General features: G+C 64.8%; 110 protein-coding genes, 1 tRNA gene and 1 pseudogene (2 of these 112 only partly in view). 29 read left to right on the top strand and 83 right to left on the bottom strand.

Annotated features, from left to right (window positions below; translation table 11 throughout):
- Positions 1–332 carry the 5' portion of a DNA ligase D gene (gene ligD / locus IVB26_RS10080; RefSeq protein ID WP_247971523.1) on the bottom strand. Its footprint begins 2,350 nt before the window's first position, so the window shows 332 of its 2,682 coding nt (coding positions 1–332); it begins with the start codon at positions 330–332; its stop codon lies beyond the left edge, outside the window.
- Positions 333–449: 117 nt separating this feature from the next.
- Between ligD and ku the strand changes: the two genes are divergently transcribed.
- The gene (ku, locus tag IVB26_RS10075; protein ID WP_247971522.1) at positions 450–1,334 is read left to right on the top strand and encodes a non-homologous end joining protein Ku; all 885 of its coding nucleotides are present in this window, start codon (positions 450–452) and stop codon (positions 1,332–1,334) included.
- Positions 1,335–1,499: 165 nt separating this feature from the next.
- Here ku and IVB26_RS10070 read toward each other — a convergent pair whose 3' ends face one another.
- From IVB26_RS10070 to IVB26_RS10040, 7 genes are all read right to left on the bottom strand, one after another.
- On the bottom strand, positions 1,500–2,189 hold the full coding sequence (locus IVB26_RS10070) for a response regulator (protein WP_247971521.1): 690 nt from the start codon (positions 2,187–2,189) through the stop codon (positions 1,500–1,502).
- Complete coding sequence (locus tag IVB26_RS10065; RefSeq protein ID WP_247971520.1) at positions 2,186–4,909, bottom strand: sensor histidine kinase; 2,724 nt, start codon at positions 4,907–4,909, stop codon at positions 2,186–2,188. The genes IVB26_RS10070 and IVB26_RS10065 overlap by 4 nt, the downstream gene beginning before the upstream one ends.
- A 40-nt stretch (positions 4,910–4,949) precedes the next feature.
- Positions 4,950–5,555 (bottom strand): K(+)-transporting ATPase subunit C, encoded by a 606-nt coding sequence (locus tag IVB26_RS10060; RefSeq protein WP_247971519.1) that lies wholly within the window; start codon positions 5,553–5,555, stop codon positions 4,950–4,952.
- A 109-nt stretch (positions 5,556–5,664) separates the two neighbouring features.
- Positions 5,665–7,779 (bottom strand): potassium-transporting ATPase subunit KdpB, encoded by a 2,115-nt coding sequence (gene kdpB / locus IVB26_RS10055; protein ID WP_247971518.1) that lies wholly within the window; start codon positions 7,777–7,779, stop codon positions 5,665–5,667.
- Positions 7,780–7,797: 18 nt separating this feature from the next.
- Positions 7,798–9,501 carry a potassium-transporting ATPase subunit KdpA gene (kdpA, locus tag IVB26_RS10050; protein WP_247971517.1) on the bottom strand — a complete coding sequence of 568 codons (1,704 nt, stop codon included), beginning with the start codon at positions 9,499–9,501 and terminating at the stop codon, positions 7,798–7,800.
- Positions 9,502–9,613: 112 nt separating this feature from the next.
- Entirely contained in the window at positions 9,614–9,703 is a 90-nt protein-coding gene (locus IVB26_RS10045; RefSeq protein WP_035698142.1) for a K(+)-transporting ATPase subunit F, read from the bottom strand.
- A gap of 11 nt (positions 9,704–9,714) precedes the next feature.
- A complete protein-coding gene (locus IVB26_RS10040) occupies positions 9,715–9,873 on the bottom strand; it encodes a hypothetical protein (RefSeq protein WP_247971516.1) in 159 nt (52 codons plus the stop codon).
- A gap of 252 nt (positions 9,874–10,125) precedes the next feature.
- Here IVB26_RS10040 and IVB26_RS10035 point away from each other — a divergent pair, with 252 nt between their 5' ends.
- The gene (locus IVB26_RS10035; RefSeq protein ID WP_247971515.1) at positions 10,126–10,593 is read left to right on the top strand and encodes a hypothetical protein; all 468 of its coding nucleotides are present in this window, start codon (positions 10,126–10,128) and stop codon (positions 10,591–10,593) included.
- 343 nt (positions 10,594–10,936) lie between these two features.
- Here the strand turns inward: IVB26_RS10035 and IVB26_RS10030 are convergent, their stop codons facing one another.
- Positions 10,937–11,518 carry a TetR/AcrR family transcriptional regulator gene (locus IVB26_RS10030; RefSeq protein ID WP_247971514.1) on the bottom strand — a complete coding sequence of 194 codons (582 nt, stop codon included), beginning with the start codon at positions 11,516–11,518 and terminating at the stop codon, positions 10,937–10,939.
- Between the two features lie 86 nt (positions 11,519–11,604).
- Here IVB26_RS10030 and IVB26_RS10025 point away from each other — a divergent pair, with 86 nt between their 5' ends.
- The 3 genes from IVB26_RS10025 (at position 11,605) to IVB26_RS10015 (ending at position 14,655) form a co-directional block, all read left to right on the top strand.
- A complete protein-coding gene (locus tag IVB26_RS10025; RefSeq protein ID WP_247971513.1) occupies positions 11,605–12,345 on the top strand; it encodes a crotonase/enoyl-CoA hydratase family protein in 741 nt (246 codons plus the stop codon).
- A 69-nt stretch (positions 12,346–12,414) separates the two neighbouring features.
- Positions 12,415–13,050 (top strand): uracil phosphoribosyltransferase, encoded by a 636-nt coding sequence (upp, locus tag IVB26_RS10020; RefSeq protein WP_246929746.1) that lies wholly within the window; start codon positions 12,415–12,417, stop codon positions 13,048–13,050.
- A 33-nt stretch (positions 13,051–13,083) separates the two neighbouring features.
- The gene (locus IVB26_RS10015; protein WP_247971512.1) at positions 13,084–14,655 is read left to right on the top strand and encodes an AMP-binding protein; all 1,572 of its coding nucleotides are present in this window, start codon (positions 13,084–13,086) and stop codon (positions 14,653–14,655) included.
- An 18-nt stretch (positions 14,656–14,673) separates the two neighbouring features.
- On the opposite strand, the gene IVB26_RS10010 is transcribed toward IVB26_RS10015, so the two are convergent.
- Complete coding sequence (locus IVB26_RS10010) at positions 14,674–15,840, bottom strand: acyl-CoA dehydrogenase family protein (RefSeq protein ID WP_247971511.1); 1,167 nt, start codon at positions 15,838–15,840, stop codon at positions 14,674–14,676.
- Between the two features lie 342 nt (positions 15,841–16,182).
- On the opposite strand from IVB26_RS10010, the gene IVB26_RS10005 reads away from it, so the two are divergent.
- On the top strand, positions 16,183–17,034 hold the full coding sequence (locus IVB26_RS10005; protein ID WP_247971510.1) for an HpcH/HpaI aldolase/citrate lyase family protein: 852 nt from the start codon (positions 16,183–16,185) through the stop codon (positions 17,032–17,034).
- A 57-nt stretch (positions 17,035–17,091) separates the two neighbouring features.
- Here IVB26_RS10005 and IVB26_RS10000 read toward each other — a convergent pair whose 3' ends face one another.
- Together IVB26_RS10000 and IVB26_RS09995 are read right to left on the bottom strand one after the other, a co-directional pair.
- Entirely contained in the window at positions 17,092–17,469 is a 378-nt protein-coding gene (locus tag IVB26_RS10000) for a hypothetical protein (RefSeq protein WP_247971509.1), read from the bottom strand.
- A 153-nt stretch (positions 17,470–17,622) separates the two neighbouring features.
- The gene (locus IVB26_RS09995) at positions 17,623–18,924 is read right to left on the bottom strand and encodes an MFS transporter (protein ID WP_247971508.1); all 1,302 of its coding nucleotides are present in this window, start codon (positions 18,922–18,924) and stop codon (positions 17,623–17,625) included.
- A gap of 372 nt (positions 18,925–19,296) precedes the next feature.
- Between IVB26_RS09995 and IVB26_RS09990 the strand changes: the two genes are divergently transcribed.
- From IVB26_RS09990 to IVB26_RS09980, 3 genes are read left to right on the top strand one after another with little or no spacing between them, the layout of a single operon-like run.
- The gene (locus IVB26_RS09990; protein ID WP_247971507.1) at positions 19,297–20,511 is read left to right on the top strand and encodes an ABC transporter substrate-binding protein; all 1,215 of its coding nucleotides are present in this window, start codon (positions 19,297–19,299) and stop codon (positions 20,509–20,511) included.
- Between the two features lie 6 nt (positions 20,512–20,517).
- Complete coding sequence (locus IVB26_RS09985; protein ID WP_247971506.1) at positions 20,518–22,251, top strand: FAD-dependent oxidoreductase; 1,734 nt, start codon at positions 20,518–20,520, stop codon at positions 22,249–22,251.
- Positions 22,252–22,272: 21 nt separating this feature from the next.
- Entirely contained in the window at positions 22,273–23,067 is a 795-nt protein-coding gene (locus IVB26_RS09980; RefSeq protein WP_247971505.1) for an IclR family transcriptional regulator, read from the top strand.
- Positions 23,068–23,224: 157 nt separating this feature from the next.
- Here the strand turns inward: IVB26_RS09980 and IVB26_RS09975 are convergent, their stop codons facing one another.
- Genes IVB26_RS09975 through IVB26_RS09960 form a run of 4 tightly spaced genes read right to left on the bottom strand, consistent with a single transcriptional unit; the run spans position 23,225 to position 27,731 of the window.
- Complete coding sequence (locus IVB26_RS09975) at positions 23,225–24,007, bottom strand: SDR family NAD(P)-dependent oxidoreductase (RefSeq protein ID WP_247971504.1); 783 nt, start codon at positions 24,005–24,007, stop codon at positions 23,225–23,227.
- Positions 24,008–24,046: 39 nt separating this feature from the next.
- Entirely contained in the window at positions 24,047–24,790 is a 744-nt protein-coding gene (locus IVB26_RS09970; RefSeq protein WP_247971503.1) for an aspartate/glutamate racemase family protein, read from the bottom strand.
- Positions 24,791–24,799: 9 nt separating this feature from the next.
- Positions 24,800–26,065: an NAD(P)/FAD-dependent oxidoreductase gene (locus IVB26_RS09965; RefSeq protein WP_247971502.1), complete on the bottom strand. Its 1,266-nt coding sequence runs from the start codon at positions 26,063–26,065 to the stop codon at positions 24,800–24,802.
- Positions 26,066–26,069: 4 nt separating this feature from the next.
- Complete coding sequence (locus IVB26_RS09960) at positions 26,070–27,731, bottom strand: thiamine pyrophosphate-binding protein (RefSeq protein ID WP_247971501.1); 1,662 nt, start codon at positions 27,729–27,731, stop codon at positions 26,070–26,072.
- Between the two features lie 1,253 nt (positions 27,732–28,984).
- Here IVB26_RS09960 and IVB26_RS09955 point away from each other — a divergent pair.
- A complete protein-coding gene (locus IVB26_RS09955) occupies positions 28,985–29,680 on the top strand; it encodes an aspartate/glutamate racemase family protein (protein ID WP_247973128.1) in 696 nt (231 codons plus the stop codon).
- Positions 29,681–29,845: 165 nt separating this feature from the next.
- On the opposite strand, the gene uxuA is transcribed toward IVB26_RS09955, so the two are convergent.
- The 6 genes from uxuA to IVB26_RS09925 all read right to left on the bottom strand — a co-directional run bounded on the left by uxuA (position 29,846) and on the right by IVB26_RS09925 (position 36,081).
- On the bottom strand, positions 29,846–31,036 hold the full coding sequence (gene uxuA, locus IVB26_RS09950; RefSeq protein ID WP_247971500.1) for a mannonate dehydratase: 1,191 nt from the start codon (positions 31,034–31,036) through the stop codon (positions 29,846–29,848).
- Positions 31,037–31,049: 13 nt separating this feature from the next.
- Complete coding sequence (locus tag IVB26_RS09945; RefSeq protein ID WP_247971499.1) at positions 31,050–32,099, bottom strand: L-idonate 5-dehydrogenase; 1,050 nt, start codon at positions 32,097–32,099, stop codon at positions 31,050–31,052.
- The gene (locus IVB26_RS09940; RefSeq protein WP_247971498.1) at positions 32,096–33,502 is read right to left on the bottom strand and encodes a TRAP transporter large permease; all 1,407 of its coding nucleotides are present in this window, start codon (positions 33,500–33,502) and stop codon (positions 32,096–32,098) included. Before IVB26_RS09940 ends, IVB26_RS09945 begins: the two co-directional genes overlap by 4 nt.
- A 4-nt stretch (positions 33,503–33,506) precedes the next feature.
- Positions 33,507–34,085, bottom strand: a complete 579-nt coding sequence (locus IVB26_RS09935) for a TRAP transporter small permease (protein ID WP_247971497.1) — start codon at positions 34,083–34,085, stop codon at positions 33,507–33,509.
- 135 nt (positions 34,086–34,220) lie between these two features.
- Positions 34,221–35,186, bottom strand: a complete 966-nt coding sequence (locus IVB26_RS09930; protein WP_458309362.1) for a sialic acid TRAP transporter substrate-binding protein SiaP — start codon at positions 35,184–35,186, stop codon at positions 34,221–34,223.
- A gap of 82 nt (positions 35,187–35,268) precedes the next feature.
- Entirely contained in the window at positions 35,269–36,081 is an 813-nt protein-coding gene (locus IVB26_RS09925; protein ID WP_247971495.1) for a FadR/GntR family transcriptional regulator, read from the bottom strand.
- 140 nt (positions 36,082–36,221) lie between these two features.
- Here IVB26_RS09925 and IVB26_RS09920 point away from each other — a divergent pair, with 140 nt between their 5' ends.
- Complete coding sequence (locus IVB26_RS09920) at positions 36,222–37,706, top strand: mannitol dehydrogenase family protein (RefSeq protein ID WP_247971494.1); 1,485 nt, start codon at positions 36,222–36,224, stop codon at positions 37,704–37,706.
- A gap of 98 nt (positions 37,707–37,804) precedes the next feature.
- Complete coding sequence (locus IVB26_RS09915; RefSeq protein WP_247971493.1) at positions 37,805–38,212, top strand: nuclear transport factor 2 family protein; 408 nt, start codon at positions 37,805–37,807, stop codon at positions 38,210–38,212.
- Positions 38,213–38,258: 46 nt separating this feature from the next.
- On the opposite strand, the gene IVB26_RS09910 is transcribed toward IVB26_RS09915, so the two are convergent.
- On the bottom strand, positions 38,259–38,993 hold the full coding sequence (locus tag IVB26_RS09910; protein WP_247973127.1) for an HAD family hydrolase: 735 nt from the start codon (positions 38,991–38,993) through the stop codon (positions 38,259–38,261).
- Between the two features lie 146 nt (positions 38,994–39,139).
- Here IVB26_RS09910 and IVB26_RS09905 point away from each other — a divergent pair, with 146 nt between their 5' ends.
- Both IVB26_RS09905 and IVB26_RS09900 read left to right on the top strand, forming a co-directional pair.
- On the top strand, positions 39,140–39,988 hold the full coding sequence (locus IVB26_RS09905; protein ID WP_247971492.1) for an SDR family oxidoreductase: 849 nt from the start codon (positions 39,140–39,142) through the stop codon (positions 39,986–39,988).
- A gap of 119 nt (positions 39,989–40,107) precedes the next feature.
- Positions 40,108–41,376: a serine hydrolase domain-containing protein gene (locus tag IVB26_RS09900; RefSeq protein ID WP_247971491.1), complete on the top strand. Its 1,269-nt coding sequence runs from the start codon at positions 40,108–40,110 to the stop codon at positions 41,374–41,376.
- Between the two features lie 65 nt (positions 41,377–41,441).
- On the opposite strand, the gene IVB26_RS09895 is transcribed toward IVB26_RS09900, so the two are convergent.
- A complete protein-coding gene (locus IVB26_RS09895; RefSeq protein WP_247971490.1) occupies positions 41,442–42,329 on the bottom strand; it encodes a dienelactone hydrolase family protein in 888 nt (295 codons plus the stop codon).
- 584 nt (positions 42,330–42,913) lie between these two features.
- Between IVB26_RS09895 and IVB26_RS09890 the strand changes: the two genes are divergently transcribed.
- Positions 42,914–43,492 carry a MarR family winged helix-turn-helix transcriptional regulator gene (locus IVB26_RS09890; protein WP_247971489.1) on the top strand — a complete coding sequence of 193 codons (579 nt, stop codon included), beginning with the start codon at positions 42,914–42,916 and terminating at the stop codon, positions 43,490–43,492.
- A 14-nt stretch (positions 43,493–43,506) separates the two neighbouring features.
- Here the strand turns inward: IVB26_RS09890 and IVB26_RS09885 are convergent, their stop codons facing one another.
- Entirely contained in the window at positions 43,507–44,463 is a 957-nt protein-coding gene (locus IVB26_RS09885) for a hypothetical protein (RefSeq protein ID WP_247971488.1), read from the bottom strand.
- Positions 44,464–45,281: 818 nt separating this feature from the next.
- Here IVB26_RS09885 and IVB26_RS09880 point away from each other — a divergent pair.
- Positions 45,282–46,052 carry a response regulator transcription factor gene (locus IVB26_RS09880; RefSeq protein ID WP_247971487.1) on the top strand — a complete coding sequence of 257 codons (771 nt, stop codon included), beginning with the start codon at positions 45,282–45,284 and terminating at the stop codon, positions 46,050–46,052.
- 261 nt (positions 46,053–46,313) lie between these two features.
- Here the strand turns inward: IVB26_RS09880 and IVB26_RS09875 are convergent, their stop codons facing one another.
- The 37 genes from IVB26_RS09875 to motA form a co-directional block, all read right to left on the bottom strand.
- Entirely contained in the window at positions 46,314–46,772 is a 459-nt protein-coding gene (locus tag IVB26_RS09875; RefSeq protein WP_247971486.1) for a hypothetical protein, read from the bottom strand.
- Positions 46,769–47,278, bottom strand: a complete 510-nt coding sequence (locus IVB26_RS09870) for a flagellar biosynthesis protein FlgN (RefSeq protein WP_247971485.1) — start codon at positions 47,276–47,278, stop codon at positions 46,769–46,771. Before IVB26_RS09870 ends, IVB26_RS09875 begins: the two co-directional genes overlap by 4 nt.
- Before the next feature lie 43 nt (positions 47,279–47,321).
- Positions 47,322–47,795, bottom strand: coding sequence for a rod-binding protein (locus IVB26_RS09865; RefSeq protein ID WP_247971484.1), 474 nt, complete (start codon positions 47,793–47,795; stop codon positions 47,322–47,324).
- Entirely contained in the window at positions 47,792–48,211 is a 420-nt protein-coding gene (locus IVB26_RS09860) for a hypothetical protein (protein ID WP_247971483.1), read from the bottom strand. The genes IVB26_RS09865 and IVB26_RS09860 overlap by 4 nt, the downstream gene beginning before the upstream one ends.
- A 6-nt stretch (positions 48,212–48,217) precedes the next feature.
- Complete coding sequence (gene fliR, locus IVB26_RS09855; protein WP_247971482.1) at positions 48,218–48,970, bottom strand: flagellar biosynthesis protein FliR; 753 nt, start codon at positions 48,968–48,970, stop codon at positions 48,218–48,220.
- Complete coding sequence (gene flhA, locus IVB26_RS09850; protein WP_247971481.1) at positions 48,967–51,048, bottom strand: flagellar biosynthesis protein FlhA; 2,082 nt, start codon at positions 51,046–51,048, stop codon at positions 48,967–48,969. The genes fliR and flhA overlap by 4 nt, the downstream gene beginning before the upstream one ends.
- 76 nt (positions 51,049–51,124) lie before the next feature.
- Positions 51,125–51,391: a flagellar biosynthesis protein FliQ gene (fliQ, locus tag IVB26_RS09845; RefSeq protein WP_246929186.1), complete on the bottom strand. Its 267-nt coding sequence runs from the start codon at positions 51,389–51,391 to the stop codon at positions 51,125–51,127.
- On the bottom strand, positions 51,388–51,807 hold the full coding sequence (gene flgD, locus IVB26_RS09840; protein WP_247971480.1) for a flagellar hook assembly protein FlgD: 420 nt from the start codon (positions 51,805–51,807) through the stop codon (positions 51,388–51,390). Before flgD ends, fliQ begins: the two co-directional genes overlap by 4 nt.
- Before the next feature lie 16 nt (positions 51,808–51,823).
- Positions 51,824–52,234, bottom strand: coding sequence for a flagellar biosynthesis repressor FlbT (flbT, locus tag IVB26_RS09835; protein WP_246929184.1), 411 nt, complete (start codon positions 52,232–52,234; stop codon positions 51,824–51,826).
- Positions 52,234–52,578: a flagellar biosynthesis regulator FlaF gene (gene flaF / locus IVB26_RS09830; RefSeq protein ID WP_247971479.1), complete on the bottom strand. Its 345-nt coding sequence runs from the start codon at positions 52,576–52,578 to the stop codon at positions 52,234–52,236. The genes flbT and flaF overlap by 1 nt, the downstream gene beginning before the upstream one ends.
- A 55-nt stretch (positions 52,579–52,633) precedes the next feature.
- Complete coding sequence (locus IVB26_RS09825; RefSeq protein WP_247971478.1) at positions 52,634–53,692, bottom strand: flagellar hook-associated family protein; 1,059 nt, start codon at positions 53,690–53,692, stop codon at positions 52,634–52,636.
- Between the two features lie 3 nt (positions 53,693–53,695).
- Entirely contained in the window at positions 53,696–55,174 is a 1,479-nt protein-coding gene (flgK, locus tag IVB26_RS09820) for a flagellar hook-associated protein FlgK (RefSeq protein ID WP_247971477.1), read from the bottom strand.
- Positions 55,175–55,208: 34 nt separating this feature from the next.
- Positions 55,209–56,441 carry a flagellar hook protein FlgE gene (locus IVB26_RS09815; protein WP_247971476.1) on the bottom strand — a complete coding sequence of 411 codons (1,233 nt, stop codon included), beginning with the start codon at positions 56,439–56,441 and terminating at the stop codon, positions 55,209–55,211.
- A gap of 90 nt (positions 56,442–56,531) precedes the next feature.
- The gene (locus tag IVB26_RS09810; protein WP_247971475.1) at positions 56,532–57,113 is read right to left on the bottom strand and encodes a transglycosylase SLT domain-containing protein; all 582 of its coding nucleotides are present in this window, start codon (positions 57,111–57,113) and stop codon (positions 56,532–56,534) included.
- Complete coding sequence (gene fliK, locus IVB26_RS09805; RefSeq protein ID WP_247971474.1) at positions 57,064–58,398, bottom strand: flagellar hook-length control protein FliK; 1,335 nt, start codon at positions 58,396–58,398, stop codon at positions 57,064–57,066. Before fliK ends, IVB26_RS09810 begins: the two co-directional genes overlap by 50 nt.
- Complete coding sequence (locus tag IVB26_RS09800) at positions 58,395–59,567, bottom strand: chemotaxis protein (protein WP_247971473.1); 1,173 nt, start codon at positions 59,565–59,567, stop codon at positions 58,395–58,397. The genes fliK and IVB26_RS09800 overlap by 4 nt, the downstream gene beginning before the upstream one ends.
- Complete coding sequence (locus tag IVB26_RS09795) at positions 59,564–60,874, bottom strand: MotB family protein (protein WP_247971472.1); 1,311 nt, start codon at positions 60,872–60,874, stop codon at positions 59,564–59,566. The genes IVB26_RS09800 and IVB26_RS09795 overlap by 4 nt, the downstream gene beginning before the upstream one ends.
- 6 nt (positions 60,875–60,880) lie before the next feature.
- Positions 60,881–61,573, bottom strand: coding sequence for a hypothetical protein (locus IVB26_RS09790; RefSeq protein WP_247971471.1), 693 nt, complete (start codon positions 61,571–61,573; stop codon positions 60,881–60,883).
- Positions 61,570–63,195 carry a flagellar basal-body MS-ring/collar protein FliF gene (gene fliF / locus IVB26_RS09785; protein ID WP_247971470.1) on the bottom strand — a complete coding sequence of 542 codons (1,626 nt, stop codon included), beginning with the start codon at positions 63,193–63,195 and terminating at the stop codon, positions 61,570–61,572. The genes IVB26_RS09790 and fliF (IVB26_RS09785) overlap by 4 nt, the downstream gene beginning before the upstream one ends.
- Before the next feature lie 307 nt (positions 63,196–63,502).
- Complete coding sequence (locus tag IVB26_RS09780; protein WP_247971469.1) at positions 63,503–64,414, bottom strand: flagellin N-terminal helical domain-containing protein; 912 nt, start codon at positions 64,412–64,414, stop codon at positions 63,503–63,505.
- 267 nt (positions 64,415–64,681) lie between these two features.
- The gene (locus IVB26_RS09775) at positions 64,682–65,587 is read right to left on the bottom strand and encodes a flagellin N-terminal helical domain-containing protein (RefSeq protein ID WP_247971468.1); all 906 of its coding nucleotides are present in this window, start codon (positions 65,585–65,587) and stop codon (positions 64,682–64,684) included.
- 230 nt (positions 65,588–65,817) lie between these two features.
- The gene (gene fliP / locus IVB26_RS09770; RefSeq protein ID WP_247971467.1) at positions 65,818–66,558 is read right to left on the bottom strand and encodes a flagellar type III secretion system pore protein FliP; all 741 of its coding nucleotides are present in this window, start codon (positions 66,556–66,558) and stop codon (positions 65,818–65,820) included.
- Entirely contained in the window at positions 66,555–66,998 is a 444-nt protein-coding gene (locus IVB26_RS09765) for a flagellar basal body-associated FliL family protein (RefSeq protein WP_247971466.1), read from the bottom strand. Before IVB26_RS09765 ends, fliP begins: the two co-directional genes overlap by 4 nt.
- 39 nt (positions 66,999–67,037) lie before the next feature.
- Positions 67,038–67,739 (bottom strand): flagellar basal body L-ring protein FlgH, encoded by a 702-nt coding sequence (gene flgH / locus IVB26_RS09760; protein WP_247971465.1) that lies wholly within the window; start codon positions 67,737–67,739, stop codon positions 67,038–67,040.
- Positions 67,740–68,519 (bottom strand): MotE family protein, encoded by a 780-nt coding sequence (locus tag IVB26_RS09755; RefSeq protein WP_247971464.1) that lies wholly within the window; start codon positions 68,517–68,519, stop codon positions 67,740–67,742.
- A gap of 67 nt (positions 68,520–68,586) precedes the next feature.
- Complete coding sequence (flgI, locus tag IVB26_RS09750; protein ID WP_247971463.1) at positions 68,587–69,717, bottom strand: flagellar basal body P-ring protein FlgI; 1,131 nt, start codon at positions 69,715–69,717, stop codon at positions 68,587–68,589.
- On the bottom strand, positions 69,714–70,190 hold the full coding sequence (gene flgA / locus IVB26_RS09745; protein WP_247971462.1) for a flagellar basal body P-ring formation chaperone FlgA: 477 nt from the start codon (positions 70,188–70,190) through the stop codon (positions 69,714–69,716). Before flgA ends, flgI begins: the two co-directional genes overlap by 4 nt.
- Before the next feature lie 13 nt (positions 70,191–70,203).
- The gene (gene flgG, locus IVB26_RS09740) at positions 70,204–70,992 is read right to left on the bottom strand and encodes a flagellar basal-body rod protein FlgG (protein ID WP_063201481.1); all 789 of its coding nucleotides are present in this window, start codon (positions 70,990–70,992) and stop codon (positions 70,204–70,206) included.
- A gap of 18 nt (positions 70,993–71,010) precedes the next feature.
- Complete coding sequence (locus IVB26_RS09735; RefSeq protein ID WP_247971461.1) at positions 71,011–71,340, bottom strand: flagellar hook-basal body complex protein FliE; 330 nt, start codon at positions 71,338–71,340, stop codon at positions 71,011–71,013.
- Between the two features lie 2 nt (positions 71,341–71,342).
- Positions 71,343–71,759 (bottom strand): flagellar basal body rod protein FlgC, encoded by a 417-nt coding sequence (flgC, locus tag IVB26_RS09730; protein WP_100174722.1) that lies wholly within the window; start codon positions 71,757–71,759, stop codon positions 71,343–71,345.
- 11 nt (positions 71,760–71,770) lie between these two features.
- A complete protein-coding gene (flgB, locus tag IVB26_RS09725; RefSeq protein ID WP_247971460.1) occupies positions 71,771–72,172 on the bottom strand; it encodes a flagellar basal body rod protein FlgB in 402 nt (133 codons plus the stop codon).
- Positions 72,173–72,236: 64 nt separating this feature from the next.
- Positions 72,237–73,322 carry a flagellar biosynthesis protein FlhB gene (flhB, locus tag IVB26_RS09720; protein WP_247971459.1) on the bottom strand — a complete coding sequence of 362 codons (1,086 nt, stop codon included), beginning with the start codon at positions 73,320–73,322 and terminating at the stop codon, positions 72,237–72,239.
- A 13-nt stretch (positions 73,323–73,335) separates the two neighbouring features.
- A complete protein-coding gene (locus IVB26_RS09715) occupies positions 73,336–74,376 on the bottom strand; it encodes a flagellar motor switch protein FliG (protein WP_247971458.1) in 1,041 nt (346 codons plus the stop codon).
- 2 nt (positions 74,377–74,378) lie between these two features.
- Positions 74,379–74,768, bottom strand: a complete 390-nt coding sequence (gene fliN / locus IVB26_RS09710) for a flagellar motor switch protein FliN (protein ID WP_247971457.1) — start codon at positions 74,766–74,768, stop codon at positions 74,379–74,381.
- A 76-nt stretch (positions 74,769–74,844) separates the two neighbouring features.
- On the bottom strand, positions 74,845–75,159 hold the full coding sequence (locus IVB26_RS09705; protein ID WP_247971456.1) for a hypothetical protein: 315 nt from the start codon (positions 75,157–75,159) through the stop codon (positions 74,845–74,847).
- Entirely contained in the window at positions 75,140–76,081 is a 942-nt protein-coding gene (locus IVB26_RS09700; protein WP_247971455.1) for a flagellar motor switch protein FliM, read from the bottom strand. Before IVB26_RS09700 ends, IVB26_RS09705 begins: the two co-directional genes overlap by 20 nt.
- Complete coding sequence (gene motA, locus IVB26_RS09695; protein ID WP_247971454.1) at positions 76,078–76,974, bottom strand: flagellar motor stator protein MotA; 897 nt, start codon at positions 76,972–76,974, stop codon at positions 76,078–76,080. Before motA ends, IVB26_RS09700 begins: the two co-directional genes overlap by 4 nt.
- 143 nt (positions 76,975–77,117) lie before the next feature.
- On the opposite strand from motA, the gene IVB26_RS09690 reads away from it, so the two are divergent.
- The 4 genes from IVB26_RS09690 (at position 77,118) to IVB26_RS09675 (ending at position 81,391) form a co-directional block, all read left to right on the top strand.
- Positions 77,118–77,903: a DUF1217 domain-containing protein gene (locus tag IVB26_RS09690; protein WP_247971453.1), complete on the top strand. Its 786-nt coding sequence runs from the start codon at positions 77,118–77,120 to the stop codon at positions 77,901–77,903.
- 3 nt (positions 77,904–77,906) lie between these two features.
- Entirely contained in the window at positions 77,907–78,635 is a 729-nt protein-coding gene (gene flgF, locus IVB26_RS09685; protein ID WP_247971452.1) for a flagellar basal-body rod protein FlgF, read from the top strand.
- Positions 78,636–78,677: 42 nt separating this feature from the next.
- Entirely contained in the window at positions 78,678–80,003 is a 1,326-nt protein-coding gene (gene fliI, locus IVB26_RS09680; RefSeq protein WP_247971451.1) for a flagellar protein export ATPase FliI, read from the top strand.
- Between the two features lie 752 nt (positions 80,004–80,755).
- The gene (locus IVB26_RS09675; protein ID WP_247971450.1) at positions 80,756–81,391 is read left to right on the top strand and encodes a MarR family winged helix-turn-helix transcriptional regulator; all 636 of its coding nucleotides are present in this window, start codon (positions 80,756–80,758) and stop codon (positions 81,389–81,391) included.
- A gap of 1,282 nt (positions 81,392–82,673) precedes the next feature.
- Here the strand turns inward: IVB26_RS09675 and IVB26_RS09670 are convergent.
- A complete protein-coding gene (locus IVB26_RS09670) occupies positions 82,674–84,245 on the bottom strand; it encodes a porin (RefSeq protein ID WP_247971449.1) in 1,572 nt (523 codons plus the stop codon).
- 537 nt (positions 84,246–84,782) lie between these two features.
- Between IVB26_RS09670 and IVB26_RS09665 the strand changes: the two genes are divergently transcribed.
- A complete protein-coding gene (locus IVB26_RS09665) occupies positions 84,783–85,262 on the top strand; it encodes a MarR family winged helix-turn-helix transcriptional regulator (RefSeq protein WP_346732885.1) in 480 nt (159 codons plus the stop codon).
- An 89-nt stretch (positions 85,263–85,351) separates the two neighbouring features.
- Here IVB26_RS09665 and IVB26_RS09660 read toward each other — a convergent pair whose 3' ends face one another.
- The gene (locus tag IVB26_RS09660; RefSeq protein WP_346732872.1) at positions 85,352–86,323 is read right to left on the bottom strand and encodes an alpha/beta hydrolase family protein; all 972 of its coding nucleotides are present in this window, start codon (positions 86,321–86,323) and stop codon (positions 85,352–85,354) included.
- A gap of 775 nt (positions 86,324–87,098) precedes the next feature.
- Here IVB26_RS09660 and IVB26_RS09655 point away from each other — a divergent pair.
- Positions 87,099–88,163, top strand: coding sequence for a ketopantoate reductase family protein (locus IVB26_RS09655; RefSeq protein WP_247971446.1), 1,065 nt, complete (start codon positions 87,099–87,101; stop codon positions 88,161–88,163).
- Positions 88,164–88,404: 241 nt separating this feature from the next.
- Here the strand turns inward: IVB26_RS09655 and IVB26_RS09650 are convergent, their stop codons facing one another.
- A complete protein-coding gene (locus tag IVB26_RS09650; RefSeq protein ID WP_247971445.1) occupies positions 88,405–88,701 on the bottom strand; it encodes a hypothetical protein in 297 nt (98 codons plus the stop codon).
- Between the two features lie 130 nt (positions 88,702–88,831).
- Between IVB26_RS09650 and IVB26_RS09645 the strand changes: the two genes are divergently transcribed.
- Both IVB26_RS09645 and IVB26_RS09640 read left to right on the top strand, forming a co-directional pair.
- On the top strand, positions 88,832–89,650 hold the full coding sequence (locus IVB26_RS09645) for a YkgJ family cysteine cluster protein (protein ID WP_247971444.1): 819 nt from the start codon (positions 88,832–88,834) through the stop codon (positions 89,648–89,650).
- 105 nt (positions 89,651–89,755) lie between these two features.
- Complete coding sequence (locus IVB26_RS09640; protein WP_247971443.1) at positions 89,756–91,270, top strand: helicase HerA domain-containing protein; 1,515 nt, start codon at positions 89,756–89,758, stop codon at positions 91,268–91,270.
- A 4-nt stretch (positions 91,271–91,274) separates the two neighbouring features.
- On the opposite strand, the gene IVB26_RS09635 is transcribed toward IVB26_RS09640, so the two are convergent.
- The 8 genes from IVB26_RS09635 to IVB26_RS09600 form a co-directional block, all read right to left on the bottom strand.
- A complete protein-coding gene (locus IVB26_RS09635) occupies positions 91,275–92,015 on the bottom strand; it encodes an ABC transporter ATP-binding protein (protein ID WP_246924631.1) in 741 nt (246 codons plus the stop codon).
- A complete protein-coding gene (locus IVB26_RS09630; protein WP_247971442.1) occupies positions 92,012–92,854 on the bottom strand; it encodes an ABC transporter ATP-binding protein in 843 nt (280 codons plus the stop codon). The genes IVB26_RS09635 and IVB26_RS09630 overlap by 4 nt, the downstream gene beginning before the upstream one ends.
- On the bottom strand, positions 92,854–94,677 hold the full coding sequence (locus tag IVB26_RS09625) for an ABC transporter permease (RefSeq protein ID WP_247971441.1): 1,824 nt from the start codon (positions 94,675–94,677) through the stop codon (positions 92,854–92,856). The genes IVB26_RS09630 and IVB26_RS09625 overlap by 1 nt, the downstream gene beginning before the upstream one ends.
- A 54-nt stretch (positions 94,678–94,731) precedes the next feature.
- The gene (locus IVB26_RS09620) at positions 94,732–95,889 is read right to left on the bottom strand and encodes an ABC transporter substrate-binding protein (protein ID WP_247971440.1); all 1,158 of its coding nucleotides are present in this window, start codon (positions 95,887–95,889) and stop codon (positions 94,732–94,734) included.
- A 59-nt stretch (positions 95,890–95,948) separates the two neighbouring features.
- On the bottom strand, positions 95,949–96,527 hold the full coding sequence (locus IVB26_RS09615) for an alkylhydroperoxidase domain protein (RefSeq protein ID WP_247971439.1): 579 nt from the start codon (positions 96,525–96,527) through the stop codon (positions 95,949–95,951).
- A 15-nt stretch (positions 96,528–96,542) separates the two neighbouring features.
- Complete coding sequence (locus IVB26_RS09610; protein ID WP_247973126.1) at positions 96,543–97,142, bottom strand: CMD domain protein; 600 nt, start codon at positions 97,140–97,142, stop codon at positions 96,543–96,545.
- Positions 97,143–97,180: 38 nt separating this feature from the next.
- Positions 97,181–98,215, bottom strand: a complete 1,035-nt coding sequence (locus tag IVB26_RS09605) for a putative FMN-dependent luciferase-like monooxygenase (RefSeq protein WP_247971438.1) — start codon at positions 98,213–98,215, stop codon at positions 97,181–97,183.
- Positions 98,216–98,360: 145 nt separating this feature from the next.
- Positions 98,361–99,143: a MetQ/NlpA family ABC transporter substrate-binding protein gene (locus IVB26_RS09600; protein ID WP_247971437.1), complete on the bottom strand. Its 783-nt coding sequence runs from the start codon at positions 99,141–99,143 to the stop codon at positions 98,361–98,363.
- 363 nt (positions 99,144–99,506) lie between these two features.
- Here IVB26_RS09600 and IVB26_RS09595 point away from each other — a divergent pair, with 363 nt between their 5' ends.
- On the top strand, positions 99,507–101,294 hold the full coding sequence (locus IVB26_RS09595; RefSeq protein WP_247971436.1) for a peptide ABC transporter substrate-binding protein: 1,788 nt from the start codon (positions 99,507–99,509) through the stop codon (positions 101,292–101,294).
- A gap of 1,319 nt (positions 101,295–102,613) precedes the next feature.
- Here IVB26_RS09595 and IVB26_RS09590 read toward each other — a convergent pair.
- The 10 genes and pseudogenes from IVB26_RS09590 to mnmA all read right to left on the bottom strand — a co-directional run bounded on the left by IVB26_RS09590 (position 102,614) and on the right by mnmA (position 109,939).
- The gene (locus IVB26_RS09590; RefSeq protein ID WP_247971435.1) at positions 102,614–103,513 is read right to left on the bottom strand and encodes an NmrA family NAD(P)-binding protein; all 900 of its coding nucleotides are present in this window, start codon (positions 103,511–103,513) and stop codon (positions 102,614–102,616) included.
- Positions 103,514–103,686: 173 nt separating this feature from the next.
- Entirely contained in the window at positions 103,687–104,187 is a 501-nt protein-coding gene (locus IVB26_RS09585) for a winged helix-turn-helix transcriptional regulator (RefSeq protein WP_247971434.1), read from the bottom strand.
- 430 nt (positions 104,188–104,617) lie between these two features.
- Positions 104,618–105,505, bottom strand: coding sequence for a LysR family transcriptional regulator (locus IVB26_RS09580; RefSeq protein ID WP_247971433.1), 888 nt, complete (start codon positions 105,503–105,505; stop codon positions 104,618–104,620).
- Between the two features lie 432 nt (positions 105,506–105,937).
- Complete coding sequence (locus IVB26_RS09575) at positions 105,938–106,225, bottom strand: DUF2934 domain-containing protein (protein WP_247971432.1); 288 nt, start codon at positions 106,223–106,225, stop codon at positions 105,938–105,940.
- Positions 106,226–106,460: 235 nt separating this feature from the next.
- Positions 106,461–106,646: a hypothetical protein gene (locus IVB26_RS09570; RefSeq protein ID WP_247971431.1), complete on the bottom strand. Its 186-nt coding sequence runs from the start codon at positions 106,644–106,646 to the stop codon at positions 106,461–106,463.
- Positions 106,643–106,804 (bottom strand): DUF2934 domain-containing protein, encoded by a 162-nt coding sequence (locus IVB26_RS09565; RefSeq protein WP_246932127.1) that lies wholly within the window; start codon positions 106,802–106,804, stop codon positions 106,643–106,645. The genes IVB26_RS09570 and IVB26_RS09565 overlap by 4 nt, the downstream gene beginning before the upstream one ends.
- A 231-nt stretch (positions 106,805–107,035) precedes the next feature.
- A tRNA-Met gene (locus IVB26_RS09560) sits at positions 107,036–107,112 on the bottom strand.
- Positions 107,113–107,379: 267 nt separating this feature from the next.
- Positions 107,380–107,735: pseudogene (locus IVB26_RS09555) on the bottom strand (hypothetical protein).
- Positions 107,736–107,871: 136 nt separating this feature from the next.
- On the bottom strand, positions 107,872–108,510 hold the full coding sequence (locus tag IVB26_RS09550) for a class I SAM-dependent methyltransferase (RefSeq protein WP_246932753.1): 639 nt from the start codon (positions 108,508–108,510) through the stop codon (positions 107,872–107,874).
- A 247-nt stretch (positions 108,511–108,757) separates the two neighbouring features.
- The gene (mnmA, locus tag IVB26_RS09545; RefSeq protein WP_247973125.1) at positions 108,758–109,939 is read right to left on the bottom strand and encodes a tRNA 2-thiouridine(34) synthase MnmA; all 1,182 of its coding nucleotides are present in this window, start codon (positions 109,937–109,939) and stop codon (positions 108,758–108,760) included.
- A 345-nt stretch (positions 109,940–110,284) separates the two neighbouring features.
- On the opposite strand from mnmA, the gene IVB26_RS09540 reads away from it, so the two are divergent.
- The 4 genes from IVB26_RS09540 to fliF (IVB26_RS09525) form a co-directional block, all read left to right on the top strand.
- Entirely contained in the window at positions 110,285–111,913 is a 1,629-nt protein-coding gene (locus IVB26_RS09540; protein WP_247971430.1) for a flagellar hook-length control protein FliK, read from the top strand.
- Positions 111,914–111,925: 12 nt separating this feature from the next.
- Positions 111,926–112,633 carry a flagellar hook assembly protein FlgD gene (locus tag IVB26_RS09535; RefSeq protein WP_247971429.1) on the top strand — a complete coding sequence of 236 codons (708 nt, stop codon included), beginning with the start codon at positions 111,926–111,928 and terminating at the stop codon, positions 112,631–112,633.
- A gap of 402 nt (positions 112,634–113,035) precedes the next feature.
- Positions 113,036–113,311 (top strand): CtrA inhibitor SciP, encoded by a 276-nt coding sequence (sciP, locus tag IVB26_RS09530; protein WP_002714638.1) that lies wholly within the window; start codon positions 113,036–113,038, stop codon positions 113,309–113,311.
- 193 nt (positions 113,312–113,504) lie between these two features.
- Positions 113,505–114,051 carry the 5' portion of a flagellar basal-body MS-ring/collar protein FliF gene (gene fliF / locus IVB26_RS09525; protein ID WP_247971428.1) on the top strand. It continues 1,064 nt past the right edge of the window, so the window shows 547 of its 1,611 coding nt (coding positions 1–547); its start codon is at positions 113,505–113,507; the stop codon falls past the right edge of the window.

Here is a 114,051-nt window from a genome sequence, read left to right as displayed (position 1 = left end):
TCCCAGGTGCCGCGGTCCCACAGCATCACCGTGCCGCCGCCATACTGCCCTTCCGGAATCGTGCCTTCGAAATCGCCATAGTCGAGCGGATGGTCTTCCACCTCGACCGCCAGCCGCTTGTCGTGCGGATCGAGCGAGGGCCCTTTGGTCACGGCCCAGGACTTGAACACGCCGTCGAATTCGAGTCTGAGATCGTAGTGCAGCCGGCTCGCATCGTGCTTCTGGATCACGAAGCGCCGCTGCTTCGATGACGCCACTGCGGTCTTGCCCGATGGCTCGGGCGTCTTCTCGAAATCACGCTTCTGTCGGTAAGTGGAGAGTTTCTGCAGCACGACCGGTCCCGCTTCTCTTTCGACATTCAAGCCTATCACGGCCAAAGTCCCACCCGGAACCAAAACCCGATGGGAGGGTTGGGGTTCCAAAACGCACTGAAAACGCTGGAGAATGGAATGGCCCCGCGTGCCTATTGGAAGGGAACGTTGAAGCTGTCGCTGGTCAGTTGCCCGGTCGTGCTTTATCCGGCGACGACGGCAGCGGAGAAGACGCGATTTCACCTGATCAATCGCGAGACCGGGAACCGGCTCAAGCAGCAGATGATCGATTCCGAGACCGGCGACGTGGTCGAGAGCGACCAGAAGGGGCGCGGCTACGAGTTGCGCAAGGGCAAATATGTCGAGATCGAACCGGAGGAGCTCGAAGCGGTCCAGATCGAGAGCAACCACACCATCGACATCGAGAGCTTCGTGCCGAGCGAGGAGATCGACCAGCGCTATCTCAACCATCCCTATTACATCGCGCCCGACGGCAAGGCCGCGGTCGACGCGTTCGCGGTGATCCGCGACGCCATGAAGGACCAGGAGCGCGTGGCGCTCGCCAAGATCGTGCTCACCAACCGCGAACACATCATGGCGATCGAGCCGCTCGGCAAGGGTCTGCTCGGCACCACGCTACGCTTTCCTTACGAGCTGCGCGACGAGGGCGAGTTCTTCGGAGACATCAAGAGCCCGAAGATCACCAAGGACATGGTCGAGCTCGCCGGCCACATCCTCCATACCAAGGCCGCGCATTTCGACCCCGGCAAGTTCAAGGACGAATACGAGACCGCGCTGAAGGCGCTGGTGAAGCGCAAGGCCAGCGGCAAGAAGATCGAGCTGCCTGAACCCGAGGAGCGGCCGAGCAATGTCGTCAACCTGATGGACGCACTGAAGCAGAGCCTGAAGGGACGCGGCGGAAAAAAGACGGCAGCGAAGTCCCATGCGCGCCGAGCGACCGGGCGGCAACGCGCGGCGAAGAAGGCGCACCGTTCGACGGCGCGGCACAGGAAGGCGGGCTGAGGAAACTGCTCGCCCAGCGCTCGATCGCGCAGGGTGGGCAAAGCGAAGCGTGCCCACCACCTTGATCGAAATCGAGAGAATATTGGGCACAGCGCTTTGCGCCTTTGCCCACCATACGGGTCTGATTTGCACCGTCATCGACGGACTATTGTAGGATCTTCGGGATCAATCCCCCGCCTTCAACCGGTAGCCGATGCCCGTTTCCGTCAGTACATATTGCGGCCGCTCCGGATCGGCCTCGATCTTCTGGCGGAGCTGGCGGACATAGACGCGCAGATATTGCGCGTCGGTCAGCTCGTCCCAGAGCTCCCTCAACAGGAAGCGGTGAGTCAGCACCTTGCCGGCGTGCTGCACCAGCACGCGCAGGAGATCATATTCCTTCGGCGACAGCTTGACGTCACGCTCGCCGACCTTGACGATGCGGCGCACGAGATCGACCGAGAGATCGCCGGTACGGAACACCGGGCGCTCGCCCTGCACCTGGAGCTGATGCCGCAGCGCGGCGCGCAAACGGGCCAGGAGTTCGTCCATGCCGAACGGCTTGGTCAGATAATCGTCGGCGCCGAGGTCGAGCGCCTGGACCTTGCCGGCCTCGTCGCCCCGGCTCGACAGCACCACGATCGGCACGCTTTCGTTGCGGGCGCGGATGGTGCGCAGCAGTTCGTGCCCCTGAACGTCGGGCAGGCCGAGATCGAGAATGATCAGCGCCGGCGCTTCCTCGAGCTTCTCCAGCGCAATCTTGCCGTTCGACGCCTCCAGGATTTCATAGCCCTGCGTCGATAGTCCCATCCGCAGCAATTTGCGGATCGGCGGCTCGTCGTCGATGACCAGGACCTTGATCGGGGCAGCGCTCATGCGGCGGTATCCAATGCACGGCTCTGCGCCGGAACGGGAAGACGAATGGTGAGGACGGCGCCGCTCCGGTCGCCGCGGTTGGCGGCCGAGATCGTCCCGCGCATCGCCTCGACGAAGCCGCGCGAGATGGCAAGGCCAAGGCCTGTGCCGGGGCGGACATGATCGCCCTTCTGTACGCGGTAGAACTTGTCGAACACGCTCTCGAGCTCGTCGGGCGGGATGCCGGCCCCCTCGTCGGCGATCTCGAGCACGACATGATCGCGCTCGCGTTTGCTCTTGATCGAGATCGTGGTGTCGGGCGGCGAATATTTAGCGGCATTGTCGAGCAGATTGAACAGCACCTGCTCGAACAGCACGGCGTCCAGCTGGAGCATCGGCAGATCGGCGGCCAGCACCAGCGCGACCTTGTGGCTATCAAGGATCTTGCTCGCCCGCCGCAGCGCGCTGCCCACGATCTCGCCGAGATCATGCAGCGCCGTGTTGGGCACAATGGCCCCGGATTCGAGCTTGGTCATGTCGAGCAGGTTGGCGATGAAGCGGTTGAGCCGCTCGGATTCGTCGATGACGGTGGCGAGCAGGTCGCGCTTCTCGGTGTCGGAGAGCGCACCGGCGAGATCGCGCATGGTCGAGGCGGCACCCAGCACGGAGGCGAGCGGCGTCTTCAAATCGTGCGAGATCGAGGTCAAGAGCGCCGAGCGCAGACGCTCGGATTCGACGGTGCGCTTGACGCGGTCCATGTCCTCGACCAGCAGCACGCGCTCGATCGCCAGCGCGCCCTGGTCGACCAGCGCGTCCAGCAACCGGCGCTGGTCCGGCGTCAGCAGCGGCCCGGTGCGGTCGTTGTCGATGCCGATCACGCCGATCGGGCCGCGCCCGGTGCGCATCGGCAGGAACAGCCGTTTTGCACCCGGCAACGTATCGGAGCCACGGCCGGCGAGACGGTTATTGCTCCAGGCCCAGTTGGCGGCGGCAAGGTCGGCCTGGTCGAGATCATCTTCAGGCGGGTAGCCGGATTTCACCGTGAGCAAGCCGTCTTCCGGCAGCAGCAACACCACCCGGACCTTCAGCATCAACGCAATCTGGTAGGCAGTCGCCCACAGCACGTCGTCGAGCGTCGCGGTGCCTGCGAGCTTGCGGCTGAAAGCGTAGAGCTGCTCCGACATCCTGATCCGGCCGATGGCGGCGTCGGCCTGCGTGCGCACGCGCGCCGCGACATTGGAGACCAGTACGGCGATCAGCATGAAGAAGAAGAACGCCGCAACGTTGGTTGGATCGGTGATGGTGAAATTGTAGACCGGCGGAAGGAAGAAGAAATTGTAAGCAAGCGAGGCTGCAATGCTGGCAAGCAATGACGGCCATAGTCCATACCGCACCGCGACTGCAACAACCGCGGTCAACAGCACGAGATCGACATTCTCGATGCCGAACCGCGGCTGGAGCAGCACGGCGGCGCCAAGGCCGATCAGGACGATGCCCAGCGCCTTCAGATAGGGCAGCGGATTGAACGACTCGGATCGCGCCGCGGCCTGTACCGCTGTCTTGGGCCCATCCTCGGCCGGCAGTTCGTCGCCGGGGACGACGTGGACGCTGATATTGCCGGCACGGCGCACCAGATCATGGACGACGGAGCCGCGCGTCATCTCGAACCAGCGCGAGCGGGTCGACTTGCCGATCACGATCTGGGTGACGTTGTTGCCTTGCGCGAAATTGATGACGTCGTCGGCAATGCGGCGGCCGATCGCGGGAATGGTCAGCGCCTCGCCGCCGAGCGATTCCGCAAGGCGCAGCGTATCGGCCAATCGATCGCGCTGCTCATCGGACAATTGCAGGGATCGCCGCGTCTCGATCGACACCGCGGTGAACGGAGCATGCAGCCGGTCCGCCAGCCGCTTGGTGTAGCGCACGAGCCCGGCCGCGCGCGGATCCTCGCTGACGCAGACGAGGATGCGCTCGCCCGCGGCCCAGGGCCCGGGAATCGCATTCGCCTGCATGTGGTTGAGCAGCTGCTCGTCGACCCGCTCGGCGGTGCGCCGCAAAGCGAGCTCGCGCAAGGCGGTCAGATTGCCCGGCGAGAAATAGTGCTCCAGCGCCCGCTCTGCCTGCTTGGGCACATAGACTTTGCCCTCCCTCAGGCGCTGAATCAGATCGTCGGGCGTGAGGTCGATCAGTTCGATCGCATCGGCGCGGTCGAACACGGAATCGGGCACCGTCTCGCGCACCCGGACATGGGTGATCTGGGCAACGACGTCGTTCAGGCTCTCGATGTGCTGGATGTTGACAGCGGTGTAGACGTCAATGCCGTGGGAGAGCAGCTCCTCGACGTCGAGATAGCGCTTGGGGTGGCGGCTGCCTGCGCCGTTGGTGTGGGCGAGCTCGTCGACCAATGCGATTCTTGGCCGCCGCGCGATCACGGCATCGAGGTCCATCTCCTCGACGACCTGGCCGCGGTAGTCCAGCCTCTTGCGCGGGACCATCTCGAGCCCGCGCACCAATGCCTCGGTCTCGGCGCGGCCATGGGTTTCGACGAAGCCGACCACGATATCGACGCCGGCCTTGCGCTTGGCGTGGGCGCTCTGCAGCATCTCATAGGTCTTGCCGACGCCAGGCGCGGCGCCGACGAAGATCTTCAGCTTGCCGCTGACGCTCTCTTCCCGGCGCGCTGCCTCCAGCAGCGCCTCCGGGGACGGACGTTGTTCGGAATCGCGGCGCTCTCGGACCATCAGGCCAATATAATCATTCGGGCATTCCCGGCCTAGACCGCTACTTCGCCGCCGCCTGATCGAGCGCGCGATTCAGCGCCAGAACGTTAACCCTGGGTTCGCCGAGCAACCCGAACCAGCGGCCCAGAACGTTGGAAGCTACAAGCTTCCTCACGGTGTCTTCCGGCAGATTCCGCGCCTTCGCTACCCGTGGCACCTGGAATTGCGCCGCTTCGGGCGAGATATCCGGATCGAGACCGCTGGCCGAGGTCGTCACGAGGTCGACCGGGACCGGCTGGTTCGGATTCTCAGCCTTGAGCTTGTCCACATCCTCCTTCAGCCGGTCGGCCAGGGCTTTGCTGGTCGGGCCGAGATTGGAGCCGCCCGAATTGGCGGCGTTGTAGGGTGCCGACACCGTCTTGGTCGAGTCATTGGGGTCCGGCGCAACCGTCGCCGACGGGCGGCCGTGGAAATACTTGTCCTCTCTGAACTCCTGCCCGATCAGGGCCGAGCCGATCACCTTGCCGTCCTTCTCGACCAGGCTGCCTTGTGCCTGCGCGGGAAAGAGCGCGCCGGCGATGGCCGTCATCGCGAGTGGATAGGCCAAGCCCGTGATGGCGGTGAGGATCAGCAAAAGGACGATGGCGGGGCGGATTTCTCTGAGCATGTTGTGTCTCCAGTCTTTCGTCATTGCGAGCGAAGCGAAGCAATCCAGGGTCGTTCCGCGAAGGCAGTCTGGATTGCTTCGTCGCTTCGCTACGCTCGCAATGACGGGGTTAGGCCAGGTGCAGGGCGGTCACGACGAGATCGATCGCCTTGATGCCGATGAAGGGAATGACGATGCCGCCGAGGCCGTAGACCAAGAGGTTGCGCCGGAGCAGCGCGCCGGCACCGACGGCGCGGTAGGCGACGCCTTTCAGCGCCAGCGGGATCAGCGCGATGATGACGAGCGCGTTGAAGATGATTGCCGACAGGATGGCGCTCTGCGGGCTCGACAGATTCATGACGTTGAGCACGCCAAGCTGGGGGTAAAACGCCAGGAACATGGCCGGGATGATCGCGAAATACTTGGCGACGTCGTTGGCTATCGAGAAGGTCGTCAGCGCACCGCGCGTCATCAAGAGCTGCTTGCCGATCTCGACCACCTCGATCAGCTTGGTCGGGTTGGAGTCGAGGTCGACCATGTTGCCGGCCTCGCGGGCGGCCTGGGTGCCGGTGTTCATGGCGACGCCGACATCGGCCTGCGCCAGCGCTGGCGCGTCGTTGGTGCCGTCGCCGCACATCGCGACCAGCTTGCCCTTGGCTTGCTCGTCGCGGATCAGCTTGAGCTTGTCCTCCGGGGTGGCCTGCGCCAGGAAGTCGTCGACGCCGGCTTCCGCCGCGATCGCGGCCGCCGTCATCGGGTTGTCGCCGGTGATCATAATGGTGCGGATACCCATGCGGCGCAGTTCTGCGAAGCGCTCACGAATGCCACCCTTGACGATGTCCTTGAGCTGGACGATCCCGAGCAGCTTGCCATCCCTGGCGACCGCCAGCGGCGTGCCGCCGGACTTGGCGATCTCGTCGGCAATGGTCTGGATCTCGCGGCCAATGTCCGAGAGCCCGGCGGGCTGGACGGCGCGAGCCGTGTTGCCCGAGGCAACGGCCAGGGGCGCGCCGCCGCCGACATAGTTCAGCATGGCGTCGACCGCCCCCTTGCGCACTGACGAGCCGCCGGCGTCGACGCCGCTCATGCGGGTCTGCGCCGTGAAAGGGATGAAGGTGGCTCCCAATTCTGCCATGTCACGCCCGCGGATGCCGTATTTCTCCTTGGCCAGCACGACGATGGAGCGGCCCTCCGGCGTCTCGTCGGCGAGGGAGGCGAGCTGGGCGGCATCCGCCAGCTCCTGCTCGGTGACGCCACGCACAGGACGGAAGGCTGTCGCCTGCCGGTTGCCGAGCGTGATGGTTCCGGTCTTGTCGAGCAGCAGTGTATCGACGTCGCCTGCGGCCTCGACGGCGCGGCCGGACATCGCCAGCACGTTGAAGCGCACGAGACGGTCCATGCCGGCGATGCCGATTGCGGACAACAGCGCGCCAATCGTCGTCGGGATCAGCGTCACGAACAGCGCGACCAGCACGATCACCGAGATCGAGCCGCCGGCATAGGCCGCATAGCTCGGAATGGTGACGGTGGCGAACACGAAGATGATGGTGAGCCCCGCGAGCAGGATGTTGAGCGCGATCTCGTTCGGCGTCTTCTGCCGCTCGGCACCCTCGACCAGCTTGATCATGCGGTCGATGAAGGTCGAGCCCTGGGCTGCCGTGATGCGGACGCGGATCCAGTCCGACAGCACCTGCGTGCCGCCGGTGACTGCGGAACGGTCGCCGCCGGATTCGCGAATGACGGGCGCGGACTCGCCGGTAATGGCGGCTTCATTGACCGAGGCGACGCCCTCGATCACTTCACCGTCCGAGGGGATCGTGTCGCCCGCCTCGACCAGCACGATGTCGCCGACCTTCAGGCTCGTGCCCGGCACGAGCTTGAAAGCCGCGCCGGCCCCGGTCAGGAGCTTGGCCTGGCTCTCAGTGCGCGTCTTGCGCAGCGTCTCGGCTTGCGCCTTGCCACGGCCTTCGGCCACCGCCTCGGCGAAATTGGCAAACAGCACCGTGAACCAGAGCCAGACGATGATCTGGAAGGTGAAGCCGAGACCGGCGCCACCGGTGACGAGGTCGCGCAGGAAAATCACGGTTGTCAGCGCAGCGACGATCTCGACCACGAACATCACGGGGTTCTTGATCATCAGCCGCGGATCGAGCTTGGTGAAGGAGGCGCGGATCGCAGGGACAACGATCCTGGGATCGAGCATTGCCGACATCGGCGCACGCTTTTGCAGTTTGGTCGTATCCATGGAGGTCACTCCAGACAATCAGAACAGGTTGCCGGCGTTCATCGCCAGGTGCTCGACGATCGGACCGAGCGCGAGCGCCGGGAAGAAGGTCAGGCCGCCCACGATCAGGATGACACCGACGACGAGGCCGACGAACAGGCCCCCGGTAGTCGGGAACGTGCCCATGGACGGCGGGATCGATTTCTTCTCCGCGAGCGATCCCGCGATCGCCATCGCCGGGACGATCATGAAGAAGCGGCCGACGAACATCGCGCTGGCCAGCGTGAGATTATAGAAGAAAGTATTGCCGGTGAGGCCCGCGAAGGCGGAGCCGTTGTTCCCGGCCGCCGACGTATAGGCGTAGAGCACTTCGGTGAAGCCGTGCGGCCCGGCGTTCGCCATGGAGGCGACGGCCGCCGGATACACCACGCCGACCGCAGTCCAGCCGAGGATCATCAGCGGCAGCACCAGGATGGCCAGCATCGCCATCTTGACCTCGCGCGCCTCGATCTTCTTGCCGACATATTCCGGCGTGCGGCCGACCATCAGGCCAGCAACGAAGATCGCAAGGATGACGAACAGCAGCATGCCGTACATGCCGGCGCCGACGCCGCCGACGATGATCTCGCCGAGCTCGATGTTGATCAGCGGGATCATGCCGCCAAGCGCGGTGAAGCTGTCATGCATGGCGTTAACGGCGCCGCAGGACGCAGCGGTCGTCACCACGGCGAACAACGAGGACGCGACGATGCCGAAGCGGACTTCCTTGCCCTCCATGTTGCCGCCGGTCAGGCCCAGCGCCTGCAGCGTCGCGGTTCCGTTCGCCTCCGCCCAATAGGTGATGGCGACGCCGGCGATGAACAGCACGCCCATCACGGACAAGATTGCCCAGCCCTGGCGCTCGTTGCCGACCATGCGGCCGAACACGTTGGTGAGCGCGGCGCCGAGCGCGAAGATCGAGAGCATCTGCACGAAGTTCGACAGCGCGGTGGGATTCTCGAAGGGATGCGCGGCATTGGCGTTGAAGAAGCCGCCGCCATTGGTGCCGAGCATCTTGATCGCGACTTGCGAAGCGACCGGTCCGACCGCGATGGTCTGCTTGGCGCCTTCGAGCGTGGTGGCCTCGACATAATCGCCGAGCGTCTGCGGCATTCCCTGCCACACCAGGAACAGCGTGTAGACGATGCAGATCGGCAGCAGCACATAAAGCGTGCAGCGGGTGACGTCGACCCAGAAATTGCCGACGGTGCGCATCGAGGCGCGCGAGAAGCCGCGGATCAGGGCCATTGCGAGTGCGATGCCGGTTGCGGCCGACAGGAAGTTCTGGTGCGTCAGGCCCAGCATCTGCACCAGATAGGACAGGGTGCTTTCGCCGCCGTAATTCTGCCAGTTGGTGTTGGTGATGAACGATATTGCCGTGTTGAAGGAGAGATCTTCCGCAACCGCGCCCCGCCCGGCCGGATTGAACGGCAGCACGGCCTGGAGGCGCATCACGCCGTAGATGACGAGGAAGCCACCGACATGGAACAGCAGCATGGCGACCGTGTAGGCCAGCCAATGCTGCTCGCGCTTCTGGTCAACGCCGGAAATCCAGTAGATGCCGGCCTCGATCGGCCGCAGCACCGGCGACAGGAATGTGCGCTCGCCGCCAAACACCCGCGTCATGTACCAGCCGAGCGGTTTTGTGAGTGCGACGATGATGACGCAGAACAGAATGATCTGGAGCCAACCGACCATAGTCATGGAATCAACCCTTCAAGCTTGGTGCCCGGCGCAGCAGCGGCAGCAGCACCGTCAGCAGGCCGGCGACGAGCACGGCGTCCGCCAGCAGCAATTCGACGAGCAGCAGCACGGGTCAGAACCGCTCGGGCCGCAGCAGCGCGTAGGTGAGATAAATCAGGAGGCCGAACGAGACGGCGCCGGCGAGCGCATAATCGAAGATCATGGTCCGCTCCCTCACAGCCGTTCGCAGGCGTAGGTGTAGCCGATCGCGACCGCAAAGAAGCCGAAGCCCAGCGCCAGCATCAGAATGTCCATCATCGGATTGCTCCTCGTTGCGTCCCCAAAGGCCGACGCAACTTTCTCTCGGTGACCCGGCGGGCTCGCGAAGGACATGGAACGCATGTCCCCGGATGACAGCCGGAAGTTTGACCGTGCTGAAATGCCAGCGCGGTCATAGGTTTTCGAGATGAGGCCTATGGCGACGTTATAGGAATCTCATAAAGGCCGGGCGGGCGACGCTCACCCGCCCCGCACCTATGAAATCTCTATATCTCTCGCCCGATCCCCATCTCGTTTTCAAATGCCTTTGAGGCCCATCCTGGCAATGCCGGCCGACTGACCGACGCCATTTCCAGGAGGCCTGACATGACCGCCATTCTGCGACGCCTCGACCCGCCCTCCCTCGGCCAGCAGCTTCGCGCGACACCGGCGATGACGCGTCCGTTGATGTTCGAAATTATCGACAGGGCCTGCCGGCGCGTCGCCTCGTTCGACCAAAGCGAACGCACGACACGCCTCACGCGCCTGATCGACGCTGAAGCCTGGACCGATGCGGCGCTGGCGCTGCTGGAGCTCGAGCTGCCGCTGTGGCAGGTCCGCCGCATCGCCTATGACGAGGGCGAATGGCATTGTGCGCTGTCGCGCGAGCGCGAGCTGCCGGACTGGCTCGGCTCCGCCGTCGAGGCGCGCCACGCCGACCTCGTTCTGGCTGTGCTGTCGGCCCTCGTCGAGGTCCGGGAATTGGCCGCAGACGCATCGCGGCCGAGCGTTCCTTCCGTTCACCCCATGCTGGGCGCGCCTTACCAGCCGCTCGCTTGCGACAGTTTCCGCTAGACCCGAAGGACTCCAGAAATGCCGACGTTGACACATGGCGTTGAACAACCGCTGCGGTGGGCTGAACATCAGCCAGCGCTATCGAAGCTGCGCATGGCTCAGGTCAAGCGCCTCGCGCTGCATGCGCTGACCGTGATCTCGATGGGCAGCGTGCTCACCGCCCTGATCGCGCTGAGAGCCGCCATCTATCTCTGGCATCTCCACGCCTGACGGGGATTGACCAGCATGCCGCTCCTCAAGGGAAATCTGGAGCAGGTGGTCACCGTGACCATCCTGACCATGACGCTGAGCCTGATCTGGGGCGCGATCCTGACGCTCGTGATCACGCGCGCGGGCTCGGCGTCTAGCTCCCCGCCTCCCTCTCGATCAGCCGGGCCAATTCCGCCGCTGTGACCTCGATCGGCCGGCCGCTGCGCTCGACGCGGGCCTGGATCAGCGCGCCCTGAAGCGCCGACGTGCAGAGCACCGCGAGCGCTTCGGCGCGAGATCTGGCAAAGCCGTCCGCGAGCAGCTTGTCGCGCAGAATGGATAATCGCGCAGCATAAGCTTTGCGACCCGCATCGGACACGGCGCGCTCGCGCGGCGCGAGCTCGAGCAGCACGGTCGTAATCGGGCAACCATTGCGAAAGCCGGAGCCCTGCATCCAGCCTGCAAGCAACCTTGCATGGGCGCGCAACAGGTCGCCGGTCGAGCCGCAATCCTCCGCGAGCTTGGCGACCGTCGCCGCCACGCGGCGGCCCGCCTCCTCCACCGCCGCCACCGCGATCGAGGATTTTCCGTCCGGAAAGTAATGGTAGAGCGATCCTTTTGGCGCGCCGCTGACATCGACGATGTCGTTCAGCCCGGTCCGGGCAAAGCCCTGGCGGCGGAACAGCGTCACCGCGGCATTGATGATGGGCTGGCGGTGTTTCGGCACGGCCGGCATGGCGCTCTCCCCTTTCGCACGAGATTATATTGATTGGTCTACATCAGCCTCCGACAGTCAAGCCTGGTCCATGACAGGAGAGACTAATGGCAGCGGGAGTGAACTTTGAGGTGAACGAGGGCGTCGCGCGGATCGGGCTCGACGACGGCAAGGTCAACGTGATGTCGACGACCATGCTGGCCGCGATCGGTACCGCCTTCGACCGGGCCGAAAAGGAAGCCGAGATCGTGGTGCTGCGCTCGGCACGGCCCGGCATCTTCTCTGCCGGCTTCGATTTGAAGGTGTTCGCCTCGGGCGATGCCGCCAGAAGCCTCGAAATGGTCCGTGCCGGCGCGGAGCTTGCGCTGCGGCTGATGTCGTTTCCGCATCCGACGGTCGGCGTGATGGAGGGTCACGCGTTTCCGATGGGAACGTTCCTGCTGCTCGCCTGCGATGTCAGGCTGGGCGCGCGCGGGCCGCACCGCATGGGGCTGAACGAGGTCGCGATCGGCATCGCGCCGCCGAGCTTTGCCATCGAGCTGGCGCGCAGCCGCCTGCATCCGGCCTGGCTCAGCCGCACCGCCACGCTCGGTGAAATGTACGAGCCCGAGGAGGCGCTGGCCGCCGGGTTCCTGGATCGTGTGGTTGCGCCGGATGCCGTCGACGGCACCCTTGCGGAGACCATCGCCGCGCTGCGCGCCATCCACAAGCCGTCGCATGCGACCGCGAAGCGACGCCTGCGCCAGCCCACGATGGACGCGATGCGCACAGCGATCGACCGCGAATTGACCATGGCCGCCTATGCGGCGAGCAACCGGGCCCGCAGCGCAGTGGCAATGCCCGGTTGAGGCCAGCCGTCCGGCGGAAAAGGCCCGGCCGATCTGGCGCAATTTGAGGGAACCGTGTAGATCGGTTTCATGAGCACTGGCAATGTCAACGTCGTCGCCCACCCCCTGGTCCAGCACAAGCTTTCCCTGATGCGGGAGAAGGACCGCTCGACCAAGAGCTTTCGCGAGATCCTGAACGAGATCGGGATGCTGCTCGGCTACGAGGTGACGCGCGATTTGCCGCTGGAGCTGGTCGGGATCGAGACGCCGATCGCGGCCATGCAGGCGCCCAAGATCGCCGGCAAGAAGCTCACGCTGGCGCCGATCCTGCGCGCCGGCGTCGGCTTCCTCGACGGCATGCTGGCGCTGATGCCCTCGGCGCGCATCGCCCATATCGGGCTCTACCGCGACCCCGAGACATTGCAGGCCGTGGAATATTACTTCAAGGCGCCGCAGGACCTGTCCGACCGCACCGTGATCCTGATGGACCCGATGCTGGCGACCGGTAACTCGGCCTGTGCCGGCGCCTCCCTGCTCAAGGCCCGCGGCGCCCGCGACATCCGCTTCGTCTGCCTTCTGGCCGCGCCCGAGGGCATCGCGCAGTTCCAGCGCGAACATCCCGACGTGCCGATCTGGACCGCCGCGATCGACGAGCGGCTCAACGACCACGGCTACATCGTGCCGGGCCTGGGCGACGCCGGCGATCGGATGTTCGGCACCAAGTAGACAGGTTTGCGCGATCAGGTTACTCCGGTTGCCATGAGTGCCAACGCGTTTTCGCTGCAATCGCTGCTCCGGACAGAGGCCGCCGATCCAGCCTTCGTATTCGACGGCACGCCGGTCTCGCGCGCGGAATTCGCTGCCAAGATCGAGCAGAGCGCGGCCTGGCTTGCGGCGCAAGGCATCGGCAAGGGCGACGTGGTCGCGGTCTGGCTGATCAACCGGATCGAATGGCTCGCGCTGCTGTTCGCCGCCGCCCGCCTTGGTGCGATCGTCGCGGCCGTCAATACACGGTACCGCAGCGCCGACGTCGCGCATCTGCTCCGCCTCTCGGGCGCCAAGCTGATGGTGGTCGAGGCCGCCTTCCGCTCGATCGATTTCGCCGCGATCCTCGCCGATGTTGGCAAGGACGAGGCGCCCGCGCTGCAGAAGCTCGCGGTGATCGGCGCGGATGCGATCCCGGCGCACTGGCCCTGCGTGCGCTTCGACGCCTTCGACAGGGCTTATCCCCCCGCCCCGCCGGCTCCGGACGACATCGACCTGCCGGTCCTGCTTTACACCACATCGGGCACCACCAAGGGGCCGAAGCTCGTCGCGCATTCGCAGCGCACGCTGGCCACGCACGCCACCTCCGTCGCCGAAGCGCTCAAGCTTGATCCGCAACATCACTCGCTACTGGCCATGCTGCCGTTCTGCGGCACCTTTGGCATGACAAGCCTGCTCGGCTTCGTCGCGGCGGGCGCGGCCATCCATGTGCTTGACGCCTTCGAGGCGGCGCCGGCCCTGAAGATTCTCAGCGAGCACGGAATCACGCACGCCTTTGGCTCCGACGAGATGTTCCGCCGCATCCTCGCCCTTACCGAGGCACCACGCCCATTCAAGCATCTGGAAGTCTGCGGTTTCGCTGCGTTCCAGCCCGGCTGGCGCGAGCTTGCCGCGGAGGCCGAGGCGCGCGGCCTGCCGCTGTTCGGTCTCTACGGATCGAGCGAGGTGCAGGCGCTGTTCTCGATTGGCCGTGCCGGAGACGCCTTCGCCGAACGGATCGAGGGCGGCGGCTGGCCGATGGCACCTGACGCAGGCGTGCGCGTGCGCGACAGCGAGACCGGCGAGCTTGTGTCGTTCGGCGTTTCCGGCGAGATCGAGATCAGCGCGCCGTCTTGCTTCCTCGGCTATTTCAACAATCCGGAGGCGACGCGCGAAGCGATCACGGCCGACGGGTTCTTCCGCACCGGCGACATCGGCCGGCTGCGCGGCGACGGCTCCTTCGTCTACGAGACCCGCGCGGGCGATGCGATGAGGCTCGGCGGTTTCCTCGTCGCCCCCGGCGAGATCGAGGACGAGCTCAAATCCTGCGCCGGCGTGGCCGACGCTCAGGTGGTCGCCGTGGATCTGAAGGGCCAGGCGCGCTGCGTCGCGTTCGTGATCCCGGCACAGGAGCCGCCGATACCGGCGAGGCTGATCGCGCACCTGCGCGACCGGCTCGCCGGCTACAAGGTACCGGCGCGCATCTATGTCGTGGATGCCTTCCCCGTCACCGACAGCGCCAACGGCGTCAAGATCCAGCGTGCCCGGCTACGCGCCATGGCAATGGAACGCATCGCCTCCGAATAGCAGCACGGCAAGACTCGCTCAGTACGATTTGGCGAGCCCCAGCACCTTCTCCGCGATGAAGCTAAGCGCGAGCTGCGGGCTGACCGGTGCGATGCGCGGGATCAGCACCTCGCGCAAATAGCGCTCGACGTGAAACTCCTTGGCGTAACCGAAGCCGCCATGAGTCATCACGGCCTGCTCGCAGGCCGAGAAGCCCGCCTCGCCCGCAAGATATTTCGCGGCATTGGCCGCAGCGCCGCAGGGCATGCCCTTGTCGTACTGCCAGGCCGCCGACATCACCATCAGCCACGCCGCCTCGAGCTCGACCCAGTTCACCGCGAGCGGATGCTGGATGCCCTGGTTCTTGCCGATCGGCCGGTTGAACACCACGCGCGTCTTGGCATATTCGGTGGCTCTCGCCAGCGCGAGCTTGCCGAGGCCGACCGCCTCCGCGGCGATCAGGATGCGCTCCGGGTTCATGCCTTCGAGAATGTACTGGAAACCCTTGCCTTCCTCGCCGATCCGGTCCTCCATCGGAATTTCAAAGTCCTCGAAGAACAGCTCGTTGGAATCGACGATCTTGCGGCCCATCTTCTCGATCTCATGGACCTTGATCTTGTTGCGGTCGAAATCGGTGTAGAACAGGCTGAGACCGTGGGTCGGCGAGCGCACCTCCTCCAGCGGCGTGGTGCGCGCCAGCAGCAGGATCTTGTGCGCGACCTGCGCGGTCGAGATCCACACCTTCTGGCCGTTGACGATGTAGCGGTCGTTCTTGGCGACCGCGCGGGTCTTGAGCTGGGTGGTGTTCAGGCCGGTGTTGGGTTCGGTGACGGCGAAGCACGCCTTCTCGCGGCCCTCGACCATTGGCGGCAGCATGCGCTTGCGCTGTTCCTCGGTGCCGAACACGACGACCGGATTGAGACCGAACACGTTGATGTGCACCGCGGAGGCCCCGGACATGCCGGCACCCGATTCCGCAATGGTGCGCATCATGATCGCAGCTTCCGTGATGCCGAGGCCCGAGCCGCCATAGGCTTCCGGCACGCAGATGCCGAGCCAGCCGGCGTCGGCCAGCGCCTTGTGGAAGTCGTGCGGGAAGCCGCCGTCGTGGTCTTTCTTCAGCCAATAGGCGTCCGGAAAGCCTTCACAGATCTTGGCGATGGCGTCGCGAATGGCTTCCTGCTGATCGGTGAGCGCGAAATCCATGCTCGTGATCTCCCTGTCGGGAGCCGCGACCTCGCCATCTCCCTCCTCGTCGCGTTTTCCCCTCGAAGGGCCGTTTCCGATTGCTGCACCCGGACGTGCCCCCGCTTGCGTTCTTTAACTTGAAAAGCTTGGTACAGATACGTGAATTTGTCGATCGAGTGTGTGTACCATGCATGGGGTCATGCGGCGTGACGCTAAGAGCGCGCCGTTATTTCGCAGGGAGGAAACCGCGATGGCCGGACTTTACTTCGAGGACTTTTCGGTGGGCCATGCCCTCAACCAGAACCACGAGATCGTCGGCAAATGCCGGCGCATGGCGATGATGCACAAGAGGCCGATCTGATGCGTTCGATGCTGTTCGTGCCGGGCGATTCCCCGCGCAAATTCGAGAAGGCGAGCGAAGGCAAGGCCGACGCACTGATCATCGATCTCGAGGATTCCGTCGTCAGCGAGAAGAAGCCGGAGGCGCGCGGGTTAACTCTGGCGATGCTGAAGGGCTCTCGCGGCCCGCATCAGCTCTATGTCCGCGTCAACGCGCTCGACACCGGCATGACGCTCGCAGATCTCGCCGCGGTGATGCCCGGCAAGCCCGACGGCATCGTGCTGCCGAAATCGCAGAGCGGCGATGACGTACGGCAGATCGCGACCTGGCTCGAAGCGCTGGAAGCTGCGGCCGGCATCGCAGTCGGCGCGACGCGCATCGTCTGCGTCGCGACGGAGACCGCCGGCTCGATCTTCGGCCTCGGCAGCTACAAGGGATGCTCTCCCCGCCTCGCCGGCCTGATGTGGGGCGCGGAGGATCTCTCAGCCTCGCTCGGCGCCACCGAGAAAGCCTCGGGCGGCGTGTTCCACAGTCCCTATCGCCTCGCGCGCGATCTCTGCCTGATGGCAGCGGCCGCGGCCGAGGTCGCGCCGATCGATACGGTCTACACCGACATCGACAATCTCGCAGGCCTTGAGCAGGAGACGCGCGCCGCACGGCGCGACGGCTTTTCGGCCAAGGCGCTGATCCATCCCAAGCATGTCGACATCGTCAACGCGGCGTTCGAGCCGACGGACGCCGAACGGACCTGGGCGGAGAAAGTGATCGCGGCGTTCGCCAGCAATCCCAATTCCGGCACGCTGCGGCTCGACGGCCAGATGATCGACAAGCCGCATCTTCGCGCCGCGAGGAAGATCCTCGGCCAGTCCTAGGCGCAAGCCCGCCAGGTCGATCGGCTGCGGCCGAAGGCGCCGGCTTAAAGCTGGGATCTAGTCGAATCCCTGTACGGGCGGCGTTAGGCTCTGCGCCGGCATGGTGGGCGCGGCTTGAACCGGCGGAGCCGTATTGCCGGCAGCTCTCATCTGGCCGTTGGCTGCCATCACCTCGCGCGTGCGCGACGGGCCGCCGGCCGCGCGGCGTGGCGGCTGACGATGTCTTGCCGACTGCGAACCTCTCATGCCCCAGGAGCGAGCGATCGAAGGTCCGGCGGTGTAGCCAATCAAGGCTCCGGCGACCGCCCCGACCGGGCCCAGCACGACCGCGCCGGATACCGCGCCGAGCGCTGCATCGCCCGCGCGCTCCTGCGCAACGGCGCTCACAGGCACACAGGCCAGCATTGCGACAGCAGTGATCAGAGCTTTGGTCATCGAAGCGCCTCCCTCGCGGGAAATCACTCGTTCTCAAATATGGCCGCAGGAGGTTCGCTTGCCGGCCAACAAAAGGCAATCGGCGGGCGGAACCCGGCGGTTGAGCGACGATGGTTCCCTTTTCCCGTGCTACGTCGCGCGAGACGATCGACGTCAGGATTTCAGCGCGTCGCGCGCCGTCTCCGGCGCAATCAGCGTCGCAATGATCGTGATGATCGAGAGCGCGATGATATAGACCGACACGGCCCAGTACGAACCGGCCCATGCGAGCAGCGCGGCGGCGATCAGCGGCGAGAAGCCGCCGCTCAGCGCTGCGGCGACATTGGCGCCGAGCGAGGCTCCGCTGTAGCGCACCTGGGTGCGGAACAGCTCGGGCATGAAGGCCGCCTTCGGTCCGAACAGCAGGGCATGCGTCAGCGTCATCGTGACGACGAGCGCCAGCGTGATCAGCGCCGGCTCCCTGGTGTCGAGGAACCAGAACAACGGAAACGCCAGCGCCACCGAGAACACGCCGCCGGCAAGATAGAGCGCCTTGCGGCCGAAGATGTCGGAAAGCCAGCCGGCGAGCGGCAGTGTTGCGAACTCGACGATCGCGGCATAGACCACGGCATTCAGGATGACCTGACGCGGCAGACCGAGTTTGGTCGTGGCGTAAACAACCGTGAAGACGGTGAGGAGATAAGCGAGCCCGACCTCCGACACCGTGATGCCGATCGCCAGCAGAAAACTGCGCCAGTCGCGGCGCAGCACCTCGAGCACCGGCTGCGCCAGCACTTCCTTGCGCTCGACCACCTCCTTGAAGTGCGGTGTCTCCGCAAGCTTGAGTCGCACGATGAAGCCGACGCCGACGAGCAAAATGCTGATCAGGAACGGCACGCGCCAGCCCCAGCTCAGGAAATCAGCTTCGGGCAGCCTGGTCATCAGGCCGAAAATGCCGGTGGAGGCGGCAACGCCGACTGGAAAGCCGATCTGCACCAGGCTGCCGTAGAAGCCGCGGCGATTGCCGGCATGCTCGATCACCATGACGACCGCGCCGCTCCATTCGCCTCCTAAGCCGATGCCCTGAACGAAGCGCAGCATGACGAGCAGGATCGGTGCCCAGACGCCGATCTGGCTGTAGGTCGGCAGGCAGCCGATCAGGAAGGTGCCGAGCCCCATCGCGATCATGGTTGCGACCAGCATGGTCTTGCGGCCGAGCCGGTCGCCGTAATGCCCGATGATGGCGCCGCCGATCGGCCGCGCCACGAAACCGACCGCGTAGGTCGAGAACGCCGCCAGCGTGCCGACGAAGGGATCGAAGCTCGGAAAGAACAGCTTGTTGAAGACCAGCGCCGCCGCCGTGCCGTAGATCAGGAAATCGTACCACTCGATCGCAGTGCCGAGCGCGCTCGCCCACACCACATGCGCCGTCGTCGATTTCTCCGCCCCCGCGGAAATCCCCGTTGCTGCCGTCATGCCCTGCCCCAAGATTCCTGCGAGCATCATGGCCAATCGCAGCGACGGTTGCAACCTGCGGGCGTGCTGGCTCCTACAGGATCACTGCGCGAGATTTTGCGCACAGTTGCTTCAACATTCGTCATTGCGAGGAGCCCTTGCGACGAAGCAATCCAGCCTTCCTCCGCGGAAACAGTCTGGATTGCTTCGCGGAGCCTGTCATCGGACCGCGCTTCGCGCGGACCCGTTGGTCCGCAATGACGGCGTGGAAGTAGTTCCGCTTCCGGTCGTTCACCGGCGGCCTATTCGCCATTGGCAAACTAATTCACCATTATCTAACTTGCCGCCAGAATAACCCGCCGCGCCAAGCGGCCAATAAGAGAGGGAACAACCATGAGAGGGCTTCTGGCTTGCGCCATGCTCGCGGCCATGACTTCCGTTGCCATGACATCCGCCGCGACCGCACAGGTCTCCGACGACGCGGTGCGGATCGGCGTGCTGACGGATCTGTCGAGCTGGGGTCGCGACAACAGCGGGCCGGGCTCGGTGGAAGCCGCGAAGATGGCGGTGGAGGAATTCGGGCCGACCGTGCTCGGCAAGCCGATCGAGATCATCAGCGCCGATCACCAGATGAAGACCGACGTCGGCGTGCAGATCGTGCGCGGCTGGTTCGACAACGGCAAGGTCGACGCCGTCGTCGACATCCCCAATTCCGGCATCGCGATCGCCGTCCACAACATGGTGCGCGAGCGGGGCAAGGTCGCCCTGCTCTCCGGTCCCGGCGCGAGCTCGCTGACGGACGAGCTGTGCAGCCCGAATACCGTGCACTTCACCTACGATACCTACGCGCTGTCGAAGGTGACGGCCTCCGCCGTGATCAAGGAAGGCGGCAAGTCCTGGTACTTCATCACCGCGGATTACGCCTTCGGCCAGCAGCTCGAGAAGGACGCTACGCGCTTCATCAACGAGATGGGCGGCAAGGTCCTCGGCGGCGTCAAGCATCCGACCAACACCGCGGACTTCTCCTCCTTCGCGCTGCAGGCACAGAGCTCGAAATCCGACGTCGTCGCCTTCGCCAATGCCGGCCAGGACACCGACAACGCGATCAAGCAGTCCGGCGAGTTCGGCCTGGTCCAGGGCGGCCAGAAGCTGGTCGGCCTCCTGATGTTCGACACCGACGTGCACGCGATCGGCCTCAAAGCCGCGCAGGGCACCTACATGACCACGGCGTCGTACTGGGCCATGGACGAGGCAACCCGCGCCTGGTCGAAGAAGTTCTACGAGCGCACCAAGGTGATGCCGACCATGATCCAGACCGGCGTCTACGGTTCGGTGCTGCATTATCTCAAGGCCATCAAGGCCGCCGGCACCGACGATTCCGCCAAGGTGATGGCCAAGATGCGCGAGCTGCCGATCGAGGATACATTCGTCCATGGCGGACGCTTGCGCGAGGATGGCCGCGTCATTCGCGACATGTATCTCGCCAAGGTGAAGACGCCCGAGCAATCCAAGGAGCCGTGGGACTATCTGGATATCGTCAAGATCGTGAAGGGCGAGGACGCCTTCCGCCCGGTCTCCGAATCCAAATGCCCGTTGCTGAAGAAGTGAGGCCACATGACCGGCAACGAGCATAGCGCAATTGAGACTTACGAGTGCGACGTGCTCGTGGCTGGATCGGGTTGCTCCGGCATGTCGGCCGCGATCACCGCGCGCCATCGCGGCCTCGACGTCTTGATCGTCGAGAAGGAGCCGCGCTTCGGCGGCACCACCGCCCGCTCCGGCGGCTGGCTGTGGATCCCCGGCACGTCGCTGGCGAAGGCGTACGGCATCGAGGAGACGCCGGAGCAGGCCCGCACTTACTTGCGCCATGAGGCCGGCAACAATTTCGATGCCGCGCGCGTCGATGCATTCCTCAGTGCGGGTCCCGAGGCGGTCGATTTCTTTACGACCAAGACGGCGCTGCGCTTCGACATGCCGCTGGTATTTCCGGACTATCACGCCGAGGCACCGGGCGGTGCGCAGGGCGGCCGCTCCATGGTGACACGTCCGTTCGACGGCCGCGAGCTTGGCGATCAGATCAAGACGCTGGGCATGCCCCTGCCCGAGCTCACCGTGTTCGGCATGATGCTTGGCTCCGGCAAGGAGATCATCCACTTCATGCGGGTGACGAAATCGCTGACTTCCGCGGTCTACGTGGCCAAGCGCCTGTCGCAGCATCTGATGGACGTGCTGCGCTACGGCCGCGGCATGACGCTGACCAACGGCAACGCGCTCGCCGGGCGCCTCGCCAAATCCGCGCTCGACCTGAAGATTCCGATGTGGCTGTCCTCGCCGGTGCGCGAGCTGACGGTCGAGAACGGCACTGTCACCGGCGCCATCGTTTCGCTCGAGGGACGCGACGTCCGCGTCCGTGCGCGCCATGGCGTCGTGCTCGCCTGCGGCGGCTTCCCGCATGATGTCGAACGCCGCAGAAAAATGTTTCCGCATGCGCCGACCGGCAACGAGCATTTCTCGCCGGGCCCCACTGGCAATACCGGCGACGGCCTGCGCCTTGCGGAAAGTGCCGGTGGGCATGTCGAGGATCGCCTGCCGAATGCAGCCGCCTGGGTGCCGGTTTCGGTGACGACGCGCAAGGACGGATCGAAGGGCGTGATGCCGCACTTCATCGACCGCGCCAAGCCCGGCGTGATCGCGGTGATGCGCGACGGCCGGCGCTTTGCCAATGAGGGCAATTCCTATCACGACTTCGTCCAGGCCATGGTCAAGGCCGCCAAGCCCGGCGAGGAGATCGCGGCGTTTCTCGTCTGCGATCACAAGACGCTGCGCAAATATGGCCTCGGCTGCGTGCCGCCCTTCCCGATGCCGCTGGGTCATCATCTCAATACCGGCTATCTCATGCGCGGCGACACGCTGGAGGCGCTGGCGGCAAAGGCCGGCATCGATGCCAAGGCCTTCGCCGAGACGGTCAGGCAGTTCAATGCGAGCGCGCCGCTGGGACACGACGCCGCCTTCGGCAAGGGCTCGAAGGCCTATAACCGCTACCAGGGCGACGCCATGCACGGCCCGAACCCTTGTGTCGCGCCGATCGAGAACGGCCCGTTCTATGCCATCAAAATGGTGATCGGCGATCTCGGCACCTATGCCGGCATCGTCACCGACGAGAGCGCGCGCGCGCTCGACGCCGAGGGCCGGGTCATTCCCGGGCTCTATGCCGCCGGCAACGACATGGCGAGCATCATGGGCGGCAATTATCCCGGGGCCGGCATCACGCTTGGGCCGGCGCTGACCTTCGGCTACATTGCCGGCCGTCATCTCGCCGACAGCGCCGCCAAGCGCAACGCGGCGTAAAGCCAAGCGCATCGGAGGCGCATGAAGAGGGAAAGCCGCGGCATCCAGTCCATCGAGGTCGGCGGAGAACTGCTCCGTGCCCTCGCCCGCAGCGGCGAGCCGATGATGCTGCGCGATCTCGCGCGCGAGGCCGGCATGACGCCGGCCAAGGCGCATCCTTATCTCGCCAGCTTCTCCCGCATCGGATTGATCGAGCAGGGCGAGACCACCGGACGCTACGAGATCGGCGCGCTGGCGCTGGAGCTCGGCCTGATCAGCCTGCGCCGGCTCTCCGGCGTGCGCATCGCAAGGCCGAAGATCGCCGCGCTCGCGAGCCAGATCGGACATGCGGTCTCGCTCGCGGTCTGGGGCACGCACGGTCCGACCGTGGTGCAGCTCGAGGAGCCGGCCCAGCCGGTGCACATCGTGATGCGGGCCGGCTCCGTGATGGCTCTGCTGGAGACCGCGACCGGCCGTGCCTTTGCAGCGTTCCTGCCGGAGAAGACGATCAATGCCGCGCTCGAAAGCGGCCTCGACCGTCACGGCGTCGGCTACAATCCGAAGCGCGCCGTAAAGGGCGCCAAGATCGCCGAGATGCTGACCGAGGTGCGCAAACACGGCCTCGCCCGCGCGCTCGGCGATCCCCTGCCCGGCGTCAATGCGTTCTCCGCGCCGGTGTTCGACCATTCCGGCCATGTGGCGCTGGTCATCACCGCGATGGGGCCGGAAGGCACGTTTGATGCGCGCTGGGACAGCCCGATCGCGCACGCGCTGCGCGACTGCGCGGCGGGCATTTCGAAGCGGCTGGGGTATGGGATGACAGTTGCGGCGGAGTGATAGGGAAAACCTGCTCGCCTCACAACGACTGTCATTCCCCGCGAAGGCGGGGAATCCAGTACGCCGCGGCCGCTCGGTTCTATCACTGCTGTCTCGGAGTACTGGATCGCCCGCCTTCGTGGGCGATGACAGTGAGCATGTGGTAAGCGCTGCGCCCCTACTTCTCCTTCACCGGCACCGTGTAGTTCAGGATCAGCCGCCCGCCGTCGGGGTAAATCGTCTGCCCCGTGATGTAGGACGCATCATCACTCGCCAGGAACGCCACGACGGACGCCACCTCGCTCGGCTCGCCGCCGCGGCCCGCTGGCGTCCGCGACATCACGGTCCTGCGGGCATCCTCGGAGGTGTAGATCGACGACGCCACCATGTCGGTCAGGATCGTGCCGGGCCCGACCGCGACGACGCGAATGTTGTGCGGGGCGAGCGCAACGGCGGCGACTGACGTCAGCTGCTTCATGCCGCCCTTGGACATCGCGTAGGTCGCCAGCGCCGGGATCGCCAGCAGCGCATTCACCGAGGACATGTTGATGATGACGCCGCCACCGCTGCCTTGCGCGATCATCTGCCTGGCGGCCGCCTGCACGCCGAAGAACGCGCCCTTCAGGTTGATGCCGATGATCTCGTCGAATTCCTCTTCGGTAATCTCGAGGATGTCCCGGTTGCGGGCGACGCCGGCATTGTTGACCATGATGTCGAGCCGGCCGAATTCCTTCACGGCGGTGGCGACGAGCTGGTCTACGTCTGCCCGCCTGGCGACATTGCCGACGATGGTGCGCAAGGCATCGGGACGACCGAGCTCGGCGGCGGTCGCCGCCAACCCATCGGCATCGACGTCCGAGATGACGACCTTGACGCCGTCGTCCAAAAATCTCTTCGCACAGGCCTTGCCGATGCCGCGCGCTGCGCCGGTGATGGCGGCGACCTTGCCGGATAATTTCATGGGTTCACTCCAGGACTAGTGACGATCTCTCGGACCCGTTCACGCAAAGATGCGCGGGCGCAGCCCGGCATGAAACCAGGTGATCATGGAATAGATGTCGTAGACCGGCAACCCGACTTCGGCCTGAAGCGCTGCCGCATAGGGCGGCATGTTGGTGCATTCGAGCACGATGGCACCGACGTCGGGGTTCTCTGCGACGAGTTGCTTGCCGGCCTCGACCACGTCACGCTCGGCCTGCGCGATGTCCATGTCGTCCTTCTCGGCCTTGATCAGGACGCGGAAAAATTCCTTACCGTTCTCGGTGCCGACCAGCGGCGTATCGAGCGGCACGCCGGCGCCTTCGAGATGGGCCGGCGTCAAGGTCGAGCCCGACACCGTGACGAGGCCGACGCGCTTGCCCGGCGGCAAGGTCGCCTGCACCCACGGCACCTGCATCAGCGACGACGTCGCAACGGGAACGCCGACCGCGGCCGCGATCTCCTTCTGGAACAGCGAGAGGAAGCCGCAATTGGTGGTGATGGCCTCGGCACCCAGCCGCACCAGATCTTTCGCCGCCTCGATGAAATCGGGCAGCAGGCCCGCCGCGCCCTTCAGCACCACTTTCTCCGGCGATGCCCCGCTCACCACGCGATAGAGCACGGGGAACGGCCAGGTTGTGCCGTTGCCCATATCGCCGGGAATGCGGGGGAAGCGCGCTTCCAGCATCAGGATGCCGAGCGGCGCGCCGTAGATGGCTTTGCCGCCACGGGCGATGCGGGAGGACGAATTGGCTGAACTGGTCATGCTGCGACCTCAGAGGAAACGATCGGGCGCAAACGGCGCCAGCGGAATCTCAGGCGGCTTGCCGCTTACGAGCTGGGCGACGAGCCGGCCGGTGCGAGCCGAGCCGACCAGGCCGACATGGCCGTGGCCGAAGGCATAGACGACGTCGCGCGAGGCGCGCGCATAGCCGATGCAGGGACATCCGTCGGGCATGCTCGGCCGGTGCCCGAACCAGGTCTTTATGCGCGACGTCGGAATGTCCTTCGGCAGTTTGGGGAACATGCTGACGAGGTGGTTACGCAGGATCTCGGCGCGCTTCCAGTTCGGCGCCGCCTCCAGGCCCGCGATCTCGACGGTGCCGGCGGCGCGCAGGCCCTTGTTGGTCCAGTTCACCACCATCTTGGCGTCCGAGGCCATCATCGAGCTGCGCGGCCCCGATTCCGGATTCTCGATCATGACGTGATAGCCGCGCTCGGTCTCCAGCGGCAGCGGATCGCCGATCGAGGCCGTGAGCTGCTTCGACCGGGCACCCGCGGCGACCACGGCAGCATCGCAGGCGATCTCGCCGGTCTCGGTGACGACCGCGACGAGCTTGTTGCCGGAAAGCTTCAGCCCGGTCGCCTTGGCCCGCACATGCTTTACGCCGCTGGCAATCGCATGGCTGGCGAGCGCGGCGACATAAGCGCCGGGATCGCGGCAGCGGCCGGCCTCTTCCACCACCACGCCGAAGGTGTAGCGCGGATGCAGATCAGGCTCGCGCTGACGCATCTCGTCGGCGGAAAGCTCCAGCCATTCGACGCCGACCTTCTTGCGCAGGCGCCAGCCGAGATCGTTGTCGAAATTGTCGCGCGATGGGAAGACATGCATCACGCCGTTGCGCTCGATCAATTCGGGCACGCCGGCTTCTTCCGCGAGCTGCCGGTGCAGCAGCGGCGCGTCCTTGAGCAGATCGCGCAGCGCAAAGGCCGTCGTCTCGACCCGCGCCTCGGTCCAGCCCGAGAGCAGGTACTTGATCAGCCAGGGCAGCGCCTTCGGCAGGTAGGACCAGCGGATCGCGAGCGGCCCGAGCGGATCCATGAGATAGCCCGGCACCTTCTTCCAGATGCCAGGCTCGGCCGGCGGGATCACCGAATGCGACGACAGCCAGCCGGCATTGCCATAGCTCGCCGCCTGTTCGCCGCCGGGCTCGCCCGGATCGATCAGCGTGACGCGATGGCCCTCGCGCAGCGCCTCGATGGCGCTGATCACACCGACCGCGCCGGCACCGATGATGGCGACGTGGCGGCCGGTCGCCATCGCTTTAAGCCTTCACCGCGGGAGCAAAATCCTTGCCGACCGAGATCGCCCTGGGATCGATGATGCAATGGAGGATCGACGGCTTGCCGGAGGCCAGCGCGCGCTCGAACGCCGGTGCGAATTCTTCGGTGCGCTCGACGCGCTCGCCATGACCGCCGAACGCTTTTGCGTACATCGCGAAATCGGGGTTCTTGAGCTGGGTGCCGACGACGCGGCCGGGATAGTCGCGCTCCTGGTGCATGCGGATGGTGCCGTATTGCGAATTGTCGACGACGATGACGACCAGGGCTGCGTCATATTGCACGGCCGTTGCGAACTCCTGGCCGTTCATCAGGAAGCAGCCGTCGCCGGCGAAGGCGACAACGGTACGATCCGGATATTGCCGCTTCGCAAGCACCGCCGCCGGCACGCCATAACCCATCGAGCCCGAGGTCGGCGCGAGCTGAGCTGCAAAGCTGTGGAAGCGGTGATGGCGATGAATCCAGCCGGCATAATTGCCGGCGCCATTGCAGACGATGGCGTCCTTCGGCAGGCGGTCGCGCAGCCAGGTCATGACCTGGCCGTACTGGAACGTGCCCGGCAGCTCGCGCGCCTTCTCGGTCCAGGCAAGGTAATCGGCATGGGCCTTGGCGGCCTCGCCCTTCCAGGCCACCGCGCCTGAAGGCTTCAGCGTCTCGACCGCTGCGGCGAACGCGGCTGGCGTTGCCTGGATCGCCAGCGCCGGCTGATAGACGCGGCCGAGCTCCTCGGAGCCCGGATGCACGTGGACCAGCTTCTGCTTCGGATTGGGGATGTCGAGCAACGTGTAGGACGAAGACGGCATCTCCGACATGCGACCGCCGATGAGGAGAATGACGTCCGCATTGTCGATGCGCGCCTTCAGGCCCGGGCTGGGCCCGATGCCGAGATCGCCGGCATAATGCAAATGATCGGCATCGATCAGCGAGGCGCGGCGGAACGAGGTCGCGACCGGCAGGTCGAACCGCTCGGCAAAGCGCGCGATGCTCTTGGTGGCCTCTTCCGTCCAGCGCGAGCCGCCGAGGATGACCAGCGGCGCCTTGGCGCTGGCGAGCATGGCGCCGAGCTTTTCGATGTCGGCCGGCGCGGGCCAGCTCGCCGCCGGCTCGATGCGCATGGCATCGGCAACGGCCGCGGTCTCGGTCAGCATGTTCTCCGGCAGCGAGATCACCACGGGACCGGGACGGCCCTGCATGGCGACGCGGAAGGCGCGCGCCACCAGCTCCGGAATGCGATCGGGGCGATCGATCTCGACCGCCCATTTCGCCATGGTGCCGAACACCGCCTTGTAGTCGAGTTCCTGGAACGCTTCGCGCTCGCGCATGCCGGTGTCGACCTGGCCGACGAACAGGATCATCGGCGTCGAATCCTGCATCGCGATGTGCACGCCGTGGCTGGCATTGGTGGCGCCGGGGCCGCGGGTGACGAAGCAGATTCCGGGCCGCCCGGTGAGCTTGCCATAGGCCTCCGCCATCATCGCCGCGCCGCCCTCGGCGCGGCAGATCATGACGTCGATCGGGCTGTCATGCAGCGCATCGAGCGCGGCGAGATAGCTCTCGCCCGGCACGCAGGTGACGCGCTCGACGCCTTGAGCGACGAGCTGATCGATCAGGATCTGGCCCCCGGTGCGGGTGTTGCGGATGGTCATGTCGGCTCCCTCAGGGCTTTGGCAATGCATCACTATTCGGAGACTGCGTAAGACAGGCCGAGAGAGCGCGCAAGGTCGAAAGGCGATCATAGCCTGCGCAGGCGTCATGCCCGTCCGTGCCGTTTGCACGACGGCCATTCGCACGGCACACGACAGCATGGGCCGCGGCTCTGCAGCGCACCGCTGAAGAAGCGCTGCGCTGCGTCCGGGGCACGAGCGGAAAGTTTACGCCCACTCCCTCCACGTTATTGCGAGGAGCCCTTGCGACGAAGCAATCCAGAATCCCTCCGCGGAAAGACTCTGGATTGCTTCGTCGCTTCGCTCCTCGCAATGGCGGAGTATGGCGCGACAGCTCGTCCTCCAACTTCCGCTGTCATTCCCCGCGAATGCGGGGAATCCAGTACTCCGCGACTTCTCGATTCAACAACCGCCGTCTCGGCGTACTGGATCGCCCGGTCAAGCCGGGCGATGACAGCGAGTGTGGGGGTGCAGACATGCCTTCACCTCCTCGCGGCTTGTTCCGCCCGAGTTTTGCTGTCCTCTTCACGCCCTCATGGCGAAAGGGCGCAGGGAAGGCCGGGCGCCGGCTGGCACCCGCTTGTCCGTCGTGCGATGAGAATGCACACGCAATGCACAACGGATGACAGGTGAAGCCGGAAACGTCCGGCCTTCCCTGCGGCGATGTTTGACGGCGTATGGCGCGCTCTCCCCGGAGACGAGTTCCTGCTTGCCTCCGTCACCTCGCGAATTGGCGGTGCGCTTCGCCCGGTCGGGCTTGGCGCACCTCCGCAAGGCTTGACTGTAGCAACGACAGCCAGGACCACGCGATTTGGCCGTACGCTTCAGCGCCGCTCGTCCGCACGCCGCCGGGACCTCACGGGGTTCTCCCGCCCTGTTCCCGCCTCTCGTGCACGACGCTGCCGCGTCCACCGCTCCCCGATCCGCGGTTCGAAACGACGTACGACCGCCCCTTTCGCCGGATCAGGATGGTCGACACATACGCCAAAACCGAATTTCGGTAAAGTGGAATATTTTCGCATCGATGGATTGACAGAGGCCGACACAGGCACGATCCGTAGCCTGGATGAGCGAAGCGATACCCAAGATTTGGTGCGGCAGGCACGAAAGTCCCGGATGTCGCTTCGCTCATCCGGGCTACGTAGCGCCGCCCAGCCGACATGCCCTTGCGACGGCTTCCGAGCTTCGACATCTTCGTCTACGATCCGGCCGACCACATCGTCGAGGACAGGGGAATGCAGACCATCGGGCTGATTGGAGGCATGAGCTGGGAGAGCACTGCGCTCTATTACAAGCTCATCAATGAGCGGGTCCGCGATCGCATGGGCAAGCTGCATTCCGCTCCGTTGCTGATCTACTCCTACGATTTCGAGGCGATCAAGCAGATGCAGTACGCGGGCCGTTGGACGGAGGCGGCAGCCAGCCTAGCGGAGGTGGCGCGGCGTCTTGAAGGCGCCGGCGCGCGGGCGATCGTGCTGTGCACGAACACGATGCACAAACTGGCGCCTGAGATCATGTCGAACGTGACCGTTCCATTCATTCACCTCGGTGACGCCACGGCGCGACGGATCCGGGCGAAGGGATACCGGCGAGTCGGCCTCCTCGGCACGAAGTTCACGATGGAGGAGGACTTTTACGTCGATCGGCTGCGCGCGCATGATCTCGACGTGCTGGTGCCTCCCACTGAGGCGCGCGCCGATGTGAACCGGATCATCTACGACGAGCTGTGCCTTGGGATCGTCGCCGATCCTTCGCGCCGTCGCTATCAGGACGTGATGGCAGCGCTCGTCGCGGCCGGCGCCGAATGTATCATTCTCGGCTGCACCGAGATCACCATGCTGGTCGGCCCTGATGACACCTCGGTCGAGACGTTCGACACCACGGCGATTCACGCCGAGACGGCGGCGGATTTCGCAATCGGGCAGCTCTGAATCAACGAGGGCGCGTCACTGAGCAAACGGTGTTGGGATGAAGGACTCCCTCTCTCCACGTCATTGCGAGCGCAGCGAAGCAATCCAGAATCCCTCCAAGGAACGATGCTGGATTGCTTCGTCGCAAGAGCTCCTCGCCATGACGATGGATGGAGTAGTGGCCCCCTACCGATGCTCGATCGCCCTGATGGCGCCGCGGAGCTCGGCGAGGCCGCGCAGGCGGCCGATGGCGGTGTAGCCGGGGTTGGTGCGCTTGGTGGCGGCGAGATCGTCCAGCATGCGGTGGCCGTGGTCGGGGCGGAATACGATCTGCGTGTCGGGCGAGCGCCGCGCGTTCTCCTTCAGCAGCGCCTTCAGCACCGCGACCATGTCGACGTCGCCGTCGAGATGATCGGATTCGTAGAACGACAAGCCGTCGGCCTCGCGCTTGGTCGCGCGCAGATGGGCAAAGGCAATGCGCGGGCCGAAGCGCTCGGCCATCTCGGGCAGATTGTTCTCCGCGCGCACGCCGAGCGAACCGGTACACAGGCAGATGCCGTTCGCCTTCGACGGGACGGCGTCGAACAGCGCCTGATAATCGTCGGCTGACGACGCAATGCGCGGCAGGCCGAACAGCGGGCGCGGCGGATCGTCCGGATGCAAGGTCAGGGACACCCCGAGTTGCTCCGCCACCGGCGTCACGCGCGCAAGGAATTCGGCAAGATGCTGCCGCAGGATCTTTGGCGTGATGTCGCGATAGGTTTCGAGCCGGTCGCGGAACTGCGGAATGGTCATCGGCTCCGTGGTCGAGCCCGGCAGCGCGCTGGCGATCACCATGACGAGATAATCGATATCGGCCTGGCTCATCTGGTCGAACAGCTTTTTCGCGCGCGCCTGCTGCTCGGGTGAATATTCCTGCGCGGCAGCCGAGCGCTTGAGGATATGCAGCTCGAACGCAGCAAAGCGGTCCTGGTCGAAGCGCATGGCGCGGGCGCCGTTCGGCAGCTCCCATTCGAGATCGGTGCGGCACCAGTCGACGACGGGCATGAAGTTGTAGCAGATGATCTTGATGCCGGAAGCGGCGACCGCCTCGAGGCTGGCGATCCACGCCTCGATGGACTTCGTCGCCTCACCTCCGAGCCGCTTGACGTCGTCTGGGATCGGAATCGATTCCACCACCGACCATGTCAGTTGCGAGCGTCCAGGTTGACCGTTCTCGATAAAGTTCCTGCGCTCCTCGACCGCCTTGCGCGTCCAGGCTTCCCCGATCGGCACCTGATGCAGCGCCGAGACGATGTCGCTCGCCCCGGCCTGCCTGACGTCATCCAGGGACACGGGATCATCGGGCCCGTACCAGCGCCAACCTTCGAGCATCATGTGCAATCCCCAATCAATTCGCGGTCAGCACGACCTTGACGCTCTGCGAACGGTCGAGCGCCAGCCTGAGCGCATCCGGCGCAGTCGAGAGCGGCCGCTCGGCGGTGACCAGCGACAGCACGTCGACGCTGCCATTGGAGATCAGTTCCACGGCGGTTGCGAATTCGAAGCCGAAACGGAACGAGCCGCGCAGGTCGATCTCCTTGGCCATCACCGCATTCGACGGCGTCGGGATCTGGCCGCCCGGCAGGTTGCCGATCTGCACCACGATGCCGCCACGCCTGACGATGCCGATCGCGCTGGCAAGGCCCGCGGCTGTGCCGGAGACTTCGAACGCAACGTCATAGGGGCGCGACGCGGCCTGCGCCTTCAGCCCCTCCTCCCCTCCACCAACGTTCTCGACATGGGAAGCGCCGAGCTTGGTTGCGAAGGCGAGCGGCGCCGGGGCGATGTCGGCGACCGTGATATCAGCCATGCCGGCGCGGTGCGCGGCGAGCATGGTCAGAAGCCCGATCGGGCCGGCGCCGAAGATGATGCCGCGCTTGCCCTCGATATTGCCGGCGCGCGCGACCGCGTGCAGGCAGACCGCGAGCGGCTCGGCGAGCGCCGCGGCCTGATAGGACACGCGATCCGGGATCTTCACGCACTGCGCCGGGATCGCGTCGAAGTAATTGGCGAAGCCGCCCTGCATGTGCGGCGTCTTCGAGGCCGAGCCCATGAAGTAGATGTTCTCGCACAGGTTCGGCCGGCCCTCGCGGCAGGCGACGCAATGGCCGCACCAGCGCGACGGGTTGACGGCGACGCGGTCACCGACCTTCAGATTGGCGGCGGCCCCTGCGATTTCCACCACCTCGCCGGAAATCTCGTGGCCGAGCACCAGCGGCGACTTCACCACGAAGTCGCCGGTCCGGGCGTGGCGGAAATAATGCATGTCCGAGCCGCAGATGCCGCCGGCACCGAAGCGGATGCGCACCATGCCGTCTGCGAGCTTGTCGAGCGGATGCTCGACCATGCGCAGATCTTCGGGACCGAACAGGGTTGCGGCGAGAGCGGTGGAGGTCATTTGGAGAGTCCCATGTATTTCGGCAGCCAGAGGGTGAGTTCGGGAATGTAGGTGATCGCGATCAGCGCGAGCATCAGCGGCACCAGCCAGGGCAGGATCGCGACCGTCGTGCGCTCGACCGAGAGTTTTGCCACGCGGGCGAGCACGAACAGCACCATCCCAAGCGGCGGATGCAACAGGCCGATCATCAGGTTCAGCGTCATGATCAGGCCGAAGTGGATCGGATCGATGCCGAGCTTGAGCACGATCGGCAGCAGGATCGGCACCAGAATGGTGATCGCCGCCGTGGTGTCGATGAAGCAGCCGACGAACAGGATCAGCACGTTGGCCAGCGCCAGGAACACCCATTTGTTGTGGGTGATGCTGAGCATCCAGTCCGACAGCATCTGGGCTGCCTGCGACACCGTCAGCAGCCAGGCGAAAATCGAGGCGGCGGTGACGATGAACAGCACCGAGGCCGTGGTCTCGATGGTGTCGAAGGTCGCCTTGGCGACCGTCTTGAACGTCATGGTGCGGTAGCGCACGAGGCCGAGGAACAGCGACCAGATCACGGCGGCGACGGCGGCTTCGGTCGGCGTGAACCAGCCGAGCGTCATGCCGCCGATCAGGATCACCGGCGCCATCAGCGCCATCACCGCGGAGAAGTCGAAGTACCAGTCGATCACGAGCAGCGTGCCGAGGCCGATGACCACAGCCGTGTTGACCGACATGCCGGCCATTACCATCAGCCAGATCGCCATCGGGAAAGACAGCACGATGAGGATCTCGAGCCCGGCCGAGCCGAGCTGCGGCCACGAGAACGGGGTGTCGCTGCCCCATTTGTTCTTGTGCGCGAAGTAGGTGACCGTCGCCATCATGAACAGCGTCAGAACGACGCCGGGAATGACGCCGCCGAGGAACAGCGCGCCGATCGAGACGTTCGCCATCATGCCGTAGATCACGAAGGGCAGCGACGGCGGGATGATCGGCCCGAGCGTCGCCGAGGCCGCGGTGACACCGACCGAGAACTCGGTGGAGTAGCCGTGGTCCTTCATCGCCTTGATCTCGATGGTGCCGAGGCCGGCGGCGTCCGCGATCGCGGTCCCGGACATGCCGGAGAAGATCACCGAGCCGATGATGTTGACGTGGCCGAGACCGCCGCGCATCCACCCCACCAGCGCGACCGCGAACTTGTAGATGCGGCCGGTGACGCCGGCGATGTTCATGAGATTGCCGGCCAGGATGAAGAACGGCACGGCGAGCAGCGGAAAGCTCTCGACGCCGGCGATCATGCGCTGCGCCAGGGTGACGTCGGGCGTCACGCCGCTGACCAGGATGTAGAGCAGCGACGACGCGGCCATGGCGATCGCCACGGGCACGCCGAGCAGCATCAGGACGAGGAAGCCTCCGAGCAACAGCAACATGGTCTTATCCTTCCGATCCGTCGTAGGCACCGGGACGTTCGAGGACCGAGTAGCCCTGCCGCCAGTTCTGGATGGCCACCTGCACGGAGCGTGCGAACATCAGCACGAAGCCGAGCAGCACGGCGTAATAGACGTAGTCCTTGGGAAGATTGATCGTGGTCATCTGCTCGTCACCGATGATCTGGATGTAGACCCAGACCAGCTTGATGGCGTAGCCGAAGAAGGCGATCCGGATCAGGTCGATCATTGTCGACAGTGCCCGCGCCACGAGGTGCGGCAGGTAGCGGTAGACGAGGTCGACCTGGATGTGCCGCGAGAGCCGCACGCACATCGAGGAGCCGATGAAGACCACGCCGATCAGGCAATAGGTCGCGATCTCCTCGGTCCAGGCGTAGCTGTCGTTGAGCACATAGCGGGTGAAGAACTGGAGGAAGACGGCGAGCGCCATCACCCAGAAAATCGCGAGCGCCACCCAATCCTCGAACGCGTAGACGCCTAGATCGACCTTCGGCGTCGCCTCCTCCTCGAACGTATGGGCGATTTCGTCCGCGGTGATCTGCCGGTGTATTTCGGCGGTCGACATGGGTTGCTCCTCAAGCGTATCAGTCGTCATTCCGGGGCGGCTCGACGGGACCGCGCAAGCGCGGCCCGGAGAGACGAACCCGGAATCTCGAGGTTCCGGGTTCTCGCTTCGCGAGCCCCGGAACGACAGCGTGAACTATTTAACCGCCTGGATCTTTTCCCAGTCGGCCTTGCGATAGCCAAAGGTCTCGAACGCGACGTTCTTCAGCACGGTGTCGCGGAACTCGTTCTTGTCGACCTCGGTGACGCTCAGGCCCTTGTCCTTGAAGAAGGCGACCAGCTTGGCCTCGTTCTGCTTGATCTCGCCGGTGGCCTTGGCGGAAGCCTCCTGCGCCACGTCGGTGAAGATCTTCTTGTCCTCGTCAGAGAGCTTCTTCCACAGCGCGCCGGCGATCACGGTGTTGAGGTGATCGACGATATGGCCGGTCAGCACGATGTGCTTCTGCACCTCGTAGAACTTCTTGGCCTCGATCGTGGTCAGCGGGTTCTCCTGCGCCTCGACGGTGCCGTTCTGGAGCGCGAGATAGACTTCGGCGAAGGCGATCGGCGCGGTGTTGGCGCCGCAGGCGCGCGGCATCGCGAGGTAGGCCGGCACGTCGGGCACGCGCATCTTCAGGCCCTTCATGTCGGCGCAGGTCTTGATCGGCTTGTTCGACGAGGTCTGGCGCACGCCGTAATAGGTCACCGCGACGATGTGGTGGCCGCTCTTGTCCTCGTAGCCCTTGGCGAGCTCCTTGAAGATGTCGCTCTTGGTGTAGGCGAGCAGATGATCGGCATCGCGGAACGTATAGGGATAGTAGGTCACGCCGATCGGCGGGAAGCTCTTGGCCGCGAAGCTGGAGCCGGAAATGATGATGTCGACCGAACCGAGCGACAGGCCCTGGTTGATGTCGGCTTCCTTGCCGAGCTGGGAGGCCGGATAGACGTCGATCGCATAGCGCCCGTTGGTGCGCTTGCCGATCTCCTGAGCGGCCCAGACCGAGGCGGTGTGGAACGGCTCCGAGGTCTCGTAGACATGGGCCCATTTGAGCTTGGTCTGCGCCATGCTGGCGCTTGTTGCAGCCAGCAGCGTAGCGGCGGAGACCACTGCTGCAATCGTCATTTTCTTCAACATCGACTTTTCCTCCATCGTTCAAGTCTGCTTCTTGTTCACCCGCCCCGGCACGGATGCGGGCCGTACAATCTCATCGCCGCCGCGCGCCGCTGCCCGCGGCCCGCTTCTTCGGCGCGTGCTTCGGTTTCGGCGGCTTGGCCGCGGGTCGCGCCGTGCGGCTGCGTCCCGACGACGATCCTCCAACGGTCTCCGCGCCGAAATTCTGCGCGAAGCGCTCCTGCGAGCGCGCCAGATGTTCACGCATCGCCTCGCGCGCGGCTTGCGGATCGTGCGCCGCGATCGCCTCGCGCACGGCGCGATGCTCGTCGAGCGCCGTGCGCCAGGTGCCCGGGCTCTCGAAATAATGCGCAAGCTGCGCGAAATAGGGATTGAGACGCTGGTCGAACAGTTCGCCGACCACGCGCACCAAAACGGCATTGCCAAGGCTGCCGGCGATCGCGACGTGGAACGCGCGGTCGTGAACCATCGAAGCTTCGCCGGGATGCTCGACCTTCTCCATCGCCAGAAGCGAGGCATCGATGCGGGCGATGTCGTCCTTGGTCGCGACGCGCGCGGCGTCTTCGGCGATGGCGCTTTCGAGGAATTCACGGGCGCGCAGCAGCTCGAACGGGCCCTCGATGACGGAGGCTGGCGCGGGCGCAGCAACGGAAGCGGGCTCGATCACATAGATGCCGGAACCGACGCGGATGCGCAGGCGCCCCTCGACCTCGAGCGCGATCAGGGCTTCGCGCACCGTCGGCCTGGAGACCTTGAGCTGCTCGGCGAGCTCGCGCTCGGTCGGCAAGCGGCTACCGACCGCGTACTCGCCGCTGTCGATCAGGCTTCGCAATTGATCGGCGACCTGGCGATAAAGCCGTCTCGCCTCCACAGCTTCCAGCGGCACGCTGGCCTCCCTGAAAGGGTCGCGCGGGGCATTCGGCCCGCGGCCCGCCAATTTTGGAAAATTGGTCTTACCAATTGACCGGAGCATTGACCTGATACGGGCGCCATGTCAAGCAGCGGCAAAGCAACGGGGAGACGTCCATGCGCCCAGGTTCAACGCGCCTTGGCCGCGCCAATCTCGACCGGCTGCCGGCCGGCATCCGCCGTCCGGCCTACGACCGTTCGCGCACCACGCCTGGCATCGTGCACCTCGGCTTGGGAGCCTTTCATCGCGCGCATCAGGCCGTCATCATTGACGATTGCCTCGCCGTCGGGGCGACGTCATGGGGCATCATCGGCGCCAGCCTGCGCAGCCCGGATACGCGCGACGCCCTCGCCCCGCAGGATCATCTCTATACGGTCGCCACACGTGCCGCCGAAGGCACCGAGCACCGCATCATCGGCGCGCTGCTCGACAGCGTCGTCGCACGCGAAAACCCGGCGGCCCTGGTCGAGCGGATGGCCGATCCCGCCATTCGCATCGTCTCGCTCACGGTCACCGAGAAGGGCTATTGCCACACCCCGCAGACCGGCGATCTCGACGAGCGGCATCCCGACATCGTGCACGATCTCAACAATTTTGACGCGCCGCGCTCGGCGCCGGGCTTCATCGTTGCCGCGCTGGCGCGGCGGCGAGCGCAAGGACTTTCCCCCTTCACCGTGCTGTGCTGCGACAACCTCGCCGCCAACGGCCACACCGTGCAGCGCATCGTGACGCAGTTCGCCGCGCTGCGGTCGAAGGATCTCGGCAAGTGGATCGCAGACAATGCCGCCTTCCCCTCCACCATGGTCGACCGTATCGTGCCGGAGACGACGGATAGCGACCGCGATGCGGTCTCATCCGCACTCGGCATGCGCGACGCCTGGCCGGTGATGACCGAGCCTTTTACGCAATGGGTGGTCGAGGACCGCTTCACGGCGGGCCGGCCCGATCTCGCCGCAGCCGGCGTCGAGCTCGTCAGCGACGTCAAGCCGTTCGAGCTGATGAAGCTGCGGCTGCTCAACGCCAGCCATTCGGCGCTGGCCTATCTCGGCTATCTCTCGGGCTATGAGACCATCGCCGACACCATGCAGGATTCGCATTTCGCGCGCCTCGCCGCGCAGGTGATGGAGGACGCCGCGGTGACGCTGACGATGCCTGACGGCACCGACCTTGCCGCCTATCGCGCCTCGCTGCTGAAGCGGTTCGCCAATCCGGCGCTGCATCACCGCACCTGGCAGATCGCGATGGACGGCTCGCAGAAGCTTCCGCAGCGCCTGCTCGGCGCAATGCAGGATCGCCTGCGCAAGGATTTACCGATCGCCACCCATGCGCTCGCGGTGGCCGGCTGGATGCGCTACGTCACCGCAACAGACGAGCAGGGCCGCGCCATCGACGTGCGCGATCCGCTCGCCGCCGATTTCGCCGTGCTGGCGCGCGAGGCCGGACCCGTCGCCGAGCGGCTCGCGCCCGCGCTGCTCGGGATCGAGAAGGTGTTCGGGCCGCTCGGTTCCGAGCCGCGCCTGCGCGAGGCCGTGACCGCGGCGCTCGGCCAGCTCTATCAGGGTGGCGCGCGGCGGGCGGTGGCAACGCTCGTGTCGGCCTGACCACAAAGCAGGCAATGCTGCACTGCGGTTCTAATTGAACGCGAAATCGAACGGAAGTCGCGCTTGATTTTTGCCTGTCATTGCCCCACCCGAGAGGCATGGCAAAGGACAGCAAGATCATCGCCGCCAACGCGGCCTTCTACGCCGCGTTTTCGACCGGCGACTTCGACGGCATGGAACGGATGTGGGCGGACGACGACGCCATTTCCTGCATCCATCCCGGCTGGCCGGCCATCATCGGGCGCGCCACCGTGATCGGGAGCTGGCGCGACATCCTGCAAAATCCGGAGCGGCCGCAGATCGTCTGCGCCGAGCCGCAGGCGATCATCGACGGCGACAGCGGCCGCGTGCTCTGCATCGAGATCGTCGACGGCACCGCCTTGGCGGCCGCCAACCATTTCCGCCGCGTCGGGGACGACTGGCGCCTGGTGCATCACCAGTCGAGCCCGATCGCGCAGATTGTCGAACAGGAAGAGGACGATAGAGCGAGCCACCGGGTCCACTGAACGCCGCCGGCACGCGGGCGCGTTCTACTGCGCATGGGGTTGTTTTTTAGTTTTCTGGCTTGGCGCTCCCGAGTTCCGACAGATCATCCAGCACGGCCCGCGCCTCGCTGAAGTCATCATCCGCAAAGAATATGCTCCGGGTGATCAGAACCGGAATGCCGGCGCGCGAGGCCGCGATCAGCCCGTTGGCAGAATCCTCGATCGCGACGCAACTTGATGCGTCGAGCTTCAGCCGTGCCAGCGTTTCGAGATAGACGTCCGGCGCGGGTTTCTTGTGCCTGACGTCGTCCCCGGCGACGATCGCGTCGAACTGCGCAGCCCAATTCGTCCCCAGCGCCTGCGACAGCAGCGCATCGATGTTGCCGTGCGAGGTCGTGGTCGCAATCGCGAGCCGCTGGCCGCGCGACTTCGCCGCAGCAAGCAGCTCGATCACGCCCGGCCTCAAGGGACAGCAACCGGTTTCGACCAGCTCGGCGTAATGCGCGGTCTTGATGCGGTGGAGCGCGGCGATGTCCGCATCCGGCAACGGCGGAGCGATCGGCCGCCTTCCGTGGTAGGCACGCATGCGCTCCTTGCCGCCGGTCACCCGCAGCAAATCCTTGTAGACGGCGCGGTCCCACTGCCAGTCGAGACCGTGGTGGGCAAAGGCATGGTTGAAGGCCTGCCGATGCAGTTCCTCGGTCTCGGCCAGGGTGCCGTCGACGTCGAAGATCAGCGCGGCCGCGCGCCGAACCAGTTCCGCGGCACCGGATGGCGCAATCGTGGCTGCTTCTGCCTGCATGATCATGACGCCCCTCGGTGACGAGGAACCATCGCCCGAGGCCGCGGGCGAGACAAATCGCAATATCTTTTGCCGGACCCAAAAATCTCTTATGAGCGGGGACGCGCAGCAAGCGCGAAGGGAACTCCGACCGGCACGGCAGAGGCATGCGGCTCTTCATTCTTGGCTTGGGCTACAGCGCGAGGCATTTCGTCGGCAAATTCGGCGGCGCCTTCTCGCACGTCGCCGGCACCGTGCGGGATCCTACGCAGCGGGACAATCTCGCCGGCATCGAGGTGCATCCTTTTTCCGGGAGCGATCCGGATCACATGACGGCCGAACGCGTCGGCGAGGCCGATGTCCTTCTCATCTCGATTCCGCCCGGCGGCACCGGCGATTCCGCAATCGCAGCGTTCGGCGACGGGCTGGCGGCGGGCCGCCGCAAGATCGTCTATCTCTCCACCATCGGCGTCTACGGCGATCACGGCGGCGGCTGGGTCGACGAGAGCACCCCGCCGCAGGCGACCCTCGACCGCGCGCGCATGCGGGTTGCTGCCGAGCAGGCCTGGATGGACGTGGCACGCGGCGATGCCGCGATCCTGCGGCTCGCGGGCATCTACGGCCCCGGCCGCAACGCACTGGCGACGCTGCGGGCTGGCACCGCCCGGCGCATCATCAAGCCCGGCCAGGTCTTCAACCGGATCCATGTCGACGACATCGCGAGCGCGATCATGGCGGCCATTCACCACGGAAGCGGCGGCATCTGGAACGTCTGCGACGACGAGCCCGCGCCGCCGCAGGACGTGATCGCCTATGCGGCGGAGCTGATGGGCGTTGCGCCACCGCCGGAAGAGGCGTTCGCGACGGCCGAGATGTCGGCGATGGCCCGCAGCTTCTATGCCAGCAGCGCCCGTGTCTCCAATGCGAAGTTGAAGCGCGAGCTTGGCATCACGCTGGTCCAACCGACCTATCGGCACGGCCTCGATGCACTGTGGCGCGCGGGCGAAGGACGATAAGGTTCCTGCATCCCCGCGCGTCCCAGTCATGCCCCGCCCGCGCTTGACTTCAGGTTGGTGCGGACATGATCTAGACATCGCGCGAGCCACCTCATAATGAGCTCGCCGGGGAGGATGCAATGAACAAGACGATCGCCATGATCGCGACGGCGGCTGCCGTCATCACGCTCGGTGCAGCGCGCGCCGCACCGCTGCCCGAAGCCAACCCTGATGATGTCGGCTTCTCCAGTCAGGGCCTTGCGCGCCTCGACAACTTCTTCGCCCGCGAGATCGCAGCCAAGCGCGTGCCCGGCGCGGTCGTCGCCGTCGCACGCAACGGCAAGCTTGTGCACTACAAGGCCTACGGCCTGCTCGATCCGGACAAGGGCACGCCGATGCCGATCGACGCGATCTTCGCACTGGCCTCGATGACCAAGCCGATGGCGGCGGTCGCGGGCCTGACGCTGATGGAAAAAGGCCAATTGCCGCTTCAGGCCAAGCTGTCCGACTACTATCCCGGCTTTGCCGACATGAAGGTCGGCACGGTTCAGGCCGATGGTTCGCTCAAGCTCGAACAGCAGGCCACGCCGATCTTCATCCACGATCTCTACCGGCACACGTCCGGATTGATGTATGGCGGCCGTCCGGATTCGTCGAGCCCGGTGGCGCGGCAATACCCCGACGGCATTGCGCCGGCGATCGAAGGCGACACCCAGGCCTTCATCGATCGCATCACCAAACTGCCGCTGGCGCACCAGCCCTCGACCGAGTTCGAATACGGTTTTTCGATCGACGTGCTTGGTGCTGTGGTCGAGAAAGTGAGCGAGCAGAAGCTCGGCGACTATCTCGCCGCCAACGTGTGGCAGCCGCTCGGCATGAAGGATGCAACCTTCCACCCGACCGACGCGCAGCGCCCTCGCCTCGCCCGCCCCTTTGCCAACGACCCGCTGACCGGCAAGCCGCAAGTCATCAAGCTGCTGGACACGCCGACCAAGTTCGACTGCGGCGGCGCCTGCTCGTTCGCGACGATCGGCGACTACCTCCGGTTCGGGCAGATGCTGCTCGACGGCGGCGAGCTCGACGGCCAGCGCATTCTCGGTCCGAAGACCGTGCATCACATGACGACCAACCACCTTGGCCCCGAGATCAAGAACAACGTTGCCAACGTCGAGCCCCATCGCGGCGGCTTCGGTTTTGGCCTTTCGGTCGCGGTGCGCACCAGCGAGGGGCTGTCATCGGTCCCCGGCAATCCCGGCGAGTTCACCTGGAACGGTGCCTACGGAACGCAATTCTTCTGCGACCCCAAGGAGCGTCTCGTCGTCGTGGTGGGAACGGCTGCGCCGGGCGAGCTCAGGAAATACTATCGCGAGCAGGTTCAGGACATCGTCTATGGCGCGATGACGAAGTGAGATCGTTGCACTGAGAATAAAAGGGCGGCCGATCGGGCCGCCCTTTCTTACTGGAGTATCCAGCTTCAGCTCAACACGCCGTACTTCTTGAACCAGGCCTGTGCCTGCTTCCAGGCATCTTCGGCAGCGTCCTTGCGGTAGCTGCCGCGATAATCGGCATGGAAGCCGTGCGGCGCTTCGGGGTAGATCTTGAATTCGGCCGTCTTCTTGTTCTGCTCGAGCGCGGCCTTCATCTGCTCGACCTGCGCGACGGGAATGCCGGTGTCGGCACCGCCGTAGAGGCCGAGCACCGGCGCCTTCATCTCGGGCGCGAGCTGCATCGGGCTCTTCGGCAACAGCGGATTTTCGGGATCGACCAAAGACCCGTAGAAGGCAACGCCGGCCTTGAGGGTGCCGCTGTGGGCGGCATATTCCCAGACCGTGCGGCCGCCGCGGCAGAAGCCGACGATGCCGAGCTTGGCGGTGTCACCGCCCTGCGATCCCGCCCACGCCACCGTCGCGTCGAGGTCGGACAGCAGTTCGGCGTCCGGCTTGGCGTTGACGACCGTCAAGAGGTCCTTGATTTCGGTAACCTTAGTGAGGTCGACGCCCTTGCGGAAATAATAATCGGGCGCGATTGCGAAGGCGCCAAGCTTGGCGAGGCGCCGCGTCACGTCCTTGATGTATTCATGCAGGCCGAAAATCTCCATCGCCACGATGATCACCGGCGCCTTGGTGTTGCCGGCAGGACGGGCGAAATAGGCGGGCATCTCTTCGGAGCCGACCTTGATCCTGGCGTCGCCAGCCTGGAGACCATTTGTGTCGGTCGCGATCACCTCGGCGCGGACGGGCCCGGCCGCAAGCGTGTAACCGGCGGCGACCGCCGCGGTGGCGCTCATGAATCCGCGGCGCGAGACCGGGGCGAGTTTTGTCAATCCGACGACGTCGGACGTCATGGTGGTTTCGAAGCTCATCGGTAGTCCCTTGCTGCTGCCTATCGTGCCCCCAAGGGCGGCGCATTCGCCAATAATTGCCGGGGAAACGCAAGTCACCTGCCTGCGAGCAGGCGGCTTGGGCCATGCGCGAGCTTTCCAGACTGATCGTGTGTCCGATTTAACCGCGTGGCTGCGCTGCGACGCAACATCCATTAACCGAAAATGGGAGTTCTTCCGCTGCACTCCGCACGGTCAGGCATTGCAGCACTTCGCTCCTTCGCGCCATTCGAGACAGTCTCCCGCAACAAATAAGCCCGATGGTGGCCGCAACGATACATCAAGTTACCCGGATGCTGCGCGCGACCGGAATCCATCACGCGAACCACCGTCATTTGATTGAAATTTTCAGATGACTCGAGCGGTGCGATTTACTCGAACTTTCTTTGTGGCCCCCTAGTTCCACGTCCGGAAGTTCCATCTCCGGCAATGGAGAGCTTCTTCCCCACGCGCTGCCCGCCCGTTCGGCAACGGACGAAGGGCTGCCCGCGGACATCATTCTCGTCCACGCAGATTGCGCTGCCCAGGGCTCAATTGAATAAAGACTTTATGCGACCGGAACTGAAATGAAATTGGCGCGCGAATCGATTGAACTGTTGGAGCAGGTCGCACGAATCCTGTGGTTCGAGGGCACCAAGCACGGCTTGCGTGACCGCGAGTGGATGGCGCTACGTTTCCTCTCCCGCGCCAACCGCTTTTCCCGGACGCCTTCGGCGCTCGCGAGTTACGTCGGCACCACGCGCGGCACCGCCTCGTTCATCATCGGGGAGCTCGAGCGGCTCGGCTATCTCGAGCGGAAACGATCGGCCACCGACAAGCGCTCGGTGATGCTGAGCGTGACGCAGCAGGGCAAGAAGTTCCTGGTGCGCGACCCCGTCAGCGTTCTCGTCGAGGCGATTGCCGTCCTCGACGACGAGGTCAAGCTCCGCTTCCGCGACACGTTCCGGCACGTGCTGGATCAATCGGACGCGGCCGAGCAGCGGCACCATACCGACGTTTGCAAGCGATGCATATTCCTCCGGGAGGAGCGAACCACCACCGACAGCAAGGCAACGGCCGAATTCAGTTGCCGCCTGTTCCGCTCGCCGATCGCGGAGGCGGAGGTCGATCTGCTATGCACCAGCTTCGAGCATCACCGCCAATAGAAGGCGGCGTTCGATCAGGGCGTCGCCTTGCGTGACGAATAGATGACGCCCCCGCTCGACTCCACCACCAGACGCCCGTTCTCGTTCCTGATCTCCTCGATGCGGCCAAGGCCGGGCACCTGCTGTCCCAGCACGGCTTCGATGACGCCGTTCGGGCTCTGCAGGATCGCAATTCCTTCGTAGGCCTGGCGGACCGACCACCCCTTGATCACCTTCCGCGGCGCCGACGCGCGCTCGGACGGAGACACCGAGCCCGTGACCTCGGGCGCTGCGACCGCGGCCATCATCGGCCCTTGCTGCGAGGCGGGCTGCGATTGCACCATTGCCGGTGCCGGTGCCGGAGCCTGGACCTGAGCCTGAGCGAGCTTGTCGAGCTTCACCGTCGAGGACGAACTCACCCGCTCGATGCGGTCCAGGTTCTCGGCGAACCTGCCGAAGCGGTCATTGGTCGCCTTGCTCGATTGATCGACCGCGGTGCGCAGGCCATCGAGATTTTCAGACACGCCCGACATTTGCTTGCGCAATTGCGCGACGGTCTCGCGCAGATTTCTGATCTCCGTATTGGCCGCAACGTTACTCTGGGCGGGCTGCGTGGCGAGATAGGCGATCACGCCGGTGCAGGCGCACACCACAAGCATGGCGGCGACCGCCAATGTTGCGAGCGGCGCAACCCACGTCGGACGGGGCGGCGGGGGCTTGGCCACGATCACGGCCGGCTTGATCACGGTCGTCGCGGGCTTGGGTATCGCCATCTTATCGAGACGTGCCTTCGCGCGAATACGTTTCAGCCCCTCGAGCGCCTCCTTCGCGAGAGCTTCGTCGCTCGCCGCGGCCGAGACGCGCTTCGCTCCCGCAACAGGCTTGCTCGCGGGCACCGTATTGTCCTTTGTATCGCGTGGCTCGGCAGCAGGCTTAACCGTTGCGGAAACATCAGCGGTCGCGTTGGGACGAGCTTGTCCATCGGACAACATGTGAAAATGCTCCGTTAGGTTCGATCTGTCGAACGGTGACGTTATTTGCCGAAGCTTGCCTGAAACGTGCGCATCGAAAGATTTTCATCACGCGCGATGCGACACTCCATGGCCTAAACGCGCCATGCACGTGGCGAGAGTGCGACTCGAAAGACACACACTCGCCAAGATTTCGCCAAGCTGGAGTCTCGTCGATACTCGTGAGTCGAATTGTCGCATGTGGAAAGGCGTGCGAGAGAGTCAATCCCGGGTTGAAAACCACTCGGTATGCGTGACTCCCAGCACTACCCAAAATAGCTGTAATTGTACGGGGATGCGGAACCATGCAACCATTGCGGTGCAGAACTAGTTCAGCAACTAAATCAACTGATGCAATTGAATATACCAAGAAACAACTCGAAACAAACCAACAGCATCAAGCATACGTAGCAATCGCTTTGTGGCGCACGCTTGATCGGGAATCGGCAATCGTTACGGTCCTAGTCAAGTGATTCTCGTCAGTTGGCGAGGAGATCGACACAGGTGAGTGGCGTTCGGACGCGATGAGCAACTTGGCGCAACTGGTCTAGGTCGTTTCTCAATCCGCTCCGCGAGGTGATCCGTAAGACACCCGCCGAGCCTCACGCAGTAAGCGTTCAGTATCGAGTCGAAGTACCAGGCCTGCGCGACGCAGGCACTGAATGCGTAGGGCTGCCCGCGAATATCGAAACCATAACAACGGTTCGCGGGAAGGAATGTCGTCAAACAGCATCGTTGCCGAGCCGGGCATCACAACAACCAACCGGCCGCAACAGTTGCGAAACAGGGGCGAAAGACTGATGTATATTATCGTTGATGATCGCGAGAGCGTCGCGAACAGCTATGTCGGAGGGCTCGTTCGCGAAGGCGTATCGTCGATCGGATTCTCCTCCGGGGAATTCTGGGACTGGCTGCAATCCGCAAGTGAATCGGATCTTGCAGCGGTCGACGCCTTCCTCCTCGGGGATTGCGATGCCCGCGGAAGCCTGCCGCGGGCGATGCGCAAGCGTTCCTCGGCTCCCATCATCGCCGTGAGCGGCCAGAAAATGCTCAAGAACACGCTCGAGCTGTTCGAATCGGGCGTCGACGATGTCGTGCACGTGCCCATACACCTCCGCGAGATCCTCGCCCGAACGGCCGCGATCGCGCGCCGCCGGGTGGGCGAACTGCCACGGCCCTGCGAGACCAGGATCCAGGTCTTCTTCAACGGCCGTGACCCCGAGATCGCGGGCCACGCGCTCACCCTGCCCCGCCGCGAGCTGCGCATTCTCGAATATATGGTCAGCAATCACGGCAAGTGGATCACCAAGACGCAGATCTTCAACGCGGTCTACGGCATCTTCGAGTCCACCTTCGATGAGAGCGTGATCGAGAGCCACGTCAGCAAGCTGCGCAAGAAGCTCCGCGACCGCCTCGGCTTCGACGCGATCGTGGCCCGGCGCTACGTCGGGTACCGCCTCGACATCCCCGCCGGCGAGACTCTCGACGAGCCGATGCAGGAGCTCGACGAGGTCGGCATCCTCCTCAACAGGGCGCATGCCATCTCGGCGGCGTACCCGGCGGGAAACTGAGGCGGCGCGAGCCTGCCACGAAACCAGCAACGGCCTCCGCGAAGCAGCTTCGCGGAGGCCGTTGCACGGCTGACCCTAGGTTGAATCGATTAACGCGGCAGTTCTCTAAACCTCTCCCGCTTGCGGGAGAGGTCGGCGCGTTCCGGGCGATGCGAAGCATCGTCCCGCGCGCCGGGTGAGGGCTTTCTCCTCTTGGGGACTGTCCCGTTGCGGAAGTACCCTCTCCCCGACCCTCTCCCGCAAGCGGGAGAGGGAGTACACCTACGGCTTCGACTGGAATTCTTCCTTGGAGACGTAGTTGAAATCCTCAACCAGGACGTCCTGGACGATTGCAGCCTGCATCCGCTCGTTGACCCGCTGCTTGATGGCCGTCGTCAGGATGGAGAGGTCGTAACGGGCGAGCTTCCTGAAGTCGAGACGTTCGTCGGCATAGATCCTGCGGAAGGCCTCGTCGACGACGAACGGCTCCGGCGGAACGTTGAGCTGGTGCATGGTCCGCGCCTCCACGGTGTAGACGAAGCGCGCGACGATATAGCCCTGCACATTGCCGTTCTCGACCATGGGCACGCTCAGGGCCCGCGTCTTCTGGTATTGCAGCCCGTCGAGATATTCGTCCTTTGCCGGCAGCAGGCTGCCGTTTTCCTTCCAATAGGCCACGGCATAGCTCGTGCCCGCGGTAAGGATGCATACCCAGAGCCCGGCCAGCACCAGTCTGATCATTTTCCGTCCTGTGCTGCGCGACCGGTATAGGTGCCGTCCGACTCGGCCTCCTTGATCGCCTTGACGATGATGCCGGCGACGTCGCGCACCGCGTCGTAGTGCATTTCGAGGATCGAGCGGTTGCGCTCGAGCTTCTCGCGCAGCCGCTGAATCTCCTCGGTGACCTCGATTTCGCCGCCGAGATGCATCCGCGCCCGCATCAGGCGGACGAATTCGAGCATGCTTCGGCTCTTGCGCGCGCTGAAATCGTCGAAGTCTATCTTCTGACCCGTCGCGAGCGCGACGGTCTCCTCCTCGACGATGCTCTCGAGCCGGCGGATTGCCGCCAGCAGGCCGCGCACCTCGTCCGATCTCGCCGCATCCGCGCCATCGACCACGGCCTCGCTGCCCACGATCGGAAGCAGCACGGGCAGCAGCGCATTGGCTGCTGCCGCATCCGTCGTCATCGCTTCGATGTCAGCGACCGGTTCGATCACCATGGCCGCCGCGCCTTCTTGTGCCTGCATAGGAAATTCACCCCTCAACGTCTGTCACCCAATCCTCGAATCATCATCCGGCCTTGCCCGCATTGTTCGGGCCCGGCGGATGCGCGGCGGCGAGCCGCTCGGCGATGCCGATGCCCTTGCCCTTTGCCAGCTGGTTGCCAAGCTGCTCCGCCAGCATCGACTTCCAGACGCCGCCAGCCGTGCCCTTGCCAAAGACCTCCTCCGATTCCTTCGGCAACATCGTCTCGACGAAGGTCTGAAGGATGAACGCTTCGAACTTCCGGTACACCTCGCCGGATGCCGGCGCCTTGATCACCCGCACCGGCGCCCCGTTCACCGCGTCAGACTGCGTCTCGGACACTTTCGTCGCGGATTGATCGGCGGCCGCCGCCTTGCCGGCCTCCGCGTCCATGGTGGCGGCGAAGTCGGCGTCGGAAGATTTCAGCGCATCGAGCTTCGCGGTCGCCGCGCGCTGCGTCACGGGATCGGCGGCCTCAAGGACGTCGAGCACGAGGTCGGGTGTCGCTGTCACGATCATGTCTTGTTCCGGTTGGCTGGCCGCGGCGTCCACGCGCGCACGGCAGGGCTTAGTCCCGTCATCTCCTCGAGGACCCGCTTCTCCGCGTCGCGGAGCTTGTCGGCCAGTGCCGCCTTCGCGACCTCCTCGAGCTGCTTCACGCGGCGGTTCTCGGCGCGAACCTGGTCGAGCTGCTGAGCGGCCTGCGCCTGAACCTCGCGCGCGCCGACGCTCGTCCGGTTCAAGCGCCGCGCGATCGATTCGCTCGACGAGCCCGCCGGCGGCTTGCCATCGTTGAGGGCTCCCACCAGCCATGCCTGCTCGTCCTGCAGGCTTCTCTCCTGCTGCCGCAATTGCGCGAGCTGCCATTCGGACAGCCGGAGCTGGAGCTTCACGAGCGACACCATCCGGCCGAGCTTGTCCGCGCGCGAGGTCATGACCGGTCACTCCGCGAGCCACGACGAGACGCCGAGCATGAATTGCGTCAGCAGTTCGTCGCTGGTGAGATAGAGCAGCAGGAAGCCGCCGAACAGCACGAAGGGCACCGAGATGAAATAGACCGGAATTGCCGGCGTCAGCTTGTTGATCAGGCCGACCGCCAGGTTGACGATCACCGAATAGACGATGAAGGGGCTGGTGATCCGCAGCGTCAGCACGAACGCTTCCGACAGGCGGCCGACCAGCTGGTCGAGCGCCATGCCGCCGCCGAGCCTGCTGCCGGGATGCCAGACGTCGTAGGAGTTCATCAGCCCGCGCAGGACCTGCCAATGCTGGTCGGTCATGAAGAACAGCGTGGTGACGGACACCATGATCAGCGGCACCAGCGCCGGCGCCGGATCGCTGTCGGCGACCGGCGTCCCCGGGATGTTGCTCAGGCCGATCGCGCTCGCCATCACGGTCGCCATGGTCTGGAGCGCGAGGAAGAACACGCGGCCGCCGAGCCCGATGACGCTGCCGACCAGGAGCTCCGAGCAGATCAGGAGCGCCAGCGTCAGCGGGGCGGCGTTGTCCGTGAGAGGTTTCAAAACCGCGATCAGGATCGGCGCCAGCGCAAACGTCGTGACCAGCGCGACGAACAGGCGGACCTGGGCCGGAACGTTGACGCTGGAATAGCCGGGCACCAGCATCAGGCAGGCGCCGATGCGGCAGAACACGACGAACGTCACCAGCACGCTGTCGGCAAGGCCGGAGATCACGATACGGCTCCGAGCGCCCTGATCTCGGCACTGCGCGCGACCTCGACATGCGACAGCACCGGCAAGGTCGGGAACACCCGCTCCAGGATCATCCGGACATAGGGGCGCGCTTCGGGGGTCACCGCCAGCACCACGCTGGTGCCGCTCTCGGTGAACTTGCGGATCGAGGCGCTGGCTTCGGTCGCGAACTGCTCGATCAGGCGCGGATCGGCGTCGAACTCGACGACGTCGCCCTTGGCGTCGCGCTTCAGGCTCTGGTGGAACGCAAGGTCCCAGCGGTTGCCGAGACGGACGACGTTGAGCACGCCATTGTCGGAGAGGTCGCCGCAGATCTGCTGGGCGAGCCGCGTCCGCACATGCTCCGCGACCTGCTCGGAGCGCCGCACATGGGGCGCGATCTCGGCAATCGCCTCGAGAATCAGATGAAGATTGCGAATGGAGACGCGCTCTGCCAGCAGGATCTTCAGGATCGCCAGCAGGCCCGAATAGGATATCTGCGACGGGCAGAGATCCTCGACCAAGCGCTTGTACTCGGGATCGAGCCGATCGAGCAGCGCGCGCATGTCCTTGTAGGACAACAGCTGGGCGAGGTTCGCCCGGATCACTTCGCTCAAATGCGTGAGCAGCACGGACAGATTGTCGACCGGCTTGCAGCCCTGCCGCTTGACTTCGTCCGTGAAGGCCTCCGTCACCCACAGCGCCTTCATGCCGAAGGCGGGTTCGATCACCTCTTCGCCGGGCACGTCGGGCTTGCCGTCCTTGTCGACCAGCACGAGCACCTCGCCGAGCCTGAGCTCGCCGTGGGCGACGCGGGTGTCGTGGATCCGGATCTGGTAGCTCTTGGGATCGATCGACAGATTGTCGGTGAGCTTGATCTCGGGAACGACGAAGCCGTACTGCTTGGCGAACTTCTTGCGGATCTTGGCCACGCGGTGCGCAAGTTCGGTGCGCGAGCCCAGGAGATGGACCGAAAGGTGGCCGCCGAGCGCGAGCTCGATCTCGGCGGTCTTGAGCTGGTCCTTGACGGATTCCTTGGCCTCGGTCTGGGCGCGCTCGTCGGCCTTGAGGGCCGCCTCCTTGCGCTCCCGGGCCGCCTGCTGCTTCGGCAGCGAGTAGCCGACGAAGGCCATGACGCCGCCGAGCAGCACGAAGGGCGCCAACGGCAGCCCCGGCATCAAGGCGAGCACGAACATCATCAGCGCGGCGGCGGACACCGCGCGCGGATAGCCGCCGAGCTGCCGCAGCACCGCCTGCTCGGCCGACCCTCGGGTGCCACCCTTGGAGACCAGCAGGCCCGCCGACAGCGACACGATCAGCGCCGGCATCTGCGACACGAGACCGTCGCCGACGGAGAGCTTGGTATAGACGTCGGCGGCGCGCGATAGCGTCAGCCCGTGATGGGTGACGCCGATGATGATGCCGCCGAAGATGTTGATCGCGGTGATGAGCAGGCCGGCGATGGCATCGCCGCGGACGAATTTCGAGGCGCCGTCCATGGCGCCGAAGAACGCGCTCTCTTCCTCGAGCTCGCGGCGCCGGCGCTGGGCCTCCTTGTCGTCGATCAGGCCGGCCGACAGATCGGCGTCGATCGCCATCTGCTTGCCGGGAATGGCATCCAGGGTGAAACGAGCGCCGACTTCGGCGATACGCGTCGCACCCTTGGTGATCACGACGAAATTCACCGTGACCAGAATGGCGAAGATGATCAGGCCGATGACGAAGTCGCCGCCCATGACGAACTTCGAGAAGCCGGCGACGACGTGGCCGGCGGCCTGCTCGCCCTCCCCGCCGCGCGACAGGATCAGACGGGTGGTCGCGACGTTCAGCGCCAGGCGAAGGATCGTCGCGATCAGCAGCACGGTCGGGAAGGCCGAGAAGTCGAGCGGTCGCTGGATCCACAGCGCGACCATCAGGATCAGCGCCGACAGCGCGATCGAGAAGGCAAGGCCAAGATCGATCAGGATGGGCGGGATCGGCAGGAACAGGATCGTGAGCATGGCCACGATGCCGCCGGCGAAAAAAGCGTCGGCCCCCAATCGTCGTGGGGTCGGCAGGCTAGCAGCTAACGTATCGGCCATGGGTCACCGGCGGAGGGGTCGGCCCGCAATCTGCCGCGCAAAGCTTACGCGAGGGTGGTGGCCGGACCTGTCCGGATCAGAAGCCGCGCTCGATATGCGAATAAACCATCTCGGTGAAGGTGGAGAGATGGGCGCCGATGAAGGAGCCGGAGACGGCAACGACCAGCAGAATGACGATGATCTTCGGAACGAAGGTCAGCGTCACCTCCTGGATCTGGGTCAAGGCCTGGATCAGCGCGATGACGGTGCCGACCAGCATCGCGGCACCGACCGCGGGTCCGGAGGCGACGATGATGGTCCAGATCGCCGCCTGGACGATATCGAGAGCGTCCCGTTCGTTCATGACTGGCTGATCGTGAGTCCGGGTCCGACCGCGACCTTGGTGCCGTTCTCGAGGGTCGCGATGGAGCCGTCGCTGTTGATGGCGACGGAAACGACCTTGCCGCTGAAGCTGGCACCGGTGGAGTCGGTGAAGCTGACGGTCTTCCCGATCAGGCCGTTGGCCTGCGACAACGACTGCGAGGATAGCAGCGCGTCCAGCTTCGAATTGGTCTGCATCGCCTGCTCGACCGTCGAGAGCTGGGCGAACTGGCTCATATATTGCGAGGTGTCCATCGGATTGGTCGGGTCCTGGTTCTTCATTTCGGCGACGAGAAGCTGAAGAAACGTATTGTAGTCGACGCCGTTGCTCGACGTCGTCGTGGTGGGGCCGGCCGAATTGGACTTGCCGGTCGCGTCGGTCGCGCTGGGGACGTTCATGTAACTCTCTCCGCTGTCAGGCAGCCTCGAATGGGGAATGGGTCGCGGCGCCGGCCAGGATCGCCTGTTCCACCGGGAACAAGGCCCGGATCCGCTTGAGCGCCTCGAAGTAGCGGGTCGCCTCGACCAGTTCGTCGACCGCGCCAAGTCCGTCCAGCATCTCGCGGCTCTCGCACACGGCACACAGGGCCGCGTGATGCTGCGCGTAGAGCGCCGCGGCATCGCGGATGTCGGTCGGGTTCATCAGCATGAGCTGGACGATGAAGTAGAGCTGCCGCAGCGCCGTGGTGGCGTCGGAGGCCTGCATGACCTGCCCTTCGAGCAGGAACATCACGTCGTTGACGAGCTCGACGGAGACCTTGCGGTCCACGCGCAGCACCGCACCGTTGATGTAGATCCGTTCGCCTGCCCGCAAGGAGACTTTCATCAAAGGGCGTCTCGGATCAGGCGGTTGATTTCGATGAGCTGCATCACGTCGTTCGATCGCTCCTCGCGAAGGCGGTCGGCTTCCTTGACGACCCACAGGCCGATCGAGATGATGTCGGCGCGCAGCTTGTCCGGCAGCCCGTTTTCCGGGTGCGAGAGATCCTCGATGAAGATGGTCCACAGCCGCCGCACATAGAGCAGGCTCTCGACCAGATCCTCGAGGCTGAAGAGGCCCTTCTGGAGACGTTCGAGCCGGTCGATGCCGAGGCTGAGTGCCTGCCGCTCGCGGCCCCGCGCCTCGAAACCACTCTCGTCGACGACCGCTTCATAGGCTTCAAACGTCATCAGAACCACTCTGCGCAGGAGACCGAATAACAGGACAAAGGTTGCGAGCCCGACTTTAGAGATAGTTGATGAGGCTGATCTGCTGGAGCTGCGAGGTCAGCGCGAGCGCCGTCTTGATCTGGGTCTGCAAGGTGTTGACGCGGACCGAGGCCTCGGTCGGGTCGACCGCCTCCAGCTTGACGATCTGGTTGTTGAGGATGTCCTTCTGGATCTTCAGCTTCTCGGATGCGCCGGTGACCCGCTGCTGGATCGAGCCGACGGTACCGCCGAGCACAGCGAGATCGTTGATCGCGCCGCTGACGAGACCGATGGCCTTGTCGACGACGACCTGAAACGTGTCCTTGCTCAGGCTGGTGTTTCCGAGGTCGGTGAGCATGGTGTAGGCCTCGGCGAGCTTGCGGAAGCCGGGCTGGTTGGCGCTGACCGAGCTGTCGACGACCTCAGTCGTGGAGATGCGGCTCGACAGCGTCTGGTCCGTGGCCGACGACCAATTGGTGTTCCAGGCCGGGCTTGCGAACTCGGGATCGAGGGTGTTGTCGAGGAAGTTCTGCATCTGCGCCGGCGTGATCGTGCTCACGCTGGCCGAGGACTGCGGGAAGCCGAAGCCCGCGGGCGGAGCCGCTGCGAAATCCGCGTCGAGGGCATTCTTGCTGGTTGAACCGGACACGTAGTTTGCGATCGGCACGGTCTGCGTATTGATGCCGCCGAACAGATACGACCCATTGTAGGAGACGTTGAGCGCGCCGATGAGGTCCTGTAGATTCGCGGACGCGCTCGGCAGGATGATCTTCGCGCCGCTGTCGGCGTCGCGGGCCGCGATCAGGTTCTTGAGGAATTCCGAGGCGGTCGTGCCGAGCTGCGTGATGCGGTTCTGGGTCACGTCGAGGCGTCCCGAAACCAGCTCGTTGGTGTCGACCAGCTGATCGGCGAAGTTGAAATCGGCCCGCAGCGCCACATCGCGGCCCGTCCCTGTGCCGAGCTCGAGGCCGATATCGGCGAAACGGCCGGTGGTCGCCTCCTTCGAGGCCTTGGTCAGCGCAGCCTGGTTGTTCGTGATCGACGACCTCAACGACGACGACAGCATCAGGGTCGAGATGTAGTTGGCGCTCATCATGACTTAATTCCCCACGGCAGCCAGCAGGCTCTGCAACATCTCGTCGACGGTCGAGATGATCTTCGACGAGGCCGAATAAGTGCGCTCGACCTGGAGCATCAATGACATCTCGTCGTCCATGTTGACGCCACTGACGTTGGACAGCGCCGCGGTGCTGCGGTCGAGCAGCGTGTTCTGGTACTGGACGTTGTCGTCGGCGGTCTTGCGATGGCTTTCAATCCAGCTCGCCGAGGACGAGGCGAACTCGATCACGCTGCCGCTCGGCTTGCCCTGAGCCGTGACGTCGAACGGCTGCGGCGCGTTCATGTTGTTGATGAGCTGCTGGAGCCGCGTCGAGAAGCCAGCGTTGCCGGTCGTGTTGTAATTATACGCGGGAAGGCCGCTGATCGCGCCGTCGCGCAGCAGGTTCGGGTTTCCGCCCGCGGCCGGATCGACCGAGGCGGCAACCGCGATCGTACCGGCGAGGCCGACCGAGATCGTGGCGCTCGCGGGCATCGTCGGCGCGCCGGGATAGGTGAACAGACCGGGCCTGTCCGCCAGCGTCGGCACAGCCGACTGGTCGCGTTCCTTGAAGGCGTCGATCAGGCCGCGCGCGATTTCGTCGAGCTGGCTCTGATACGTGACCGTGTCCTTGTCGCGCAGCTGGGCAAGGCCGGCGAGCTTGCCGGACTTGAGCGGCATGACGGAATTGGCCCCGGTCACCGGCACGCCGTCGATGAAGACGGCATTGCCCGTGGTGCCGGCGGTGTAGGCGTTGGTCGGCGCAAAGCTCACTGTCCGCGCGGTCTTGTCGAACAGCACGACGCCGCTGTCGGCATAGAGCGCCGCATCGCCATTGGGACGCAGCGACATGGTGACGCCGACTTCCTGCGACAGCCTCGAGACGATGCTGTCGCGCTGGTCGAGATAGTCGGTGACGTCGTCGCCGGTAATCGTGCCCTTCACGATCGCGGTGTTGACGGTCTGGAACTGGGTGAGGAGCTGGTTGATGTTGGCGACCGACGTCGCCATGTCCGCGTCCGCTCCCTCGCGAACCGACTGCACGGTCTTGGTGGCCTGGTTGAGCGTCGTCACCATATCCTTGGCGGACGTCACGGCGGCCTGCGCAAGGGTCGCATTGTCGGTGGAATTGGCGAATTGCTGCAGCGCCTGCTTGAGCTTGTTGAGCTGGGCGGTCGGCGACTGTTCGAGCTCGGGATCGTCCACCGTCGCGGTCGCGATCTTCTGCAGACCGTCATAGATCACGCTCTGCTTGGCAGACGACGACGTCGCGGTCAGAACGTTTGAATAGAGGCCGGAACTGGCCGCGCGCTGGATCGCCGCGACATAGACGCCGGCGCCGGGGAGGTTGTCCAGCACGGCGATCTTGCGCGAATAGCCGGCGGCACTGGCCCCGGCGATATTGCGCGAGATCGTCGACGACTGGACGCCCGACGCCTTGAGCGAAGCGCGAGCGGAGTCGAGAGCGGCGGTAAGGGACATGATCTGCTCTTGCCCGGGGTGAGCGCTGAAGAATTCAGCGCTTCAGGTTGACGACGACGTCGAGCAGGTCGGCGCCTGTCTGGAACGATTTCGAGTTAGCGGTGAAGCCGCGCTGCGCCTCGATCATCCCGGTGAGTTCGTCCGCGAGATCGACGTTGGAGTCTTCCAGCGCGCCGGACTGGATCGTGCCCAGCCCGCCGGTGCCGGCATTCCCGGCCTGCGCATTGCCGGAATTCATGTTGGTCGAATAGACGTTTCCCGGCTCGGGCGTCAGATTGTCTGGGCTCGCGACGTCGGCGAGCATGATCGTGTAGAGCGTCAGCTGCTGCCCGTTCTTGAGGATCGCCGTCACGTGGCCGCCCTCGTCGACATCGACCTTGTCGATCGCCGCGGGCACGCTGCCATTGACGGTCGCCTTGAAGCTGAAGTCGGCGCCGACCTGCGTCATGTTCGACAGATCCATGGTCAGCGCGGCGCCGCCCGGGACGGTCACGGTGAGACCCGTCGGGCTCGCTGCGGCCAGCGCGCCCTTTCCGGCCGCGGTGGTGTCGAAGGTGAAAGTGGTGGCGGGGGCGAGCGAGGTACCCGTCGCGGAATTATAGACTTGAACCTGCCAGGTATCCAAGCCGGCAGCCGTCGCGGTGTGAGACATATAGACGTCGAGCGTGACGGCCTGACCGATGTTGTTGTAGGCGACGATCGAGCTCTTCGATGAATATGATGCTGGACCGGGGGGACCGGCAATGACAGCCGCCTTCGGATCCAGATTGCCGGTCGTCAGGGTGCCCGCGGTCGACGGCACGGGCACCTGCGAGACCTGGGCAATGTTCACGATCTGCATTCCCGCCAGGCTGTTCTGCGAGAAGTTGGTCACGAGGCCAGGCTGACCCAGAAGGTAGTAGCCGGCCGCATTGACCAGATTGCCCTGGCTGTCCGGCACGAACGAGCCGGCTCGCGTCAGGAACTGCTGCGTATTGTTGGCGTTCGAGACCACGAAGAAGCCGTTACCTTGTACGGCAAGGTCCGTGGACGACGTCGTGAACTGGGTATGTCCGGGGTCGCTGATGGCGTAACGGACTGTCGTCTCGACAGCGCCGGAGTCGTAATTGCCAGAGCCGCTCTTCAGGATCAGCGAGGAGAATTCCGTCGAAGCCCGCTTGTAACCGGTGGTGTTGACGTTCGCGATGTTGTCCGAAACCGTCGACAGCTTGTTGGACTGCGCGCTCATCCCGGAAACGCCGGTGCGCATAACACCATACAGGCTCATGAAGTGGGCTCCTTTGGTAGGTTGCAGTTACAATGGGGGATCTTGCTTGCGCGGGGCTGATGGTTGGGAACCATGCACAACTTCACGTCGTCATGTCGTTTTCGGCTGACAGAACGAGCGCGCCTTGTCGGTCCAGGCACCAAAGCCGCTCGATACGAGATGAGCGACGATGTGACAGACGTAGCGCTTCTGCGCCGGCTGGTTGTTGGGGCCGGCATTGTAGCGCGCGACCGCCATGGTCCAGCTGCCCTCGCGCTGCTTCAGTTCTTTCAGGAAGCGCGCCGCATAGTCGACGTTTCTGGCGGGATCGAACATCGCGCGCACCGAAGCGAACTTGTCGCCGTGATAATAGTGGTTGATCTGCATGCAACCGAGGTCGATCAACTTGATCCCCTTGGCCCGCATCGCCTCGAAATTCGCCATTGCGTCGTCGATCCCCTTGGCGAACACGGTCTGGCCGTCGGCCCCGAGCGCGAAAGGATGCAGCGCGCCGCGCCGCCCGGTCTCGGTGAGGCCGACCGCATAGAGAATGCCGAGCGGGATCCCGTGCTGCTGGGCCGCGCGTGCCATCTCGCGCTCGCACGGGCGCGAGTTGTCGGTCGCCGCCGCCACGGTGCCAGCGTTACAGATAAACAGGGCCGCGACGATTTTGCTGGCCCATGTCCTGGTCATGACGCGTCTCCTGGTTGGACTCGCGCTCCTGCCGCGCCTGTCTGGCGCCACCCTCGGACTGTCCCGACGACGTGCCGGCGCCGCCGAACGTTCCTTGCGATTGCGACGAGGGTTGTTGCTGGCCCGAGAGCTGCGGCTGCGACTGGCCGGAGCCGCTCTGGAATCCGTCCATCGAGCCGTGCTGGACGGGCGCGACGTCGGCGACATAGCCCGCCGACTGCATGAGATCGCGGATCTGATCGCGCTGCTGGTCCAGCATCTGACTGGTATCCTTGCGCTCGGCCGCAAGATGGACGGACACTTCAGTGCCGACGAGACGAAGGCGTACGGTGACGTTGCCGAGCGCGGGCGGCTCGAGATTGATGGTCAGGATCTTGAGCGGCTGATCCGGGGCGTTGGTCTGGGACGCTGCGAGATCGGGTGCTGCGGCCGCGGCGGGGCTTGCGGTGTCGTTCAGCTCGGCGACGACCGCGTTGGCGACCTGTTGCGGGGCGTTGAACTGTGCGGGCGGCAGGTGGGTCTCCTGCTGGATCACGGTGACCTTGGTCGCCTCGGGCAGCGCGTCACGCCCCGAGGCCTTGGCAGCGCGCTCGACATTGGCTGTGACCGCCTCGAAGCCGGCTGCCGCGGGCATTGCGTTCGATGGTTCACCGCCTTGCGTCGGTGTCGATTGCGGCGCGGCGATCGCTGGCGAAGCCGCGGCCGGCGAGCGCGCGGCGGTCGGCGTGCCACCGGATGGGGCGGTATCGGCCGTCGCCGCCTTGTCCGCGCCCTGAACCTCGCGCTTCGTTGTGGAGGACCGCTCGTCGCGCGCGGTCGCGTCCTTACCCGCGGATTGCGTTTGCGGCTTCGCGGCAGGCGCGGCAGCGATCTCCTGCCCGATCACGACGGCCACGACTGACTGGTCCTGGACGTCTGCGGCATGATCGACCGGACGTAGCTTGTCCGACGATCTGTCGGTCTTCTTGTCGGAAGGCTCCTCCGTGGCCTTTGCTCGCTCGGATGCCACGATGTGTTCCTGCACCGCCGCGTCCTTCGTCCTCTCCTTCTCGGTCGAATGAGCCGGACGCGTATGCAGCGTTCCGAGCTTCGCGGTCGTCTCGCTGCCGTCATCGTTCAGGGCCTGCCTGGCGAGGTTCGAGACGGTGTGGAGCAGATCGTTGAACGAGGAGCTTCCCTGCGATTTCGCTCCGGCGTTCTTTGCCGAACGCGACGTCCCGCGCATGTTGAGACTCTCGGCGAGACCCGAGAAAAGCTGTCCGGAGGTTCCAGTGAGCTTGGTCATGGACGGCGGTCCCTGGTGAGGAGTTCGAGTTCGCCGAGCTGCTTCTGCGCGCGCGCCAGCGTCACGGTCGATGACGCCAGATCGAGACGCGCCGGCGTTGCCGGAGGCTTGGCGGCGGTAGAGCCGCCCGGGAGCGGCTTGCGGATGTCGAGCGCGAGCTGCACCGTGGCATTCAGCAGCGGGACGTCGCGCTCGGGCAGCTTCGACCGGTCGAGCGCCTTCAGCTCGGCGAGACCACCGTCATATTCGTCGGTGAGCGCGCGCGAGGCGCCGCGAAAGAAATGCGCCCGCTCGCGATCCGCGGAGGCGTCGGCGCTGAGCGTCAGTGCCCGCTCGCCGGCAAGCCGCGTCACGGCCAGCTGTCCGCGCAGCATCGCCGCGCGCGCGATCACGAGATAGAGCTTGAGGCGGCTCGCGCGATCGATCTGCTCAAGCAGGGCAGCGATTCGCGCAAAGCGGCGCCCGTCGAGCGCCAGGCTCGATTGCGTCAGCCCCGTGGAGAAGCGCTGCCAGAAATCGCCGGCATAAATCGAGTTGCGGTAATGGCGGATATAGGCCAGCGTCAGGAACTCGAACTTGTCGAAATCCTCCGCCTGCCCGACCAGCAGGATCTCACGCCGCAGCGCCGCCTCCTCCACCAGCGTGCCGGGCAGCAGCAGGCGCGCATCGTCCAGGCGCTCGATCGCGAACGATGCCTCGGCACGCGCGAACAACGCGCCCTGGACCAGCGCGACCTGTCCGCCGAGGCCCGAGGAAAGCGTCCGCGGCTTGACGTCCTTGAGCTGCTCCCTCGCCTCCTCTTGACGACCCTCGACATAGGCGAGCGCACCGTTGAACAGCCGCTCGTCCACGTTCATCTTGTCGCGCGGCAGCTTGCGGACGAGTTGCGGGGCGCCGCCGCTGAGCAGATAGATGACCACGGCCTGACTGTTCTGCAGATTGCTCCACACGGTGGGATCGGCGGCGAGAAACTTTTCTCCGATCTGCCGGATCAGCGCGACGTGGCTGCCGTGCGCGGCGGTGTCGCCGTTGGCGATGCCGTCCTGCACCGCCTGCAGCGCGCGGACGAGCTCATAAGGCTCGCCCGGCTGGCGCGCGGGCTGGGCAAGCACGTTCGCGGCCGTGAACGGCAGGAGCAGCAGGGCGATGCAGAGCAGCGGCCTGATCAAGGGCGCTTCTCGCGGATCAGGATCTCGATCCGGCGGTTCTGCGCGGCAGCGGGATCATTCGGAAGCTTCGGCCGCCGGTCGGCGTAACCTTCGACATGCTCGATCCGCAGCGCGTCGACGCCGGAGCGAACCAGCATGTAATAGGCCATCTGGGCACGAGCGGTCGACAGCCGCCAATTGTCGTAAGTCTCCGAACGATACGGCCGATTGTCGGTATGGCCGCGGACGATGATCATGCCCTGGCGTTTCGTCAGCAGCGGCCCGATCTTGTCGATGACGCGGATGAGTTCGGGCCGCGGCTCGGCCGAGCCGACCGCGAACATGCCGAAGCTCGCATCGTCGGTCAGGCTGATCAGGAGGCCCTCCTCGACCTGACGCACCTCGGCCGCCGGCCCGGCGCCCGCCTTGATGTCCGACAGCGCATCCGCGATCGCGGACTGAAGCTGCTTGACGGTCGGCTGCTGTGTCTGGGCCGCATCGCGCGGTTCGCTCTCCTTCGCCGTATCGCTCTGACGCGCCTGTGCGGTGGCGTTGGGTTGAACGGTGGTTTGGGCACTGCCCTCGCGGGGCGATTGCGCTGCCGCGGGCCCCGGCGGCAGCAGGGGCGACAGGTTTGCGGACGACGCATCCGCGTTCGGCCCAACGCTTCCGCCGGCATCGTCGGTCTTGGCACGACGTGCCTGCGGCTCGGCCGGATTTGTCGCGGGCACGGCGTCGCGCGCCGCATTCGGCTTGGACTCGCTCTCGATCCTGCCATCCGCGTCCTTGGACGCTTGCGGCGCCAGCTTCCAATAACCGGGGTCAAAGGGATCGCGGTAGGCGTCGCCACCCTTGAGGCCATCCTCTTCGGCGGACGTCAGCGCGCCGGCGCGCCGCTGTCCCGAGGATTGGTTCGCGCTGTTCGCGATCTCGGCGAGAGTCGCATAGGGATCACGGAACAGTACCTTTTCTTCAAAGGAGGCCGGCTTCTCGATCGTCGGCGAGTCACCGCGACGTTCTTCGTTCGAGCCGGCCGGCTGGCGCTTGCCATCCTGGCCTTCGAACGACGTCGGCTCCTTCTTGGAGAGATTCTTCAGGCCCTTCGGCGCGGGGGCATTTTCCGCGAGCTGGATCGGGTTGAAATAGCTCGCAACCACCTGCTTCTGATCCTGGTTGAGCGCGTTGAGCAGCCACATGACCAGGAAGAACGCCATCATCGCAGTCATGAAGTCCGCGTAGGCGATCTTCCAGACACCACCGTGATGCGCCTCCTCAGCGAAGGCGCTGCGCCGGCGGACGATCACGAGCTCATGTTTGACCTCTTCCATGGCGGATTACCGGCGCGCTTCCTTCAGGCGTTCGCTCCAGGCCGAGATTTGCGTCTCGATCACGGTCTGATCGGCCACGACGCGGACCTCCAGCGCCTCGGCAGCCTCGTATTCGATGCCGACTCGCCTGGACGCCTCGAGCTGTGTCTTCACGAGGTCGAGCAGCTCGCTTGGGCCGGTGACCTTGAACGCCGGCACCGACGAGTTGCCGGTCAGCGCCGCGATCTGCTCGACCAGCGATCCGATCGCCTTGTCGCGGACCGCGTCGGCGAGGAACGGCAGCAATATCCGCGCAACGGAGCTTGCGATGTTGGTCTCGATCTCGCGGCAAGCCGCCTCAAAGCCGCCGACGATTGCGACCGCCTGCTGGTCGGACCATTTGGCGCGCTCCTCGCCGAGCCGGATCGCGCTGCGGACGCGCTCCTCGGCAAGCCTGGCATCGCCCTCCGCGACGCCGGCCGCATGGCCGCGCCGGTAGGCATCATCCAGGAGATTGGCCGCCGGGGCTTCCGCCTTCGGCGCCGGAGGCGGCGACTGAGGCAGAGGCTGCGGGTGAGCCTGAAGCTGCGGTTGAGGCTCGCGCACGATCTCCTTCGGCCTGGTCAGCACGTCCTGGATCCTGGGCGGAGGAGGCGGTGGTGCCTTGGCCCGGCCGTTCGCGTCGAACTGCGTCAGGAGCTTTCCGATTGCCGCGTTCATGCCGCCTCCTCGCGTCGCATCCAGTCTTTAAGGATCGCCGCCGCCTGCGTCTGATCGAGCCGGACGATCTGCTCCAGCCGCTTCTGCGGCGTTCGCTGCATCTTGCCTTCGAGGTCTTCGACGAGATTGAGCTCGGGGTCCTGACTCTCGGCCAATGCGAGGGCCGTAGCAGCCTCAAGCTCCGCGGCCTCGGCGGCCTCGACCTGCTCCTGCTCCGCGCGATGGGTCAGAATGCCGTTCACCGCCGGCCGCAATCCGAACCAGACCAGCATCGAAGCAACGGCCAGGATCGTCACCGCGTTGATGACGCTGCCGAGCTGCTTGTTGATCATCTCGACGAAACTGATCGGGGGCACCGGCGCCAGCTCGCGCGAGCCCTCGATGAAGTCGACGGCCGTCACCTGGATCTGGTCGCCGCGCTGCTTGTCCAATCCGCCGGCCGTCGCCGCGAGCTGGCTGATCTCGGCGAGCTTGCTGTCGACGATGGCCTGGTTGCTCTTGTCACCGAGATCGGCGACCAGCCGCGCGCGATTGACCAGGACGGCGATGAAAAGCTTCTTCACCAAATAGCCGTCGCTCACCGTCGTCGTGGTCTTGGACGAGACCTCGAAATTGGTGACGTCCTCGCGGCGGGTCTTGTCCTCGTTGGAGTTCTTGCCGCCGCCGGCGTTCACCTGCTGATCGGGAAGATTCTGCTGCACCGTCGTCGGCGTCGAACGGTCGGCGTTCTGCGAGGATTCCTTCTCACGCACGTTCCGCACCGAACGTTCGGCGCGGCCCTCCGGATCGTAGACGGTTTCGTTGATCTGACGTTTGTCGGTGGAGAGCTGCGGCGCGACGCTGACCTCGAAATTGTCGAGGCCCAGATACGGGGTCAGCGCCTTGCGGATGTTCTCCTGCACCATGCCCCCGACCGTTTTCTGAAGGCTCGCCATCTTGGTCGGGGCGGCGCTGGCCTCGTCCTCTTCGGCGAGCAGCATCGAGCCGTCGGCGTCCAGCACCGTGACCTTGTCGCGGTTCATGCCGGGAATGGCGGCGGCGACGAGATGACGGATCGACTGCGCCGTGCGCGCCTCGATTGCGCCGTCGGTGCGCAGCACGACCGAGGCCGAAGGCGGCTGCTGCGTCGCCCGGAACGAGCCGCGCACGGGCATCACGATATGCACCCGCGCCGCCTTGACGCCCTTCATCAATTGTACCGTGCGCGCGATCTCGCCTTCCAGCGCCCGGAGCTTGGTGACCTCCTGCATGAAGGAGGTCAGGCCGAGCGAGCCGATCTTGTCGAACAGCTCGTAGCCGGAATTGGCACTGGTCGGCAGCCCCTTCTCGGCGAGCAGCATCCGCGCCTGCATGGTCTGGCTCGGGCGCACCGAGAGCGCGTCTCCGGCCGTATTGACGTCGAAGGTGATGTTCTGCTCGCGCAGCGCCGCGCCCATGCGCGTCACGTCTTCGCGGGTGAGACCGGTATAGAGCGTCTCGAGTTCGGGGCGGCTCAAATAGTACGCGCCGCCGACGACGGTGACGAGAACGGCAAAGCCGATCAATCCCAAGGCCATCAGGCGTCGCGGCCCAAGCTCCAGCAGATTGTTGAGCAGTTGCTGTACCTGCGCACGACTGAGCATATGACCTCGTACCAATGCGAACGGTGAGGACACTCCGCTGCCAACCTTGTCTGAAGGTTGCGCGAGGACAGGATTGTGTCAGTTCGCAGGCACGGCGTTGCAATTTTACAAGAAGCGGGGGCGACGCGATCGGCTTGACGTCAACGCGCGGACGACCGGGCGCAGGACAGCGCTCTCGGTTGCGGCGTGTCGTATGAAGCCTGGCGTCGGGATTGCGATTGCGGGCACGCCTCGTGCCGTCACGTCCGCCGGTCACGGCGGGGACCGTGCTCCCTCAAGGGAGCACGGTCGTTTTCGAAGCCGTCGCTTAGCCGCGGAACAGCGACAGGATGCTCTGGCTGTTCTGGTTGGCGATCGAGAGCGCCTGAACGCCGAGCTGCTGCTGGGTCTGCAGCGCCTGGAGCCGGGTCGATTCCGCGTTCATGTCGGCGTCGACGAGCTGGCCGATACCGCGATCCACCGAGTCCATCAGCGACTTCACGAATTCCGTGTTGTTCGAGATGCGGTTCTTGATGGCGCCGAGGTTGGCAGCGGACTGGCTGACCGTGTTGATCGCGGTGGTAACCTGCGCGATGTAGCCGTCGATCATGGTCTGGTGGGCGGCCGAGTCGGTCAGCGCACCGATGTTGATGGTGTCGACCGAGGCGCTGCCGCTCACCGTGTCGAGGATGCCGGCCGTGGCCGAGGTGTAGAGCGAATAGTTGGCAACCGTCACCGTGATGGTGTTGATCGTGGGCGTGCCGCCGACGCGCGAGAACGACGACACCAGGTTGACCGTCGCCGGGGTCGAGGCGTTGGTGCTCAGCCAGTTCACGCCGTTGAACGTCGCTGCGTTGGCCACGTTCTTCATGTCCTGCTGGATCTGGGTGATTTCAGCCTGGATCTTGGTGCGGTCGATGCCGGCGGTCTTGGCTTCGACCAGCAGCGCCTGGAGCTTGGTCAGGCCGGAGTTCTGGTCGCCGATGACCTTGTTCAGGGCGGTGTATTCGGTGTCGACGGTCGCGGCCGACAGACCGAGCGAGTCGGAGACGGCGGAGAGCGCGGCGTTGTCGGCGCGCATCGAGGTCGCGATCGACCAATAGGCCGAGTTGTCCGAAGCGGTCGAGACGCGCTGGCCGGTCGAGATGCGGTTTTCGGTCGTCTGCAGGCTGGCGCTGACATTCCGGAGGGTCTGGAGCGCAGTCATTGCAGCGGAGTTGGTAAGCAGGCTGGAAGCCATCTTTGATGTCCCTTTGAAAGCAGATTGGATTTTGGGGACATACCGGGCTTGCACCGGTACGACAGGGCGGCATCATGCCTTTGGGCTGCGGAAATGCGCGTGAACCCAATCCGTCGTAACGGCCAGACTAGCCGGAGAAGCTTGTGCGAGGCTTGTGGCGCCGTGATCCCTTTGCAACAAGCAGCCGCAATCATGGCGGCGGCATCGCGCCAAACAAAAGGGCCGCGCTTCTGACGAAGCGCGGCCCTCCCTAGGATCGTCCTGGCCTTAGCGGAACAGCGACAGGATGCTCTGGCTGTTGTTGTTGGCGATCGAGAGCGCCTGAACACCGAGCTGCTGCTGGACCTGGAGAGCCGCCAGACGGGTGGACTCCTGGTTCATGTCGGCGTCGACGAGCTGGCCGATACCGCGATCCACCGAGTCCATCAGCGACTTCACGAACTCCGAGTTGTTCGAGATACGGTTCTTGATGGCGCCGAGGTTGGCGGCGCCCGAAGACACCGTGCCGATCGCTGCGGTGACCTTCGCGATGTAACCATCGAGAATGGTCTGGTCAGCGGCCGAGTCGGTCAACGCGCCGATGTTGAGGCTGTCGACCGACGCGCTGCCGCTCACCGTGTCCAGGATGCCGCTCGTGGTCGAGGTGTACAGCGAGTAGTTGGCGACGGTCACCGTGATCGAGCTGGTGGTCGGCGTGGAGCCGACGCGCGAGAACGACGACACCAGATTGACGGTCGTCGGCGTGGAGGCGTTGGTGCTCAGCCAGTTGACGCCGTTGAAGGTCGCCGCGCTGGCGACGTTCTTCATGTCCTGCTGGATCTGCGTGATTTCCGACTGGATCTTGCTGCGATCGATACCGGCGGTCTTGGCTTCGACCAGCAGCGACTGGAGCTTGGTCAGACCGGAGTTGCTGTCGCCGAGCACCTTGTTCAGAGCGGTGTACTCGGTGTCGACGGTCGCGGCCGACAGACCGAGCGAGTCGGAGACGGCAGAGAGCGCGGCATTGTCGGCGCGCATCGAGGTCGCGATCGACCAGTAGGCGGCGTTGTCCGCGGCCGTGGCCACGCGCTGGCCGGTGGAGATCCGGCTCTGCGTGGTGGAGAGTTGCGAGCTGACAGACCGCAGGGTCTGGAGCGCGGTCATGGCAGACGAGTTCGTGAGCAGGCTTGACATTGCGAATGTCCCTTTATGTACGCGTTACATTTTCATCAGGGGACATACCGGGCTTGCACCGGTACGGAGGGGCGGCATCATGCCTTTGGACTGCTGTGGGTGGGGTCCAACCCGCCGTGACGCATTGCTAGCACGCCGAATCTTGCTTCCGGATTAAGATCGGCCTGAATTCAGCAGTAAAATCATATGGTTAATATTACTTTCCGCTAACCATAACCGCTTGGCCGACGTTACGAGAACGAGCGCACCAATCCGGAGGCGAGCAGATTCCAGCCGTCGATCAGCACGAAGAACAGCATCTTGAACGGCAGCGCGAGGATGGTCGGCGGCATCATCATCATGCCCATCGACATGGTCAGCGTCGCCACGATCATGTCGATCACGAGGAACGGCAGGATGATGAGGAAGCCGATCTCGAAAGAACGCCTCAGCTCGGAGATCATGAAGGCCGGGATGATGACGCGCAAATCGACGCGCTTGTCGTCGAACTTCTTGCGAAAGCTCTCCGCGGCGAGCGACTCGAAGGTCTGCAGATCCTTGTCGCGGACATGGGCCAGCATGAACTCGCGGAACGGATCCGTGATCTTCAGATAGGCTTGTTCTTCCGAGATCTCGTTCTTCATCAGCGGCTGGACGCCGGTCTCCCAGGCACGGTCGAAGGTCGGCGCCATCACGTAGAAGGTCATGAACAGCGCGAGGCTGATCAGCACCAGATTGGCCGGCGTGGTCTGCAGGCCGAGACCGGCGCGCAGGAACGACAGCGCCACCGCAAATCGCGTGAAGCTCGTCACCATGATGAGCAGTCCCGGCGCCACCGACAGCACCGTGACCAGGGCCATCAGCTGGATGATCCGGCCGCTGGTCGAACCGTTTCCGGGCGGCAGCAGCGAGTTGAGGTCCGGAATCTGGGCGAGCGCCACTTCAGGCAGCACCACCAGGATCAACGCGAGCAGCAGGACTTTCACTCTCACTGGATCACCAACGTCTCAATGATCAATTCGCGGACCTTGCCGGACGAGCGGATGCTGGCGCGCTCGGTCAGGTCGTCGCGCAGATGCTGGAGCCCGCGCGATCCCTCGAACTGCGCGACCGAGGCGGACCGCAAGTAAGTGACGATGTCCTCGCTGATGTGCGCGGCCAGGATGCCGGCCTCCTCGTCGTTCATGCTCTCGGTCACCATGGAGGCCTCGATCCGGGCCCAATTGTTGGCGGGCGCGGCGAGATTGGTCACGATCGGGGACAATTTCCGCAAGCGCGGGCTGCCGGCGTAACTCGACGCAAGCGGCGGCGGGGTCGCGCTTTTCTTCGCGTCGGCAGCGCGCTCGGCGGCCGCAAACAGATGCAGGCCGGCCAGCGCGCCCGCGCCGACCGCGACAAGGGTCAGCACCACGATGGCGGCAATCAGGCGCATGACGTCCCCTGCCCTTGCGCGGCCTCGCCGGCGCAGATCTCAGAATGGTGCCACGGCATCATAGATCCGATGTCCCCATCCAGGCTGCTGCACGTCGGACAGATTTCCGCGACCGCCATAGGACACGCGCGCCTCGGCGATCTTCTCGTAGGAGATCGTATTGGTGCGCGAGATGTCGCGCGGGCGCACGATGCCACCGACGTTGAGCACGCGCATCTCGGTGTTGACGCGAAATTCCTGCGAGCCGCTGATCATCATATTGCCGTTCGGCAACACGTCGGTGACGATGGCGGCGATCGAGAGCTTGATATCCTCGGTGCGATCGATCTGGCCGTTGCCCTTGATCTGGGTGTTGGTGCTGAGATTGGCGTTGGCCGAACCCTTGTCGTTCCACCCAGCGACGTCCATCAGCCAGTCGAGCCCGAACTTGACCTGCGAATCGCGCGAGCGGCCGGTCTTGTTGTCGAGCTTGGCCTTGTCCTGCATCGAGATGATCACCGTCACGACGTCGCCGGTGCGCCGGGCGCGCGGATCGCGGTAGAGATCGGTGCCGTCGTCCCAGGTCGAGCGATAGCTGACGGGCGTGCGCATGCGCGGCGTCACCGGGATCGGATCGGCCTGGGTCCGTAAGCCGGCGCCGACCGGCGACATTTGCGGGCCGGTCAGGACCTCGGACGGGTCATGGAAGCATCCGGCCAGAAGCATGGAGGCCAGCGGGAGGATGAGGATCGGCTTCTTCATCTATTTGGTCTTTCCGTCATCCACGCGGCGCATTCCGCCCAAGAGGTCGGCGAGGTGCGCTGCGCGTGCCGTGTCCATCTCGTTGAAGATTGCGCTCGAGCTCCTCGGGCTGAGCTTGGCGAGCACGGCGGCGGCGGTCTCGTCGGCCATGCCGGCAATCTGGGTCGCTGCAGCATCGGGCTTCATGCGCGAATAGATCTCGACGACGCTCGCTTCGGCCTTCTTCAGGAAGTCGTCGCGCAGCGCCATCCACTTTTCATATTCGGCTCGCTTGGCCTCGACCTCGGCGATCCGTTCGCGGAGCAGGCTCTCGGCCTTTTCCAGCTCCTTGAGCTGCCAGGCCAGCCTCGCATCGACGGCGGGATCGGCAACGTTGCTGCAGAACAGGGCGACTTCGTTGTCGGCGGTCGCCGCGGCCTGCGGCGGCGCAGGCTTCGGCGGCGCCATGACGCTGCCGGGCTTGGCCGGACGGACCGTTGCCGGTGTGGGTGCGGGCGCAGCCGCTGGCGCAGGCGTCTCGGCATCGGGCACTGCGCCGGTGATCGCGGGTCCCGACTCCTCGGCCGCCCACGCCGTCGCCCGGACCGACGCATTTTCGCCTGGCATCGCCGTGACCGGCTGCGGCTTCTGCGGTCCGGACGCGCGGGCGCGCGCGAAGGAGAGCAGGTTGAGCGGCTTCGATGGCTTGGCTTCGTCCAGGGCCAGCACGGGCGAGGCACCCGCGAGCACTGATGCCGCGACCAGCAGGAGAAATTTAGCTTTGTGATCCAGCTTCAACATCGGGCCGCGTGCGATTCTCGGTCGAGACCTGAGCATTGAGCGACCAAGCTTGCACGACGCTTATGCATCATTGCACGATGACATCGGCCTGGAGCGCGCCAGCCGTCTTGATCGCCTGGAGGATCGCGATGATGCCGGACGGTTTCAGGCCGATCTGGTTCAGCCCGCGCACCAGGCGCTGGAGATCGACCCCGCTGAGGATCGCCACCTGCGCTCCGGCCTCGTTGGCCTCGACCACGGTCTGCGGGACCACCACCGTCTGGCCTCGCGAGAACGGCGCCGGCTGCGATACCACGGGCATCTCCGTGACACGGACCGTCAGATTGCCATGCGTCACGGCGACGGTCGATATCCGCACGTCGCGCCCGATCACCACCGTGCCGGTGCGCTCGTTGATCACCACCCGGGCCGGCGTGTCCGGCTCGACCGTCAGCTCGCCGATCTCGGCGAGGAATCGGACCGGGCCGATGTGGCGCGGCTTCGACAGCACGATGTTGCGGTAGTCGCGCTCGAAGGCGATCTGGGCGCGGTATCGTCCGCCGGCGTAGCGGTTGATGGCGTCGAGGATGCGCGTTGCCGTGACGAAATCGGGGTTCTTCAGCTCCAGCACCAGGAACTCCATCTCATGGAGACTTCCCTGCACCTCGCGCTCAACCAGCGCACCGTTCGGGATGCGTCCGGCCGTCGGCGTGCCCTGGCTGACGTTCTGCGCCTGTCCTCCGACGCTGAAACCGGCGACCGTGATCGCGCCCTGCGCCACCGCATAGACGGCGCCGTCCGCCGCGCGCAGCGACGTCATGACCAGCGTGCCGCCGAGCAGCGAGGTCGCATCGCCGAGCGACGACACGGTGACGTCCATGCGCTCGCCCGGGCCGATCGAGGGTGGCAGGTCCGCCGTCACCATCACGGCCGCGACGTTGCGCGTGCGCAGCGTCGTCGGACGCGTGGGATTGTTGGTGCTCGTGGTCTCGTTCCTGACATTGATGCCCATGTTCTCGAGCATCGATTGCAGGGACTGCTCCGTGAACGGAGCGTTGCGAAGCGTATCGCCGGTGCCGTTCAGGCCGATGACGAGGCCGTAGCCGACGATCTGGTTTTCGCGCAACCCCTTGATGTCCGCGATGTCCTTGATACGGACGGCGGCATGGGCGCTGGCGGCCGAAAGCAGCAGGACGAGCGCAAGCAGGATCCTGGTCATGACCCGTCCACGACCTTGACGGTGCCGTCCGGCTGGACGATGCCCCTGATGATCACCCCGGTATCGGTGTTGCGCACCGGGATGAGCGCGCCGGCCGCACCCGACTGCATCGCCGAGCCGTAAGTGACGATCGACAGGCCGCTGTCTTCCACCACGACCTTGACCTGGGCGCCGCGGGCGACGGTCCAGGGATCCTCCACTGCATTGCTGGGAATGGGCTGGCCCGGCAACAGCGCGCGCCGCGCCATGCGGCTGACCAGGACCTGGCGTCCCTCGATAAACATGGCAACGCCGAGCAGGCTCGTCGCGAAGGCGCGCTCGGTGATCATGTCGTCCCGGATCAGCTCGCCGGCGCGGATCGAAACCGCCGGCACGGGAAGCCGCTTCTCCTCGGCCACGGCGAGGCGCGCCGAAGCCAGAATCAGCAGCACGGCGGCCAACCCGCGCTTGATCAGGCCCACCCTGTTCAACATCGAGACACCGGAACTAGCGCATGCCCTTCGAGACCGTCTGGGCCATTTCGTCCGAGGCCTGGATGACCTTGGCATTCATTTCGTAGGCACGCTGCGCCGAGATCAACTCCGTGATTTCCTTGACCGGGTCGACGTTTGAGGCTTCGAGATATTTCTGGTTGATTTTGCCGTATCCGGAATCGCCCGGCAGGCCGACGACCGGCGTGCCCGACGCCGTGGTCTCCTTGTAGAGATTGCCGCCCAGCGGCTCCAGGCCCGCTTCGTTGGCGAAATTGGCGAGATTGAGCTGGCCGATCTGGCGCGGGTTCACTTCCGTGTCCAGCTTGGCAAACACCTGGCCGGTGGCATTGACAGTGACCTCGACCGTTCCCTGCGGCACCGTGATCGCGGGATCCAGCAGATAGCCGTCGATGGTGACGAGCTGGCCGTTGGCGTTGGTGTTGAACGAGCCGGCGCGGGTGTATTGCACCTCGTTGTTCGGGCCAAGCACCTGAAACCAGCCGCGGCCATTGATCGCCATGTCGTAGGGGTTGCCGGTCTGCGTCAGCGCGCCCTGGATGTGCAGCTTGCGGATCGCCGCCGACTTGACGCCGAGACCGAGATTGGCGCCTTCCGGGATCGGCGAGGAACCGTTGACGTTCGCCACGCCCTGCATGCGGTCCATCTGGTAGAACAGATCGGTGAACTCCGCGCGTGCCCGCTTGTACGACGTCGAGTTGATATTGGCGATGTTGTTGGCGATGACTTCGATGTTGGTCTGCTGGGCGTTCATGCCCGTGGCCGCAATGGCGAGCGATTTCACTTGCGTTACTCCTTCAGATCAAATCGACATCCGGACGACTTCCTGGTAGGCCTGCACGACCTTGTCGCGAACCGCGACCGCGCTCTGCAGAGCCTGCTCGGCCGACATCAGCGCCTCCACGACGCGCCGCGTCGATTCCTTGCCCTGCATCGCCGAGATCGACGCCGCTTCGCCCGCCTTCAGCGTCCCGATCGCGTCCGTCGTCACCTGCTTCATCACCGATTCAAAGCCGACATCGTCGGAGGGCTGGATCGCGGTCGGCGCCGCGGGCGCGATGGCCTGCGTCTCGGTCGCGCGGCTCGCCGCCTGTCCTGCGGAGATCGCCGTGGATGAAATCGCCTCAAGCATTGTCAGCTCCTCAAGAGATCGATGGTCATGCCGAGCATCGACCTGACCTGTTTCACGACCTGGAGATTGGCTTCATAGGACCGGTTGACTTCGCGCATGTCGGCCATCTCGATCATCATGTTGACGTTCGGCAGCTTGACGTAGCCGGCCTTGTCGGCGGCGGGATGCCCGGGATCGTACTCGACGCGGTATGGCGTGGTGTCGACGCCGATTTCCTTGACCTTCGCGAGCTGCGAGCCCGAGGCGCGGTCCATCGCGGCATCGAAGGTGATGGTCTTGCGCTGATAGGGATCGGCGCCGGCGGTGCGCCCGGTCGAGGTCGCGTTGGCGAGATTCTCCGAGACGATGCGCATGCGCGTCGATTGCGCCTCGAGCCCGGAGCTCGCAACAGTCAGAGAGGCGCTCAGTGAGTCCAGCATGTCAGTTCACCTCAGGCCTTGGCACCGGCCAGGACCATGCGGTGGAACGACCGCACGATCGCCGAGTTCATCGAATAGTCGCGGCTGACGTCGCTGCCCTTGATCATTTCCTGCTCAAGGCTGACCGAGTTGCCGGAATGAACGACTTCCCAGCTGTCCTTCTTCGCGGTCGCGCGCGTGTCGGTCTCGGTCGCGGACAATTGCAGGTGCGACGGCGATGTCGTTGCAAGCCGCACCGGCATGCCGTCGAGCACCTTGTTGAAGGGCTCGACGTCGCGCGCCTTGAAGCCGGGCGTGTTCGCGTTGGCGACGTTGGTGGCGATGGTCGACTGGCGGAGCTCGAGGTAGCGCGCCTGCGACGATGCGAGTTCGAAGAGATAAAGCGGTCCCACGATAGCCCCGTTCTGGTCCATTCGGGAGAAGCCTAGGGCGTTAAGCTTTCGTCAAGCTGTTGGGCCGGACGTCGTCCTCGGAATTCTACTGGACCTTCTCGGTGCGCGGCGCCTGCTTCGACTGGAGGAAGTAGATGATCTCTGCGACGGGGCGGAAGAACTCCGCCGGGATCACCTGATCGACCTGGACCGCCTCGTAGAGTGCGCGCGCCAGCGCCTTGTTCTCGATGACGGGGATCCGGTTCTGCTCGGCGACCTCGCGAATCTTCAGCGCGATCACGTCCATGCCCTTGGCCACCACGAGCGGCGCGGGGTTTTCCTCGCGATTGTAACGCAGCGCGATCGCGAAATGCGTCGGGTTCGCGATCACCAGCGTCGCGCGCGATGCGGACGCGATCATCCGCTGCCGCGAACGGTCGCGCGCCAGCGAGCGCAGGCGCGCCTTGATCAGCGGATCGCCCTCGGCCTGCTTGTGCTCGTCCTTGATCTCCTGCTTGGTCATGCGCAGCTCGCGCCGCCAGTGAAAGCGCGCCCAGGCGAGATCAATCGCCACCAGGACGATGGTCGCGATGCAGATCGCCGAGACGATCCGCATCGCGATGTTGAGAATCATCTCCGGCAGCGCGACCGGATCGGTGTACATAGCCTCGAACGCCTTCGCCTCCGATGCGCGCAGAACGAAGACGACCACGGAGGTCACTGCGGCGAGCTTGAACAGCGACTTGGCGAACTCGACGAGCCCTTGCGTTCCGAACAGCCGGCTCCAGCCACCAATCGGAGAGATTCGCGACAGGTCCGGCGTGATCCGCTGCAGCACCAGGCGCGGCGCATTTTGCAGCAGCGAGGCGGCGAGCCCGAATACCGAGAGGATGACGACCAGCGGCACCAGGAAACGCAGCGCCTGGAGGCCGACCACGGTGAGCAGGTTCTGCGCGTCTGCGCCGGTCGAGAGCGGGAAGCCTCCGGGATCGTCCAGCAGGCTCGTCAACGTCGGCGTCAATTGCTGCACGCCCTGACCGATCAGGAACGCCTGAATGACCAGCAGCGCGGCCATCGAGGCAAAAATAGAGGCCTCCCGAGAGACCGGGATCTTGCCCTGTTCGAGCGCGTCACGGACTTTCTTCTCGGTCGGCTCTTCTGTCTTGCTCTCCTGATCGGATGATTCTGCCATGCCCGTTCAGCGGTCAGCGGAAGACCAGCTCATCCTCCTGCTCGGGGTTGAGCTCGATTTCGCCCTTCTCCGCGAGCTCGAGCGCGAGATCGGTGATCACGCGCCGCGCCTCCAGCACGTCGCGCTGGTTCGAAGGCTCACCGATGGCGAGCTCGTGCTCGACAACGCGGCGGACGCGCGAGGCGACCGAGGACAGGATCAGCTCACGGAAATGCTTGTCGGTCCCCTTCAGCGCGATGACGATGCGATCGGTCGGCACCTGGTCGAAGATCATGGTGCGCGCCTTCGGCGTCAGATTGGTCACGTCGTCGAAGGTGAACAGCAGCTCCTTCAGCACTTCGGCTGACTTCGGCCGCTTTTCCGACAGGCTCTTCAGCATGTCCTCGATGTGGCCGCGCTCCATCTTGTTGATGATATCCGCGACGCGGGCGTAGGTGTCGGCGCCGAGGTTGCGGGCGAAATTGAGTGTCAGGTCCTCGTGCAGCGTCTTCTCGAGAACCTTCATCGCGTCGTCGACGATCGGCTTGAGGCTCAGCACGCGCCGCATCAATTCGTTACGCAGGCTCGAGGGTAGCTGACTCATCACCTTGGCGGCGCAAGACGGCTTGACCTTGGACAGAATCAGCGCCGCGGTCTGCGGATGCTCCTTGGACAGGTAGGTCGCCAGCGAGTTTTCCGACACCGACGAGACGCGATCCCACACCGACCTGCTCGAATTGCCGAGCAGGTCCGACATGATCGCCGTCACCTGGTCGGCGGGAAGCACATCGCCAAGCACGGCTTCGAGGCCACCGAGCGTCCCCAGAATGTTCGCGCCCATCGAGAATTGCTGGGCGAACTCCTCGACGATGGATTCGAGCTCCTGCGCCGTGATCGGCCGCAGCTCGGCCGCGGCCTTGGTGACGATGCGAATGTCCTGCGGCTCGAATTGCGCGAGCACGCTCGCGGCCGCCTGCCGGCCCATGGCCAGCAGAAGTGCCGCGACCTTTTCCGTTCCGCCCAGCGTGGCAACGCCTCGCTGCTTGATGGGGGCGATGCCGACCTGTGCCGCCATGGTCAGCTATCACCCTGCCCCAGCGGTCCGACGATCTCCGTGAGCGAGACGCCGAAGCGGGAATTGTCCTCTTCGACGACGACCACCTCACCGCGGGCGACGATGCGGCCGTTGACGACGACATCGACGGGCTCGCCGACCCGGTGATCGAGCGGAACCACGGCGCCGCGACCGAGTTTCATCAGATTCGCGACCGGAATGGTCGCCGATCCCAGCACCACCTGCATGGTGACGGGAATGCGCAGGATGGCATCGACATTGGCGAACTTGCCGCTCTCCTCGGCCGTGCGTGCGGCAATCTCCGCCAGCCGCTCCAGCGGAGAGGTTTCGGTATGGCCCTCGTCGGAGGCCGGGGCTTGCGCGGCAGATTCATAGTCGAAGGATTGCGCCATCTGGTATCGCCTCTTGGTATTTCCGCTCCCGGACCGTCGTGACGTTCCGATCGTATTGGTTCCGCCGGCTTCGGCTTCAGTGCTTGTTCACCTCAGTGCCGCCTGCGGTCGCGGCCGGCACGAGCCCGCTGCGGGCATCGAGCGCCGCGATCGCCTCGTGGGCCTGATCGATCTTGGTGCTCAGCACGTTGGCGAGCCGTCCGAGGTTGGCGGTGGAATCATGCGCCGCTGTGATGACCGTGTCGAAGGCGCCCGCAGTCTCGTGGACGATAGTCGAGAATTCGCCCTGGTAGCTGCGCAGCCGCGCCAGCTCGCGGTGCATCCGGGTCACCCGCATGCTGGTGAAGGCGAGCGCAATCAGCAGCACGGCATCAACGAGATAGGATATCATCGACGAACTCCCGTTTCTGATCGACGGGATCGGCCACCTGCATGGCGTAATAGCCATCAAGCTGGCCGATCTGACACCAGAACAGCACCTGATTGTTGCTTTCGAGCCGGGCGAGCGTGCGCGGCGTGGCTTCGAGCTCGAGCACCTGCCCAACCTTGAACTTCACGACATCTTCGAGGGATATCATCTTCTCGTCGAGCACCGCGCTCAGCGTCACCTCGGTGCGGTGGACCTCGCTCTCCATCTGCTCGCGCCAGCGCGGATCGGTCGTGCGGCCGTCGCTGGCGGTGACGGTTGCAAGCTTCTGCCGCAATGGGTTGAGCGCGGAGTGCGGAATGATCAGGAACATCTGGCCGCCGCGGTAGAGCGCCTGCACCATCATGTTCGCGCAGATCGACATGTTGCTGGCGCGCCCGATCGCCAGCGATGCCATCGCCGTCTCGACCCGCTCGACGCGGAAGGTGACGTTGGACGTTCCGGCAAAGGCGCCCTGCAGGGCCTTGGCGAAGCGTTCGAACAGCGCCTGGACCAGCCGGATCTCGATGTTCGAGAAAGTGCGCTCGACATCGAGCGGCGGTTCCGCGCCGTCGGATCCGAACATCGCCTCGACCATCGTAAACACGAAGTCGCGGTCCAGCATGATGATGACGCGCGAGTCCCACTGCTCGGCATAGAGCACCGCAGCCACCGCGTTGCCCTCGTAGTCCTTGATAATGTCGCCGAGAGGATCGTTGGTGATGCCGTTGACCGAGAAATAGCACGGCGTTCCAGCCATCGGTTGCAGGCTGTCGGTGCAGGATGCCGCCATGCGATCGAAGATCACATTGAGCATCGGCATGCGCTCGATCGATATGCCGGCAGCATCCAGCAGATAGTTCGGAAGCTGCTTCTTCTGATCGACGCCGACGTCTTCCATCATCATGCGCGGGCAGCCTTGGGTTCGGGCTCGGTGACGACGGCCTTGGGACCTGCGATCGTCTCGTTCTCGACGACGTCGATCGACGGCCGTTCGCTGCTGGCGATCATCTTGCGGCCGTGCTCGACGGCGATTTGCGGCATGGCGCCGTTCATGAACGCCAGCAGAGTCTGCTTGACGATGATGTAGGGGCGGCACTTCTTCTCGCGCGTCATCTTGATCTTGATCGCGAAGGGCGAAAGGACGCCATAGGACAGGAAGATGCCGGCGAAGGTGCCGACCAGGGCCGCGCCGATGAAGCCGCCCAGCAGCTTCGGGGATTGGTCGAGCGCGCCCATCGCCTTGATGACGCCGAGCACGGCGGCGACGATGCCGAGCGCCGGCAGCGCCTCGGACACCGTCACCAGCGCATGATAGGGCGCCAGCTTGCTCTTCACGATGGTGTGGATCTCCTCGTCCATCAACGCCTCGATCTCGTGCGTGCGCGCATTGCCCATGATGATGAGGCGGACATAGTCGCAGATGAACTGGAGCAGCGAGGGATCGCCGAGCACACTGGGGAACGCCTTGAAGATTTCGGAGGACGCGGGATCGTCGATATGCGCTTCCACCTCGTTGCGGCCCTTGCCCCTGAGCTCGCGCATCAGGGCATGGAGCGCCCCGAGCAGGTCGAGATAGTAGCGCTCACTCGGCACCGCGCCGGTGATGGCCTGCATGCAGGCCACCCCGGTGTCCACGACCGTCTTCCACGGATTGGCCACGATGAAGGTGCCGACCGCGGTCCCCATGATGATCACGAACTCCCAGGGCTGCATGAGCACGGCCAGATGCCCGCCCATGGCGGCAAATCCGCCGAGCAGCGCCGCTACCGTGATGAAAATCCCCACGAAACTGCCCAACGCGCCGCTCCATCGCCGATCCCATCGGGAATACCTAGTCGGCGAGCCTTGCGCGAAGCTGGCTTCCCGCATCGCCAGCCTCGCGCAAGCAATTGGCTGCAGCTTGGGACGGCGTCGCAACAGCGGCCAAAGGGGCGCGTGTCATGCTATCCACCATCGCGGACTACACCAGACTGACCAAGGACATGGGCAAGTCGCTGACCCAGGTCGCGACACAGCCGGATGTCAGCCGCGAGACCGATTACTTCCTGAGCCACATCGGCAACGTGAAGACGATCGACGACTTCCTCAAGGACTATCGCCTCTACTCCTACGCGATGAAGGCCTTTGGCCTCAGCGACATGACCTATGCCAAGGCGTTCATGCGCAAGGTGCTGACCGAGGGTGTCGGGAACAAGAACACCTTCGCCAACAAGCTGACCGACACCCGCTACCGGGAATTCGCCACCGCCTTCAATTTCGCCGCTCTCGGCAGCAACGCGACCAAGACCACCCAGGCCACGACCGGGACGGCGACCCACTACGTCACGCAAACGATGGAACAGAAGGCCGGTGACCAGAACGAGGGCCTGCGGCTGGCGCTCTATTTCACCCGCAAGGCGTCCACGATCACGACCGCCTACCAGGTCCTCGCGGACAAGGCGCTGACGCAGGTGGTTCAGACCGCGCTCGGCCTGCCCTCGACGATCAGTGCGGCCGACATCGACGCCCAGGCCAAGATGATCACGAACAGGGTCAAGCTCACCGATTTCCAGGACCCGGCCAAGGTCACCAAGTTCGTGCAGCGCTTTGCGGCGATGTGGGATGCGACCCAGGCCCAGAGCGACAGCTCGACCAATTCCGCGCTGGTCCTGATCGGGGGCGCATCCTCGGCCAGCATGGATATCGACATGCTCTCGAAACTTCAGTCCCTCCGCCTCGGAAAGTAACTCATGCAATCGGCCCTCTATGTGGGATTGTCGGCCCAGGTCGCCCTCGAAAAGCGCCTCCAGACGATCGCCAACAACGTCGCCAACGTGAACACGGCGGCGTTCCGCACCGACGTGGTGAAGTTCGAGACCGTGCTGTCCAAGGCGGGAGCGAACCCAGTCGCCTTCTCCTCGCCCGGCGACAACATCATCTCCCGGGAGGTCGGCAACATCACCGAGAGCGGCAACCCGCTCGACGTCGCCGTGGTCGGACAGGGCTGGATCGCTTTCGCCGGTCCGAACGGCACGGTCTATACGCGTGACGGCCGGCTCCAGATCGCTCCCAACGGCGATCTTCAGACCGTGAGCGGCTTCCCCGTCGTCGATTCCGGCGGCGCGCAGATCACGCTGGACCCGAACGGCGGACCGATCTCGATTTCGCGCAGCGGCGCGATCACCCAGGACAACAATGAGATCGGCACCATCGGGCTGTTCAACATTCCCCCCGACGCCAATCTCGAGCGCTACGGCAATTCCGGCGTGACGCCGGACCGGCCCGCGACCGCCATCGCCGATTTCTCTCGCGACGGCTTCAAGCAAGGCTATGTCGAGGGCTCCGGCGCCAACCCGATGATGGAATTGACCAAGCTGATCGCGGCCTCGCGCGCCTTCGACGGCACCAATTCGATGATCGAGGGCACCGAGAGCTCGCTGCAGAATGCAATCCGCACGCTGGGCGAGCCCGGCAAGTAGACCGCGCCTGGCGCGCATTGACATTGTGGTTGGACTGATACCTTGAACGCTCTTCGGCAACTCGAGTGGGCGCTGCTGGAGCTTCAGCAGAGCACTCCCCTGGCAAGCGTCAGCGGCGCGATCTCCGAGATCGCGCCGACGCATTTCCGTGTCTCCGGCCTGTCCCGCTTCGTCAGGCTCGGCGAGCTCATTGGCGTCAATTCGGCCGGCAAGCCCCAGATCGGCGAAGTGGTGCGGATCGACAGCGAGGGCATCGTTGCCAAGCCGTTCGACCGGCAATTTGCCGGCGGCCTCGGCTCGGTCGCCTACCGGATGCCACCCTTGTCCTTTGCCCCCGATCCGAGCTGGAAGGGCCGTGTCATCAACGCGCTCGGCGCGCCGCTGGATGGACTCGGCCCCCTCACCCCGGGCCCCAAGGCGGTCTCGGCTGAGGCTGAGGCGCCGTCGGCCATGAAGCGCGCACGCGTGCACAAGCCGCTGCGCACCGGCGTGCGCGTCATCGATTTGTTCGCGCCGATCTGCGCCGGCCAGCGCGTTGGCATCTTTGCCGGCTCCGGCGTCGGCAAATCGACGCTGCTTGCGATGCTCGCGCGCAGCCAGGGTTTCGACACCGTCGTGCTGGCCCTGGTCGGCGAGCGCGGCCGCGAGGTGCGCGAGTTCATCGAGGACGTGCTGGGCAACGATCGTCAGCGTGCCGTTACCATCGTGTCGACGGGAGACGAAAGCCCGATGATGCGGCGGCTGGCGCCGAAGACGGCCATGGCGGTCGCCGAATATTTCCGCGACCGCGGCGAATCGGTCCTGCTGATGGTCGATTCGATCACCCGCTTCGCCCACGCCGCCCGCGAGGTCGCGCTCGCCGCCGGCGAGCCGGCGGTGGCGCGCGGCTACGCGCCGACGGTCTTCACTGACCTGCCGCGCCTGTTGGAACGCGCCGGCCCCGGGGAGGAAGGCACCGGTACGATCACCGGGATCTTCTCCGTGCTGGTCGACGGCGACGATCACAACGAGCCGATCGCCGACACCATCCGCAGCACGCTCGACGGGCACATCGTGCTCTCCAGGCACATCGCCGACCAGGCGCGCTATCCGGCCGTTGACGTTCTGGCCTCGGTCTCCCGCCTCGCCCACAACGTCTGGGACCCCGAGGAGCGCGAATTGGTGAGCAAGCTGCGCACCATGATCGCCAAATACGAGGACACGCGCGACCTTCGCCTGATGGGCGGGTATCAATCGGGACGTGATTCGAGCCTCGACCAGGCGGTCGACATCGTTCCGAGAATCTACGGCGCCATGCGGCAAGATACTTCGGCTCCTCCGAGCGCCGATCCGTTCCGCGAGCTCCGGGACATGCTCAGGGGCGACTAGCAGGTCGAGGGGCCTAGCCGTCGCGCGACGCCATCGCGCATCGGTCCTCGTTATCGACAGAAGATTGTGCATGCGCGCCACGCTTCCAGCGCATGCGCGCGCATGGCCGCCACTGATTTCGATTGTCCGCACATCCACCGTTCGGGTGACAGGATCGGACGGTGGCGATCGAAGGGGCGATTCGAGGTCTACAGTCGCAACAACCGACGCGAGCAATTCCTGGGAGTTCCCTCGACCGGTCCCCACCAAACGTACAAGTTGTGGATGACTTGGCGATATACGTCGTCGTCATGCACAAGCTTCGATCAACTTGCATCAACGACAGACAATAACGCGCAATGCAATCAAACCGTCGCATAGTTGCGTGCATGTTGTTCGTCGCGAAACGTATCGCGTTCACCATCATGTGTTCTGACGAGCGAGATTGTCTTGAACATTACATTCGACTGCAACGACATCCATCTCCGCGAGTGACTTGACTTGATTTTGTTGAGAAGCTCATTCATCGTTTCGGTTGAATACAAGAAACGTCTGCTCGTGACTTGAACCTTAGGGGCTTCGGTTGAACTACTCCGATCCATCGTCTGCTGGCGGCGGCAACTCGGGCTCCCGTGCGACGACGACGCTGGAGCTGGACACGATTTGCTCATCGGACACCTTCAGCCGTCCGGCGTCTCTCGGCGGATTCGTGAGCCAGGACGCAGCGCGGCTTCGGGACGCCGCAGGCGAAGTTCCGGGGACGAGGTAGATTCATGCCATTGGCGCGAGAAGCCGTCGAGCTGCTGGTTCAGGCGGCGAGGGCTTGGTATTTCGAAGGCAATCAGCATGGACTGCGTGATCGGGAATGGATGGCGCTGCGTTTTCTCGGCCGCGCGAACAGGTTTTCGCGCACGCCGTCCGCGCTCGCGGGCTTCATCGGCGCGACCAGAGCGACTGCATCGCAGATCGTGAAGACGCTGGAGAGCAGGTCGTTCCTGGTACGGAAGCCGTCGCATGAGGACAAGCGTTCCGTCGTCCTGCACGTCACCGCCCAGGGCGAGAAATGCCTCAGCCAGCACGACCCGATCAATCACGTGGTGAATGCGGTCACGGCGCTTGGGGGCGACGAATGCGTCAGGCTGCGCGACTCGCTCCGCGAGGTCCTCAATCATCTCGACGCAGCTCATCAGCGGCTTGATGCCAGCGTCTGCCGGGACTGCATGTTTCTCGCCGAGCGCGGCCCGGGCACTGGCAAGGGACGCGCAAGCGCCGAATTCATGTGCCGGCTGTATCGCGCTCCTGTCTCGCTCGAGGAGACGGAACTTCTGTGCACCAGTTTCGAGCGCACGCGCGACCGCCCGAAGATCGAAGAGCATCTCGACCGCGCTCGGATAGCGAGTCAGGGCTGAGACGCGCGCCCCGACGATTCTGCGAGACGCGCACACTCTCTCCACATCGTCATTGCGAGGAGCCCGCGACGAATTGCGGAGCAATTGCGCGGGCAACGAAGCAATCCAGGATCCCTCTGGGGAAAGACTCTGGATTGCCTCGTCGCAAGGGCTCCTCGCAATGACGGAGTGTGAGGCGATAGGTGCTTCTCCAAGTGACACTGTCATTCCCCGCGCAGGCGGGGAATCCAGTACGCCGCAGCTTCTCGGTTTGATCGCTGGCGTCTCTGGAATACTGGATCGCCCGCCTTCGCGGGCGATGACACCGCTCGTGTGGTGACAGTGCCGTAGGGTGGGCAAAGGCGCATAGCGCCGTGCCCACGATCTCCCTCCATGAGCAACAAGGCGTGGGCACGCTGCGCTTTGCCCACCCTACGAGATCTGGCCTGTGACACGCAGCTCAATCGCAGACACGCCTTATCGACCTCGCGGCTTGTTTCGCCCGAGCTTTGCTTCGTCTTCGTCCCTCAAAATCCAAGAGGGCGCAGGGAAGGTCGGGTGCCGACAGGCACCCGCGGTCCGCTGCGCGAAATGCACACGCAGGAAGAACCGCACAGCAGCATACAGGTGGTGCCGATCACTCGGCCTTCCCTGCGCGATGGTCGGACGGCTTATGCCGCGCTCTCCCGGGAGCCGAACTTTCCCTCTGGCCTCCCTCACCCCGCGAATTGGATGATGCAGTCTGCCCGGTTGGGCTCGCTCGCACCTTCGCGAAAAGCTTGACCGTAGCAACGACGGCCAGGACCACACGGTTTTGCCGTACGCACGGTTCGCCATTTCGCCGCAGTATTCCCAGCCCTGTCGACAAAGCTGGAAACATGCAGGCGAGACGAACCTAGCAGCGCCGCTCGTCCGCACGAAGCCGCGGACTCACAGGGACTACCCGCCCTGCCCGCACCTCTCATGCCGACGCTGCCGCGTCCACCGCAAGCCCGGCTCGCGATGCGTGACGACACAAGATCGCCCCTCTTGGGTGAGCCGGGATGGACGACACATACGCCGAAACCGAATTTCGGTAAAGTGGAATATTTTTACGCGCGGCGATTGACAGAGGCCGACACAGGCGCGGTCGCGTAGCCCGGATGGAGCGCAGCGTAATCCGGGACAGTGCAAAATGCCGGGCGAGCGGCCCCGGATTGCGCTGCGCTCCATCCGGGCTACGGGCATCGGACAGCAATAGACTCGCACAAAAAAACACCCGGCGGTTTCCCGCCGGGTGCTCGTCGAAGTGCTTCGACTGATCTTACCAGTTGCGCTGAGCGCGGAGCAGCAGGGTGACGCTGTCCTGATCCTTCAGCTCGTACAGGGCGGCCGGCTTGGCCGTCGTGCCGGCACCAGCGTAACCAACCGTGCCCGAGTACTTCTGGTCGAGACGGGTCCAGTTGAGGTCGCCCGAGAACGTCAGGTTCTTGACCGGGGTCCAGCGAGTGATGATACCGACCTGGCCGACGGCGAAGTCAGGGTTACAACCCGTGACACCGGCGAGACCGCCGAACACGCCGCCTGCACCGCCAGCGCCGCAGAGCGCGGTCTTGGCGACCGAGCCGTACTGCGCCTGAGCGTAGGCACCGTAGAGCGCGGTGTTCCAGTAGGGATCCCAGTTGTGGGTGTAGGCACCACGGAAGCCCCAGGTCTTGACGGTTTCCTGCTGGCCGCCCGTGACGAACACGGTGTCCGGAGCATAGGCGAAGCCGACGCTCTGGTAAGCGACGCCCGAGCTGCCGAACATCGAGTAGGAGCTGCCCGCCAGGTTCTGGAAGTTGTAGCGGGTCGCACCGTCGGTGTAGACGCCCGAAATGTTGATCACGTCACCCGCACCAGTCGGGATATTCTTGATCGACAGAGCGAGCTGAACAGCCCAACCCCACTTGTCGTCGGGGTGACCGGTGGCCTCGTTGGCGCCGTAGTAGGCGACGTGGTTGTCGTGAGCAGCGACCGACGCCTGGAACATACCCCAGGCCTGATCGACGCGGACCATACCGACGAGGTTCGGCGAACGCGAGCCGCCGATGGCGTTGGAGCCATACGAGCCGCCGACCATGCCACCTGCAGTCGCGCCGGTCAGGTTCACGTTGCCCGCCTGATAGTAGGCCGTCGCGTCTTCAGCCGAGAACGCCGCCGTCACGCCCTGACCGAAGTCAGCGGTGTAGGTGAACTGGTTGACGCCGGTGACCGTGCCGGATCCGCCGACGAGGCTGTCGATGTTGTTGCCGGGATAGTTGGTCCAGGGCGCGTCGAACTGCGACACGGCCTTACCCATGGTGAAGCCGGCGAACTGGATGAAGGCGTAGTACACGCCGAGCGAACCGCCCGAGGTGTTGCCGTCGGTGCCGTTGATCGACGAGCCAACGAGCGCCGGCGTCGCGCCGGAGGTGTTGAGGCCGAGGTTACCGGTATAGACCGTGCTGCCCGTCGCCGAGCCGGAGCCCTGATAGCCGCCGGTGGTCCAGGTGAACACGCCGTCGAAGAAGGTGCGGACGACGCCGTATTCGGTCGCGGTGCGCGTGTCGATGTTGAGATCCTGACGAGCGCGCATCTGATAGTAGTTGCTCAGACGGTTGTGCGCACCGCCCGGAGAGCCGTTCGAGATGCCGTAGTTGCTGTTGGTGTTGAACGCGACTTCGGCACGCAGATAACCACCCAGCTTGATGCAGGTGTCTGTGCCCGGGATGTAGTAGAAACCGGCTCCGTACAGCGAGCAGATCTTCACGTATTCGACCGCCTTGGCCTTCACGGGAAGATCGGCAGCGAACGCGCCGGAGGCGGCCATAAGGCCGGCTGCCGAGCCGAGCAAGAGCGTCTTCGTCAACTTCATTAGGTAAACCTCCAGGTCGATTCAGGGGGCTCGGCTTCCTCGGAGGACACCGCTTCACCCTCATAATTTCCGTTCAATTCAGATCCGCACCGAAGGTCCGGACTGAAACGACAGTGAGGTGCCCCCCCTCCGTCGTGGCTCACGTATAGTTTATAAAAACAACAGTCTCAATTTATTGATTTGGTGAATTGTAAGTTCGGCCAGAGATGTTGCCGGAGAGCAACAGAGCCGTTGGAAGGCCAACTAACGTACTGAATAAAAAGTAAAAAGCCCTCAGGGGGCATCCCGAGGGCTTTCTTGGAGGTCTCACATCGCTGTCCGCCGACGCGGTCGAGAGCAGCAAAGATTGAGTGGGCCGAGACGTAATTGAATTAATTGATTTTTGCAAGCATCGAATCTTCAGACCATTTCCAAAATGACGTGTCTGCGGCCCTTGCACGGGCGCAACATAGGAGACGTCCCCGCGATATCCCGATAGAACACTGGTCCAAGAACAATAAAAAAAGGATCAACGCCAAATGGGAGGGGCAACGTGGCATGATCGAGAAGAAGCTCGACAGGGCGATTACGGACTTCATCTGGAATGTCGTCGAAATTCACTCCCAGCTGGAGGACATCCACACCAGCTGGGCCGGACTGCTGGGCATTACCCAGCCGCAATGGCTGATCTTGATGGCGATCACCGAACTGGACGACGGGCGAGGCGTTGCCGGCATCGACATCGCGAACAAGTTGCGGGTCCATCCGGCCTTCGTGACCAACCAGACCAAGACCCTGGAAAAGGGCGGCTTCCTGTCGCGGCGGCCGGCAGCGGACGACGCCCGCTTCATTCTGATGTCGTTGACCGCGAAGGCGACGACGGAGATCGAGAAGCTGTCCAAGAGAAAGCTCGCCTTGAATTCAACCATGTTCAACGAGCTCGACGAGAAGAGCCTGGCTGAGCTGAATGCCGCGCTCGCGACGATCGCGAGGAACGCCCGGCTGGCGGCACGATTGCTGGCTATCGACGCGTCGTGATCCGGCGCTGGCTTGGCATCCGCGCCCGAGCCGGGCGCCGATGTCGCCGCGCCGCCACGATTGACCCGGCACGCGATTCGGCGACCAGGCTAAAGGTAGGTCACCGGTTCATGCTGACGGGCCGTTCGGAGCTTGCTGTCGAGCCATCCGAACACGAAGTCGTCGACAGCGACGAAGTTCTCGACCTCGCCGAGCGGATGCGGGACGTTGTTGGGCACGACGACCGAGCAATCGGCACCGGTCTTCCGATAGCCGGCTTGCAGATCGAGGGCATCCTGCTCCCATACCAGGGAGCGGCTCCCGACGACCATGAGCAGCGGACACGGCAGCCGACGCGACGGCAGCAACGAACCCGTCGCGGCTGCGTCAGGGACGACCTGCCCGGAGCCGGTCATCCAGCGAAGCGATGCGCGACGCATCAGCGGGGTCAAAAGGCCGCCGTCACACACCGCAGCCGCGATCCTGCGATCCGAGAGGGCAATGCGGGACGCATGGCAGGCGCTCGTCCCTTCGCCATAGATCGCGATCCGCTGCGGATCGACTTCGGGGCGAGCCTCCAAATAGTCCAGCCAGCACTGCAGCCTGTGCTCCGGCTTGAATGAGCGATGAACGGTTGAATTGCCGGCATCGACGAGCAGCAGCGACATGCTTCCGCACAATGAGGCCGGCAACAGCCTGCTCATCATCGAGCCCAAAGTGATGTCCTCGTCACTGACGCAGATGACCGCCGGCGCGGAAGGGCCGCGGCCGAGCGCCGGCAGAAAGAAGCCGGCCAGCACGCCTTGATCGAAGCAATCGATCTTGACGCGCTCGATCGCGAGGCCTGCCTCTGCCTCGAAGCCTCTCAGGCTGATACCGACCTCGCCTGCGAGGTCGGCCCTTTCGACATCTCCCGGACAAGACAGGCTTCTGACGACTTCGAGCGCCGTCAGCGAACATAACCACGCTTCCCGCGCAGTCTGGACTGAACCGCTGTCGCGTGCGGATTGCGCCAATGTCCGGTAGTCGTCTGCGACCCTCAGCCAGTCCGAAATCCAGAGCTGCCGGTGCGTCTCACGCACGAGCTCTGCGACGGACAGGCTTTCGAAGAATTGAGAGGCGCGATCCCGCAAGCGTGCCAGGCTTTGGCCGGCGCCATCGCACGAGCCGCAAGGCCAACGATCACCTTCCATGTCAGTCGGCTCGGGCACAAAGTCGAGGCCGGCTCAACTCAATCATCACGTCCCAGCTCCATCGCTGATACACAGTAGTTTGCCCGCGCACGCCGCCACTCCTGCGATCCCGGGCTTTGTCGTTTCTTGTTGCGATCGGCGAATAGAGATGACTTCACTTTGCCGACGGACAAGACATGCCTGCGTAGGCCGTCATTGTGAAACCACGATATGGTGAGCGATGCGACGGAATGCCGCTTCGTCCATGCGCGCTGCCGACGTGACAATACGATGACAGCGATGCCGACCAACGTGCCGATCACCAGCGCGCTAGAAGTGACGACGCATCATCACACCTCACATTGAGCCGGGACGCGCGAGACATCCGACGGATGTGAATTCGGTAAAGCCGCATGGCATTGCGCGAGGCGGATCGTCAGCGGCACGCGCCAAGATGGCGAGGGTTTTTACAGGTCGGGCAACGAGCGAAGCCCCGCAGTCCTTGCCAGCGGACCGGATGATCGTCGGACTTTGCTTTGCCCATCCCGGCAATGCCGATCCCGGCGCCGCCTTGTATGCATTATCCCAGTTGCCATCCCCGCGCACTTCGCTTTACATGCCGGCAACTCGCCCGCGGATGACGGCCGGGACTCAAAAATCGCACACATTGTCGAAGGGACGGAGCATGGCGCGCAACATATTGATTCTGGGGGCTTCTTACGGCTCCCTGCTCGGCACGAAGCTGCTGATGGCGGGGCACAACGTGACCCTGGTCTGCCGCGCCAAGACCGCGGAGCTGATCAACCGCGAAGGTACCGAGGTGCGCATCAAATTGCGTGACGAGGCGACGCACCGGGCGATCTTCTCGCGCGACCTGCCCGGCAAGCTCGACGCCGTGACCCCGGCCAATGTCGATCTCTCCCGCTACGATCTGGTCGGCCTGGCGATGCAGGAGCCGCAATACACCAACCACACCGTGCGCGTTCTCATGGTCAAGATCGCCGCGGCGAAGCTGCCGTGCCTGTCGATCATGAACATGCCGCCGCTGCCCTATCTGAAACGGATTCCGGCGCTCGCCGACATGGATCTCGAAGAGGCCTACACCAATGCCCAGGTGTGGGAGCGGTTCGAGCCGGGCCTCGTGACGCTGTGCTCGCCCGATCCGCAGGCATTCCGTCCGCCGGAAGAAGCCGCGAACGTGCTGCATGTCGGCCTGCCCACCAACTTCAAGGCGTCGGTCTTCGCCGACGAGAAGCACAACAAGGTGCTGCGCGAACTCGAAGCCGACATCGACGCGGTCACGCTCGACGGCCACGACGTGCCGGTGAAGCTGAAAGTGTTCGACTCCCTGTTCGTGCCACTGGCGAAATGGTCGATGCTGCTGACCGGCAATTACCGCTGCATCACGCCGAGCGAGCCGCAGTCGATCCGCGAAGCCGTGCATGGCGACCTCCAGCGCTCACAGACGATCTACGACCATGTCGACGCCATCGCGCGCCGCCTCGGCGCCGATCCGCAGGACCAGGTGCCGTTCGCGAAGTATGCCAAGGCCGCCGAGAGCCTGCTCAAGCCGTCATCGGCGGCGCGCGCGGTCGCGAGCGGCGCGCCCTTCATCGAGCGCGTCGACCTCCTGGTGAAGCTGATCTCGCATCAGCTCGGCGTGCCCAATTCCGAGATCGACCGCACGGTCGACACTGTGGACCAGAAGCTGAACGAAAAGATCGTGCAGGGCGGGTCCGGCGCGCAATAAAGCGCTTCACTGCAGAGGCAGTGTTCGCACTCCATCACCGTCACCCCCGCGCAACGGCGGAGCCGTTGTCGCTGGAGGTGCGCGCTCTGCTGCGCGAAGCGCTGCAGAGCAAGCCTCGAAGGGCGACGGCCCGGCTGCATCTTGGCCGTTCATCCTTCGAGGCTCCCGGCGCGATGCGCTGCATCGCGCCACTCGCACCTCAGGATGACGGAATTGATACTGGCGCCATTCCGCGCAGCGTTCACGCGCTCATGAAGGAGTGAAGCCAGACCAGGCCGGTCACGGCGACCAGCGTGACCGCGCCGGCGCGCATGACGAGGTCGGGATGCCCGAGGCGACGGGCGCCACGGCCGAGCGTTGCGCCCAGACTGATCCACGCAGCGCCAGCCGTGAGAATCTGAAGCGCGATCACGCCGACCCAGGGTAACAGCTCGAGCGGCCCGGCCTCGAGCGGCGGTCCGCAAGGCCTGGAATCGGCGCGTCTGGTCCGAACCCGACCATCCTCATGGTCGCCGATTTGCGAAAAATTTGCATCCATGCGAGGTCTGGCCTTACGTAACGGCAGCTGCCGGGATGCCTCGGCAGATACTCCAGATGCCGGTTCCGGGCAGCAGTTCCAAGTCTGCTCGCGATAGCCGGATGATGGGCGAAAGAACAAGTCATCGAAGATGGATCAGTCGACGTTGCAGGTCGTTCGCGCGGTGGAGGCCGGCGCGACAACCATGAAGGGTGTGATCGACGCGACTGGATTGTCCCGTCTCAAGGTCGAGCGCGCGTTGAACACGCTGGAGAAGCAGAAGCTGCTCGTTCGGGACGGCCAAGGCTTTCGTGCTATCGGCCTGCCGAAAACGCCGCCGCTGACCCGACAATGCGGATCGTGCAACGCCTGCTGCGACGTTCTCGAAGTGGCCGCCGTCGACAAGCCGGTGAACCATCTCTGCAAGCACTGGCAGACCGGCACCGGCTGCACCATCTACGACCGCCGCCCCCAGATGTGCCGCTCCTTCGTCTGCGCCTGGCTGCAAGGCCATCTCGACGACGACTGGTTCCCGGCGAAGTCGGGCATCATCGTTCATTTCAGCCAGGATGCCGTGAACGTCACGGTCGACGACCATTGCCCCGATCGCTGGCGCGAGGAGCCGTATTTCAGCAAGCTCGCCGAATGGTCGCTGAATGGGATCAAGCGGATCGGAAACCGGGGCTATGCCACCCTCGTCGTCTCCGGCGAGAACCGGTTCCTGCTGCTCGGGCGCACCGTCGTTCCCGAGCCGACGCTGTTCGGCACGGCATTCGTGCCGCTCACGGCCGACACGTTCCGGTTCTGGCGCGCGACATCGCCGGAGCATTTGCAGCGATTGCACGAGCGGATCGCAGAGATGGAGCGGATCAGGCAGGAATTCGGCTCCTGCGTCATCCCCGAGAACGAGGACGACGATCCGCAGGCCCCCTATCGGCCCGCACTTCTACGGCAATCGAATCACGCCTGAACGCCACCGTGGGCAACGCGGCATGATCAGCCCCGCGCCGCTCGACGCGCCGCGACGGGATTGATAAGCCCCTGTCCGCAGATGACGGGGACTTGAGTCGGGGACATGACGGTTGCGATCGAGATGGGGCAGACCACGGCAGGCGCCGCGGCCGCCATGGACCTCGAGGAACTCTTGGCGACCCGCCTCCTCGTGCAGGGCAATTCGGGCTCCGGCAAATCGCATCTGCTGCGGCGGCTCTTGGAACAGAGCGCGCCTTGGGTGCAGCAGGCCATCATCGACCCCGAAGGCGATTTCGTCACGCTGGCCGAGCACTTCGGCCATCTCGTGATCGAGGCCGAGGATCACACCGAGCGCGGCCTTCAGGTCGCCGGCGAGCGGGCGCGGCTGCATCGCGTCTCCACCGTGCTCAATCTCGAAGGTCTCGACGCCGAAAATCAGATGCGCCGTGCGGCCGCGTTTCTCGGCGGGCTGTTCGACATCAACCGCGACCACTGGTATCCGATGCTGGTGGTCGTCGACGAGGCGCAGCTGTTCGCGCCGGCGGTTGCGGGCGAAGTCTCGGACGAAGCGCGAAAACTCTCGCTCGGCGCCATGACCAATTTGATGTGCCGCGGCCGCAAGCGTGGTCTCGCCGGCATCATCGCGACCCAGCGCCTCGCAAAGCTCGCCAAGAACGTCGCGGCGGAAGCCTCGAACTTCCTGATGGGCCGGACCTTCCTCGACATCGACATGGCGCGCGCGGCCGACCTGCTCGGCATGGAACGGCGGCAGGCCGAAGCCTTTCGCGACCTCGAGCGCGGACAGTTCATGGCGCTGGGACCTGCGCTGTCGCGCCGTCCGCTGCGTCTGAATATCGGTCCGACCGCGACCAGCCCGCGCAATTCCACGCCGCGGCTGATGCCGCTGCCGGAGGCCGCGCTCGAAGATATGCGCGCCGTGATCCTGGCCGCACCGCCGCCCGATGCCAGCCGGCCGCAGCGACGGCCCGCGCCGGATCTGCTCGAGCAGCTCCGCGCCGCGAAGGCGGCCGCGGTGCCTGAGATTCGGCCGGACGTGGTGGAGGTGGTGGTCAGCGCCGAGGAGCTCGCCGAGCGCCGCGAGCGCGTGGATCGTACGCTGCGTGCCGTGCTCGCCGAGCCCGACGCCGGCTTCCGCGCCATCGGCGTGCTCTATCAGGAGTTCGTCGTCCGCTGCCGCATCGAGGGCCTCGGTCCGGCGGTGCCCGATCTCAACGAGTTTCGCCGCATGCTGACGCACGCGCGCGCCGGGCTCGGTGCTGACATCGCCGGGGACGACGCCTGGCAGGACGTGTCGCTGCGCGCATCCATTTTGCCCGACGACATGCAGGGCGTGTTCATGATGATCGCGCGCGCGGCGAAGGAAGGCTGGCCGTGTCCCGGCGACGCCGCGATCGCGCGGGCCTATGGCTCGCATTCGCTGCGAAGGGCGCAGCGGCTGCTCGGCTATATGGAGGAGCAGGGCCTGATCGTGGTCCAGCTCGACGGCGGCGGGCGCCGGATCGTGACGCTGGTGGAGCTGGCCTGGGCCACGGCCCCCGGCGATCCCAACGGCGACGATCTGCCGGCCGAGCAGGTCGCGAGAGCGGCGTCGGCTTGAAGCGCTACGCCGCCTCGGAGCCGCCGAGATAGGCGTCGCGGATGCGAGGGTCGTCCTTCAGTGCGCGCGCCGGGCCTGACAGCACGATCTTGCCGGTCTGCAGCACATAGGCTTCATGCGCGATCTCGAGCGCGAGGCTGGCATTTTGCTCGACCATGAACACCGAGACGCCTTCCTGATTGATGGTCCTGATCAGCTCCAGCACGCGGTCGACATAGAGCGGCGACAGGCCCATGGTCGGTTCGTCCATGACGATCATGCGCGGCCGGCTCATCAGCGCCCGCGCCATCGCCACCATCTGCTGCTCGCCGCCGGAGAGCGAGCCGGCGCGCTGCGACAGCCGCTGGCCGAGCTTCGGGAACAGCGTCAGCATCTTGTCGAGATCCTGCGCGATCGCGTCGCGATCATTGCGCACGAAGGCGCCCATCAGGATGTTTTCGCGCACGCTCATGTCCGCGAACAGCCGCCGCGCCTCCGGCACCGAGGCGATGCCGCGGCGGACGATCTGCGGCGTGGAGAGGCCGAGCAGCGAGGCGCCGTCGAAGCTCACCTCGCCCGAGCGTGGCTTCACCAGGCCCAGGATGATCTTCATCGTGGTCGACTTGCCGCTGGCATTGCCGCCGAGCAGGCAGACGATATGGCCGCGCGCAACCGTGATCGACAGGTCGAAATGCACCTGCGCCTGACCGTAGAAGGTGTTGACGCCCGTGAGCGTGAGCAGCGGTTCGGCCGAAGCGTTCGTCATGCGGCGCTCTCCTGCTCCGTCGCCAGGCCGTGGCCGAGATAGGCCTCGATCACCTTGGGATCACGCCGCACCTCTTCGCCCGGCCCTTCCGCGATCTTCCTGCCCTCATCCATGACGACGACGCGGTCGGACAGGCGCATCACCATCTCCAGCTTGTGCTCGATCAGGAGGATGGTCAGGCCTTCCGCCTTGAGCTCGGCGACCAGACCCTGCATCTCCGCGGTCTCGGTCGGGTTCATGCCGGCGGTCGGTTCGTCGAGCAGCAACAGGCGCGGCTTCAGCGCGAGCGCGCGTGCGATCTCGACGCGGCGGCGGTTGGCGTAGGACAGGCTATAGGCCGGCTGGTCGATCCGCGGCAGCAGCCGCTCGCCGAAGCGCGCGAGAATGGCTTTCACCTCTTTCCGCAGTTTCTCCTCTTCGGCCTTGACGCTCGCCGGGCGCAGCAGCGCGAGGCCCAGCTCCAGCAGCGGACCGATCACCGGCACGGCTGGCTTCACGGCGCGCAGCCGCGTGTGGGCGCCGATCAGGACGTTGTCCATGACGCTGAGATTGCCGAAGACGCGGCCGAGCTGGAACGTGCGCGCGATGCCTTCGCCCGCGAGCCGTTCCGGCGACAGGCCAGTGATGTCCTGCCCTTCGAATCTGACAGTGCCGGCATCGGGCCGGTCGAGCCCGGTCACGAGATTGAACAAGGTTGTCTTGCCGGCGCCGTTCGGGCCGATGATGCTGACGAGCTCGCCCTTGGCGAGATCGAGATCGATGGCGTCCACAGCTGTGAGGCCGCCGAAGCGTCGCGTCAGCCCGCGCAGGGACAGCATCAGCGTGTTCTGCTCCGCCATCAGATCGTCCCCAACAGGCCCTGCGGCCTGAACCGCACCAGCAGCAGCAACACGATGCCGTAGATGAGAATGCGATACTCCGCCGCGATCCGGAAAACTTCGGGCAGGCCGACCAGCGCCACCGCGCCCAAAATCGCGCCGACGACGTTGCCGAGGCCGCCGAGGATGACGACCGTCAGCGCCAGGATCGATTGCTGCGTGTTGAAGGTCTCGTGGTTGATGTAGGAATACAGATGCGCCGCGATGCCGCCGCTGACGCCGGCGGCGAAGCCGCCAAAGATGAAGGCCAGCGATTTGTAGCGGTTCAGGCTGAGGCCATAGGCGCGCGCCGCGATGTCATCGTCGCGGATGGCGCGGAAGCTGCGGCCGAGATGCGAGGTGAGCAAGCGGCCCTGGAGCAACGCCAGCACGACCATTACGGCGAAGCTGAACCAATAGATCGAGGTCGGGCTGATCAGATCGTAGCCGAACAGCGACAGCGGCGGGATGCCGGAGATGCCGATCGGACCGCGCGTCACGCTCTCCCAATTCAGGATCACCAGCGAGACGATTTCGCCGATCGCGAGGGTCGCGATCGACACATAATGGCCGCGCAGCCGGAACGACGGCGAGATCAGCGCAGTACCGAGCGCAGCGCTCATCAGGCCACCGCCGATGATGGCGAGACCGGCCGGGACGTTGAGTGTCAACGACAACAGCGCCGACGTATAGGCGCCGATCGCGAGCAGCGCGGCGTGTCCGAGCGAGACCTGCCCCATCGTGCCCGCAACCAGCGTCAGGCTGAGCGCGAGCATGCCGAGCAGCCAGGCATTGATCAGGGTCTGTAGCACGTAGAATGAGACCGGGAAAAACGGCAGGACCGCAAATCCTGCGGCCGCAACAGCCAAGGCCCAGCGCGGAATGCGAACGGGGCGGCTCGGCGCGATGAACGTGCCGGTGAGCGGCTCGGGCGGCGCCTGCCGCGCGCTGGCAAACAGGCCATTCGGGCGGAGCACGAGCACCACGACCAGCAGCAGGAACGCGAACAGATTGCGGTAGCTGGTGCCGAACACGGCGACGCCGTAGCTTTCCACCAGCCCCAACAGCAGGCTTCCGATCACCGCACCGGGCACGTTGCCGGCGCCGCCGACGACTTCGGCAACGACGCCCTTCAGCGTCGCCTGCAGGCTCATCGCGGTGTCGATCTGGTTGTAGTACATGCCGACCAGCATGCCGGAGACGCCGCCGAGCGCAGCGGCGATGCCGAACACGGCCTGATTGACGCGATTGACGTCCACGCCCATCTGCATGGCGGCGTCGCGGTCCTGCGAGGCCGCGCGCACCGCCCAGCCGAGCTTGGAGTAGCGCAGGAACACGAACAGCAGCAGCGCGCTGGTGAGGCCGACGCCGGCGATCAGGAGATCCAGCGGCCCGATGGTGCCGCCGCCGACCTGGAAGCGAACGTCCGGCAATTGGCTCGGCAGCGCGCGCGGATTGGGCGAGAAGGTCAACATCACCAGCTGATCGAGCACGAAGCTGATGCCGATGGTCGCGAGCAGCGGCGCGATGCGCACAGAATTCTGCAGCGGACGAAGCCCGAACCGCTCGATGATCAGCCCGACGATCGCGGCGGCCACGGCGACAACGATGATGGTGAGCGGCAGCGGCGTATGCAGCTGCACCACCGCCACCCAGCCGATATAGGCACCGACGAGATAGATCGAGCCCTGCGCAAAGTTGATCAGCCGGCTGACGCCGAAGATCAACGCAAGCCCGACCGCAACGAGCGCGTAGACATTGCCGACGATCAGCCCGTTGATGGTGTAGTCGAGCCAGGAAGACACGCAGCGTTCCTACTGAAGGGAAAACGGGCTGGAGCGATCGCTCCAGCCATGAAGTCAAGTCGGCTTGCCGTCCCAGAGCGCGAACTGGCCCTTGCGGACGACCAGCTCGGCGTTCATGGCGCCCTTGACGCGGCGGGTCGCGACGTCGAACGTCGCCGCGCCGAAGATCACGCTCGGGACGTCCTTGACCTTGGTGAAGGCGTCACGAATCGCCTTTCGATCGGTGCCGCCGATCTTCACGACGGCGGCCGCCATGTTCATCGCGTCATACGAATAGGCGTTGAAGGCGTCCGGCTCCTGCCCGTTGTATTTCTTCTTGAAGCCCGCGATGAACTTCTGCACCTCAGGTCGCGTGTCCTCGGGGAAGTAGCGCGTGCCGACGTGAACGTCCTCGACCGCCTCGCCGCCGAGCTCGATGAATTTCGGCGAATAGACCGAGCTCGCGGCGCACATAACCTGCTTGAGCCCGACCTGCCGCGCCTGACGGGCGATCAGCGCGCCGTCGGAATAGTAGGAGATCAGGATCAGGCCGTCCGGACTGGCGTCGCGCACGCGCACCAGGGTGGAACGGAAGTCGCGCTCCTCCGCAATGTAGCCCTCGGTCACCGCGATTTCGGCGCCGTATTCCTTCGCGGCCTTGACGAAATAGTCGCGGCTGGTGCGGCCCCAATCGGTGTTGAGGTGCAGCACCGCGAGCTTCTTGAGGCCGAGCCGCTTCACCGCATAGGCCGCCAGCAGCGGCTGCTCGTCGGCCTGGCTGACCGAGGTGCTCCACATGAAGTCGCCGCCCTTGGTGAAGTCAGGATGCGAGTTGGTGAAACCGAATTGCACGAGGCCGCCGCGCTGGTAGATCGGCGAGGCCGCCATCGACGCCGGGCTCGAGAAGTCGCCGAGCTCCATGACGATGCGGGGATCGGACACGAACTTCTGGGCGATCGCCACCGACTGGCGCGGATCGCTCTGGCTGTCCTCGAACTGGTAGGCGAGCTTGCGGCCGTTGATGCCGCCGGCAGCCATGATCTCGTCGAGCGCGAGATCAAAGCCCTGCTTCCACTGCGTACCATATTGCGCGTTCGGTCCCGTGAGCGGACCGCTGACGCCGAGCAGGATCGGTTCGGACGTTTGCGCGAAGGCGCCGCGCGAGAAGGCAGCTCCCGCCATCATGGCGGCAAGCGAACCCTTGACCAGGGTACGACGATCGATGTTGCTCATGCACGGCTCCATCCACTCAGGTGTTGAACAAGCAGCAAGTCTTGTGCCGGTGACATTGCCTATTTCGAGGGCTCGCCGAGCGACAACATCAGCCGGTTCGCCCAGTTGAAGAACGAGGCACCATTGATGACGTCGACGATCTCGGCATCCTCGAGCCCGGCGCGGCGCAGGTCGGCGATATTGTCGGGACCGAACGCGATCGGCGTCGCGGCCAGCGCCACCGACGCCTTGACCACAGCATTCCAGCGCTCGCCGAGATCGGCCTTGACGCCCTCGTCGAGCAGCCGCTGCACGTCCTCGCGGCGCTTGGAATAGGTGCTGGCGAAACGCGCATGCACGGAGGCGCAATAGATGCAGCCATTGTAGCGTGAGGTCGCAGCGGCCGCGAGTTCACGCTCGGCGCGCGGCAGGCCGTCGGCGACATTGTAGAAGATGTCCTTGTCGGTCTTGGTGCGGGCTTCCAGGACTTCAGGATCGCGCACCAGGAGGCGGAAATATTCGGACTTGGCGCGGGCGCGATCGACCAAGCCGGCGTAATGCCGTTCTGTCAGATCGGCCTCGGGCAGCGGGTCGATCCACGACACCCAGCCCAGTTCATCCTGGGTGAAGACGACGGGGGGATTGACGGTGGCGCTCATGATTGCGGCCTCCTCTTATGCGTTCGCCGCGGCGAGCGTGCGCAGGCCGCTGACGACCCGCACCTGGAACGACAGGAACGCGACGAGCTGGGAGAAGGTGACGATGCCGGTGTTCGACCAGCCGGCGTCCAGCAGCGCCTTCATGTCGGCGGACGCGGCATCGCGCGGCCGGAACACCAGCAGATGCGCATGCTCGAGCGCTGCGACGAGCCTGATGCCGAGAGCGGACTTGCTTGCCGCGCTCACGCGATAAATCAGGCCGGCAGTATTCTCGACCGACAGCGGACCGGCAGGATACGAGCCATAGGGACCCGAGGTCCCGCCCCGCGCGATCTCTGCCTCGATCGCTGCCAGCAGGCGCGCGCCATCCGCGTTCGCGGCGAGCTTGTCGCGATAGAAGGCGGCAACGGCGGATTCGCCATGGAGCCCCATCACGAAGGCCGCGACGGCGGCACGCTCGGCCAGCGAAAAATCGCTCGCGTCGATCGGCTCGAACAGTGAGAGATAGCTCTTCTGCGCATTCTCGCGCGCCTGCAGACGGCGGGCGCGGATGGCATCCAGAGCCGAGCCCGGTTCGATCCCGGCGAGCGTGTCGATGATATCCTGTGTACTCATCATTCAGCCTCGTGCAACGCGATGCTTGTCATTTCCGATCAACCCGCCAGCGCCACATCGGGCGCAGTCCGGATCCAGCCCAGCGCGGGCGCAACCTTCTCCGCGACCAGATCGATCGAGCGCAGGACATGGGGATGCGGCGCATCGACCGAATGCACCTGGAAGACGAGATCGGTCACCCGCTCCAGCGTCGCGTCGGTGCGGAGCGAGGCGATGACGTGGTCGGCATCGCCGACATGCGTGTCGAACGCCGTGATCATCTCCTCCAGCGTCTCGCCCGGCTTGGCGTGGCCGCCCTTGAGAAACTGAGGCAGCGCGCGACGCAGCCCGATATCGGCGAGGCGCAGGGCCTCGCCATGGTCGTCGGCGACGAACACGCTGCGCGAGGCCATGATGCGGGGTTCGGCCCCCTTGGGCAGCGCCTCCAAATAGGCATCGATCACCGGATTCTGGATCTCGGCGAGCGTGGCCCGCGGCGCCTCCTTGGTTCGCGGCTGGGTGCGCGACAGCAACAGGCCGTCGCCCGCCTTGCCGGCACGGGCGCCACCCGCGACCGAGAACGTGGCCTGCCAGATCCGCTTGTCCAGTTGCGGCCGCTGCGGATAGATCGTATCGCCACCATCGAGCGGCTTACCGACCAGGGCCGTGCGGACGACCTCCAGATTGCGCGCAAAGATATCGTTGCGCTGGGCGCTGTTGAGGCCGAAGGCAGCAAAGGCCGACGGATTTCCGCCGGTGCCGACGCCGAGCTCGAAGCGGCCGTTGCAGATGAGATCCAGCACCGCGGCGTCCTCCGCCACCCGCACCGCATTCTCCAGCGGCAGCGTGACGACGCCGGTGCCGAGGCGGATGCGCGAGGTCTGGGCTGCGACATAGCCCAGGAACGTGAAGGGCGACGGCAGGCCGCCTTCGCGCTCGTGGAAATGATGCTGCGCGATCCACGCGGAATCGAGCCCCGCCTTCTCGGCGCGCACGATCTGCTCGGCCGCGAAGCGGTAGCGGTCGGCCGGCGGGGCCTCGTCGAGCAGGCGCGTGAAGAACCCCAGGCGTTTCAGATTTGCAAAGCGTTTCATGCGACCCCTGTCGGGCGAGGATGGGCCCCGATGATGTCGGTTACTGCTGCTCCAGACAAGCGGGCATTGCGCAAGGCTCATACGCAATGCTCGTACGCAACGCTGCCCGCCGGGATCGCCCCTGCGCTGGAGCTGGGCAGATTGCCTACCAGCTCGGCAGCACCGCGCCCTTGAACTTGGTCAGGACGAACTCCTTGACCTCCGACGTGTGATAGCTGTCGACGAGGATCTTGACCCAGGGCTTGTCCTTGTCGGCGGCGCGCACGGCGATCAGGTTGACGTAGGGGCCCTTCGGGTCCTCGCGCAGGATCGGATCCTTGACCGGATCGAGGCCGGCCTGGGTTGCATAATTGGTGTTGATCGCGGCGGCGTCGACATCGTCGAGTGCGCGCGGCGCCTGTGCCGCGTCGACCTCGATGAATTTCAGCTTCTTGGGATTTTCGGTGATGTCGAGCACCGTCGGCTTGAAGCCGGTGCCGTCCTTCAGCTTGATCACGCCCTTGTCGCGCAGCAGCAGCAGCACGCGGCCGCCATTGGTCGGATCGTTCGGGATCGAGACCTTGCCGCCTTCGGGAATGTCGGCGAACGCCTTGTGCTTCTTCGAGTAGACGCCGATCGGAAAATTCACGGTCAGGCCGACGGCCTCGAGCTTGTAGCCGCGGTCGGCCTTCTGGTTGTCCAGGTAAGGCTGGTTCTGGAACGAATTGGCCTGGATGTCGCCGGCATCGAGCGCGGCGTTCGGCACGACATAGTCCGAGAACTCGATGAGCTGGATGTCGAGGCCGTTCTTCGCCGCAATCGGCTTCACCGCCTCGAGGATCTGCGCATGCGGCCCCGGCGTCACACCGATCTTGATGGTCTCGGCGGCAGCGCTCGCCGACCACGCGGCCAGGATGGTTGCAAGGATCAGGGGAAGGCGAAACGACATCTTGGTCTCCGAAGGTCTAGAGCAGCGAGTGGAACCGTATTCGCTTCTCCGTAGGCCGAAATCAATGAAATGGATATCCATATTGAGTGCTTGCGGCGGGCACGCGTTCTCCATTCGGCAGCAAACGCGAAACGAATTCACGGGGCTGCGGCCACGCCGCCCGCGCGGTCCGGCGCGACCTTTAAGCAGCAAGTTCGCACCTAGTTCGTCGCCTGGGTCGTTCCGGCGGCGGTCGAGTCCGTGGCCCTGCAAGGACCTTCCCATCGTCATTTCGTCGCATGGCCCTGCGGCCACGCCAGCATTGCCGCCTCTTGCATGATGCCACATGATGCGGCGGCAATTAGCTTCGAGATGGAGGGTCTGATGAACGAGAACGAAATCCAGAATCTGGTCGCGGAGGTGAAGCAAGGCACGCTGTCGCGACGCTCGTTCATCCAGAAGGTGGCCGCGATCGGAATCGCAGCTCCCATCGCGAGCCAGATCCTGGTCTGGCACGACGTGGCGATGGCGGATGCCACCTTGCCCTACAAGCCGACCAAGGCCGGCGGCGGCGGCCCGCTGAAAATGCTGCTCTGGCAGGCCCCGACCCTGCTCAATCCGCATTTCGCGATCGGAACCAAGGACCAGATCGCCTCGCGCGTCTTCTTCGAGCCGCTCGCCGGCTGGGACAAGGAGGGCAATCTGATCCCCTGCCTCGCCGCCGAGGTTCCGACCAAGCAGAACGGCGGCCTCGCCGCCGACGGCATGAGCGTGGTCTGGAAGCTGAAGCAGGGCGTCAAGTGGCATGACGGCAAGCCCTTCACCGCCGACGACGTCGTCTTCACCTGGGTCTATGCCGCCGATCTCGCCACGGCCGCCTACAGCACGGGATCCTACAAGGACATCAAGGTCGAGAAGATCGACGACCATACGGTCAAGGTGTTCTTCAAGGCGCCGACGCCGTTCTGGGCCGATCCCTTCGTCGGTTCGGTCGGCCAGATCCTGCCAAAGCATCATTTCGGCGACTATGCCGGCGCCAAGTCGCGCGAGGCGCCCGGCAATCTGAAGCCGGTCGGCACCGGCCCGTACAAATTCGTCGAGTTCAAGCCCGGCGACCTGATCCGCGCCGAACGCAATCCCGACTACCACATCAAGAACCAGCCGCATTTCGACACGCTCGAGATCAAGGGCGGCGGCGATGCGGTGTCCGCGGCGCGCGCCGTGCTGCAGACCGGCGAATATGACTTTGCCTGGAACATGCAGGTGGAGGAGGAGGTGCTCAAGCGCATGGAGGCGAGCGGCAAGGGCAAGCTCGACGTCACGCCGTCGGGCAATGTCGAGTTCATCATCCTCAACACGACGGACCCCTGGACCGAGGTCGACGGCGAGCGTTCGAACGCCAAGACCAAGCACCCGACGCTGTCCGATCCAGCCGTGCGCAGCGCGATCAACCTGTTGATCGATCGCGACTCGATCCAGAAATTCATCTACGGCCGCGGCGGCGTCGCCACCGCGAGCTTCGTCAATGCGCCCAAGCAGTTCAAATCGCCCAAGCTCAAATACGAGTTCAGCATCGACAAGGCCAACAAGCTCCTCGACGAGGCCGGCTGGAAGAAGGGCGCGGACGGCATCCGCGAGAAGGACGGCAAGAAGCTCAAATACGTGTTCCAGACCTCGACCAACGCGCCGCGCCAGAAGACGCAGGCCATCATCAAGCAGGCTTGCGAGAAGGCCGGCATCGACATCGAGATCAAGTCGGTCACCGCATCGGTGTTCTTCTCCTCCGATGTCGGCAACCCCGACACCTATTCCAAATTCTATGCCGACATGGAGATGTACAACACGACGCAGCCGCAGCCAGATCCGGAACGCTTCCTGAACCAGTGCGTCTCCTGGGAGGTCGCCACCAAGGACAACAAATGGCTCGGCCGCAACATCTCGCGCTGGTCCACTCCCGAAGCCGACAAGGCCTACAAGGACGCGCAGAACGAGCTCGACCCCGTCAAGCGCGCCGCGCTGCTGATCAAGGTCGACGAGACCTTCTGCGACGCCCACGTCTTCCTGCCGCTGCTCTCGCGCAACATCGTCAACGCCGAGGTCAACAGCCTCATGGTGGACATCTCGGGCTGGGACACCATCACGTGGAATCTGGCGGCGTGGTATCGGGCCTGAGGGGACGGGCGCGCGTGTCCCGGACAAGCTGCAACGCGGAAGCGTTGCAGCGCAGAGCCGGGACCCAGAAGGCGACACGGCATGATGCGGAGAGATGGGCCCCGGCTCTGCAGCGCACCGTCACACCGGACGATGCTTCGCATCGCCGGGGCGACGCTGCGCTGCGTCCGGGGCACGAGAGCTGAGTGAGGGCGCACGCTCTCTCCACATCGTCATTGCGAGCGCAGCGAAGCAATCCAGAGTCCTTCCGCGGAGGGACTCTGGATTGCTTCGTCGCAAGGGCTCCTCGCAATGACGGAGTATGAGGCGATAGCTCGTTCTCCAAGTAACGCTGTCATTCCCCGCGAAGGCGGGGAATCCAGTACGCCGCGCCCTCTCGATTCAACCACTGGCGTCTCGGAGTACTGGATCGCCCGGTCAAGCCGGGCGATGACACCGAGTGTGTGGCCGCTGCAGTGTCGTAGGGTGGGCAAAGCGAAGCGTGCCCACGTATCTTTCGCGACCGAGAGAACGGTGGGCACGGCGCAAGAGCGCCTTTGCCCACCCTACGATATCGAATTTGTGACACGGAGCTCGACTCACAGACATGCCTTCGCATTCTCGCGGCTTGAACCACCCGAGCTTTGCTTCGTCTCGTCCCCCTCTGAAATTCAAGAGGGCGCAGGGAAGGCCGGGTGCCGGCAGGCACCCGCGGTCTGCTGCGCGAATAATGCGCAAAGGAGACCGCACAGCAGCATACAGGTGTCGCCGATCACTCGGCCTTCCCTGCGCGATGGTCGGACGGCTTATGCCGTGCTCTCCCGGGAGCCGAACTTTCCTTCTGGCCTCCCTCGCCCCGCGATTGCATAATGCAGTCTGCCCGGTTGGGCTCGCTCGCACCCTCGCGACAGGCTTGACCGTGGCAACGACGGCCAGGACCACACGGTTTTGCCGTACGCACGGCCCGCCATTTCGCCGCAGTTTTCCCAGCCCTGTCGACAAAGCTGGAAACTTACAGGCGAGACGAACCTAGCAGCGCCGCTCGTCTGCACGAAGCCTCGGGCTCACAGGGACTACCCGCCCTGCCCGCACCTCTCATGCCGACGCTGCCGCGTCCACCGCAGGCCCGGCTCGCGATGCGTGACGACACAAGATCGCCCCTCTTGGATGAGCCGGGATGGACGACACATACGCCGAAACCGAATTTCGGTAAAGTGGAATATTTTTGCGCGGAGGGGTTGACGAGATGCCGGGTGTTTTGCCCGACGGGCAGTAACGGCCTCAGCCTTTAGACCGGGTGGGTTCGCCAAGGTGAACTAGATCACGGAAGGGCTCCGCACTCAGAGCTGAAGCTTTCCTGTTTCCAGGGCTTCGCGCAACGATATCGGACGAACGCCGGTGATCTGTTCAATCATGTCGTTCGGTGGGAGCGGCTTCATTTGTTTAAGGGCGGCCGAGACCGACGAGATGTGCCCCGCCATATCCGCGTTCATTCGCGAATCCCCAGCGCTGAGTGCAATGAGATGATCTCGCCACGCTTGCTGCGAAATGCATTCGTGACGCAGCTTGAGGCCGAGAAAATCCCCAACAATGCCGAACAACTCGGATTGCGTGTACTGGTGGGGACTTCCGGGATACACCGCCGGTCCGCCCTCGAATTTTTCGGGAGTGAGAAGCGCTGCCACGGCAATCCGCGCGCAGTCCTCACCAGCGATCCAACTCACGGGGATATCGGGAAAGGCGTTTCGAACGATGCCATCCCGCCTGATGTCGCCCCGATGCAGCATCTCCAGGTTTTCGATGAACACCGCCGCGATGCGCAGGTGAAGGCATTCGAATCCCGCCCATTCAAGCAGGTCCTCCGCGAGCCATTGCGCTCGTCCGAGGTGGCTCGGGCTCTGCGGGTGGGACGGCCCCATCGACATCACGACAAGCCGCTTCAGCCCGGTGCACCGGCCGGCCGATGCGAAGTTGGCCGCGGCATCCACGATCCCGCCGGCGATCGGATAGGTGAAATAGGCCGTCTCAATGCCATCGAGCGCCTGGATGAGCGACAAGCGATCGTGGAGATCGGCCTGTACAACCTCGGCTCCGCTGGCCCGCAGCGCATCGGCTCTCTCGTCCAGGGTCCTGACCAGCGCCCTGACCCGAATGTTGCGCTCGAGCAGTGAGCGAGCAACAATCCCGCCCGTACCGCCATGGCGACCCGTCGCGCCAACTACAAGAATGGGCTTTTCCATCTCTTAATCTCTCCGTGATCCGGTTCGGCTTGGTCGGGGGCTATGCGCCTGTGAATGCTGGTTGCCGCTTTTCAAGCGCTGCACGGGTTCCCTCGCTCGCGTCCCACCTCTCCTCGACGTTCGATCCGAAAGCTGGTCATCGTCGTCACCCCTTCCGAAATTATTGCCGCTCATCACTCCGCAGAGCTCTCGAGATGAGCAGAAAGCATCGCCATTCGCTGCTTTTGCAGCCGTTTGCTCGGCTCCGTGCGAAGGGTTTCCATGGAGACCTCCTCTCGGCACTCCGAGCACACCATCACAGGCCGCGTGATGTGGCCGCAGCTGACGTGTCGGAATGGGTTCGGGGATCCGCGACCATCATGGAGCCACGCGTCGCCCCAGTTCATGATCGCGATCAGAACAGGACGAAGGTCACGGCCCTTGGGGGTCAGCTCGTATTCGAAACGGCTCGGCCGCTCCGAATAGGAACTCTTGCTCAAGATATCCTCATCCACCAGCCGCTTGAGACGGGACGAGACGATCTGAGGCGTGCCTCCCGTGTAAGCCACAAATTGCTCGAAACGACTCGTCCCGAAGAACGCCTCTCGAACGAGAAGCATCGTCCAGCGATCGCCAAGGATCGCCATTGATCTGGCTACCGAGCAGTGCTGGTCAGCAACATCGTCCCAACGCATCGTCACCTCTAACTATTAAAATCATAGTGATAGATATTAAAATCATAGTCAATAATGAACTTGGAGCGTGTTGCTCTTCGGGGCGCGGGAAGGGCGAGCCGGAAACAAGGTCATAGCCACACCGCACGAGGCTGCGGAGGCGATCAACAACTACGGATTTTTCCAAGCCGCCAGCGGCAAGAGCCCGACGGATTTTTTCCGTCTTGCAGGGACGCGAATGACCGAAGCCATCGCCCCTTGCCGCGGATGCTGGTACCCCCGGAGCCGCGACGGCTGATCGCGCGCGCCGGATGCATGTGGCCGCACCTCATCACTTTGCCGAATTACAGTGAGAGCTCGTAGGATGGGTAGAGCGAAGCGAAACCCATCGATACTACCCGGTGTGAAGAGTGATGGGTTTCGCTTCGCTCTACCCATCCTACGCACCCCCTCACCCAGCCTCAAACGCCCCCCGCGCCGCCTTCACCGTCGACGCGATGAACCGATGCACTTCCTGCACCCGCCGCGTGCCGTGCGTGTCGGGATGTGACGTCAGCCAGTAGCTCCGCACGAAGCGCACCTCGGGCAGCAAGCGGCGCAGTTCGGGATAACGGCTTGCGGCGTAGTCGTGCAGGATGCCGATGCCGTGGCCGGCGCGGACTGCCTCGATCTGCGCGACGATGCTGCCGCATTCGTAGCGGCGGGACATCAGGCGGCCGAGGGCGGCGGCATAGTCGAGGGCGCGGCTATAGGCGAAATCCTCGATGTGGGTGACGAACAGGCGGCCGGCGAGATCGGCCTGTGCCTCGATCGGGCCCTCGCGCTCGAGATAGGCTCGCGAGGCGTAGACGCTGAGGCTGTAGTCGGTGAGCTTGGACAGGATGAGCCGGCCCTGCTTCGGCCGGTCCAGCGTGATGGCGATATCGGCCTCGCGGCGCGACAGCGAGAACGTGCGCGGCAGCGGCACGAGCTGGATGACCAGTCCCGGATAACGCGCGGCCAATGCGCCGAGATGCTCGGCGAGGAAGAAATTGCCAAGGCCATCGGGCGCGCCGACGCGCACCGTGCCGCTGATGGTGTCCGCGCTGCCGCCGATGCTGGCGCCGACTTTGAGAAACTCGCTTTCCGCACGCTCGGCCGCCTGGACCAGGGCCTCGCCGGCGGCGGTCAGCGTGCAGCCGGCGGTGTGCCGCTCGAGCAGCTTTGCCTTCAGGCTCTTCTCCAGCGCGGTCAGCTGACGCGCCACCGTGGTGTGGTTCAGGCGCAGGTTCTTCGACGCCTTGAGGATCTGCCCGGCGCGCGCGACCTCCAGGAATATCCTTACCCGCTCCCAATCCATTGACAGCACCCTCTAAGACCACGCTGGCCAGAACGACCCTTCTTGCAAAACGGAGGCATTTTATCGTTCATCGATGGTAGCTGGGAGGACGCGAACCCCTGACCCTAAGGTCAGGATTCCCGTGCTCTAAACAGCTGAGCTACCGGCACAGGGATCGCGGCGGCGAAGAAGGCTGATCTTACGAACGCGCGGCACCCCGCCATCCTCTTTTCCACTGTGTGCTTCAGATCACAGCAGAATCGTGCACCTCCGCCTACAATGACCGCGCATGGCCGCAAACAAGGTAACGGCGGTACGCTCGAGGCTGCGGAGGCGATCAACAGCTACGGACTTTTCCAGGCCGCCAGGGTGAACAACCCGGCGGCTTTTTTCTTGATTGCAACACGGCAAGGGGGGAGTCCTGGGCATGACGCCCTGTCGCAAAGCTCGCTTCTATCGTTTCGGGGACGCGTCGGACGACTTCCGCTCCTCGCGTTCGTCCTCCAGCTGCCGTTCCGCTTCGAGCCAGAACTCCAGCTCGCGACCCGTTGGCCGGCCGGCCTGCTCCCAGAGCTCGTACGCACGCGCGCGCACCTGACCGCGCCGCATCATGCGACGGAGCTTTCGCGTCAGCTCTTCGGCGAAACTCCTGAAGCGCTGGCCCGTGGTTTCGTCCTTGACGAGCGCGGCCGCTCGCGTTGCGAGTTCGATCTGGTGCTCGATCTTTTTCTGCTCGTCCACCGCCGACACTGCCGTGGGATAAGGATTGTCTTCAGAGCCCGTGCTGGTCAGACACTGAATTCCTTTCGGGGATGGTCTGTTCCCTCAGGTGCAGCGCGTAGCCAGTAGGATGGGTAGAGCGAAGCGAAACCCATCAAGTCCGGGCGAAGAGGCAATGATGGGTTTCGCAAGGGCTCTACCCATCCTACGCGCTCCGCTAACCCACCCTACGCACCATCGCATCCGGCCGACGCCGTCAGTGCCACGTCGTGTCGGCTTCGACGATCACCACCCGTATCTCGGGATCTTCGGTCGTGTTGCAGGTGCAGGGCATGCCCTCACCGCAGCGGCAGCCGCCGAGCTGTTCGCTCCAGACCCGGAGCGGATGGTTTTCGCAGACCCAGCCCAGACCCTGGCAGAATGGGCAATTCTTGTCGGTCACAGCGTATCCGGCGTCCGCAACGTGTTCGACTTGTCCTCGTTGCGCAGCTCCTGCTCGGCGGCGCGCCAAAATTCGTCCTCGCGGCCTTCGGGCTTGCCGGCTTGCTCCCACAAGCGGTGCGCGCGGTCTCTGATCTCTTGCTCGGTCGGCTCGGACAATTGCATCTCCTGCTTGTGAAGCGCGGCCCCAGCCTGGGGGGTATGAGGGGCATGGAGGCGGGGCCGCGCAGGCCAGCAATCGGCGGCGAAGCTGGCCCGCGGATTCAAGCGTCGATCCTGCGCGGGAGTTCCTAGTCGCGGATGCGCGAGGCGACGACGCGACGGACAATGTGCGCCGTGCGGCTTGGCGCCCAAGCCGGGCCTGATAGATCGGACGTGAGGAGATTGAATTGGTAGCGGGAGAGGGACTCGAACCCCCGACCCCAGGATTATGATTCCCGTGCTCTAACCAGCTGAGCTACCCCGCCACAGGGTCGCGAACCGCCTGATACGGCCGATCTCGCGAACGCGCGGCATATAAAGAAGGGGGCGGCGGGAAGTCAAGCAAAGTGGTCCGCCTTTTTCCGCCTTCGCCAAGGCTGCGACGGGACAAGCCGCCTTGTGAATACGGCTCTTTTTCAATGAGTTCGTCATGGCCGGGCTTGTCCCGGCCATCCACGGCCTTCGCTGCAATCCCAAGAACGTGGATGCCCGGGGCAAGCCCGGGCATGACGGCATTTGGGATGAAACGAGGCCTATTTCGGCCTTACATTCGGGTCGCCGCCGGGGCTGCCGGGGGCGGGATCACCGGGGTGTTGCCGCCGGTGTCGGGGGCCGGGGCGTGCATGTCGGGATCGACGCCGGAAGGCGGGCAGAGCACGCCGTCGGACTTTGCCAATTTGTCGCCGAGCGGTTCCCGGGACTGGCCGGTTGTGGTGCCGTCGGCCTGGCGGTTGGGCCGGTCCTGCGGCGTGCAGTTCGCGGCATGTTGCGGGGATGGCGGCGCGGTCGCTTGCGGCGGCGTCGCCGGGGCGGGTGGGGCCTGCGCGATCGCGCTGCCAGAGGCAGCGATCAGAAGGCCAGCCAAGATGATGTTTGATGTCGTGCGCATGGGAGGGAAACGCGCGGGGCGGGCGGGCTGTTCCCGGCCGCAATGCGATGTGATCGGGGGTTTAACCGATGCCAGCCGCGGGCGCGCTTCACCTCTCCCATTGGGAGAGGTCGGCACTGCCCCGTGTCGTTTGGAATCACGCCTTCCGGTAGCGGATCAGCGAAAAGTGCCCCATCGGCGGCATCGGGCGGCGCTCGGCCAGCGTGATGCCGCCATGTCTGGCCGCCCAGCCCTCGAGGCGAGCCCACGGGAATTCCGGGCGCCAGCCGAGGCGGCGGGCGATGGGCGCGAAGGCGAGCTCGAACAGTTTGCGCGGGCCGGTCTCCGCGCCGATGTGATTGACGAGGATCAGCTCGCCGCCGGGTTTGAGCACGCGCACGAACTCGTCGAGCGTGCCTTCGGGATCGGGCACGGCGGTGATGACATATTGCGCGACCACCGCGTCGAAGAAGTTTTCGGGGAAGGCGAGGTTTTTCGCATCCATCACCGAGAGCACCTCGACATTGGAGAGGCGCAAGCTCCGCACGCGCGCCTGCGCCTTGCGCAGCATCGGCTCGGAAATGTCGACGCCGCAGATCTTCGTGGTGCGCGAATAGTCGGACAGCGACAGCCCGGTGCCGACGCCGACATCGAGGATGCGGCCGCCGATGCGGTCGGCCTCGGCGATGGTCGACTGCCGGCCGGCGTCGAACACCTTGCCGAACACGAGATCGTACACCGGCGCCCAGCGGCCATAGGCCTTCTCGACCCCGGCCCGCGAGATGTCTGCTGCCATGCCCCTGCCCTAACAAAAACCCTGGAGAGTAATAGCCGTTGCTGAGATCAAATCCAGCCCCGCGCGTGGTCCGAGCCTCTCCCGCTTGCGGGAGAGGTCGACACGCTCGCAAGAGTGTGGCGGGTGAGGGCTTTATCCTCTCGCGAGATATCGCGTGTTGAGAAAGCCCTCTCCCCAACCCTCTCCCGCAGGTGGGAGAGGGAGCGCACTTCCGGCGTCGCGAGAGTGCCGTCCGATCTCATGATGTTCAGCCGCGCACGGCTTCCGCGAGCGGTCTTGCCGTGTCGCTCGCGACCTTCGCGGCGGCGCTCTGGATGAAACCGCCGCCAAGCACGCGCGCCTGCCCGCTGGCTGCGTCGTAGAACACGCAGGCTTGCCCGGGCGAGACGCCTTCCTCGCCGGCGACGAGCTCGACCTCGTAATGACCATTGCCGCCGCGCAGCCATGCCGGCTGGGGGCTGCGGGTCGAGCGCACGCGAACGAACAGCTCGAGGCCGCCGCCGATGGCGCTATCAATGTCACCGTCGCCGATCCAGTTGACGTCGCGCAAGGAGATGCGATGCATCTTCAATGCATCGCGCGGGCCGACGACGACGCGGCGGTTAGCTGCCTCCAGCCGCACCACGAACAGCGGCGCGTGAGCTGCGATGCCGAGGCCGCGGCGCTGGCCGACGGTGAAATTGGCGATGCCGTTGTGCCGGCCGAGCACGCGCCCGTCGAGATCGACGATGTCGCCGGGGTCCATCGCGTTCGGACGCAGGCGCGTGATGATGTCGGTGTAGCGGCCCGTCGGCACGAAGCAGATGTCCTGGCTGTCGTGCTTGTCGGCGACGCTGAGGCCATAGCGCCGCGCCAGCTCACGCGTCTCCGGCTTGGTCATGTCGCCGAGCGGGAAGCGCAGGAAGTCGAGCTGCTCCTGCGTGGTCGCGAACAGAAAGTAGCTCTGGTCGCGGTCGCTGTCGGCGGCGCACACCAGCGCGCGCGAGCCGTCGTCGCGGCGGCGCGAGGCGACGTAATGGCCGGTGGCGAGCGCCTGCGCGCCGAGCTCGCGGGCGGTCTTCAGCAAGTCGCGGAACTTGACCGAGCGGTTGCACTCGATGCACGGCACCGGCGTTTCACCAAGGGCATAGGAGTCGGCGAAATTGTCGATGACGGATTCGCGAAAGCGGTCCTCGTAGTCGAGCACGTAATGGGGAATGCCGAGCTTGGCCGCGACGTCGCGCGCGTCGTGGATGTCCTGGCCGGCGCAGCAGGCGCCCTTGCGATGCGTCGCCGCGCCATGGTCGTAGAGCTGCAGCGTGATGCCGACGACATCGTAGCCTTCCGCCTTCAAAAGCGCAGCCGTCGTCGAGGAGTCGACGCCGCCCGACATGGCGACAACGACCCTGGTGTCCTCAGGACGGCCTTCGAGATCCAGACTGTTGCGCATAGGCCTTAAGGGTTGTGGCGGCGGCGTGCGGCGATCCGCGATGTCATGCTTCTCGCGGGACATCGGCGATCCCCGGGAACTTCAGTTCCCGAAAGGCACGACTGCCCGGTCGAAAGCGGCTGAGAGTAACCTCTTTAATATAGGCGGCATTCCGGTGAAGCAATCACAGGGGCGGCCAGCTTAGGGCAATTCTTGCCGGGCAGGCAGAAATGGCGGGGCGCGGCAGGCCCCGCGGTGGCGCCCCGAAATCATCAAGCTATTGATTTTTATGTATAAATTCACACTAGGCGACGCTGGCCCGCTCCTTGCTCCCCTGATGCCGAAGATGTTTCCAAGGGGTCGCCTGTGGTCGGTCGTACGTCAGATGTCGTGGCAAGCGTGCAGGTTTCGAGCGCGCAGCAAAAGCCTGCCCGGTCGCAGAGCTCCAAAGAGCCGTCCGCGAACGATAGCTTCGGCTCGCTGGTCGACAGCAACACCCAGGCGATCAGCACCAATGCGGCCACGCAGGCGGAAAGCGCGCCGCGGCGGAGCGATTCGTCCTCGTCCTCCGCGGACAAGGGCCCGCGCGACACCTCCTCCACGGATCAATCCTCGCAGAGCAAGGCGAGCGACGACACCGACACATCCGCCGCGGCCAGGGACGACAAGACGAGCGATACGAGCACCGATCCGGCCAAGGACGCCGGCCAGGCCAAGGACAAGGTCAAGGACAAGTCCGAGACATCCGACGCCAAATCGGCTGAGACGTCCGAGGAGACCAAGGGCGACAAGACCGAGGCCACCGATGGGCTCGCCGTCTCCGTCGATGCCGCGGCGACCGCGGCGATCGACGCGGCGCAGGCCGCCTTGCCGGATCCCAACGCGATCGTGGTTGCCGCACCTAGCGTCCCGGCCGAGCCGAACCCGACTGCGAACCAGGCCGCCACCTCCTCGCCGCTGACGATCGCCGCCGCCGGCATCGCCGCCAGCGCCTCGACCGCGGCCCAGATCGCGGGCGTCAGGACCGACACCGCGACGCCCGGCGACAAGAGCGCCAAGACCGCCGGCGCCAAGGTCGACGCCGACACCTCGGCGACGCTGGCCGATGCCGCAACCGGTGCAACCGACGCGGGCGCGACCGACGCCAAGCCGAGCAGCGGACTGATCCCCGTCAATCCCGGCACGCCGAAGACCTCGTTCCAGGCTGTCGCCACCGCGCAAGGACAGGCCGACGTTTCCAATATCGGCCAGGACACCGGCAAGGCGAACGACGCCACGACACCAGCGCCGGGCGCTGCGACCGCCAGCGCCGCCACGCATGCGCAAAGCGCGAAGCCGCAGGCCGATGGCGCCGTGACCGAGGCCAAGGCCGGTGCCGCCGACCGCACCGCCGATGCGACCCCGGGCGCGCCGACGACGCCTGCTCATGCGGGCACGCAAGCCACCGTCACTCCAGCCGACACCAGCGCGCAGGCCGCCTCCGCCGTGCAGGCGCCGCTGACCAATGCGACCTCGACCGCCTCCGCATCGACCGCGACGCTGACCGCGACCGCGGCCACCGCGACGGCGGTGCCGATCAACGGCGTTCCGGTCGAGATCGCGGCCGCGATCCGCTCCGGCAAGTCCCGCTTCGACATCAGCCTCGATCCGGCCGAGCTCGGCCGCATCGACGTTCGCATCAATGTCGACCGCGCCGGCAACGTCACCTCGCATCTCACCGTGGAGAAGCCGGAGACGCTGCAGATGCTGCGCCAGGACGCGCCGCAATTGCAGCGCGCACTCGACGATGCCGGCCTCAAGACCGGCAGCAACGGGCTGTCCTTCAGCCTGCGCGACCAGAATTCATCGGGCCAGAACTCCGGCCAGAACAACGACAATGGCGGCAATGCCCGCCGGCTGATCATCAGCGAGGACGACAATGTTGCTGCCGCACCCGTCGGGCGCGGCTACGGCCGCATGTACGGGCCGAGCAGCGGCGTCGACATCAGAGTGTAGGGAGTATTCGACATGACCACCACGACTGGCGCCACCGCTCCTTCCGTCGTCTCCGGGACCACCGATCTCCCGAAATCTTCCTCGTCGAACTCGCTGGGCTCGACCACGGGATCGACGCTTGCCGGCAACTTCCAGACCTTCCTGACGCTGCTGACGACGCAGCTGCAGAACCAGAACCCGCTCGATCCGCTCGACACCAACCAGTTCACCCAGCAGCTGGTGCAGTTCGCCGGCGTCGAGCAGCAGCTCAAGACCAACGATTCGCTGGCCCAGCTCGTCACCCTACAGCAGACCACGCAGGCGACCCAGGCGCTGGGCTTCGTCGGCAAGACCGCCCTGGTCGACGGCTCGACCGCGACCATGACGAAGTCGTCGGCGACCTGGCATCTCAACGTGCCCAGCGACTCCACCGTCGACATCACCGTCGCCAATGCCAGCGGCCAGACCGTGTTCACCGGCAAATACACCGCCGCCGCCGGCACCGACATTCCCTTCACCTGGAACGGCATGGGCAATGACGGCACGCAATGGCCCGACGGCAAATACACGATCTCTGCCACGGGCAAGGATGTCGCGAACAACAATGTCGGCATCGCCGCCCAGGTGCAGGGCGTGGTGTCGTCGGTCGACCTGACCCAGTCGCCGCCGCTGCTCACCATCGACGGCGCCAGCTACACCCTGAGCCAGGTCAAGAGCATCATCGCGACAAGCAGCAATTAGACCGGACACGAGCCATATATTCGGTGTCATCCCCGCGAAGGCGGGGATCCATAACCACAGGAAGAAATTTGACGAAGATTGGTGGTTAAGAAGTCATTCTCGGGACTGCTACCTGCATCCCATCGTTAGATCACGCGGTATGGATCCCGGGCTCGCGCTGCGCGCGCCCCGGGATGACAGTTGAGAGCTTCGCAGCGCCCGCGCGCTGGCTCCATTCGTTAGTAAAGTATTTACGAAGTCCCCTCGACCGGCCCGGACACACCCGTTCCGCCGGCCGACACGGCGGCGTTCCAGCCATTTTCAACGAGAATTGTATTGAAGCCTTAGGCTTAGCGGATTTTTAAGCCGCCGGGCGTAGGGTTACGGGCGTGAGTTCAGTGGTTGAGAGTTTGTGAGTACGCCATGACAGAACCCCATCGCCCGAGGGTAAAATACGTCATCGGGCCGGACGGTAGTCCGTTGACGATCGCGGATCTGCCAGCACCCGGCACCAAACGCTGGGTCATCCGCCGCAAGGCCGAAGTCGTCGCCGCCGTTCGTGGTGGACTTCTTTCGCTCGAGGAGGCCTGCAGCCGTTATACCCTGACGGTCGACGAATTCCTCTCCTGGCAGTTTTCCATCGACCAGCATGGTCTGGCGGGTCTTCGCACCACCCGTATCCAGCAATATCGCCAGTAAGGCGATCCGGAAAACTGCGGCTTTTGACGAAAATCGGCCTCGCCCTGCGAGGCCGATTTTTTTCATATCGCTGTTTGGCGCTACTTTTGTCCGACCTCTTAACCTTCGTTAACCATATCGAAACCATCCCCTAGGCAATAATTGCCCAGTCGGCCTTTCCGGTGAAAGCGGCCGAATCTGTTGGGGCGGTTGCTTGCAAGGTCTTGCGGACTTTCTGAAGAGTATCGGCGCCGCCCGGTTCGGGGCGATGATCGCGGTCACCGCCGCGCTCATCGGCTTTTTCGCGTTCGTCATCATGCGTGTCACCACGCCGCAGATGACGACGCTGTTCACCGACCTCAGCGTCGAGGATTCCTCCGGCATTATCAAGGACCTGGAACGCCAGGGCATCCAGTTCGAGATCCGCAACGAGGGCTCCATCATCATGGTGCCCAAGGACAAGGTCACCCGGCTGCGGATGAAGCTCGCCGAGGGCGGCCTGCCCAAGGGCGGCGGCGTCGGCTATGAGGTGTTCGACAAGTCGGACGCGCTCGGCACCACCTCTTTCGTCCAGAACATCAATCACCTCCGCGCGCTGGAAGGCGAGCTCGCCCGCACCATCCGCGCCATCGACCGCATCCAGGCTGCCCGCGTCCATCTGGTGCTGCCCGAGCGCCCGCTGTTTGCGCGCGAGGCGCCGGAGCCGTCGGCCTCGATCGTGGTCCGCGTCCGCGGCTCGCTGGAAGCCCAGCAGATCCGCG

The sequence above is a fragment of the Bradyrhizobium sp. 195 genome (assembly GCF_023101665.1).
In the GTDB taxonomy this organism is placed as follows: domain Bacteria; phylum Pseudomonadota; class Alphaproteobacteria; order Rhizobiales; family Xanthobacteraceae; genus Bradyrhizobium.
The sequence above is the reverse complement of the archived record's forward strand: the minus strand, read 5'-3'. Positions and strand labels throughout refer to the sequence as shown.

Coding starts and splice junctions, on each gene's coding strand:
- ku (WP_247971522.1), top strand. CDS start 450: ATGGCCCCGCGTGCCTATTGGAAGGGAACGTTGAAGCTGTCGCTGGTC.
- IVB26_RS10070 (WP_247971521.1), bottom strand. CDS start 2,189: ATGAGCGCTGCCCCGATCAAGGTCCTGGTCATCGACGACGAGCCGCCG.
- IVB26_RS10065 (WP_247971520.1), bottom strand. CDS start 4,909: ATGGTCCGAGAGCGCCGCGATTCCGAACAACGTCCGTCCCCGGAGGCG.
- IVB26_RS10060 (WP_247971519.1), bottom strand. CDS start 5,555: ATGCTCAGAGAAATCCGCCCCGCCATCGTCCTTTTGCTGATCCTCACC.
- kdpB (WP_247971518.1), bottom strand. CDS start 7,779: ATGGATACGACCAAACTGCAAAAGCGTGCGCCGATGTCGGCAATGCTC.
- kdpA (WP_247971517.1), bottom strand. CDS start 9,501: ATGACTATGGTCGGTTGGCTCCAGATCATTCTGTTCTGCGTCATCATC.
- IVB26_RS10045 (WP_035698142.1), bottom strand. CDS start 9,703: ATGATCTTCGATTATGCGCTCGCCGGCGCCGTCTCGTTCGGCCTCCTG.
- IVB26_RS10040 (WP_247971516.1), bottom strand. CDS start 9,873: ATGTCCTTCGCGAGCCCGCCGGGTCACCGAGAGAAAGTTGCGTCGGCC.
- IVB26_RS10035 (WP_247971515.1), top strand. CDS start 10,126: ATGACCGCCATTCTGCGACGCCTCGACCCGCCCTCCCTCGGCCAGCAG.
- IVB26_RS10030 (WP_247971514.1), bottom strand. CDS start 11,518: ATGCCGGCCGTGCCGAAACACCGCCAGCCCATCATCAATGCCGCGGTG.
- IVB26_RS10025 (WP_247971513.1), top strand. CDS start 11,605: ATGGCAGCGGGAGTGAACTTTGAGGTGAACGAGGGCGTCGCGCGGATC.
- upp (WP_246929746.1), top strand. CDS start 12,415: ATGAGCACTGGCAATGTCAACGTCGTCGCCCACCCCCTGGTCCAGCAC.
- IVB26_RS10015 (WP_247971512.1), top strand. CDS start 13,084: ATGAGTGCCAACGCGTTTTCGCTGCAATCGCTGCTCCGGACAGAGGCC.
- IVB26_RS10010 (WP_247971511.1), bottom strand. CDS start 15,840: ATGGATTTCGCGCTCACCGATCAGCAGGAAGCCATTCGCGACGCCATC.
- IVB26_RS10005 (WP_247971510.1), top strand. CDS start 16,183: ATGCGTTCGATGCTGTTCGTGCCGGGCGATTCCCCGCGCAAATTCGAG.
- IVB26_RS10000 (WP_247971509.1), bottom strand. CDS start 17,469: ATGACCAAAGCTCTGATCACTGCTGTCGCAATGCTGGCCTGTGTGCCT.
- IVB26_RS09995 (WP_247971508.1), bottom strand. CDS start 18,924: ATGACGGCAGCAACGGGGATTTCCGCGGGGGCGGAGAAATCGACGACG.
- IVB26_RS09990 (WP_247971507.1), top strand. CDS start 19,297: ATGAGAGGGCTTCTGGCTTGCGCCATGCTCGCGGCCATGACTTCCGTT.
- IVB26_RS09985 (WP_247971506.1), top strand. CDS start 20,518: ATGACCGGCAACGAGCATAGCGCAATTGAGACTTACGAGTGCGACGTG.
- IVB26_RS09980 (WP_247971505.1), top strand. CDS start 22,273: ATGAAGAGGGAAAGCCGCGGCATCCAGTCCATCGAGGTCGGCGGAGAA.
- IVB26_RS09975 (WP_247971504.1), bottom strand. CDS start 24,007: ATGAAATTATCCGGCAAGGTCGCCGCCATCACCGGCGCAGCGCGCGGC.
- IVB26_RS09970 (WP_247971503.1), bottom strand. CDS start 24,790: ATGACCAGTTCAGCCAATTCGTCCTCCCGCATCGCCCGTGGCGGCAAA.
- IVB26_RS09965 (WP_247971502.1), bottom strand. CDS start 26,065: ATGGCGACCGGCCGCCACGTCGCCATCATCGGTGCCGGCGCGGTCGGT.
- IVB26_RS09960 (WP_247971501.1), bottom strand. CDS start 27,731: ATGACCATCCGCAACACCCGCACCGGGGGCCAGATCCTGATCGATCAG.
- IVB26_RS09955 (WP_247973128.1), top strand. CDS start 28,985: ATGCAGACCATCGGGCTGATTGGAGGCATGAGCTGGGAGAGCACTGCG.
- uxuA (WP_247971500.1), bottom strand. CDS start 31,036: ATGATGCTCGAAGGTTGGCGCTGGTACGGGCCCGATGATCCCGTGTCC.
- IVB26_RS09945 (WP_247971499.1), bottom strand. CDS start 32,099: ATGACCTCCACCGCTCTCGCCGCAACCCTGTTCGGTCCCGAAGATCTG.
- IVB26_RS09940 (WP_247971498.1), bottom strand. CDS start 33,502: ATGTTGCTGTTGCTCGGAGGCTTCCTCGTCCTGATGCTGCTCGGCGTG.
- IVB26_RS09935 (WP_247971497.1), bottom strand. CDS start 34,085: ATGTCGACCGCCGAAATACACCGGCAGATCACCGCGGACGAAATCGCC.
- IVB26_RS09930 (WP_458309362.1), bottom strand. CDS start 35,186: ATGACGATTGCAGCAGTGGTCTCCGCCGCTACGCTGCTGGCTGCAACA.
- IVB26_RS09920 (WP_247971494.1), top strand. CDS start 36,222: ATGCGCCCAGGTTCAACGCGCCTTGGCCGCGCCAATCTCGACCGGCTG.
- IVB26_RS09915 (WP_247971493.1), top strand. CDS start 37,805: ATGGCAAAGGACAGCAAGATCATCGCCGCCAACGCGGCCTTCTACGCC.
- IVB26_RS09910 (WP_247973127.1), bottom strand. CDS start 38,993: ATGCAGGCAGAAGCAGCCACGATTGCGCCATCCGGTGCCGCGGAACTG.
- IVB26_RS09905 (WP_247971492.1), top strand. CDS start 39,140: ATGCGGCTCTTCATTCTTGGCTTGGGCTACAGCGCGAGGCATTTCGTC.
- IVB26_RS09900 (WP_247971491.1), top strand. CDS start 40,108: ATGAACAAGACGATCGCCATGATCGCGACGGCGGCTGCCGTCATCACG.
- IVB26_RS09895 (WP_247971490.1), bottom strand. CDS start 42,329: ATGAGCTTCGAAACCACCATGACGTCCGACGTCGTCGGATTGACAAAA.
- IVB26_RS09890 (WP_247971489.1), top strand. CDS start 42,914: ATGAAATTGGCGCGCGAATCGATTGAACTGTTGGAGCAGGTCGCACGA.
- IVB26_RS09885 (WP_247971488.1), bottom strand. CDS start 44,463: ATGTTGTCCGATGGACAAGCTCGTCCCAACGCGACCGCTGATGTTTCC.
- IVB26_RS09880 (WP_247971487.1), top strand. CDS start 45,282: ATGTATATTATCGTTGATGATCGCGAGAGCGTCGCGAACAGCTATGTC.
- IVB26_RS09875 (WP_247971486.1), bottom strand. CDS start 46,772: ATGATCAGACTGGTGCTGGCCGGGCTCTGGGTATGCATCCTTACCGCG.
- IVB26_RS09870 (WP_247971485.1), bottom strand. CDS start 47,278: ATGCAGGCACAAGAAGGCGCGGCGGCCATGGTGATCGAACCGGTCGCT.
- IVB26_RS09865 (WP_247971484.1), bottom strand. CDS start 47,795: ATGATCGTGACAGCGACACCCGACCTCGTGCTCGACGTCCTTGAGGCC.
- IVB26_RS09860 (WP_247971483.1), bottom strand. CDS start 48,211: ATGACCTCGCGCGCGGACAAGCTCGGCCGGATGGTGTCGCTCGTGAAG.
- flhA (WP_247971481.1), bottom strand. CDS start 51,048: ATGGCCGATACGTTAGCTGCTAGCCTGCCGACCCCACGACGATTGGGG.
- fliQ (WP_246929186.1), bottom strand. CDS start 51,391: ATGAACGAACGGGACGCTCTCGATATCGTCCAGGCGGCGATCTGGACC.
- flgD (WP_247971480.1), bottom strand. CDS start 51,807: ATGAACGTCCCCAGCGCGACCGACGCGACCGGCAAGTCCAATTCGGCC.
- flbT (WP_246929184.1), bottom strand. CDS start 52,234: ATGAAAGTCTCCTTGCGGGCAGGCGAACGGATCTACATCAACGGTGCG.
- flaF (WP_247971479.1), bottom strand. CDS start 52,578: ATGACGTTTGAAGCCTATGAAGCGGTCGTCGACGAGAGTGGTTTCGAG.
- IVB26_RS09825 (WP_247971478.1), bottom strand. CDS start 53,692: ATGATGAGCGCCAACTACATCTCGACCCTGATGCTGTCGTCGTCGTTG.
- flgK (WP_247971477.1), bottom strand. CDS start 55,174: ATGTCCCTTACCGCCGCTCTCGACTCCGCTCGCGCTTCGCTCAAGGCG.
- IVB26_RS09815 (WP_247971476.1), bottom strand. CDS start 56,441: ATGAGCCTGTATGGTGTTATGCGCACCGGCGTTTCCGGGATGAGCGCG.
- IVB26_RS09810 (WP_247971475.1), bottom strand. CDS start 57,113: ATGACCAGGACATGGGCCAGCAAAATCGTCGCGGCCCTGTTTATCTGT.
- fliK (WP_247971474.1), bottom strand. CDS start 58,398: ATGACCAAGCTCACTGGAACCTCCGGACAGCTTTTCTCGGGTCTCGCC.
- IVB26_RS09795 (WP_247971472.1), bottom strand. CDS start 60,874: ATGGAAGAGGTCAAACATGAGCTCGTGATCGTCCGCCGGCGCAGCGCC.
- IVB26_RS09790 (WP_247971471.1), bottom strand. CDS start 61,573: ATGAACGCGGCAATCGGAAAGCTCCTGACGCAGTTCGACGCGAACGGC.
- fliF (WP_247971470.1), bottom strand. CDS start 63,195: ATGCTCAGTCGTGCGCAGGTACAGCAACTGCTCAACAATCTGCTGGAG.
- IVB26_RS09780 (WP_247971469.1), bottom strand. CDS start 64,414: ATGGCTTCCAGCCTGCTTACCAACTCCGCTGCAATGACTGCGCTCCAG.
- IVB26_RS09775 (WP_247971468.1), bottom strand. CDS start 65,587: ATGTCAAGCCTGCTCACGAACTCGTCTGCCATGACCGCGCTCCAGACC.
- IVB26_RS09765 (WP_247971466.1), bottom strand. CDS start 66,998: ATGCGCCTGATTGCCGCCATCGTGGTGCTGACCCTTGTCGCGGTCGGC.
- flgH (WP_247971465.1), bottom strand. CDS start 67,739: ATGAAGAAGCCGATCCTCATCCTCCCGCTGGCCTCCATGCTTCTGGCC.
- IVB26_RS09755 (WP_247971464.1), bottom strand. CDS start 68,519: ATGTTGAAGCTGGATCACAAAGCTAAATTTCTCCTGCTGGTCGCGGCA.
- flgI (WP_247971463.1), bottom strand. CDS start 69,717: ATGACCAGGATCCTGCTTGCGCTCGTCCTGCTGCTTTCGGCCGCCAGC.
- flgA (WP_247971462.1), bottom strand. CDS start 70,190: ATGTTGAACAGGGTGGGCCTGATCAAGCGCGGGTTGGCCGCCGTGCTG.
- IVB26_RS09735 (WP_247971461.1), bottom strand. CDS start 71,340: ATGCTTGAGGCGATTTCATCCACGGCGATCTCCGCAGGACAGGCGGCG.
- flgC (WP_100174722.1), bottom strand. CDS start 71,759: ATGCTGGACTCACTGAGCGCCTCTCTGACTGTTGCGAGCTCCGGGCTC.
- flgB (WP_247971460.1), bottom strand. CDS start 72,172: ATGGACCAGAACGGGGCTATCGTGGGACCGCTTTATCTCTTCGAACTC.
- flhB (WP_247971459.1), bottom strand. CDS start 73,322: ATGGCAGAATCATCCGATCAGGAGAGCAAGACAGAAGAGCCGACCGAG.
- IVB26_RS09715 (WP_247971458.1), bottom strand. CDS start 74,376: ATGGCGGCACAGGTCGGCATCGCCCCCATCAAGCAGCGAGGCGTTGCC.
- fliN (WP_247971457.1), bottom strand. CDS start 74,768: ATGGCGCAATCCTTCGACTATGAATCTGCCGCGCAAGCCCCGGCCTCC.
- IVB26_RS09705 (WP_247971456.1), bottom strand. CDS start 75,159: ATGATATCCTATCTCGTTGATGCCGTGCTGCTGATTGCGCTCGCCTTC.
- IVB26_RS09700 (WP_247971455.1), bottom strand. CDS start 76,081: ATGATGATGGAAGACGTCGGCGTCGATCAGAAGAAGCAGCTTCCGAAC.
- IVB26_RS09690 (WP_247971453.1), top strand. CDS start 77,118: ATGCTATCCACCATCGCGGACTACACCAGACTGACCAAGGACATGGGC.
- flgF (WP_247971452.1), top strand. CDS start 77,907: ATGCAATCGGCCCTCTATGTGGGATTGTCGGCCCAGGTCGCCCTCGAA.
- IVB26_RS09675 (WP_247971450.1), top strand. CDS start 80,756: ATGCCATTGGCGCGAGAAGCCGTCGAGCTGCTGGTTCAGGCGGCGAGG.
- IVB26_RS09670 (WP_247971449.1), bottom strand. CDS start 84,245: ATGAAGTTGACGAAGACGCTCTTGCTCGGCTCGGCAGCCGGCCTTATG.
- IVB26_RS09665 (WP_346732885.1), top strand. CDS start 84,783: ATGATCGAGAAGAAGCTCGACAGGGCGATTACGGACTTCATCTGGAAT.
- IVB26_RS09655 (WP_247971446.1), top strand. CDS start 87,099: ATGGCGCGCAACATATTGATTCTGGGGGCTTCTTACGGCTCCCTGCTC.
- IVB26_RS09650 (WP_247971445.1), bottom strand. CDS start 88,701: ATGGATGCAAATTTTTCGCAAATCGGCGACCATGAGGATGGTCGGGTT.
- IVB26_RS09645 (WP_247971444.1), top strand. CDS start 88,832: ATGGATCAGTCGACGTTGCAGGTCGTTCGCGCGGTGGAGGCCGGCGCG.
- IVB26_RS09640 (WP_247971443.1), top strand. CDS start 89,756: ATGACGGTTGCGATCGAGATGGGGCAGACCACGGCAGGCGCCGCGGCC.
- IVB26_RS09635 (WP_246924631.1), bottom strand. CDS start 92,015: ATGACGAACGCTTCGGCCGAACCGCTGCTCACGCTCACGGGCGTCAAC.
- IVB26_RS09630 (WP_247971442.1), bottom strand. CDS start 92,854: ATGGCGGAGCAGAACACGCTGATGCTGTCCCTGCGCGGGCTGACGCGA.
- IVB26_RS09620 (WP_247971440.1), bottom strand. CDS start 95,889: ATGAGCAACATCGATCGTCGTACCCTGGTCAAGGGTTCGCTTGCCGCC.
- IVB26_RS09615 (WP_247971439.1), bottom strand. CDS start 96,527: ATGAGCGCCACCGTCAATCCCCCCGTCGTCTTCACCCAGGATGAACTG.
- IVB26_RS09610 (WP_247973126.1), bottom strand. CDS start 97,142: ATGAGTACACAGGATATCATCGACACGCTCGCCGGGATCGAACCGGGC.
- IVB26_RS09605 (WP_247971438.1), bottom strand. CDS start 98,215: ATGAAACGCTTTGCAAATCTGAAACGCCTGGGGTTCTTCACGCGCCTG.
- IVB26_RS09600 (WP_247971437.1), bottom strand. CDS start 99,143: ATGTCGTTTCGCCTTCCCCTGATCCTTGCAACCATCCTGGCCGCGTGG.
- IVB26_RS09595 (WP_247971436.1), top strand. CDS start 99,507: ATGAACGAGAACGAAATCCAGAATCTGGTCGCGGAGGTGAAGCAAGGC.
- IVB26_RS09590 (WP_247971435.1), bottom strand. CDS start 103,513: ATGGAAAAGCCCATTCTTGTAGTTGGCGCGACGGGTCGCCATGGCGGT.
- IVB26_RS09585 (WP_247971434.1), bottom strand. CDS start 104,187: ATGCGTTGGGACGATGTTGCTGACCAGCACTGCTCGGTAGCCAGATCA.
- IVB26_RS09580 (WP_247971433.1), bottom strand. CDS start 105,505: ATGGATTGGGAGCGGGTAAGGATATTCCTGGAGGTCGCGCGCGCCGGG.
- IVB26_RS09550 (WP_246932753.1), bottom strand. CDS start 108,510: ATGGCAGCAGACATCTCGCGGGCCGGGGTCGAGAAGGCCTATGGCCGC.
- mnmA (WP_247973125.1), bottom strand. CDS start 109,939: ATGCGCAACAGTCTGGATCTCGAAGGCCGTCCTGAGGACACCAGGGTC.
- IVB26_RS09535 (WP_247971429.1), top strand. CDS start 111,926: ATGACCACCACGACTGGCGCCACCGCTCCTTCCGTCGTCTCCGGGACC.
- sciP (WP_002714638.1), top strand. CDS start 113,036: ATGACAGAACCCCATCGCCCGAGGGTAAAATACGTCATCGGGCCGGAC.